Origin of the sequence: Chitinophaga vietnamensis, assembly GCF_902167635.1 — a bacterium.
GTDB classification, from domain to species: domain Bacteria; phylum Bacteroidota; class Bacteroidia; order Chitinophagales; family Chitinophagaceae; genus Chitinophaga; species Chitinophaga vietnamensis.
Genome location: NZ_CABHMS010000006.1, coordinates 345769 through 461111, shown reverse-complemented (window position 1 = coordinate 461111; position 115343 = coordinate 345769). Strand labels below are relative to the sequence as shown.

111 protein-coding genes and 3 tRNA genes (2 of these 114 only partly in view) are annotated in these 115343 nt (G+C 48.3%); 63 read left to right on the top strand and 51 right to left on the bottom strand.

What is annotated here, in order from left to right:
* Positions 1 to 679: the 3' portion of a quinolinate synthase NadA gene (gene nadA, locus FPG75_RS18545; protein ID WP_143308705.1), read on the top strand. It extends 329 nt beyond the left edge of the window; only the last 679 of its 1008 coding nucleotides appear in the window; its start codon lies off the left edge, out of view; it ends in the stop codon at positions 677 to 679.
* Positions 680 to 1674: 995 nt separating this feature from the next.
* Here the strand turns inward: nadA and FPG75_RS18540 are convergent.
* The gene (locus FPG75_RS18540) at positions 1675 to 1911 is read right to left on the bottom strand and encodes a FeoA family protein (RefSeq protein ID WP_143308703.1); all 237 of its coding nucleotides are present in this window, start codon (positions 1909 to 1911) and stop codon (positions 1675 to 1677) included.
* A gap of 161 nt (positions 1912 to 2072) precedes the next feature.
* On the opposite strand from FPG75_RS18540, the gene ybeY reads away from it, so the two are divergent.
* The 5 genes from ybeY (at position 2073) to FPG75_RS18515 (ending at position 7067) form a co-directional block, all read left to right on the top strand.
* Entirely contained in the window at positions 2073 to 2498 is a 426-nt protein-coding gene (gene ybeY, locus FPG75_RS18535) for an rRNA maturation RNase YbeY (RefSeq protein ID WP_143308701.1), read from the top strand.
* 157 nt (positions 2499 to 2655) lie between these two features.
* A complete protein-coding gene (gene mnmG / locus FPG75_RS18530; protein WP_143308699.1) occupies positions 2656 to 4524 on the top strand; it encodes a tRNA uridine-5-carboxymethylaminomethyl(34) synthesis enzyme MnmG in 1869 nt (622 codons plus the stop codon).
* Positions 4525 to 4808: 284 nt separating this feature from the next.
* Positions 4809 to 5399 (top strand): RNA polymerase sigma factor, encoded by a 591-nt coding sequence (locus FPG75_RS18525; protein WP_201747984.1) that lies wholly within the window; start codon positions 4809 to 4811, stop codon positions 5397 to 5399.
* Positions 5392 to 6588, top strand: a complete 1197-nt coding sequence (locus tag FPG75_RS18520) for an outer membrane beta-barrel protein (RefSeq protein WP_143308697.1) — start codon at positions 5392 to 5394, stop codon at positions 6586 to 6588. The genes FPG75_RS18525 and FPG75_RS18520 overlap by 8 nt, the downstream gene beginning before the upstream one ends.
* A gap of 92 nt (positions 6589 to 6680) precedes the next feature.
* A complete protein-coding gene (locus FPG75_RS18515; RefSeq protein WP_143308695.1) occupies positions 6681 to 7067 on the top strand; it encodes a hypothetical protein in 387 nt (128 codons plus the stop codon).
* On the opposite strand, the gene cls is transcribed toward FPG75_RS18515, so the two are convergent.
* The gene (gene cls, locus FPG75_RS18510) at positions 7068 to 8546 is read right to left on the bottom strand and encodes a cardiolipin synthase (RefSeq protein ID WP_143308693.1); all 1479 of its coding nucleotides are present in this window, start codon (positions 8544 to 8546) and stop codon (positions 7068 to 7070) included. It lies immediately after the preceding gene.
* A gap of 21 nt (positions 8547 to 8567) precedes the next feature.
* The gene (locus FPG75_RS18505) at positions 8568 to 9524 is read right to left on the bottom strand and encodes a carotenoid biosynthesis protein (protein ID WP_449384980.1); all 957 of its coding nucleotides are present in this window, start codon (positions 9522 to 9524) and stop codon (positions 8568 to 8570) included.
* A 164-nt stretch (positions 9525 to 9688) separates the two neighbouring features.
* Here FPG75_RS18505 and FPG75_RS18500 point away from each other — a divergent pair, with 164 nt between their 5' ends.
* Complete coding sequence (locus FPG75_RS18500; protein ID WP_143308689.1) at positions 9689 to 11155, top strand: rhamnogalacturonidase; 1467 nt, start codon at positions 9689 to 9691, stop codon at positions 11153 to 11155.
* A gap of 77 nt (positions 11156 to 11232) precedes the next feature.
* Here FPG75_RS18500 and FPG75_RS18495 read toward each other — a convergent pair whose 3' ends face one another.
* On the bottom strand, positions 11233 to 13377 hold the full coding sequence (locus FPG75_RS18495; protein ID WP_143308687.1) for an alpha-galactosidase: 2145 nt from the start codon (positions 13375 to 13377) through the stop codon (positions 11233 to 11235).
* Between the two features lie 109 nt (positions 13378 to 13486).
* Here FPG75_RS18495 and FPG75_RS18490 point away from each other — a divergent pair, with 109 nt between their 5' ends.
* Entirely contained in the window at positions 13487 to 14005 is a 519-nt protein-coding gene (locus tag FPG75_RS18490) for a hypothetical protein (protein ID WP_143308685.1), read from the top strand.
* Here FPG75_RS18490 and FPG75_RS18485 read toward each other — a convergent pair.
* The 7 genes from FPG75_RS18485 to recQ all read right to left on the bottom strand — a co-directional run bounded on the left by FPG75_RS18485 (position 13997) and on the right by recQ (position 19108).
* Positions 13997 to 14632 carry a ClpP family protease gene (locus FPG75_RS18485; RefSeq protein WP_236652833.1) on the bottom strand — a complete coding sequence of 212 codons (636 nt, stop codon included), beginning with the start codon at positions 14630 to 14632 and terminating at the stop codon, positions 13997 to 13999. The two genes, FPG75_RS18490 and FPG75_RS18485, sit on opposite strands and share 9 nt — an antisense overlap.
* Positions 14633 to 14643: 11 nt before the next feature.
* Positions 14644 to 14901, bottom strand: a complete 258-nt coding sequence (locus FPG75_RS18480) for a hypothetical protein (RefSeq protein ID WP_143308681.1) — start codon at positions 14899 to 14901, stop codon at positions 14644 to 14646.
* Entirely contained in the window at positions 14882 to 15397 is a 516-nt protein-coding gene (locus FPG75_RS18475; protein ID WP_143308679.1) for an RNA polymerase sigma factor, read from the bottom strand. Before FPG75_RS18475 ends, FPG75_RS18480 begins: the two co-directional genes overlap by 20 nt.
* Positions 15398 to 15473: 76 nt before the next feature.
* Positions 15474 to 15878 carry a DUF3052 family protein gene (locus FPG75_RS18470; protein ID WP_143308677.1) on the bottom strand — a complete coding sequence of 135 codons (405 nt, stop codon included), beginning with the start codon at positions 15876 to 15878 and terminating at the stop codon, positions 15474 to 15476.
* Between the two features lie 85 nt (positions 15879 to 15963).
* A tRNA-Phe gene (locus FPG75_RS18465) sits at positions 15964 to 16036 on the bottom strand.
* Positions 16037 to 16118: 82 nt separating this feature from the next.
* Entirely contained in the window at positions 16119 to 16886 is a 768-nt protein-coding gene (locus tag FPG75_RS18460) for a DUF3050 domain-containing protein (protein WP_143308675.1), read from the bottom strand.
* A gap of 17 nt (positions 16887 to 16903) precedes the next feature.
* A complete protein-coding gene (gene recQ, locus FPG75_RS18455; protein ID WP_143308673.1) occupies positions 16904 to 19108 on the bottom strand; it encodes a DNA helicase RecQ in 2205 nt (734 codons plus the stop codon).
* A 163-nt stretch (positions 19109 to 19271) separates the two neighbouring features.
* Between recQ and FPG75_RS18450 the strand changes: the two genes are divergently transcribed.
* The 3 genes from FPG75_RS18450 to FPG75_RS18440 all read left to right on the top strand — a co-directional run bounded on the left by FPG75_RS18450 (position 19272) and on the right by FPG75_RS18440 (position 22583).
* Entirely contained in the window at positions 19272 to 20246 is a 975-nt protein-coding gene (locus FPG75_RS18450) for a KpsF/GutQ family sugar-phosphate isomerase (protein WP_143308671.1), read from the top strand.
* Between the two features lie 2 nt (positions 20247 to 20248).
* Positions 20249 to 21340, top strand: coding sequence for a mannose-1-phosphate guanylyltransferase (locus FPG75_RS18445; protein WP_143308670.1), 1092 nt, complete (start codon positions 20249 to 20251; stop codon positions 21338 to 21340).
* Positions 21341 to 21440: 100 nt separating this feature from the next.
* Positions 21441 to 22583, top strand: coding sequence for a methionine aminotransferase (locus FPG75_RS18440; protein WP_143308668.1), 1143 nt, complete (start codon positions 21441 to 21443; stop codon positions 22581 to 22583).
* Between the two features lie 129 nt (positions 22584 to 22712).
* Here the strand turns inward: FPG75_RS18440 and FPG75_RS18435 are convergent, their stop codons facing one another.
* The 3 genes from FPG75_RS18435 to FPG75_RS18425 all read right to left on the bottom strand — a co-directional run bounded on the left by FPG75_RS18435 (position 22713) and on the right by FPG75_RS18425 (position 25618).
* Positions 22713 to 23411, bottom strand: coding sequence for a carbonic anhydrase family protein (locus tag FPG75_RS18435; protein WP_262712062.1), 699 nt, complete (start codon positions 23409 to 23411; stop codon positions 22713 to 22715).
* Positions 23412 to 23471: 60 nt separating this feature from the next.
* Positions 23472 to 25121, bottom strand: a complete 1650-nt coding sequence (locus FPG75_RS18430) for a SulP family inorganic anion transporter (RefSeq protein WP_143308664.1) — start codon at positions 25119 to 25121, stop codon at positions 23472 to 23474.
* A 203-nt stretch (positions 25122 to 25324) separates the two neighbouring features.
* Entirely contained in the window at positions 25325 to 25618 is a 294-nt protein-coding gene (locus FPG75_RS18425) for a hypothetical protein (protein ID WP_143308662.1), read from the bottom strand.
* Positions 25619 to 25939: 321 nt separating this feature from the next.
* On the opposite strand from FPG75_RS18425, the gene FPG75_RS18420 reads away from it, so the two are divergent.
* The 4 genes from FPG75_RS18420 (at position 25940) to FPG75_RS18405 (ending at position 31383) form a co-directional block, all read left to right on the top strand.
* Complete coding sequence (locus tag FPG75_RS18420; protein WP_143308660.1) at positions 25940 to 26278, top strand: PadR family transcriptional regulator; 339 nt, start codon at positions 25940 to 25942, stop codon at positions 26276 to 26278.
* 35 nt (positions 26279 to 26313) lie between these two features.
* Positions 26314 to 28092 carry a PspC domain-containing protein gene (locus FPG75_RS18415; RefSeq protein ID WP_143308658.1) on the top strand — a complete coding sequence of 593 codons (1779 nt, stop codon included), beginning with the start codon at positions 26314 to 26316 and terminating at the stop codon, positions 28090 to 28092.
* 170 nt (positions 28093 to 28262) lie between these two features.
* Complete coding sequence (gene feoB, locus FPG75_RS18410) at positions 28263 to 30395, top strand: ferrous iron transport protein B (protein WP_143308656.1); 2133 nt, start codon at positions 28263 to 28265, stop codon at positions 30393 to 30395.
* Positions 30396 to 30450: 55 nt separating this feature from the next.
* On the top strand, positions 30451 to 31383 hold the full coding sequence (locus FPG75_RS18405) for a M20/M25/M40 family metallo-hydrolase (RefSeq protein WP_143308654.1): 933 nt from the start codon (positions 30451 to 30453) through the stop codon (positions 31381 to 31383).
* Positions 31384 to 31448: 65 nt separating this feature from the next.
* Here the strand turns inward: FPG75_RS18405 and FPG75_RS18400 are convergent, their stop codons facing one another.
* Entirely contained in the window at positions 31449 to 32894 is a 1446-nt protein-coding gene (locus FPG75_RS18400) for a S41 family peptidase (RefSeq protein WP_143308652.1), read from the bottom strand.
* 71 nt (positions 32895 to 32965) lie between these two features.
* Positions 32966 to 33622 carry a DUF922 domain-containing protein gene (locus tag FPG75_RS18395; RefSeq protein WP_143308650.1) on the bottom strand — a complete coding sequence of 219 codons (657 nt, stop codon included), beginning with the start codon at positions 33620 to 33622 and terminating at the stop codon, positions 32966 to 32968.
* Between the two features lie 176 nt (positions 33623 to 33798).
* Between FPG75_RS18395 and paaA the strand changes: the two genes are divergently transcribed.
* The 5 genes from paaA to nadD all read left to right on the top strand — a co-directional run bounded on the left by paaA (position 33799) and on the right by nadD (position 37116).
* Positions 33799 to 34797 carry a 1,2-phenylacetyl-CoA epoxidase subunit PaaA gene (gene paaA, locus FPG75_RS18390; protein ID WP_143308637.1) on the top strand — a complete coding sequence of 333 codons (999 nt, stop codon included), beginning with the start codon at positions 33799 to 33801 and terminating at the stop codon, positions 34795 to 34797.
* A gap of 30 nt (positions 34798 to 34827) precedes the next feature.
* On the top strand, positions 34828 to 35214 hold the full coding sequence (locus FPG75_RS18385) for a 1,2-phenylacetyl-CoA epoxidase subunit B (protein ID WP_143308635.1): 387 nt from the start codon (positions 34828 to 34830) through the stop codon (positions 35212 to 35214).
* Positions 35204 to 35968, top strand: coding sequence for a 1,2-phenylacetyl-CoA epoxidase subunit PaaC (gene paaC / locus FPG75_RS18380; protein ID WP_143308633.1), 765 nt, complete (start codon positions 35204 to 35206; stop codon positions 35966 to 35968). The genes FPG75_RS18385 and paaC overlap by 11 nt, the downstream gene beginning before the upstream one ends.
* 2 nt (positions 35969 to 35970) lie before the next feature.
* Positions 35971 to 36462 (top strand): 1,2-phenylacetyl-CoA epoxidase subunit PaaD, encoded by a 492-nt coding sequence (gene paaD / locus FPG75_RS18375; protein ID WP_143308631.1) that lies wholly within the window; start codon positions 35971 to 35973, stop codon positions 36460 to 36462.
* 84 nt (positions 36463 to 36546) lie between these two features.
* On the top strand, positions 36547 to 37116 hold the full coding sequence (gene nadD, locus FPG75_RS18370) for a nicotinate (nicotinamide) nucleotide adenylyltransferase (protein ID WP_143308629.1): 570 nt from the start codon (positions 36547 to 36549) through the stop codon (positions 37114 to 37116).
* On the opposite strand, the gene FPG75_RS18365 is transcribed toward nadD, so the two are convergent.
* Positions 37113 to 38171 carry an AI-2E family transporter gene (locus tag FPG75_RS18365; protein ID WP_143308627.1) on the bottom strand — a complete coding sequence of 353 codons (1059 nt, stop codon included), beginning with the start codon at positions 38169 to 38171 and terminating at the stop codon, positions 37113 to 37115. The genes nadD and FPG75_RS18365 overlap by 4 nt on opposite strands.
* A 180-nt stretch (positions 38172 to 38351) precedes the next feature.
* Here FPG75_RS18365 and FPG75_RS18360 point away from each other — a divergent pair, with 180 nt between their 5' ends.
* Genes FPG75_RS18360 through FPG75_RS18350 form a run of 3 tightly spaced genes read left to right on the top strand, consistent with a single transcriptional unit; the run spans position 38352 to position 39408 of the window.
* On the top strand, positions 38352 to 38546 hold the full coding sequence (locus FPG75_RS18360; RefSeq protein ID WP_143308625.1) for a YtxH domain-containing protein: 195 nt from the start codon (positions 38352 to 38354) through the stop codon (positions 38544 to 38546).
* Positions 38547 to 38573: 27 nt separating this feature from the next.
* On the top strand, positions 38574 to 39023 hold the full coding sequence (locus tag FPG75_RS18355; RefSeq protein ID WP_143308623.1) for a hypothetical protein: 450 nt from the start codon (positions 38574 to 38576) through the stop codon (positions 39021 to 39023).
* Between the two features lie 28 nt (positions 39024 to 39051).
* Complete coding sequence (locus tag FPG75_RS18350; protein ID WP_143308621.1) at positions 39052 to 39408, top strand: hypothetical protein; 357 nt, start codon at positions 39052 to 39054, stop codon at positions 39406 to 39408.
* A 122-nt stretch (positions 39409 to 39530) separates the two neighbouring features.
* On the opposite strand, the gene FPG75_RS18345 is transcribed toward FPG75_RS18350, so the two are convergent.
* The 3 genes from FPG75_RS18345 to FPG75_RS18335 form a co-directional block, all read right to left on the bottom strand.
* Entirely contained in the window at positions 39531 to 40829 is a 1299-nt protein-coding gene (locus FPG75_RS18345; protein WP_143308619.1) for a M56 family metallopeptidase, read from the bottom strand.
* A 5-nt stretch (positions 40830 to 40834) separates the two neighbouring features.
* Complete coding sequence (locus FPG75_RS18340) at positions 40835 to 41197, bottom strand: BlaI/MecI/CopY family transcriptional regulator (RefSeq protein ID WP_143308617.1); 363 nt, start codon at positions 41195 to 41197, stop codon at positions 40835 to 40837.
* A gap of 111 nt (positions 41198 to 41308) precedes the next feature.
* Positions 41309 to 42334 carry an SPASM domain-containing protein gene (locus FPG75_RS18335; RefSeq protein ID WP_143308615.1) on the bottom strand — a complete coding sequence of 342 codons (1026 nt, stop codon included), beginning with the start codon at positions 42332 to 42334 and terminating at the stop codon, positions 41309 to 41311.
* Between the two features lie 106 nt (positions 42335 to 42440).
* Here FPG75_RS18335 and FPG75_RS18330 point away from each other — a divergent pair, with 106 nt between their 5' ends.
* Positions 42441 to 43190, top strand: a complete 750-nt coding sequence (locus tag FPG75_RS18330) for a glycoside hydrolase family 25 protein (protein WP_143308613.1) — start codon at positions 42441 to 42443, stop codon at positions 43188 to 43190.
* 15 nt (positions 43191 to 43205) lie between these two features.
* On the top strand, positions 43206 to 43490 hold the full coding sequence (locus tag FPG75_RS18325) for a hypothetical protein (protein WP_143308611.1): 285 nt from the start codon (positions 43206 to 43208) through the stop codon (positions 43488 to 43490).
* A gap of 7 nt (positions 43491 to 43497) precedes the next feature.
* On the opposite strand, the gene FPG75_RS18320 is transcribed toward FPG75_RS18325, so the two are convergent.
* A complete protein-coding gene (locus FPG75_RS18320; RefSeq protein ID WP_143308609.1) occupies positions 43498 to 44040 on the bottom strand; it encodes a CAP domain-containing protein in 543 nt (180 codons plus the stop codon).
* A 376-nt stretch (positions 44041 to 44416) separates the two neighbouring features.
* Here FPG75_RS18320 and FPG75_RS18315 point away from each other — a divergent pair, with 376 nt between their 5' ends.
* Positions 44417 to 44599: a hypothetical protein gene (locus FPG75_RS18315; protein ID WP_143308607.1), complete on the top strand. Its 183-nt coding sequence runs from the start codon at positions 44417 to 44419 to the stop codon at positions 44597 to 44599.
* 150 nt (positions 44600 to 44749) lie between these two features.
* Here FPG75_RS18315 and FPG75_RS18310 read toward each other — a convergent pair whose 3' ends face one another.
* The gene (locus FPG75_RS18310) at positions 44750 to 45187 is read right to left on the bottom strand and encodes a YybH family protein (protein ID WP_143308605.1); all 438 of its coding nucleotides are present in this window, start codon (positions 45185 to 45187) and stop codon (positions 44750 to 44752) included.
* Positions 45188 to 45302: 115 nt separating this feature from the next.
* Here FPG75_RS18310 and FPG75_RS18305 point away from each other — a divergent pair, with 115 nt between their 5' ends.
* The 6 genes from FPG75_RS18305 (at position 45303) to FPG75_RS18280 (ending at position 50733) form a co-directional block, all read left to right on the top strand.
* Positions 45303 to 46493, top strand: coding sequence for a DegT/DnrJ/EryC1/StrS family aminotransferase (locus FPG75_RS18305; protein ID WP_143308603.1), 1191 nt, complete (start codon positions 45303 to 45305; stop codon positions 46491 to 46493).
* Between the two features lie 26 nt (positions 46494 to 46519).
* Entirely contained in the window at positions 46520 to 47248 is a 729-nt protein-coding gene (kdsB, locus tag FPG75_RS18300; protein WP_143308601.1) for a 3-deoxy-manno-octulosonate cytidylyltransferase, read from the top strand.
* 24 nt (positions 47249 to 47272) lie between these two features.
* Positions 47273 to 48349, top strand: coding sequence for an iron-containing alcohol dehydrogenase family protein (locus FPG75_RS18295; protein WP_143308599.1), 1077 nt, complete (start codon positions 47273 to 47275; stop codon positions 48347 to 48349).
* 75 nt (positions 48350 to 48424) lie between these two features.
* Positions 48425 to 48925 carry a hypothetical protein gene (locus FPG75_RS18290; RefSeq protein ID WP_143308597.1) on the top strand — a complete coding sequence of 167 codons (501 nt, stop codon included), beginning with the start codon at positions 48425 to 48427 and terminating at the stop codon, positions 48923 to 48925.
* Between the two features lie 76 nt (positions 48926 to 49001).
* Positions 49002 to 50354: a DNA recombination protein RmuC gene (gene rmuC, locus FPG75_RS18285; RefSeq protein ID WP_161596843.1), complete on the top strand. Its 1353-nt coding sequence runs from the start codon at positions 49002 to 49004 to the stop codon at positions 50352 to 50354.
* 13 nt (positions 50355 to 50367) lie between these two features.
* Positions 50368 to 50733, top strand: a complete 366-nt coding sequence (locus FPG75_RS18280) for a SnoaL-like domain-containing protein (protein ID WP_143308593.1) — start codon at positions 50368 to 50370, stop codon at positions 50731 to 50733.
* On the opposite strand, the gene FPG75_RS18275 is transcribed toward FPG75_RS18280, so the two are convergent.
* The gene (locus tag FPG75_RS18275; protein WP_143308591.1) at positions 50734 to 51912 is read right to left on the bottom strand and encodes an MFS transporter; all 1179 of its coding nucleotides are present in this window, start codon (positions 51910 to 51912) and stop codon (positions 50734 to 50736) included.
* Between the two features lie 183 nt (positions 51913 to 52095).
* Here FPG75_RS18275 and FPG75_RS18270 point away from each other — a divergent pair, with 183 nt between their 5' ends.
* The 4 genes from FPG75_RS18270 (at position 52096) to FPG75_RS18255 (ending at position 55437) form a co-directional block, all read left to right on the top strand.
* On the top strand, positions 52096 to 52566 hold the full coding sequence (locus FPG75_RS18270) for a Dps family protein (RefSeq protein ID WP_143308589.1): 471 nt from the start codon (positions 52096 to 52098) through the stop codon (positions 52564 to 52566).
* Positions 52567 to 52647: 81 nt separating this feature from the next.
* Positions 52648 to 53406, top strand: coding sequence for an NYN domain-containing protein (locus FPG75_RS18265; RefSeq protein ID WP_143308587.1), 759 nt, complete (start codon positions 52648 to 52650; stop codon positions 53404 to 53406).
* Between the two features lie 2 nt (positions 53407 to 53408).
* Positions 53409 to 53948 carry an O-acetyl-ADP-ribose deacetylase gene (locus FPG75_RS18260; protein WP_143308585.1) on the top strand — a complete coding sequence of 180 codons (540 nt, stop codon included), beginning with the start codon at positions 53409 to 53411 and terminating at the stop codon, positions 53946 to 53948.
* Between the two features lie 100 nt (positions 53949 to 54048).
* Complete coding sequence (locus FPG75_RS18255) at positions 54049 to 55437, top strand: TlpA family protein disulfide reductase (RefSeq protein ID WP_143308583.1); 1389 nt, start codon at positions 54049 to 54051, stop codon at positions 55435 to 55437.
* 272 nt (positions 55438 to 55709) lie between these two features.
* Here the strand turns inward: FPG75_RS18255 and FPG75_RS18250 are convergent, their stop codons facing one another.
* The 3 genes from FPG75_RS18250 to FPG75_RS18240 all read right to left on the bottom strand — a co-directional run bounded on the left by FPG75_RS18250 (position 55710) and on the right by FPG75_RS18240 (position 59125).
* On the bottom strand, positions 55710 to 57683 hold the full coding sequence (locus tag FPG75_RS18250) for an alpha-ketoacid dehydrogenase subunit alpha/beta (RefSeq protein ID WP_143308581.1): 1974 nt from the start codon (positions 57681 to 57683) through the stop codon (positions 55710 to 55712).
* 30 nt (positions 57684 to 57713) lie between these two features.
* Positions 57714 to 58067, bottom strand: coding sequence for a phage holin family protein (locus FPG75_RS18245; RefSeq protein ID WP_143308579.1), 354 nt, complete (start codon positions 58065 to 58067; stop codon positions 57714 to 57716).
* A 131-nt stretch (positions 58068 to 58198) separates the two neighbouring features.
* Positions 58199 to 59125, bottom strand: a complete 927-nt coding sequence (locus FPG75_RS18240) for a hydroxypyruvate isomerase family protein (protein ID WP_143308578.1) — start codon at positions 59123 to 59125, stop codon at positions 58199 to 58201.
* A gap of 177 nt (positions 59126 to 59302) precedes the next feature.
* On the opposite strand from FPG75_RS18240, the gene FPG75_RS18235 reads away from it, so the two are divergent.
* From FPG75_RS18235 to FPG75_RS18225, 3 genes are all read left to right on the top strand, one after another.
* Positions 59303 to 60271 carry a formylglycine-generating enzyme family protein gene (locus FPG75_RS18235; RefSeq protein WP_143308576.1) on the top strand — a complete coding sequence of 323 codons (969 nt, stop codon included), beginning with the start codon at positions 59303 to 59305 and terminating at the stop codon, positions 60269 to 60271.
* 26 nt (positions 60272 to 60297) lie between these two features.
* Positions 60298 to 61629, top strand: a complete 1332-nt coding sequence (locus FPG75_RS18230) for a Gfo/Idh/MocA family protein (protein WP_143308574.1) — start codon at positions 60298 to 60300, stop codon at positions 61627 to 61629.
* A gap of 96 nt (positions 61630 to 61725) precedes the next feature.
* On the top strand, positions 61726 to 63021 hold the full coding sequence (locus FPG75_RS18225; RefSeq protein ID WP_143308572.1) for a D-alanyl-D-alanine carboxypeptidase/D-alanyl-D-alanine-endopeptidase: 1296 nt from the start codon (positions 61726 to 61728) through the stop codon (positions 63019 to 63021).
* Here the strand turns inward: FPG75_RS18225 and FPG75_RS18220 are convergent.
* Positions 63018 to 63662, bottom strand: coding sequence for a hypothetical protein (locus FPG75_RS18220; RefSeq protein ID WP_143308570.1), 645 nt, complete (start codon positions 63660 to 63662; stop codon positions 63018 to 63020). The two genes, FPG75_RS18225 and FPG75_RS18220, sit on opposite strands and share 4 nt — an antisense overlap.
* 261 nt (positions 63663 to 63923) lie before the next feature.
* Here FPG75_RS18220 and FPG75_RS18215 point away from each other — a divergent pair, with 261 nt between their 5' ends.
* Both FPG75_RS18215 and FPG75_RS18210 read left to right on the top strand, forming a co-directional pair.
* Positions 63924 to 66989, top strand: a complete 3066-nt coding sequence (locus tag FPG75_RS18215) for a SusC/RagA family TonB-linked outer membrane protein (protein WP_143308568.1) — start codon at positions 63924 to 63926, stop codon at positions 66987 to 66989.
* A 10-nt stretch (positions 66990 to 66999) separates the two neighbouring features.
* Positions 67000 to 68742: a RagB/SusD family nutrient uptake outer membrane protein gene (locus tag FPG75_RS18210; protein ID WP_143308566.1), complete on the top strand. Its 1743-nt coding sequence runs from the start codon at positions 67000 to 67002 to the stop codon at positions 68740 to 68742.
* Between the two features lie 37 nt (positions 68743 to 68779).
* Here FPG75_RS18210 and FPG75_RS18205 read toward each other — a convergent pair whose 3' ends face one another.
* The 3 genes from FPG75_RS18205 to FPG75_RS18195 form a co-directional block, all read right to left on the bottom strand.
* The gene (locus tag FPG75_RS18205) at positions 68780 to 70234 is read right to left on the bottom strand and encodes a Gfo/Idh/MocA family protein (protein ID WP_143308564.1); all 1455 of its coding nucleotides are present in this window, start codon (positions 70232 to 70234) and stop codon (positions 68780 to 68782) included.
* A 45-nt stretch (positions 70235 to 70279) separates the two neighbouring features.
* Positions 70280 to 70972, bottom strand: coding sequence for a gluconate 2-dehydrogenase subunit 3 family protein (locus FPG75_RS18200; protein WP_143308562.1), 693 nt, complete (start codon positions 70970 to 70972; stop codon positions 70280 to 70282).
* A gap of 88 nt (positions 70973 to 71060) precedes the next feature.
* Positions 71061 to 72800, bottom strand: a complete 1740-nt coding sequence (locus FPG75_RS18195; RefSeq protein WP_143308560.1) for a GMC family oxidoreductase — start codon at positions 72798 to 72800, stop codon at positions 71061 to 71063.
* 80 nt (positions 72801 to 72880) lie between these two features.
* Between FPG75_RS18195 and FPG75_RS18190 the strand changes: the two genes are divergently transcribed.
* The gene (locus FPG75_RS18190) at positions 72881 to 74335 is read left to right on the top strand and encodes a gluconokinase (protein WP_161596842.1); all 1455 of its coding nucleotides are present in this window, start codon (positions 72881 to 72883) and stop codon (positions 74333 to 74335) included.
* A 171-nt stretch (positions 74336 to 74506) separates the two neighbouring features.
* On the opposite strand, the gene mutL is transcribed toward FPG75_RS18190, so the two are convergent.
* Entirely contained in the window at positions 74507 to 76402 is a 1896-nt protein-coding gene (mutL, locus tag FPG75_RS18185; RefSeq protein ID WP_143308556.1) for a DNA mismatch repair endonuclease MutL, read from the bottom strand.
* Positions 76403 to 76726: 324 nt separating this feature from the next.
* Here mutL and msrB point away from each other — a divergent pair, with 324 nt between their 5' ends.
* Together msrB and FPG75_RS18175 are read left to right on the top strand one after the other, a co-directional pair.
* Entirely contained in the window at positions 76727 to 77212 is a 486-nt protein-coding gene (msrB, locus tag FPG75_RS18180) for a peptide-methionine (R)-S-oxide reductase MsrB (RefSeq protein ID WP_143308554.1), read from the top strand.
* A gap of 83 nt (positions 77213 to 77295) precedes the next feature.
* On the top strand, positions 77296 to 78312 hold the full coding sequence (locus FPG75_RS18175) for an SRPBCC family protein (protein WP_143308552.1): 1017 nt from the start codon (positions 77296 to 77298) through the stop codon (positions 78310 to 78312).
* 70 nt (positions 78313 to 78382) lie between these two features.
* Here FPG75_RS18175 and FPG75_RS18170 read toward each other — a convergent pair whose 3' ends face one another.
* Positions 78383 to 78661 (bottom strand): YciI family protein, encoded by a 279-nt coding sequence (locus tag FPG75_RS18170; RefSeq protein ID WP_143308550.1) that lies wholly within the window; start codon positions 78659 to 78661, stop codon positions 78383 to 78385.
* Between the two features lie 325 nt (positions 78662 to 78986).
* On the opposite strand from FPG75_RS18170, the gene FPG75_RS18165 reads away from it, so the two are divergent.
* The 4 genes from FPG75_RS18165 (at position 78987) to FPG75_RS18150 (ending at position 83093) form a co-directional block, all read left to right on the top strand.
* Positions 78987 to 80792, top strand: a complete 1806-nt coding sequence (locus FPG75_RS18165) for a hypothetical protein (protein WP_143308548.1) — start codon at positions 78987 to 78989, stop codon at positions 80790 to 80792.
* Positions 80793 to 80876: 84 nt separating this feature from the next.
* Positions 80877 to 81527: an ATP-binding cassette domain-containing protein gene (locus FPG75_RS18160; protein WP_143308546.1), complete on the top strand. Its 651-nt coding sequence runs from the start codon at positions 80877 to 80879 to the stop codon at positions 81525 to 81527.
* 78 nt (positions 81528 to 81605) lie between these two features.
* Entirely contained in the window at positions 81606 to 82736 is a 1131-nt protein-coding gene (locus FPG75_RS18155) for an FtsX-like permease family protein (protein ID WP_161596841.1), read from the top strand.
* A 30-nt stretch (positions 82737 to 82766) separates the two neighbouring features.
* Positions 82767 to 83093 carry a Dabb family protein gene (locus FPG75_RS18150; protein WP_236652828.1) on the top strand — a complete coding sequence of 109 codons (327 nt, stop codon included), beginning with the start codon at positions 82767 to 82769 and terminating at the stop codon, positions 83091 to 83093.
* A gap of 2 nt (positions 83094 to 83095) precedes the next feature.
* On the opposite strand, the gene FPG75_RS18145 is transcribed toward FPG75_RS18150, so the two are convergent.
* Both FPG75_RS18145 and FPG75_RS18140 read right to left on the bottom strand, forming a co-directional pair.
* Positions 83096 to 84205, bottom strand: a complete 1110-nt coding sequence (locus tag FPG75_RS18145) for a DUF2891 domain-containing protein (protein WP_236652827.1) — start codon at positions 84203 to 84205, stop codon at positions 83096 to 83098.
* A gap of 14 nt (positions 84206 to 84219) precedes the next feature.
* On the bottom strand, positions 84220 to 85455 hold the full coding sequence (locus FPG75_RS18140; protein WP_236652826.1) for an NAD(P)/FAD-dependent oxidoreductase: 1236 nt from the start codon (positions 85453 to 85455) through the stop codon (positions 84220 to 84222).
* A gap of 130 nt (positions 85456 to 85585) precedes the next feature.
* On the opposite strand from FPG75_RS18140, the gene FPG75_RS18135 reads away from it, so the two are divergent.
* The 5 genes from FPG75_RS18135 to FPG75_RS18115 all read left to right on the top strand — a co-directional run bounded on the left by FPG75_RS18135 (position 85586) and on the right by FPG75_RS18115 (position 88611).
* A complete protein-coding gene (locus FPG75_RS18135) occupies positions 85586 to 85888 on the top strand; it encodes a YbaB/EbfC family nucleoid-associated protein (protein WP_143308542.1) in 303 nt (100 codons plus the stop codon).
* 160 nt (positions 85889 to 86048) lie between these two features.
* Complete coding sequence (locus FPG75_RS18130; protein ID WP_143308540.1) at positions 86049 to 87206, top strand: PepSY-associated TM helix domain-containing protein; 1158 nt, start codon at positions 86049 to 86051, stop codon at positions 87204 to 87206.
* 320 nt (positions 87207 to 87526) lie between these two features.
* Entirely contained in the window at positions 87527 to 87901 is a 375-nt protein-coding gene (locus FPG75_RS18125; protein WP_143308538.1) for a DUF7674 family protein, read from the top strand.
* The gene (locus FPG75_RS18120; RefSeq protein WP_143308536.1) at positions 87901 to 88497 is read left to right on the top strand and encodes an N-acetyltransferase; all 597 of its coding nucleotides are present in this window, start codon (positions 87901 to 87903) and stop codon (positions 88495 to 88497) included. The genes FPG75_RS18125 and FPG75_RS18120 overlap by 1 nt, the downstream gene beginning before the upstream one ends.
* Positions 88498 to 88538: 41 nt before the next feature.
* Positions 88539 to 88611, top strand: a tRNA-Thr gene (locus FPG75_RS18115).
* A 203-nt stretch (positions 88612 to 88814) separates the two neighbouring features.
* Here FPG75_RS18115 and FPG75_RS18110 read toward each other — a convergent pair.
* From FPG75_RS18110 to FPG75_RS18095, 4 genes are all read right to left on the bottom strand, one after another.
* On the bottom strand, positions 88815 to 90041 hold the full coding sequence (locus FPG75_RS18110) for a TlpA family protein disulfide reductase (protein WP_143308534.1): 1227 nt from the start codon (positions 90039 to 90041) through the stop codon (positions 88815 to 88817).
* Positions 90013 to 90486, bottom strand: a complete 474-nt coding sequence (locus FPG75_RS18105) for a DUF1573 domain-containing protein (RefSeq protein WP_143308532.1) — start codon at positions 90484 to 90486, stop codon at positions 90013 to 90015. Before FPG75_RS18105 ends, FPG75_RS18110 begins: the two co-directional genes overlap by 29 nt.
* A gap of 69 nt (positions 90487 to 90555) precedes the next feature.
* On the bottom strand, positions 90556 to 91074 hold the full coding sequence (locus FPG75_RS18100) for a hypothetical protein (protein ID WP_143308529.1): 519 nt from the start codon (positions 91072 to 91074) through the stop codon (positions 90556 to 90558).
* A gap of 22 nt (positions 91075 to 91096) precedes the next feature.
* Positions 91097 to 91621, bottom strand: a complete 525-nt coding sequence (locus FPG75_RS18095; protein WP_143308528.1) for a hypothetical protein — start codon at positions 91619 to 91621, stop codon at positions 91097 to 91099.
* A 382-nt stretch (positions 91622 to 92003) separates the two neighbouring features.
* Between FPG75_RS18095 and FPG75_RS26050 the strand changes: the two genes are divergently transcribed.
* The 4 genes from FPG75_RS26050 (at position 92004) to FPG75_RS18080 (ending at position 94203) form a co-directional block, all read left to right on the top strand.
* A tRNA-Thr gene (locus FPG75_RS26050) sits at positions 92004 to 92075 on the top strand.
* Positions 92076 to 92166: 91 nt separating this feature from the next.
* Positions 92167 to 93372: an eCIS core domain-containing protein gene (locus FPG75_RS18090; RefSeq protein WP_143308526.1), complete on the top strand. Its 1206-nt coding sequence runs from the start codon at positions 92167 to 92169 to the stop codon at positions 93370 to 93372.
* A gap of 6 nt (positions 93373 to 93378) precedes the next feature.
* Positions 93379 to 93741, top strand: a complete 363-nt coding sequence (locus FPG75_RS18085) for a toxin-antitoxin system YwqK family antitoxin (protein ID WP_143308524.1) — start codon at positions 93379 to 93381, stop codon at positions 93739 to 93741.
* Positions 93742 to 93801: 60 nt separating this feature from the next.
* On the top strand, positions 93802 to 94203 hold the full coding sequence (locus tag FPG75_RS18080) for a hypothetical protein (protein WP_143308522.1): 402 nt from the start codon (positions 93802 to 93804) through the stop codon (positions 94201 to 94203).
* Between the two features lie 16 nt (positions 94204 to 94219).
* On the opposite strand, the gene FPG75_RS18075 is transcribed toward FPG75_RS18080, so the two are convergent.
* Positions 94220 to 94699, bottom strand: a complete 480-nt coding sequence (locus FPG75_RS18075) for a hypothetical protein (protein WP_143308520.1) — start codon at positions 94697 to 94699, stop codon at positions 94220 to 94222.
* A gap of 83 nt (positions 94700 to 94782) precedes the next feature.
* On the opposite strand from FPG75_RS18075, the gene FPG75_RS18070 reads away from it, so the two are divergent.
* A complete protein-coding gene (locus FPG75_RS18070; RefSeq protein ID WP_143308518.1) occupies positions 94783 to 95916 on the top strand; it encodes a TPR end-of-group domain-containing protein in 1134 nt (377 codons plus the stop codon).
* Here the strand turns inward: FPG75_RS18070 and FPG75_RS18065 are convergent.
* The 5 genes from FPG75_RS18065 to FPG75_RS18045 all read right to left on the bottom strand — a co-directional run bounded on the left by FPG75_RS18065 (position 95881) and on the right by FPG75_RS18045 (position 99936).
* Positions 95881 to 96546 carry a DUF2306 domain-containing protein gene (locus FPG75_RS18065; RefSeq protein ID WP_143308516.1) on the bottom strand — a complete coding sequence of 222 codons (666 nt, stop codon included), beginning with the start codon at positions 96544 to 96546 and terminating at the stop codon, positions 95881 to 95883. The genes FPG75_RS18070 and FPG75_RS18065 overlap by 36 nt on opposite strands.
* 1 nt (position 96547) lies before the next feature.
* Positions 96548 to 97321, bottom strand: coding sequence for a hypothetical protein (locus FPG75_RS18060; RefSeq protein WP_143308514.1), 774 nt, complete (start codon positions 97319 to 97321; stop codon positions 96548 to 96550).
* Between the two features lie 45 nt (positions 97322 to 97366).
* Positions 97367 to 98086: a hypothetical protein gene (locus FPG75_RS18055; protein ID WP_143308512.1), complete on the bottom strand. Its 720-nt coding sequence runs from the start codon at positions 98084 to 98086 to the stop codon at positions 97367 to 97369.
* A gap of 67 nt (positions 98087 to 98153) precedes the next feature.
* A complete protein-coding gene (gene obgE / locus FPG75_RS18050; protein ID WP_143308510.1) occupies positions 98154 to 99185 on the bottom strand; it encodes a GTPase ObgE in 1032 nt (343 codons plus the stop codon).
* Between the two features lie 163 nt (positions 99186 to 99348).
* Positions 99349 to 99936, bottom strand: coding sequence for an adenylate kinase (locus FPG75_RS18045; protein WP_143308508.1), 588 nt, complete (start codon positions 99934 to 99936; stop codon positions 99349 to 99351).
* Positions 99937 to 100214: 278 nt separating this feature from the next.
* Here FPG75_RS18045 and FPG75_RS18040 point away from each other — a divergent pair, with 278 nt between their 5' ends.
* A complete protein-coding gene (locus FPG75_RS18040) occupies positions 100215 to 103196 on the top strand; it encodes a glycoside hydrolase family 3 N-terminal domain-containing protein (RefSeq protein ID WP_143308506.1) in 2982 nt (993 codons plus the stop codon).
* Between the two features lie 89 nt (positions 103197 to 103285).
* Here FPG75_RS18040 and FPG75_RS18035 read toward each other — a convergent pair whose 3' ends face one another.
* Positions 103286 to 103747 (bottom strand): hypothetical protein, encoded by a 462-nt coding sequence (locus FPG75_RS18035; protein ID WP_143308504.1) that lies wholly within the window; start codon positions 103745 to 103747, stop codon positions 103286 to 103288.
* Between the two features lie 181 nt (positions 103748 to 103928).
* Between FPG75_RS18035 and FPG75_RS18030 the strand changes: the two genes are divergently transcribed.
* The 3 genes from FPG75_RS18030 (at position 103929) to typA (ending at position 109238) form a co-directional block, all read left to right on the top strand.
* Positions 103929 to 104978 (top strand): COX15/CtaA family protein, encoded by a 1050-nt coding sequence (locus tag FPG75_RS18030; protein WP_143308502.1) that lies wholly within the window; start codon positions 103929 to 103931, stop codon positions 104976 to 104978.
* A gap of 58 nt (positions 104979 to 105036) precedes the next feature.
* Positions 105037 to 107268: a patatin-like phospholipase family protein gene (locus FPG75_RS18025; RefSeq protein WP_143308500.1), complete on the top strand. Its 2232-nt coding sequence runs from the start codon at positions 105037 to 105039 to the stop codon at positions 107266 to 107268.
* A 161-nt stretch (positions 107269 to 107429) separates the two neighbouring features.
* Positions 107430 to 109238, top strand: coding sequence for a translational GTPase TypA (typA, locus tag FPG75_RS18020; RefSeq protein ID WP_143308498.1), 1809 nt, complete (start codon positions 107430 to 107432; stop codon positions 109236 to 109238).
* Positions 109239 to 109295: 57 nt separating this feature from the next.
* Here typA and FPG75_RS18015 read toward each other — a convergent pair whose 3' ends face one another.
* The 6 genes from FPG75_RS18015 to FPG75_RS17990 form a co-directional block, all read right to left on the bottom strand.
* Entirely contained in the window at positions 109296 to 109787 is a 492-nt protein-coding gene (locus tag FPG75_RS18015; RefSeq protein WP_143308496.1) for a GNAT family N-acetyltransferase, read from the bottom strand.
* Positions 109788 to 109949: 162 nt separating this feature from the next.
* Positions 109950 to 110960: a recombinase RecA gene (recA, locus tag FPG75_RS18010; RefSeq protein WP_143308494.1), complete on the bottom strand. Its 1011-nt coding sequence runs from the start codon at positions 110958 to 110960 to the stop codon at positions 109950 to 109952.
* Positions 110961 to 111642: 682 nt separating this feature from the next.
* The gene (locus FPG75_RS18005) at positions 111643 to 112338 is read right to left on the bottom strand and encodes a hypothetical protein (RefSeq protein WP_143308492.1); all 696 of its coding nucleotides are present in this window, start codon (positions 112336 to 112338) and stop codon (positions 111643 to 111645) included.
* A gap of 9 nt (positions 112339 to 112347) precedes the next feature.
* Positions 112348 to 113838 carry an RNA polymerase factor sigma-54 gene (rpoN, locus tag FPG75_RS18000; protein ID WP_143308490.1) on the bottom strand — a complete coding sequence of 497 codons (1491 nt, stop codon included), beginning with the start codon at positions 113836 to 113838 and terminating at the stop codon, positions 112348 to 112350.
* A gap of 36 nt (positions 113839 to 113874) precedes the next feature.
* Complete coding sequence (locus FPG75_RS17995) at positions 113875 to 114516, bottom strand: ribonuclease HII (protein ID WP_143308488.1); 642 nt, start codon at positions 114514 to 114516, stop codon at positions 113875 to 113877.
* 152 nt (positions 114517 to 114668) lie between these two features.
* Positions 114669 to 115109 (bottom strand): hypothetical protein, encoded by a 441-nt coding sequence (locus FPG75_RS17990; protein WP_143308486.1) that lies wholly within the window; start codon positions 115107 to 115109, stop codon positions 114669 to 114671.
* Positions 115110 to 115331: 222 nt separating this feature from the next.
* Here FPG75_RS17990 and FPG75_RS17985 point away from each other — a divergent pair, with 222 nt between their 5' ends.
* Positions 115332 to 115343 carry the beginning of a S46 family peptidase gene (locus FPG75_RS17985; protein WP_143308485.1) on the top strand. 2151 nt of this gene lie beyond the right edge of the window, so the window shows 12 of its 2163 coding nt (coding positions 1-12); the start codon lies at positions 115332 to 115334; its stop codon lies off the right edge, out of view.

Genomic DNA, 115343 nt, shown 5'->3' with positions numbered 1-115343 from the left:
GGCCGACAGCGCCCCACCGGAGTTATTCAAAAAGTTCCGCGATAAATACCCGGATCATATCGTGATCTCCTACATCAACTGTTCTGCAGGTATCAAGGCGCTCAGCGATATCATCTGTACCTCCTCAAACGCCGAGAAAATAATCGAAAGCGTTCCCAAGGACCAGCCGATCATTTTTGCCCCCGACAGGAACTTAGGGGCTTATTTGGTCAAAAAAACGGGTCGCGACATGGTTTTGTGGAATGGCGCCTGTATGGTTCACGAAATATTCTCCCTGGAGAAGATCACCAAACTCAAAATCAGGCATCCGAAAGCAAAAGTGATCGCCCATCCTGAATGTGAGCCGGCGGTACTGGCCATTGCGGATTACATTGGTTCCACAACGGGTTTGTTGAAATTCACACTGAAAGATGATGCCCGGGAATATATCGTAGTTACCGAAACTGGCATCCTGCATCAGATGCAGAAAGAAAATCCTGGTAAGACTTTCATCCCGGCGCCGCCAAATAATGCATGCGCTTGTAACGATTGTCCACATATGAAATTGAACACGCTGGAAAAATTATATCTCTGCATGGAATATGAACAACCGGAAATTACCATGGAAGAAAGCCTTAGAATAGCAGCTAAAAAACCCATCGAAAGAATGTTGGAAATCAGCGCACAGGCTGGATTATAATTTATAACTAATTGATTTTCAATTTTATTTAGACAAAAATAATTTATTGAGAAGAAATGAATGCCCTGAGAATTGAATATTCTCGGGGCATTCTTATTTACCCTTTGCCCAACTAATTCTCAGCGCTCTATGAATAGCTTGAGGATGCGATATTTACATTTCACTCACACAAATACCCGCTTTATCCACATCTGCAAAGGCATAAAGCCTGCTTTCTCCACATAGCAAACAAAACTGGTTTTTGAGCTGCCTGAGAATTAGATATTCTTTTTTATCCTTGGGTTAGCCCATGTTGGGTGTTTTTTACGCAAATGTCAGCGCTTATGTAGTCAGCTGAGAATCGAATATTTGAAAGATTCTTGTAGAATGGTCAACAATTTTAATTGTTAAAACGCTGACGCGGCATTTTGTGAAGGCCCTGAGAATCGAATATTTGAAATTTTTCGAGGCGGAATGGGAAATAAACAATTCTATTTGATTCTCAGTGGGTTAATAAATAATTTTAGTGCGCTGAGAATGAAAAATTCATCAAAACTCGTGGTGACCCCAGGGATTTCTTCCACAGCTTAATGTCAGCGCACTTGTTATGCTTTGAGAGTAAATCCTCATGGACCTTTATGCGACACACAAAAATCCATCGCATTCTCAGGCCTTTGGTAACGCGCTGAGAATTGAATATTTTAAATGTAGTCAGGCAAAAAGTTAAAGTGATTTATTCATTCAATTCTCAGCCCACTGTTAAGCGCCTGAGATTTGAATATTTTTTATTGGGCCTTACAACGGGAGGGAAACTCTCTCCTCCGGCGAATTTTTTCTTCCGTTAGTGAGAATGACGATTTCTTACCACCGAAATGTGGATAAATAGGTCATTTTCGCAAAATTTTTTTTTGTTTTTAGTTTGAAGCGCAGAAAATTGTGGAAAAATCAGGGGAAGTTCGAAGAAAAATGAAATTTTTTCTGTTTTTGGGGATAAAATGGGAGAGTAGAGGAAAATTCTAAATTTCCTCTACCCAAATATGATCAGCTTCAGTTTTTCGGAGCGATAAATTATATCCTGCAACGAGGATAGAGATCGGATCTCCCAGCGGAGCAATTTTTTCTATTTTCACTGTTTCACCAGGTACGCAACCCATTTCCATCAGCTTAATATGAAGATCGTCCTTTTCAAATTCTATGATCACAGCACTCTTTCCTGTGGCGAGTGAGGATAATTTAATAATGCCTCTTTTCATTATCTACAAATTGGTCCGTTTTAACTTTGTTCCAGCAAATGGGGAGATCATCCTTTGGACGATAGACAAAGTTAGGCTGGTCCCTTCAATATGCAAAAAGAAACCTCATACAATACAAAATTTCACTTTAATTTTACAAAATACCAGATTAGAAGAAAGAAATGGCAATTCAGTTTACTGCACATGAAGTGACGATCAATTTGAAGGACAGAATGGCTTTGAAAGCTTACCTTAAGGACCTGTTCGTAATAGAAGGACAAGGACTCAAAAGTTTGCATTATGTTTTTTGCAGCGATGAGTATCTGCTGGAGATCAACAAGCAATTTTTGCAACATGACACCTATACAGATATCGTGACATTCGAGATGTCGGAGGATCCGGAAGTTACAGAGGGGGAAATATACATTAGTGTAGATAGGGTAGAAGAGAACGCAGCAAAGTTTGGAGTTCCCGCCTATCAGGAATTACATCGTGTAATTTTTCACGGCGCTTTGCACCTTTGTGGATACAAAGACAAATCAAAGAAGGATCAGGAATTGATGCGCGCGAAAGAGGATGAGTATCTCAAAAAGTACTTCAGACTATAACAATGTTCCACGTGAAACATTGTAGATTTTTTTTCGAAGAGGATGTTCCACGTGGAACATCCTTTTTCATTCCAACTTCATGTGTTCCACGTGGAACATTTAATTTCTCAGTACAATCTCCCTTCTTCTCCGTAATTTTGCATTTTCTAAAATTATTATGTTTCCATCATACGATATAATTGTTGTAGGCGCTGGCCATGCAGGGTGCGAGGCCGCCGCTGCCGCCGCCAATATGGGGTCAAAAGTTTTGTTGATCACCATGAATATGCAGACGATAGCCCAAATGAGCTGCAACCCTGCTATGGGAGGCATTGCCAAAGGACAAATTGTGCGAGAAATTGATGCATTAGGTGGTTACTCTGGTATTGTTACTGACCAATCCATGATCCAGTTCCGCATGCTGAACCGTTCGAAAGGACCTGCCATGTGGAGCCCCAGAACACAAAATGATCGCATGCTCTTCGCAGCCAAGTGGAGAGAGGCACTGGAAAAAACGCCTAATGTGGACTTTTACCAGGATATGGTGAAAGGCCTGCTCGTGAAAGACGGTCGCTGCTATGGCGTAATCACTGGCCTGGGGCATGAAATACAGGCTAAAGCAGTAGTGCTCACAAACGGCACCTTCCTCAATGGGGTTATTCATATAGGAGACAAGCAATTTGGCGGCGGGCGTGTAGCCGAAAAGGCTGCAACCGGCATTACCGAACAGTTAGTATCCCTTGGCTTTGAAAGTGATCGTTTGAAAACAGGCACCCCTCCCCGCATCGATGGCCGCAGCCTCGACTATTCTAAAATGGAGGAACAGAAAGGCGATGATGAGATCGTTGGCTTCTCTTATCTCGATGTAGAAAGAATTAAACCTGCCCAGCAAAGGAGCTGCTGGATCACGTATACAAGTGAAGCAGTACACGATATGTTGCGTACTGGTTTTGACCGCTCACCCATGTTCCAGGGACGTATTCAAGGAACGGGCCCTCGCTACTGCCCCAGCATCGAAGATAAAATCAACCGTTTTGCTGAGCGCGATCGTCATCAATTGTTCGTAGAGCCGGAAGGATGGGACACGGTGGAGATATATGTGAATGGATTTTCGACCTCCCTGCCCGAAGATGTACAAATGAAAGCGCTCCGCATGGTGCCTGGCTTTGAAAATTGCCGTATGTTCCGTCCTGGATATGCGATCGAGTACGACTACTTTCCACCTACCCAATTGCAATTCTCTTTGGAAACTAAACAGGTGCAGCATCTCTTCTTTGCCGGACAGATCAATGGTACCACCGGCTACGAAGAAGCCGCTTGCCAGGGTTTGATGGCCGGCATCAATGCCCACCTCAAGGCCACAGGGCAAGATCCTTTTGTATTGAAAAGAAGTGAGGCTTATATCGGCGTGCTCATAGACGACCTTATTAACAAGGGAACGGAAGAGCCTTACCGGATGTTTACTTCCCGTGCAGAGTTCCGTACATTGCTTCGCCAGGATAATGCAGACCTTCGCCTGACCGAAAGAAGCTATAAACTGGGCCTCGCCTCTGAAGAAAGAATGCAGAAAGTAAAGGAAAAGACAACTGGCGTAGAGAAAATCAAAGCCATCCTGAAGGAATTATCCATTGAACCAGAAGAAATCAGTGCTCTGCTTACCTCTAAATCTTCTGCGCCACTGACTCAAAAACAGCGCGCTCACCAAATATTATTGCGCCCCGGACTGGACATTTTTTCTATGAGAAATGAAGTGCCGAAGATTGCGAAGGCACTCGAAGGCTTCAGCAGAGAAACATTGGAACAGGCAGAAATTCAGATCAAATATGAAGTGTACATCGAAAAAGAAAATGAACTCGTTCAGAAAATGAGTCAACTCGAAGACCTGGTAATACCTGATACATTTGATTATGGCAAACTGGTTTCCCTTTCAGCGGAAGCCAAACAGAAATTTAATAAAATCCGTCCACGTACTTTGGGACAAGCCAGCCGAATCAGCGGTGTGAATCCAAGTGATGTACAAATCTTGATGGTGTACATGGGACGATAGAAAAGATCATCTTTTAAAAAAAGGGGCAAGTCTGAACAGATTTGCCCCTTTTTATTGAATTTTTTTGTCCAAAACCGGAAAAAAGTGACCTTTTGAGGTAGGGTAAATTTCGAATATCTCTGAGAGGTTGAATACATATATTCAAAAAGAGGGTGAGGCTGAAAATGGGGCTAAAAATACGTTTTTTGTAAATGGAAGATTTTTTTAAAGGGAGGGCAACCATTTTTTAGCATTATGCGTATTCTTTTACGTATATATACCTGAAGTCCGGCAAGAAACTATTTGTGCACGACCTGAACGATATTAACCAGCTTATAGCCGGCTGCCGCAAAAAACAACGCGGCAGCCAGGAAACGCTTTACCGGATTTTTTTCGGTTATGCGATGAGCATTTGTTTACGGTATGTACAACAAAAAGAAGAAGCCGTCGAAATTATGAATGATGGATTTCTAAAAATATTTCAACACATACATTCTTTTGATACAAGCCGCCCCTTCAAAAGTTGGTTAGCTAAAATTATGGTGAATACCGCCATCGATTATTTACGCAGTAAGAAGAAAGTACAATTTGCTGATGATATTGACCATGTACACGAAATAGCAGTAGACGAACATATAGTGGAGAAACTGTCTTATGATGAACTGCTGCAGCTGGTACAAACATTACCACCGGCATACCGTACTGTGTTCAACCTATACGTCATGGAAGGATTTCAACACCACGAGATTGCCCAGACACTGGGTATTTCCGAGGGAACTTCTAAATCGAATTTGTTTAAAGCCAAGAAAATATTGAAAGAGAAAATTACAAAAGCTGCTGCCAATCCTTCGCAAGGAGGTATTGGAGCAAATATTTCGTTGTTTAACAATGAGTGACTTTTTTGAAAATAGTATTCGTAACAAGCTGAATGAAGCTGATATTCCATTCGACCAGGAAGCCTGGGGAAAAATGGAAAAAATGCTTGACACCAGTGATGACCGCAAACCGGGAATCTTCTGGTGGTGGCTGTTGCCATTGCTCGTTATGTTAGGTCTTGGTGGCTGGTGGCTATTTAATAATGGCACTTCCCAGACCAATAACCTGCAAAGAAAAACGTCTCAAAAGTTACCAGATACGATTGCCGGCGTGATCCCGAAGAGTACACCACCTTCGATAAAAACGTCTGTGCCACCATCAACACAACAACTTGTGCAGGTGAAATCAGCGACTGAAAAGAGAAACAGCTCTTCATCTCCCAAAAAAATTATTCCTTCATCTCCCCAAGAAAATATCAAACGTGAAGATGTTACAGGTATCAATGATCAAACAGTTTCTCCATCAACCAGTAACGTAGCGATACCATCAACACCGTGGCATATATCTTCATTGTATACAAAAAACAGGTATAACGTTAACGATTATACGAAATTATTATCATCGTCTCAAATACCTGTGGATACTGCTGTTTCAGCGGATGCAGCATCACGTTTTCCAAGAAAGAAACCGAAACATCCGCGGTTGTATGTGGGACTTAGCCTCGGACCAGATTTTAACGCCGCACCTTCTTTCAAATATGGAAAGATCGGGTTCAATGCCGGCATATTGGCGCATTACTATTTCAAACCAAAATGGTTTGTAACTACCGGCGTGGTGTATAATAAAAAAATCTACGGCGCCACATCCAAAGATTATAATTACCCGGTTTATCAACTACAGAAAGTTGATGCCAATTGCGATGTGTTGGAAGTACCGGTTAACATCAACTACAATTTCTGGGAAAACAAGGATAATAAAGTGAGTGTATTGGCGGGTGTTTCCAGCTACTTTATGCTCAAGGAAAATTACGACTATTATTATGCCGGCGGATATACAAAAGAGCTGGTTTTCAAGAATGAAAACCGACACTATCTTGCGATGTTGAATGTAGGCGCATTATATCAACATCCAGTTGGTAAACGCCTGATATTAGGCGTTCAGCCCTATGCAAAAATTCCGCTCAAAGGTGTGGGGGCAGGAAGTGTGAAATTGTATTCTACCGGTGTCTCCTTTCAACTGAATCTTACAGGAAAACGGCATACGCAATAGCCTGGAGGCCGCTTGGATAGCGGCCAGAACAATCTTTTTCGCCCGCTTGTTACTATATTTGATAACATTGCCACACTTTAAATAGTTTTACCATGGCGAAAAAGAAAAAGAAAGAAGATGAATTTCCCGGGTATCCGCAATATCCTGCTAATGAAGATATCATGAGCACCGGTAACCGTGCCAATGAAGTGGACCTCAACATGGATGATGTAACAAGATCATACCGTCATAACAGTGAACTGCCGCCGGCCAAAAACAAAGGCGGTAAAAAAGGTGAAGAAGAGCAGGAAGAGACCTGGCAGAAAGACAAAACAGGGGAGGACCTGGATGTACCAGGCGCTGATCTTGACGACGCGGAAGAAGCGATCGGAGAAGAGGATGAAGAGAATAACCTGTACAGTCTGGGTGGCGACAGGCATCGTGATCTTGAAGAAGATAACGGTGAGTTCCTGGACGAAGATGAGGACAGCAAATATTGATCACAGCAATGGCGTTAGCAGCCTGCATACAGCATCCAGAAAGCGTTTCAACACATTACGCTTGTTCCAGCGGGTTTCTTCAACAGGCACCGAATATAACAGATCTTCTTCAAAGGCGCGATTGAGCGCAGTGGCTACCTCTTTATCATACACCAGCGCCGCGATCTCACAATTCAGAAAAAAACTGCGGTTATCAAAATTCACAGAACCTACCCAGGAGAGGTTATCATCTATCACCATTGTTTTGGCGTGAATAAAACCACGTGTATAGAAAAACACCTTCACACCTGCTGCCAGCAAGGGTTTCAGGTAGGAGAGGGCAGCGTGTTGCACGATAAATGAATCACTGCGATAAGGCAACAACAGCTGAACATCTTTGCCGGAAAGCGCAGCAATCTGCAAAGCGCTCAGCAGTTCTTCTGTTGGGATAAAATAAGGATTCGTGATCCTGACCCTTCTTTGCGCCACATTAATAGCAGCGATGATCGTATTCATCGTTACCGGCCATTCAGAATCTGGTCCGCAGGCAACAATATCCGTGAAGCAATTACCACTTAATGCCGAACGTTGGAAGAAGGGAGATTCAAAGGGGAATACTTCTTTACTGCAATAACGGTAACTCATCAGAAACTGCAGCTGTAGCAGGTTTACAGCATCTCCTTCTATTTTAAGATGGGTATCACGCCAGAAGAGATCATGTTTACCATTGTTAATGTAGCGGTCGTCGAGATTGATGCCTCCCACAAAACCGATGGCGCCATCTACAACAATAATTTTACGGTGATTGCGATAGTTGGCGTTGAGATAAAAATCGACCAGTACAGGAGAGAAGGCGTATACGCTGGCGCCATGCTCTTTCAGGCGCCGGGATATTTTGCCGATATGATTGCTGCCCATATCATCATAAAGGAAGCGGACCTGCACGCCTTGTTGCAACTTTTCGATCAGGATATTGACTATTTCGTTGCCGATATCATCGGCGGAAACAATGTAGTATTCAATGTGGATGTGATGTTTCGCCGCGCGCAGTGCAGCAAAAACTTCCGGGAATTTCTCTTCACCATTGATCAGCAATTTTACGTGGTTGTTGCGGCTCAATACTGATTGCCGTGTATTCAGCAGCATAGCTGATATTTCCTGTTTCTTGCCGGCTTCGTGGCGTAATTCCAGTTGCATGGCTTCTACTTCCCTTCGTTGCGATTGCCAGTATTTTGCGAACAATACTTCATCCCTGCTTCCTTTGAGCGTAAAGCGCCTCTTTTTCCGCAGATCGCGGCCGAGGTAATAGTAGACAATCAAACCAACTACGGGCAGAAATATGAGTAGCAAAATATAGGCAATAGCTTTCACCGGGTTGCGGTTTTCGAGCAGGATGGTTCCAGCCACCCCGATGAAAGTGAGCACGAGCAACAAGGTGCTGCCAATCTTGACGTAGATATGCCAGTTAGTGCCGGCGAGATAACTGATTAATGTATGCACTGCCTGAAATTACTTTATCTATTAACGCGCGCTGTGTGAAATGGTTAAAGTCCGCTTATCCTTTGTTACGAAAACAGGCGCGTGTACTACTATGCCAATCAGGAAATTGATCACTGCGAAGATAGTCATCCATTTATTTTCTGCCGCAAAGCCGCCGAGGAAAAGCCACACGAAAAAATACATGTGGAACCATGCCGGTACAATCCAGGCTGCCAGCGGGAATCTGCCGGAGAGCGGCGCATGTTTTTTTCTGAAGCCGATCGCCACCAGCAGCGCAAACAATAGCAACACCGCTATGAGCCTATGTTTGCTGGTAATGCCCACAGTTGATTGCAGCAGGCGCGCCAGCGGAAAGAGCGATATCCATAAAGCAAGTTGTGATAACAGGATGGAAAGTAATGGCAGCAAGGCTTTCCAGCTATTGCTGCTGGCAAGTTTATGGAAACGAATTTTTTCCAGCAAGCGACCGAACCAGGAATAATAAAAGACCACCAACAGCCATCCATAAAAATTGCCATAGGGTACGCCAAACCATTGCCCCGTCAAGGTTTGATCCGGGAAGCCACGGTTGGCCCAATCCCAATGCCACATATGCAGCCGATAGGCTACGACATCCATGCTGAGATCGATGTTCAAGGCCAGGAGGCTGTCGAGCGCGGCAGCACTCCATAATGGCAAACCGAATTTATCAGAGAAGAGGCGGGAAGAGTAGATGATCACCGCCCAGCCGCAACCGATGCACAAAGGAATATCATGTGGTGCATGGCCCAGCATCACTGTAAACCGTCCGTATACATAGCCGCTGTTGGTAGCTACGTTCACATATTCCAGCAGCAGGCCGAACCCGAGGCCGCCAAGCAGCCAGGATACATGCCCCACGCCTTTTTTAAAGGCATGCCAGCCGCAGATAATCAGCAACAGGTACATACAGATTTCTGTTAACGGAAAGCAGTACCATGGCGCGTTTCCATAGGGCATATCTGAAAAAGGGAGCATGAACTGTGCATTTACCCGCTGAAGATAATAAATCCCTCAAAAAACTATGATTTATGCAATCGTTTGCATAAATTGTTATGGGAAAATATCTTCCTGATATTTCGTATAGCCTATTACGTTATCTTCTTACAAAACCACGTTCATGTATGAAAAAGAGATCTCTTTTCTGCCTGTTACTACTATGTATGCAGTACGCCAATGCAGGAACTATTTTTAATGTAAAAGATTATGGCGCCGCCGGCGATGGAAAGACGCTGGATACCAAAGCCATTGAATCGGCCATCAGTGCGGCTTCCGGCGCGGGTGGCGGTACAGTGTATTTTCCAGCAGGAAATTATCTCACCTATACCATTCACCTGAAAAATAATATCTGCCTGTTCATTGATCAGGGAGCAGTGATCCTGGCGGCAGAACCAGTGAATGAAAAAGGTTACGACGAGCCGGAACCTAACGCCTTCGACGCTTATCAGGACTTCGGGCACAGCCATTGGCGGAATAGCCTGATTTATGGAGAAGGCGTACATGATATTGCCATCATGGGCACCGGCCTCATTTGGGGCAAGGGCCTCGTTCGCAACAATAAAGTGCCTGCTGGCGGCGGCAACAAAGCGATCAGCCTGAAACGGTGTTACAATATCACCTTACGCGATATATCTATCCTGCATGGCGGCCACTTCGCCATACTGGCCACTGGCGCAGATAATATGATCATAGACAACCTGAAGATCGATACCAATCGTGACGGAATGGATATTGATTGCTGCAAGAACGTGCGGGTATCCAATTGCTCCGTTAACTCGCCATATGACGATGGCATCTGCCTGAAAAGCTCATACGGACTGGGAGAGGCCCGGGCCACGGAAAATGTGACGATCACCAATTGCTTTGTAAGCGGCTATGATGAAGGCTCTTTGCTGGATGGCACTTTCAAGCGTGAAGAAAAGAAATATTCCGATGGCAATCCTACAGGCCGTATCAAGATGGGAACAGAATCAAACGGCGGATTTAAGAATGTAACGATCAGTAATTGTGTATTTGACTATTGCCGCGGATTGGCGCTGGAAACGGTTGATGGCGGCCTGTTGGAAGATGTTACCATTACCAACATCACGATGCGCGATATCATGAACGCACCGATCTTTGTGCGCCTGGGCGCCCGTATGAGAGGGCCGGAAGACACGCCTGTAGGCGCTTGCAGACGGATCATCATCAGCAATATTGTAGCGTATAATATCGATCCCAGGAATGGCGCCATCATTTCCGGTATTCCAGGACACGATGTTGAAGACCTGCACCTTAGTAACATCAAACTTTATTACAAAGGCGGCGGTACTGCGGAACAAGCCAAACGGGAGGTACCTGAATTTGAAAAAGACTATCCTGAACCTTACCGCTTTGGGGTAATGCCTTCTTCCGGATTTTTCATCCGTCATGTAAATAATCTGAAGCTGAGAGATGTGGAAGTGTACTACCAGCAAGCGGATCAGCGGCCGGCATTTATCATTGACCAGGTAAAAGATGCAGATATCTTTATGACTAAAGCTGCCACAGCACCCGGAGTGAAAGCATTTGATATTCGCAATAGCAAAGATATACACCATAAAGAATTATGATTTACGGATTTTTTGATTTTGGAATTTAGGGATAACAACTAAATTCCAAAATCAAAAAATCCGTAAATCAAACTTTATCATTCTGCTGTTATCTCCAATATATTACTGGTGAGGGAAGTAGCTCTGGGCGCCATGTTCAGACCAACGGTCATCAGGTAATCTCCACTGTATGAGCGGTTGAACCTGAAAGCAGAATTGGTTCCCGGGAAAAGATTGATCTCTTTAACGGTATAATTCTTTTTCGGATCAAGTCCCTGCAATTTCACATGCTCAAATACTTCTTTCCTGCGAACGTTCATCAGGTAATGGAATACGATCGCTTTTTGCTGGTCGTCACTTACATATTGGAACACCGCGCGATCATCTTCATAAGGAGAGATAAGACGGTAGAGATTTCCATACCACACAATATCACTGATACGCCTATACGTAGTAACTGCATCATGACTGAACTGAAGCTCTTTATCAGTGAATGCATCTACTTTGATATCGTAACCCAGTTTGCCCATCATGGCCACATCTGTACGGAATTTTAAAGATTGTTTGCCCCAATTGGTGACGTGGGCAGATATCGTATTGGATGGGAAGAAGTGAGAATAGCCATATTGTATATAGATTCTTTCCAGGCCATCTGTATTATCGCTGGGCCAGAACTCTGTAAAGTATTTCAAGGCGCCATAGTCTGTGCGGCCGCCACCACCTGAGCACAGCATGATGGGCAGATGCGGATATTTGGCCCTCAAACGTTCCATCACTTTGTAAAAGCTGCGTGTATAATCAATGAAAAGATGTGATTGTTTGTCTTTCAGATAAGGCGAGTAAGTATTGGTGAGCATGCGGTTGCAATCCCATTTGATATACGCAATGCCCGGATTATCTGATAATGTTTTGTCGACAATATTATAAACGAAATCCTGCACAGCCGGATTAGTAAGATCCAGCACCATTTGGTTGCGGTAGTAATTTTCTTCGCGGTTAGGCAGGCGCAGGACCCAGTCGGGATGTTGCGTATACAGTTCGCTTTTGGGATTCACCATTTCCGGTTCGAGCCAGATACCGAATTTAATACCTTGCTTTTGCGCTTCCTGTACGAGATAGCCAAGACCGTGCGGGAGCTTGGTGGTATTGGGTTGCCAGTCACCCAGGCCTGCGTTATCCGCGTTGCGTGGAAATTTATTGCCGAACCATCCATCATCGAGGAGGAACATATCCACGCCCAGTTTAGAAGCGCCGCCAAACAGTTGAACCAGGCGGTTTTCGTCGAAGTTCATATCTGTGGCTTCCCAGTTGTTGAGTAGAGTGAGGCGGGGAGTGTGAGCATCCATCACGCCATAATTAAGCGCCCAGTGGTGGAGGTTACGACTTGCCTGGCCTTTACCCGTTGCGGAATAAGTAAAGATGAAAGCCGGTGTGGTAAAGGTTTCCCCGGGTTTTAGTGTATAGTCGGAAGCGTAAGGATTGATACCTGCATTGATGTGTAATGCATTAAGCTGATCTACTTCAAAGGCGAATTTGAAGTTGCCGGTCCAGGCGAGTGTACCTGCCAGCACATCGCCGCTGTTTTCGGCAGCGGCTTTATCGAGGGAGAGGAGGAACATGGGCGACTGGTACATATTTGCGCGGGTACCGAGTTTGCTGTCCAGTATTTTCATGCCGGCGGTGAGCGGCTGTTCCTCCATATTTACTTCCCTGGCCCAGTCGCCGTGAAACTGCGTAAGCCAGTATTTCGCTGCGTTGAAATGCAGCATGGAAGAGGAATACGCCGTGAGGAGCAGGGGTTGTTTTTCATTGTGTTTAATCTCTGTCCAGGCTTTGATCACATCTTCCTTATAAAAACTTTCGAAGTGCAGTACTACGTTTACGGGGTATACGGGATCTTTCAGGAAGATGTCGGTGGTGGTTACGTTCCCGTCTTTTTTGCTGGATTGATGAGAGATATATTTTAATTCGAGAGAAGGGTTGCCGTCGTTGTGAACCACGCGGATGGCGGGATCCAGCAGGCTTTCCATGCCGGCGGTGACGTATGCTTCCTGGGATGATTTGCTGAGGGTGTCGGCTGTTTCGGGCTGCAATTTGCGTCCGAAATATTTCTGGATGAGCCTTCCCCTTTGATCGGGGCTGTATACGAGGCTGATGTTATTGGTGGAGATGCGTATCAGCGGGCCCTGGGCCTTGGCTGTGGTAGCTAATAGCAGCAGAACGAAACCAAATATTTTTTTCATGACGGGTATTTTTCGGTGGATAAGCGTACAAAATACAAATAAAAAAACAGGAAGCATAGCGTTAACATTTACTAAACATTTACGCCATAAAAAAGCGGTTTTTTTGGAGATGAATCCGAGGAAATTGTTTGTTATCGCGGGATACCCGTATTCTGGAAAGCATATTACGCTGCAGCAGTTATTTCGCAGGAAGCATTTCTTTCCCCTGAAAGCGCCTATCAGCCTGGATAAGCCGGAGCAGGGCCAATTTGTGGTGGCGGGCAGCGCCCGGCGGCCACAGAATGCCGCATACTATCGTAAACGGCTATACGAAATATTGGAACGGCACCGGCAAACCGATGCCGCTTTTGTAATGACTATGAGTTTGGTGTTCGATGGCGGCGTACACGATTGTACGGAGATGTTGAGGATGCTGCATGCGGCCTGGTTTGAGCCACATTATTTCATTTTGCGGAGCAGCTGGTATGACAAAACATTGGTTAAGGAGGAAGACATCGAGCAGCTGGCATCCTATACGCCTGGCGCTTTTCTGCATGATATGGACCTGCTGGTAACGCGGTCGCCCTTGCGGATGCAGCAGCGGGTGGAGGCGATCAGGCAAGTGATGGAGCGGCTCGTATCAAGATAGCAAGCGAGGGTTACCTGCCAGGTCGATTTTGAACGGCAGATGTTGCAGCGCTACCAGGTCTTCCGTGCTGCCGATCACTTCATCAATAAGGCCGAAGGCTTTGGCTTCGAGAGCATTCATGAAATGGTCATTTTCGAAAGCAGCGGCTATTTCTTCGTGAGTTTTACCGGCCTTCTGTGCGATGAGGTGGAATATCTGGCTTTGCAGGCGCTCTTGTTCGCGGTAGGCGATGCGGACGTCTTCGGTGTATCCTTTGGCGCCGCCGCTGGTGGGGTGCATGTGGATGGTAGCATGCGGCAATGCAAAACGCTGGCCGGTGGCGCCGGTAGCAAGGATGGTTGTACCCATGCTGCCGGTGAAGCCTACGGCCATGGTGGATACCGGCGATTTGAGCATGCGCATGGTATCGTAGATGGCGAGGCCGGCATAGACTACGCCGCCAGGGCAATTGATATACATATTGATGGGCCGGTGGCTTTCACTGTCGAGGTACAGGAGCTGTGCCACGATGAGGTTTGCGACCTGGTCGTCGATCGGTGTGCCAAGGAATATAATGCGCTCTTTCAGCAATAGGCTGTAGATATCGAAGGCGCCGCGGGTGTCGCCGTCGATAACGGTAGGAATCATGAAGGCCATGGTTATTGGAATATCGAGTTAATGGATTGACGGAATGTTTCGTCTTGCATGAGTTGCTGGTGCAAGGATTCCAGCTCTTTGCGTTTTTCGTTCCGGGAAAACCACCGGATAAGGCGATGTACTTTTTCCTGGAAGAAAGTTTTCTCCTGTAGCGCAGGGGAGAGGATGCTCCTGGCTTGGAATACAAGCCTGTCGGGGCCTGCGAGCTGTTGCAGCAAGTACCGATCTATCTCCTGTGTTTCAGCAAGCTGTTTCCTCATAGTGATGTTGTTTTACTTGTTCCCTTACTTTTTCCAGGCATTTGTATTTCTGTACAGACACAGAATGGGTGGTTTTGTACTGAAAATCTGTCGCGATTTCCTGTACGGACCGTTGTTCATAATAGAATGCTTTCAACAGCTGCAAACACTTGTTGCCAGCGGTTTTCAGGTAGCTGATCAGTTTATTGCCAGCGGGAGGAGGAGCGTAGAAATCTTCCGGAATAATGACATCGTTATCGCCGAGGGTGGTTTCCTTTGCATCCTGCTTCAGTTTCCTGATGTAAAGTATTTTGGTGATACCGACAAGATAGGCCTGTGGAGATACTTTTATTTGCAGACGCTGGTCCTTTTGTTTTTCGAGATAGATGATCATTGCGTCGTGAAAGAGGTCCCTGGCGGTTTCCAGGTCGCCGCCCATTTTCTGTACCACCCTGGCGGCATGCGGGAATGTTTCCCGGTATATATCCGTCAGCCATTGATCGTGATGTGTGCCCATATAACAGGTGTTTAACTGTTAGTGTCAGCAATCAGGGAAATATCACCCAAAAGGTAAATAATTTTTTTGAGGCGGGTTAGCGGTTTTCCAGGCGGTAAACCAGCTTGAGGCCGGACCAGTCATCGTCCACGGCGCATACTTTTACATCTACGAGGCCCAATGGCAGTGCGATAGCACGGATCAGCTGCTCATTTACAGTAGTGGGTTTTTTAGCGCTGCCCTTGTACCAGGAGATCCAGATCGTTCCCGCTTTTTTAATTTCTTTCATTAGCAAAGGAAGTTGCGTTCCCAGCTCTGCTGCATCATTTGTAAAGAAATGAATGAAATCAAGATCAGTATTCTTTTTTGCAATGATGATATGATCCATGAGTGGATGGATGAGCGTGGCGTAATTTGCCGGCGGATGTACCAGCTTTACAGAGAAGCCTTCTTTGAGGCCGAGCTTTTTATAGAGTGGGTTGGGGGAGTATCCGGCAGGCATGTGGAAAGTGTTTTGGATACTACGTAAGTTAAGATTTTACCTAAAATAAAAAAGGAACCAACATTAAGTTGTGTTCCTTTTTCTGTGGTGTGAGGCGGGATCGAACCGCCGACACAAGGATTTTCAGTCCTTTGCTCTACCAACTGAGCTACCGCACCATCCTTTTTGTTTCCCCTCTCGTGTGAAGGGATTGCAAAAGTAATATACTTTTCGGAATTACAAAATTTTTATGCCTGTTTTTTAAGAAAAAACTTTTTCATTGAGAATACCATTCCACAATTGATTCCTCCAATGCAGCGACTGGCGCGCATATTCGGCAGCTTCGTTCCATTTTTGTGCATCGTTACCACAGAGCTCCTGCACCATCTGCATCGCCAACTGACTGTGATGATCGCCATCTACTTCGATGTGTCTTTCGAGATAATAGATGAAGGTACCCAGTTTGCCGGGGAATTTCTGATCCAGGTCTTTTACCAGTGCATAGAACATATCGGGGATAAGATCCTCGCGGCCGAAGGTAAATACGGCCGCCATGATATGGGCCTTGCCGGTGCGGATCACGTCGAATGTGAAGCCTAAAAAGCCCTTTACGGCTGCCGGAAGTTCCGTTGTTGATAATATGTCTCTGATGTCACTACCGGCCACGACTGCACGAATAATGGCCTGTATGTCCTTAGTATTGGCGCCGGCCTGTTGCATGGCTTTCTCATATAATTCGAAATGGCTGCAACGGTTGCCGTCCTGATCTACATCGCTTTCTTCACCAGTCACGATCTCATTGATGAGATAACGCGTGGCTGCGCTGCCCTTGGGCACCCAGGGCACATCGGTGCAGGTGAGCTGCTGCTGCAGCCCTTTCAGCAAGGACATAAAGTCCCATACTGCATATACGTGAAACTGCATGAATTGACGCACATCATCCAATGACTGAAGCTGCGCATACAGCGGATGCTTTACTACTTTTTCGCGCTCGGGGGCGATGGTCTCCTGTATTTGCTGAATACTCATAAATGCTACAATTATTACTAGTTGCCGTATACCACGAGGAACTTGATACGCATTAATTTCAGTTGTTCCAATGTGTAGTCGCTATCGATCAGTTCTTCGCGTGCGAGCGCCAGACTGGAGGTTTCGCAACCTTTGAAATATTCCATGATCTCATCCTGGGCGTAGTCATCAAGCTCTTCATCAAGACAATAATCTACGTTCAGTTTGGTGCCGCTGGCCACGATGGTTTCCATTTCGTCCAGCAATTTAGGAATGGTGAGTTCCTTGTTCTTGGCGATGGTTTCCAACGGAATTTTCTTATCGATATTCTGAATGATAAATACTTTCAGGCCGCTCTTGTTCACCACGCTCTTCATCACAAAGTCGTCCGGCTTGGTGATATCATTCTCTTCAACATATTTGGAGATCACATCTACAAACTGTTTACCATAGCGGGCTGCCTTGCCTTTGCTTACGCCCTGTATCTTTTCCAGCTCCTGTACAGAAGTGGGGTATTGTGTGGCCATATCTTCCAAAGATGTTTCCAGGAAGATTACGAAAGGAGGAAGGTTCTTTTCTTTGGCCACTTTCTTGCGCAGCTCTTTCAGCATTTCAAACAATACCGGGTCTGCGGAAGCCTGGGCTTCAGTGGTAGCTTCGTCATCGTCGTCTCCGCCATCTTCATCAAACTGATGATTCAGCGCCACCATGATGGAATATGGCTTTTTCAGGAATTTGGTGCCTTTATCGGTCACTTTCAGCAGACCATATTCTTCGATATCTTTTTCAATCAGGCCTTCCAGCATCATCTGGCGGATGAGGGAATTCCAGAAGTGGGCATCAAATTCTTTTCCTTCTCCGAAGATGTCGAGCTGATCATGGCGGTAGGTAGTGATTTGCGGACTGGTTTTTCCGGTGATGATATTTACTACATAGTCGGTACCGAAACGTTCTTCCAGCGCGCGGATGGCTTTCAATACGATCACCACGCGGTTCTTCACTTCGATCTTTTCTTTCGGGTTGCGGCAGTTATCGCACTGGCCGCAATCTTCAGTATCATATTTTTCGCCGAAGTAGTGCAGGATCACTTTGCGGCGGCATACGGCGCTTTCTGCGTAGGCTACTGTTTCGTTGATCAGCTGTGCGCCCATTTCTCGTTCGCTGAGCGGTTTATCGCGCATGAGGTGTTCGAGTTTCTGCACATCTTTGTGAGAATAGAAGCAGATACAGTTGCCTTCGAGGCCATCACGGCCGGCGCGGCCTGTTTCCTGGTAGTAGTTTTCGAGGCTTTTCGGAATGTTATAATGGATCACAAAGCGCACATCGGGCTTGTCGATTCCCATACCAAAGGCGATGGTGGCAACGATCACTTCTACATCTTCATGCAGGAACATATCCTGGCGTTGAGCCCTGGTAGCGGGGTCCAGGCCGGCATGGTATGCTACCGCCTTGATATTGTTGGCCACGAGCATGTCGGCCAATTCTTCTGTTGTTTTGCGGTTCAGCGTGTAGATGATACCGCTTTTTCCTTTGTGCTGATGGATAAATTTTACAATCTCCTTGATGGTCTGGTCTTTCTTGCGTTTAGGCCTGATCTCGTAGTAAAGGTTTGGACGGTTGAAAGAAGAGATATAGATATTTGGATTTTTTAATGCAAGATTTTTGACGATATCGCTCTGCACCTTGGGAGTGGCTGTGGCGGTGAGCGCGATGATGGGCAGCTGGTCGCTGATCTGTTCGATCATCTCTTTCAGACGGCGGTACTCCGGTCTGAAATCATGTCCCCATTCGGAGATACAGTGCGCCTCATCTACTGCAATAAATGATATCTGCAAGTCGCGGAAGAAATCAAGATTTTCTTGTTTGGTCAGTGTTTCCGGCGCTACGTACAACATCTTCGTTTTACCGGAAAGCAGGTCTGTGCGCACTTTTTTAATTTGCGCCTTCGACAGGGTGGAATTGAGAAAGTGAGCAACATTGTCCTTACTGCTGTAACCACGTACCAGGTCTACCTGGTTTTTCATTAAAGCGATAAGGGGAGAAACAATGAGTGCGCAGCCGGGACTCATGAGCGCAGGTAACTGATAGCATAAAGACTTACCTCCGCCGGTTGGCATAATAACAAAAGTATCTTTACCTGAGAGGATGCTTTTTATGATAATTTCCTGATTTCCTTTAAAGGAATCGAACCCGAAGTGTTCGCGTAATGCATCCATCAAACTTTCCTTCTTAACAACAGCCATTGCATTTATTTTAAAACAGTAAACTCTAAAGAACTAACAAATGACAAAATTAGATTATATGTTTTTTAGGGGACACGAAGTTACTTAAAAAAGCCCGTAGTATCAATATTAATTAACGGATCGTGCCGCTGCTGACTAAAAAATGATAAATTTGTAATTCGTCATGAAAAGAAATGTAAGCATCGATATAGGACACGTGGCCAGGCGCACCATTGCCATGGAAGCGTCAGCTATCAATGATTTGCAGCAGTTTATAGATGCCGATTTTGAGAAAGTTGTGGAGCTCATTGCCTGCTGTGAAGGAAGGCTGGTAGTGACGGGCATCGGCAAAAGCGCGATCATTGGCCAAAAGATAGTGGCCACCCTCAATTCCACCGGAACCCCTGCTGTTTTTATGCACGCAGCAGATGCTATCCATGGTGACCTTGGCATGATACGCCAGGAAGATATCGTTTTGTGCATTTCCAAAAGCGGTACCTCTTCGGAGATCAAGGTACTGGTGCCACTGGTAAAGAACTTCGGCAATACTCTGATAGGCATGGTAGGCAATACCACTTCCTATCTCGCTGTGGAGGCCGATTATATCCTCAATACTACTGTAAGCCAGGAGGCATGTCCTAACAATCTCGCGCCTACTACCAGCACCACCGCGCAATTGGCCATGGGCGATGCCCTCGCCGTTTGCCTCATCGAATGGCACGGATTCACCGCTGCCGATTTCGCCAAATTCCACCCGGGCGGCGCCCTGGGCAAAAAGCTGTACCTGAAAGTACAAGACCTCAGCAAATTGCATCAGGCCCCCAAAGTAAGCCTGGACAGCTCTCTCCGCGATGTGATCGTAGAGATCTCCTCAAAAATGCTGGGCGTCACTGCTGTACTGGATAATAACGGCAATTTGCAGGGAATTATTACCGATGGCGACCTGCGCAGAATGTTGGAGAAAAATGTGACTACCGCCACCGTAACGGCGAAAGATATCATGTCGCTGCACCCGAAAAATATTCAGCAAGATGAGCTGGCCATCAACGCACTTGAAATGATGCGCCTGCACGACATCACCCAATTGCTGGTAATGGACGGTACGCGATACACCGGTATTATTCATTTACATGATCTAATCAGAGAAGGAATTATTTAGAAATGACACAGCTAAACAGCCACTTTTACGTGGCCATCATGGCAGGCGGGATCGGAAGCCGCTTCTGGCCTCAGAGCCGGACAGACAATCCCAAGCAATTCCTGGATATACTCAATACCGGGAAAACCCTTTTGCAGTGGACGTATGAGCGATTCGTACAATTCATTCCCAAAGAGAACATCTTTGTAGTTACACATCACCAATACGCCGGCAAAGTAGCGGAACAGCTGCCAGAACTGGCGCTGAACAATATCGTGAGCGAGCCATCGCGTAAAAATACTGCTCCCTGTGTAGCCTACATCTCTCACAAGATCAATAAACAGGACCCGAAAGCCAATATCATCTGCGCACCGGCAGACCATCTCATCATGGATGGTCCCGCATTTACCAACGCCTGCCTCAACGCGCTCCTCTTCGTACAAAAACATAGCGCGCTCATTACGCTCGGGATCAAGCCTACACGCCCCGATACGGGCTATGGCTACATCCAGTTCGAACCGCAACAGGTAGCGGATAATGTATACCAAGTGAAAACATTCACCGAAAAGCCCAACCTGGAACTGGCAAAAACATTCCTGCAAAGCGGCGACTTCCTCTGGAACGCCGGCATCTTCGTATGGAACGTAAAAACCATACTGGCGGCCTTCAGGCAATACCTCCCTGAAATTGATGAGCTGTTCGAACAAAGCACCGCTGCACTCAATACACCGAATGAAAAAGATGCGATAGAAAAAGTATATCCGCAGTGCACCAACATCTCCATCGACTATGGTATCATGGAGAAAGCCGATAACGTATACGTGATCCCTTCCAACTTCGGCTGGAGCGACCTCGGCACCTGGGCTTCGGCATATGAGAACCTCGAAAAAGATTATCTCGGCAATGCCGTGCAAGGCAAAAACGTGGTAGTGATCGACGCTACCAAATGCATGGTGAAAGCCCCCAACGATAAACTCGTTCTACTACAAGGTCTCGACGAATTCATCGTTATCGACACAACAGACGTGCTCCTCATCTGCAAAAAAGATAACGAACAACAGATCAAGGAATATGTAGCAGAGATAAAACGGAACAAAGGAGACAAGTTCCTGTAAATATTTAGGTATTTTCGGATTTTGATATTTTCGAATTTAGCTTCTATGAGATCTTTCACAGAAACCAAATCCGAAAATATCAAAATCCGAAAATATCTAAATGACTATGGTTTCAAAACTGCCCAATGTTGGCACTACTATATTTTCTGTTATGTCCGCTCTGGCAGCAGAAAACAAAGCGATCAACCTCTCTCAGGGATTCCCCGATTACGATTGCAACGAAGAGCTGAAAGCGCTGGTGAATGAAGCGATGCAACAAGGCCATAACCAGTATGCGCCCATGCCGGGCCTTCTGCAATTGCGTGAGGTCATCGCTAATAAAATTGAAAGTCTTTATCACCAATCCATCAACCCGGATACAGAGATCACCATCACCCCTGGCGGCACCTACGCTATCTTTACAGCCATCGCTACCTGCATACAGCCCGGCGATGAAGTGATCATCTTTGAACCGGCTTATGATAGCTATATTCCCAACGTGATCGTCAATGGCGGAAAGCCAGTACTGATCCCGCTTTCATTCCCTGATTACCGGATCAACTGGCAGGAGGTGAGAAACAAGATCAGCTCCCGCACAAAAATGATCATGCTCAATACACCACATAATCCAACGGGGAGCATTTTACAGGAAGATGATATCCGCGAGCTGGAAAAGCTGGTAGCGGAGTTTGACCTGATGGTATTATCTGATGAAGTATACGAGCACCTGATATTTGATGGCGCGCAACACCACAGCATTTTGCGCTATCCCAATATTTACCGCAACGCCTTCGTTACTTTTTCTTTCGGGAAAGTATTTCATAATACCGGCTGGAAGATGGGCTATTGTGTGGCGCCGCCGCATCTGATGCAGGAGTACCGTAAGGTGCATCAGTTCCTTTGTTTTTCTGTGAATACGCCGATGCAATATGGCCTCGCGCGTTTTCTCGAAACGCCGTCGCATTACCTGGAACTGCCGGCATTCTTTCAACAGAAAAGAGATTACTTCCTGCAGTTGATGCGCGATACGCGCTTTACGCCGCTGGCAAGCCAGGGGAGCTATTTTCAGCTGATGCGATACGATCGTATCTCTGATGAGGGCGACAAGGATTTCGCCATCCGCATCACAAAAGAGTTTGGAGTGGCCGCCATCCCGGTATCTGCATTTTATCAAAACGGAAAAGACGATCATGTGGTGCGTTTCTGTTTCGCGAAAAAACAGGACACGCTGGAACGCGCTGCAGAGCGGCTTGCACGGATATAAAAAAAGAGGCAGTTAACAGCCGTCTCAACAATCGCCCCTAATAGATCGTTGAGGTGGTGGCCATTAACGCCTCTGTACCCACTAATCGTTGTGAACAGATAGTAGGTCCTTTTTCTCCTTATAATGGCATTACACCGCCACAGCAGGTGTAATGGTTTCGCTGTTTTCCAGTATCAGCGTATGTTCCAGGAAGTTGACCACACCGGTTTCCACATCGTAGAGCGCGCCGATGATGCCCACTTCGCCTTTCAGGATCATGTCGCGGAGGATATAGCTCTGCTCCATGATGGCTTGTACGGAACGTTCGGTATGTATGTTGGTGACAGCATCCACAAAGGCATGGTTATGCGAGTTGCGGTCGTGCTTTATAGTTTTTTCGGCGTATACCGCTGGCGTGATCTTGTTCAGCAGCGCGGTGAGGTTGCCCATTTCCACGGCATCGCAAGCGCCCTTGATAGCGCCGCATTTGGTGTGGCCGAGCACGACAATGAACTTGGAACCCGCAGCTTTGCAGGCATATTCCAGGCTGCCCAGCACGTTGTCAGAGATAACGGCGCCGGCTAAACGAATACTGAATATATCCCCCAAACCCTGATCGAAGATGAGTTCCGCAGAGGTGCGGGAGTCCATGCAGCTGACGATGGCGGCAAATGGCCACTGGCCGTCGGAAGTATCGTTCACCATCTGCAACAGGTTCCGGTTGATCCGCAGGTTGTCAACAAAACGGGTATTGCCGGCTTTCAGCAGTTCCAGCGCCATTTTGGGCGTAATGAGGGCCTGGGATGCTTTATCAAGTGTTTTCATTTTTTCTTTTTTTGTTGATGAGATGAATACAAAGACAGCAAGGGAAGCATGGTTTCCTTATTTCTCCTTGCGCGTTGTTGTTGGTTAATTGAGCTGTAATGTTTTCAACAGCTCTTCATGATTACCGGTAGCAATGGTGTGTACATGACCGCTGGACATCTTCTCCTGTTCTTCTTTTGACAGGTTGGGCGTGTTCTGGATCTTGTACACCTCTTTAAATCCGGTGAGTATCACTTTGATATTTTTCTGCGGCGCCTTGATCTCTTTAAACTCGCGTATGGTTTGCAATACGTCAAAATCGATGTAGGCCGTTTTTTGTGCGTCAATAACAACGGTGGTATCGGCTGGCAGGTGATCCAGGGTGAGCAGGATGCTGGCTTTGTTGAGGAATGATACTTCCTGGGCCAGGTCCAGCCGGATGCTATCGCCATGTTGGTATTTCTCTTTACGGAAGAAATAAGAGCTTTTCATGTTACCGCGGAGGATGGCGAGTACGCTCACCATCATACCCAGCGCGATACCGATGAGCAGGTCGGTGAATACGATTGCCACTACTGTTACCACAAAAGGCACCCATTGATATTTGCCGTTTTTGAACATCTCTTTGAAGATAGCAGGCTTGCACAGTTTGTACCCGGTCACCAGCAGCACGGCTGCAAGTGTGGCCAGGGGTATTTTGTTGAGCAAGCTGGCAATGGTAGCAGTACAGATCAACAAGAGCGCGCCATGGATCACGGAAGAGAGCTTGCTTTTGGCACCGGCATTGATGTTGGCGCTGGAGCGCACGATCACGGAGGTGATGGGCAAACCGCCGATAAGGCCACTTACCATGTTACCCACGCCCTGTGCTTTCAGTTCGCGGTTGGGGGAGGTGTAGCGTTTCATCGGGTCGAGTTTGTCGGTGGCCTCTACGTTCAGCAGCGTTTCCACAGATGCTACGATGGCGATAGTAACAGCGGTGATCCATACGTCTTTGTTGCCGATAGCGCTGAAGCGCGGCGTCATAAACTGTCCGATGAAATCGTTGAAGCTGCCGGGCACCGGCAGGCTCACGAGATGGTTGGCGCCGAGCGCCAGCACCCCGTTGCCTGCAAATGCCATGTTCAGCAGGATACCGGCGATAACGGCTACCAGCGGGGCTGGCACCACATTTACTTTCGGTATCTTGTTCCAGTACAGAATGATCAGGATGGAAATGGCAGTAATAAGCGTAGCGCCAATGCTGATGTGGTTGATCACAGATAATATGGCGCTGAAGGAATTCTCTCCATCAACCTGAAAAAATGTAAAATCGCCTTCTGCATCTTTATCGTAGCCGAATGCATGCGGCAACTGTTTTAATATGATGATGATCCCGATAGCGGTAAGCATACCGGTGATCACATTTGACGGGAAATAATTGGCTACCGTGCCTGCCTTGATGAGGCCCAGCAATAATTGCAGGGCGCCCGCTATCACGAGGCTCAGCAGGAAGATATCAAAGGCGCCCAGTTTGGTGATGGCAGTAAGCACCACGGCGGTGAGGCCCGCTGCCGGCCCGCTCACACTCAGCTGTGATCCGCTGAGGAAGCCGATAACAATACCGCCGATGATACCAGCGATCATACCGGAAAAGAGTGGCGCGCCGGATGCCAGGGCGATGCCCAGGCAAAGGGGAACGGCAATCAGGAACACGACCAGTCCGGAGGAAAAGTCGGCCTTTATATTGGAGAAAAAGGATGTTTGCTTGTTCATAAAATAAGCTTTTCAATCAGGGATCGCGCTTCCGGATAGCAGCAACAAGCTGCAACCGTGGACGCTACACCGATAGCAATAGCACCGCTGGCGACAGGAACCGTATAACGCATACGGATACACGAAGCACCGGGTGATCAATGATTTAATTGGTAATAATAAAGGGAACAGCTGCTATGGATCACAGCAGCAAGGCATCAGCATTAAGCGATGTTGGGAGGCGGGGTATGTATTTCCCTGGCTGGGCCGCTGGGAATATCTTCAAACAAATGATACTGGACAGGGGTGAGCAGCAGCAGTGGATCCAGGCGGAGCGTACTATCGAACAGGGTGCAGCACTTCAGTTCTTTCGTCAGTTTCACATGATCGCCACCGCAACCATCTACCGGATGTTCTTCTACGATCTGATTATTAAACAGCAGCTTTCCTACCTCCTTTACGGGAAGTAACTGGGAAACCATCAGGCCCAAAAGAAATATGCCGATTATTTTCTTCATACATAACTGCTCTTACAAAAGTAACCCAGCGGGATGATATTTTTTTTGATCCGGCAATTAAAAAAATGTTAAAGCAATTCATCCGCTTCTATTTACCGTTCATCCCAATTATTCAAATTAATAAATATTTATATTTAACAATGTAACTTATTGATTATAATATACTTGTATCGGCGATTGGGGTAATGTTCAAAGCCAATTATTTTGCTTTCTATGGTATTGTGTATTGCATAGTAGTAAATAATTCCTATTTTTGTATCGGAATGTTGAAATAGCTATCACAACCACCATTAGAAAACAAATTTTAAAAGCTCACTTGCCATGAACATAGATAACACACAATCGCAGATGAGGAAGGGCGTGCTGGAGTTTTGCATTTTGTCCATCATCAAGCAAGGAGAAGCTTACCCCTCAGATATTATAGAGAAGATGAAAGAAGCGAAGCTCGATATCCTGGAGGGAACACTTTATCCTTTACTTACCAGATTAAAAAATGCCGAATTGCTCACCTATCGCTGGGTAGAAAGCAGCTCCGGCCCTCCGCGGAAATATTTTTCCATGACAGAAAAAGGAGACGCCTTTTACGCTGAGCTGGAAACAACCTGGAATGAACTGGCCAATGCGGTTCACCAATTAACGCAGAACAATGCACTCCTTTAAGGACCTATTACCTAAAACCTAAACGAACAACAGAAATGAAAAAGATTATCAACATAAACCTGTCTGGTAGGCTGATTCCCATAGAGGATAGCGCTTATGAGATACTGCGTCAGTATCTGGACAGTCTTAAAAAATACTTTTCAAAAGAGGAAGGGGGAGATGAGATTGTTGCGGACATTGAAGCGCGTATTGCTGAACTGTTCCAGGACAAACTCAAGAAAGGAGCACATTGCATTACCGACGATGATGTAACCTCCATGAAAGCCGCCATGGGTACGCCCGAGCAGTTTGATGAGGAAGCCCCCAAGGAACAGGCGCAACAACAGCAAACACAGAACGAATACTATAGCCGTCCGCGCAAACGCCTCTATCGCGATCCGGACAACAAAGTGCTGAGTGGTGTTTGTAGTGGTTTGGGCGCCTACTTCAACGTAGATCCGGTGATCTTCCGTATCATCTTTGCCCTGCTGGCCATCGGTGGTTTCGGTACTGGTATCCTCGTATACTTCATCCTCTGGATAGCCACGCCATCCGCAGATACGGCTGCTGAAAAACTGGAAATGAGAGGGGAGCGTGTGGACCTTAACAACATCCGCGCTACCATCCAGGAAGAACTGCAAAACGTGAAAGGCCACGTGAAGAGTGTTGGAGACGACATCAAAAATTTTTCGCAGGGCCGCGGAAAGCAGGTAGGTAACGACATTGAGCGTTTCTTTGTGAACCTCGCCTCCGGCCTCGGCAAAGCGCTGGTATTCGTTACCAAAGGATTCTTTTACTTCCTGGCAGTGGTACTGCTGTTCTGCCTCGTAGTGGCAGCGATCAGTATCGCCATCTCTTCCGCGGCCCTGATGCCATTGCAACACCTGATCTTCTCTGCCGAACAGCACACCTTCCTGCTGTGGCCCGCTGTAGGCCTGCTGGTAGGCATCCCGCTGATCGCACTGGTGATCTTCCTGGTACGCAAACTCACCGGCTCCAAACAAACCAGCCGCTTCGTTGGGCCTACCCTGGCCTTCCTCTGGCTGCTCGGATTCCTGTTTGCCGGTATGGTAGCTGTATCGCTCGTGAAAGATTTCCGCAGAAGCAGCACCAACAAACAAACCTTTGCCATCACGCAACCCGCTAAAGGTAAACTGATCCTCAAACGCCTGCCAGGTATCCAGTCAGATGATGAAGACGATTTCAAATTCATGGATGAACACTTCTATGTGGACGAAGATACCGTAGTGATCGGCGATATCAGGATCAAAATAGAGAAAAGCACTACAGACAGCTTCGGTGTAGACGTAGTGCGCTTCTCCAAAGGCCGCACAGAATCACAGGCCGCGCAACTGGCTTCCGATATACAGTTCAAATTAAATCAGCAGGACTCTGTTCTTTATATCCCTTCAGGATTCTCCCTGCCATTGAACGACAAATACCGCGGGCAGCATATTACGCTGATCGTGAAAGTTCCTAACGGTAAAAACCTGGAAATCGACCACGATGTATACCGTTACTTCTCCTTCCGCCGCTATAATGCTGATGATAACTGGGACTTCAACGACGATGATGAAACACCCGCTAACCTGAAAATGACGCCTGACGGGCTTCACGACGAAAACAGGAAAGAGCGCCCCGTGGAACAAAAAAGCCAGGACAAAGATTCATTAGAAAATAATTATCGTTATCACGATAAAGGAGAAGAAAAAGATAATAAGAAAGATACCGGATCGATCAAAGAAAGGGCTACTGCCGCTGTTGCCTCCCTCGGACAAATAAAAGATGGCATCTCTTATATCGCATACGGAATATTAAATCTTCATAAAAGCTGATCTATCACACATCACACCAATATAATATATGTAAAAGCCGTGGTATCGACCATGGCTTTTGCTTTTAAAGAGCGCTCCGCTTTTTTCCGCTTTCGATCATTACCCAGCCTGATTAATGTTTAACTTTGCATATTCGGCACATCATTTTAATTAACTGGATAAGATAAGGAATGCAGGCACCCATAAACATCGCACTGGTAGGAAATCCGAATAGTGGTAAAAGCTCCCTTTTTAATGCACTCACTGGCCTGAACCAGAAAGTAAGCAACTTCCCCGGGGTAACGGTGGACAAGAAAACGGGAACGGCACATATTGCTGCTGGGCTGAACGCTAATATCATCGATCTGCCTGGAACCTACAGCCTCTATCCCAAAAGTGCCGACGAGTATGTCACCTACGATGTACTCATTAACGTCAATGCCGCCGAAGCACCCAACCTTGTTGTGATCGTGGCCGATGCTTCCAACCTCAAACGCAACCTGCTCTTCTGTTCCCAGATCATCGACCTGAAAATGCCGGTCATCATTGTGCTGACCATGATGGATATTGCACGCAAGAAAGGTGTGGAAATAGATATCGACGGGCTGGAAAGAGAACTGGGCGTGCCGGTAGTAGCAGTAAACCCGCGCAAAAGTAAAGGGGTACAGGAACTGAAAAAAATCATTGAATTAGCCGCCCGTGGCCAATATAGCGCACCCGCCCGCGATTTTATCCCTAACAATGCACTTGCCAGGGAAGTGATTGAAGACGTGAAGCAGATCAGCCCTTGCCGCAGCGATTACGCCGCCCTTCATGTAGCGGTGAACAGTGATGAGCTGCATTTCCTCAATGGCGGACAGAAACTGGCCATCAAAAATATACTGGCAAAACATCATTTCAATAAAACGAAAGTACAGGCCGAAGAGATCACGCAGCGATATGCCCGTATCAAGCATATCATGAAAGGCACCGTAGTAGAAACAGACCCGCTGCAAAAACAATTGCGCACCGACAAGATCGACGATGTGCTGCTGCACCGCTTCTGGGGCTATGCCATCCTGCTGGTAGTGATGTTCCTGTTATTCCAGAGCATCTTCTGGCTGGCGAAATATCCGATGGACTGGATCGAAGGCGCCTTTGGCGCACTGGGCGGCTGGCTCACGCAGGTGCTGCCAGAAAATATGGTCAGTGATGTATTCATCAACGGTATATTGGCGGGCGTGAGTGGCTTTGCCGTATTCGTGCCACAGATCATGATCCTTTTCGGACTGATCACGATACTGGAAGATACCGGCTACATGGCGCGTATCAGCTTCCTTACAGACCGGCTTATGCGGCAGGTGGGCCTCAACGGTAAATCCGTTATGCCGCTGATCAGCGGCGTTGCCTGCGCCGTTCCGGCTATCATGGCTACCCGTACGATCGAGAATAAAAAAGAACGACTCATCACGATACTCGTCACGCCATTAATGAGTTGTTCTGCACGTTTACCCATCTATACCGTCGTGATCGGGTTGGTCATCCCCGACAGAAGGGTGTTCGGCATCCTCGGGCTGCAAGGCCTGGTGATGATGGGCCTCTACCTGCTGGGCTTTTTCATGGCGATCATCATCGCTGCGCTGATGAAACTGTTCGTGCGCATCAAAGAGAAAAGTTATTTCATCATGGAACTGCCGGTATACCGCGCCCCGCGCTGGAAGAACGTAGGTACCACCATGGTGGAGAAAGCAAAAATATTTGTGACCGATGCGGGGAAAGTGATCGTGGTGATTTCCGTAACACTCTGGTTCCTGGCCTCTTACGGCCCTGGCAGCAGAATGCAGCCGATACACGCGAAATATGAACAGCTGTTGAAAACAGTACCGGAAGGATCACCCGAAGCAGTTGAAATTAATCGCCAGTTCAAATCAGAGAAGTTATCCAATTCCTATGCAGGTATCCTCGGCCACGTGATAGAGCCGGCCATACGCCCGCTGGGCTTCGACTGGAAGATCGGTATTGCGCTGATCACTTCATTTGCAGCGCGTGAAGTGTTTGTAGGTACAATGGCCACCCTTTACAGTGTTGGAGAGGACCCTGATGATAACAATGTTACGCTCCGCCAAAAGATGGCTTCCGCCAAAAGGCCCGATGGCTCGCCGGTGTATACCCTGGCCACAGGTTTGTCGCTCATGCTGTTTTATGCATTTGCCATGCAGTGTATGAGTACGATGGCCACTGTACGGCGTGAAACAAAATCATGGAAGTTCCCCGTCGCGCAGCTGTTCTATATGACCGGCCTGGCCTATGTGTGCAGCTTTATCATCTTCAGTATTTTTAAATAAAATCTAATCATCCCGGCAGAAAATATTGGGTACATTGCAATAAATGCAATGTACTATGAGATGGCTATTTTTCAGTGCCAGCCTGTTCTGGGCTGCCTCCGCGATGGCACAGGCTCCCGTGGATTCGTCACAGTTGATGAAGGATATCAGTACCCTTTCTGCCGACAAGTTCGAAGGCCGTAAAGTGGGCACCCGCGGCAGTCGCATGGCGCAGTTCTATATCATCGATCGTTTCCGGAAGATAGGACTGGCGGGCTATCACGATACTTACGAATATCCATTCTATTTTCAGCAGGGCGAGAAAAGGATCATGGGCACCAATCTTTTTGGTTACATCCCCGGAAAGCTGAACCAGGCGATTGTGGTATCTGCACATTATGATCATCTTGGCATCGGCAAGCCCAATGAAGCGAAAGACAGTATTTACAATGGCGCAGACGATGACGCCTCTGGTGTAGCGGCTTTGCTGACCATGGCAAAATATTTCAAACAACACCCGCCCCGCTATACGATCATCTTCGCTGCACTGGATGGGGAAGAAGAAGGCTTGCAAGGCGCGAAAGCCTTTGTAGCACAGCCTCCCGTGCCGCTGGAAACAATCCGTCAGAACATCAATATGGATATGGTATCGCATAACGATAAAAACGAACTATACGTTTGCGGTACCTCACAGTTCCCCGATCTGAAACCTTACATCGATAAAGTGGCCGCCAACAGCGCTGTACGGCTGATTGCCGGGCACGACAAACCCGAACAAGGCCATGACGACTGGACCCAACAAAGCGACCAATATGAATTTTTCCAGAAGAAAATTCCGTTCCTGTATTTCGGGGTAGAAGACCATCCTGATTATCATCAACTAACGGATGAGTATACACGAATTAATCCATCATTTTATTATCGCGCAGTAAAGACCATATTACAGGTAATTGAAGAGATGGATAGAAACCTGCCGGTAGATAAATTCAGTGGCGCCAAAACAATGTAACGCAATCTATAAAAAGAAAAGCCCCACACGCTTGCGTGTGGGGCTTTTCTTTTTATAGATTGTGCTTATCTTCTTCTTTCAAGAATCATCCCTTTGAACTTGCCAAGTGCAGTAGGATTCACTGCATTTTCTGCAAGACGGAAAGATTCGATGTTTGCCTGTCTGCCCAGCTGGCTAGCAGGAATGCCCAGGTCCAGTAAAGCCGAGTGCAGCAAAGGATCGCTGAGGCTACCCCAATCGTTGGTGTAGTCGTCCTGGACATTTACATCAGGAGCGATACCAGTGAAGTAATCGCCTTGTCCGGCCGAGTTTTTAGACTGGAAACTTACCGCATACATATCGTAGCTGCCGAAAGTGATATTGATGAAACCAACAGGTTTGCCGTAGGTGGTGCGGCCCACGAGGCGGGGGCTCATGCTGGGTTTCAGCACATTGTACAGCAGTTCGCTGGCAGATACGGTGTTATGTGTAACCAGGAAACGCAGGTTGGCGATCTTCTGTGCGCCGGTGCTCTGGAAGTTCGTAGTGGCGTAAGTGGTAGCTTCCGAATGGAAGATATCTGTCCAGTTATAGTTAGGATAATTCGGAACGGCTTTCATGCCGGTAAAGTACCAGCTATAGCGGTCGTTCTTGATGTTATCGTTATAAATCTGGGTGTACATCACCGTGTTGTTGACAGATGCCGGCGCCATTTTGTTGGCGAGGTATTCTGCTGTTTGCACGAGGCCGCCGCCATTGTAGCGCAGGTCGATGATCACATTGGTAACACCTTGTGTGAGGAAATTGCTGAAGATGTTATCCAGCTTGCCCTGTACGAGGTTCAGCGCTACGAAGTTGTTGAATACCAGGTATCCCACTTTGGTAGTGCCAAAGGTATATACATTGCTGTAGAAGATAGGATCGAGGTTATACTGGGTAGCGGTGAGGGTGGTGCTGAGGGTGGAGCCATCCGGCTTCTGGAAAGTGAAAGCAGCGAAGCTGCCGCCGAGAGCATTGTTCAGCAGGGTATTGGTGCTTTGAGAACCATATTGAAAGCTGCTGGTACCATTGATGGTATTAATCTTCCAGCCGCGTTTGATGCCTGCTTTGTCGGCAGGGGAGCCGGGGTATACGTATACCACGCGCAGTTCAGTATTCGTCTGGAAGCCCACCTGGAAGCCCATGTCGCCTACTACGCCGCCTTGCAGCGCACGGGAGGTGGTGCCGTCGTCGATAAAGCTGTAGCGGTCGAGGTTATTGTTGGAAGCGTCTTTCTTGTAATGCGTTAAGGAGTCGAACATAGCCACGGGGCTGCTGAAGCTCTCCGGCTTGAAGGTGGCGGAGTCGGGGGTAGCATCTGTCCACAGGTATATGTCTTTGAAGATAAAGAAGATGCTGTCATTGACAGACACCTTGCCGTTACCGGAATTGGTGGGATTGGGGGAACCACTGTTATCATTTTTTTTGCAGGCAGGGAGGATCAGAGCGAGTGCCAGACTGGCCGTGAGCCACCATAAGCGATTTGGTTGCATATCCGCTTTTTTAAGGATGAGTGTTGTGATGTACAAGTTTAAACGGTGAAAAGCTCTCAAGGTTTAACCTTTTATTGATGAAGATAATCAAATTCGTAGCCAAGTTCTTCAGGTAATACGCCATTATTTTTCATGCCTACGTTGATCTTGTCGCGCCACCGTAGTTGTGCGGCGGGGTCGAGGCCATGGCGGGTTTCTCTGTCGAAGGCATATTGCAGCCGGTTCATTTCCCGGAATGCTTCAAGATACTGATATTGTATCACACTATCATAATCATCGCGGTTCAGGGCTGTTTGTTTAAGTCGTTGTTTGAACCTTTCCACTACCAGCCGGGTAATGTCGAAGTGCAGTTGCTCGTGGGCCAGACCGTAGGCGGTGCGGGCGTCGGCGCGTACCCAGGAAGCGCTTTTGATAAAGAACACCTGCATATCCAGGTTGATCTGAAGGGTATCTTTGATTGCGCGGCTGCTGCCTTCATACGCGAAGCTACTATAGGTAACTGCGGCACTGGGGCCATTGGCGGATGGTCTTCCCTGGAAATCCTCCCATTTCAGCGGCCTTGCCAGAGAATAAAAAATGGTATCTGAAGGAATAGAATCCACCTGTGGATGATAGCTGAACACCAGTTTGATATAGGGCAGATGATGAGCAGGCGCCCTGCGTGCATGCCATACGGGAGTTCCGGACGACAGCAGTAGCAGACATAGTATCAGCGGTTGCAGGATCATAACAGGTTTTGCTGTCTTAAAATTAGGAAAATGCCCGGCATGCTGTAGTATCAAAGGGAAATTTTGCGATTCTATAACATTTCCTGCTATCTCATCCGGAGGCTATTTTAACAATCATTTTCTGCCGCAAACGGGCTTTTTTCCGTAAATTACGGATCGACCAAAACAATCGCACTATGTACGGCGGCGGATATATATTTGATGAACCCAACAGCAAACAGTTGAGGGAAGAACAAATGCACGATGAGCCGGAGAAGCTCGCGGCTTTTGAAGAACGTATTGCCAGGGGAGAAAAGATCGAGCCTGGCGACTGGATGCCGGTGGAATACCGGCGGCAGCTGATCCGCCTGATAGAGCAGCACGCGCATTCCGAAATCATTGGCGCATTGCCCGAAGGTACCTGGATCACCCGGGCGCCGGGCTTCAAACGCAAGCTGGCACTGATCGCCAAGGTACAGGACGAGATCGGCCATGGGCAGCTGTTATACAATGCTGCTGAAACGCTGGGCAAATCCCGTGAAGCCATGATCAACGATCTCCTCAGCGGCAAATCCAAGTATTCCAATGTATTTAATTATCCGGCTGAAACCTGGGCGGATGTAACAGTGATCGGCTTTCTCATCGATGCTGCCGCCATTGTAAACCAGGTGGCCAATTCCAAAGGCTCCTACGGCCCCTACTGCCGGGCGCTGGAGCGTATATGCTATGAAGAGAGCTTCCATCTCAAGCAGGGCCACGATGCCTTCATTGAGCTGGCTACCGGCACGCCTGCACAAAAAGAAATGTTGCAGGATGCCCTCAACCGTTGGTGGCAGCCCATCATGCACTTCTTCGGTCCGCCGGACAAAAGCTCGCAGCACAGCGAAAAGCTGATGCAGTGGAGAGTGAAAATGGCCAGCAACGATGAAATGCGCAACCAGTTCCTGGATGCATATGTGCCAAAAATATGGGAACTGGGCCTCACCCTGCCGGATCCTAATCTGCGCAAGAACCCGGACACCGGCCGCTGGGAATACTCCGATCCCGATTGGGACGAGTTTTTCAAAGTGATCAATGGCGGCGGCCCCTGCAACGAAGAACGGCTGCAGGTGCGCAAATGGGCCGAAGAACATGGCCGCTGGGTACGCAAAGCACTCATGAACCCGAAAGAACGCCGCGCCCTGCCGGTAGCTTAACGATCATCTCAAAAACAACCTGTTTCTTACATGTCAGACTCATTAGATCCCCGGGTGAACCGCCTTAAACTCGGCAGCCCCTCGGATGTTATTAAGGTAGAAGAAGGAGAGAACTGGAATGTATACGAAGTATTCCACCAGGAGAAAAGAGGCGCCCATCACGAACACGTGGGATGTGTACACGCCCCTGATCCGCAACTGGCGCTCGTTTTCGCAAAAGAACAATTTGCCCGCCGCAAAAAATGTGTGAACCTGTGGGTGGTCAGAAGTGCCGACATCCTCGCATTTGACCTGGAAGACGAAGATATGTTCGCCAACAACCAGGAAAAAACTTACCGCGATGCCAGCGGTTTCAAAGTGATGGAAAAGATCAATAAATTCAAACAAGCAAAAGGACAATCCGGTCATGCCCAATAATCAAGCAGTAACAGATCTGATCATAAAAATGGCGGACGATGAGCTCATCCTCGGCCACCGTAATTCTGAATGGACCGGCCTTGGCCCCGTAATGGAGGAGGATATCGCATTTTCTTCCATGGCACAGGACAAGATCGGCCATGCATGGGCATTGTACCGTGCCCTCGAAGAGCATCTGGGCGGCAGCGATCCGGATCGCTTTGCCTTCATCCGCAAAGAAGAGGCTTTCAAGTGCAGCCATTTCGTGGAAATGCCCAATGGCCAATATGATTTCAGCCTGATGCGCCATTTCCTTTTCGACCATGCAGAAACAGTACGCTATGAAAGCCTGCACAGCAGCAGCTTTACACCGTTTCAGCTGCTGAGCAGAAAGGTAAAAGGCGAATTGAAATACCATACCCTGCATGCCAATGCCTGGATCATGCAGCTGTGCCGCGCCGGCGAAGACAGCTACGAACGTATGAGTGCCGCCATGGAAGAGGCTTTCGCGTTAGCGGCAGGTCTTTTTGAACCTTCCGCGGAATATGAAGAGATACTGATAGCAGAGAAAGTATATCCGGGAGAGAAAGAACTATTCAACCGCTGGCTGGACCGGATCTATCCCGTGCTGGTGAAAGCTTCGCTTAACCTGCCTGATATGGATACCCTGCAACCGGTGTACGGTGGCCGCAAAGGCCAGCACACGCCGCATCTCGCGCCACTATTGAAAGAAATGGGAGAGGTGTTCAACCAGGACACTAATGCAAGCTGGTAACTATGACAAAAACAATCACGATAGAGGCGATATACCAGGCGCTTGAAAAAGTGATGGACCCGGAAATCCCCGTACTGAGCGTACTGGATCTGGGCATGATCACAAATGTAACGCTGGAAGAAGAAGCCGCGCATATCCGCATGATCCCTACATTTGCGGCCTGTCCGGCAGTGACCTATATTCAACAGAATATCAAAACACAGGTAGAAGCGGCGCTTGGTATAGCCGTTATCGTTACTGTTGACAAGAACGTGCATTGGGAGAGCAACCGCATGACCGATGCGGCCCGGGAAAAGCTGCGCAACTTCGGTATCGCGCCACCACAGCTGCTTGCCGGCGAAATGAAGGCAGAGATCATGCTCAATACTCCCTGTCCGCATTGTGGCAGTAAAAATACCTACCTGCGTTCTCCTTTTGGTTCCACCCTTTGCCGCGCGATCCATTATTGCAAATCCTGCGGCCAGGTATTTGAACAATTCAAGCCATTGGAATAAACGGTGTTATGCTGCGGCAATCGCCGGAAATGCCTATTTTTACACGCATTATTGATATGCCATTGGCACATTACACGATGAAACATGAGAATAGGCTTGTATTTTGGGTCTTTTAATCCTATACACACGGGGCATTTGATCATTGCCAATTACGTAGCGTACAATACTGATCTCGACAAAGTATGGCTGGTGGTTTCACCGCAAAACCCGCTGAAACCTTCGTCGGCACTGCTGAATGAGCACGACCGGTTTCACCTGGTGGAACTGGCCATCAAAGACGAGCCGCGCCTCAGGGCCAGCAATATCGAGTTCTCCCTGCCACGTCCTTCATTTACCGTTGATACACTCGCCTACCTTGGCGAAAAATTTCCTACACAGGAGTTCTGCATCATCATGGGCAGCGACAGTTTTCAGAACCTGCCCCGGTGGAAAAATTATGAGCATATCGTCAAACATTATCCCATCTACGTATATCGCCGGCCGGGCCACGAGATCAGTGATACCTTCGGCGCCAAACTGGAAATACTGGATGCGCCCATGCTCGATATCTCTGCCACCAACATCCGCAAATGGATCAGGGAAGGGAAATCAGTGAGGTACATGGTGCCAGATACCGTTATCAACTATATCGCTGAAAATAACTACTACCGCTAGTTTCCGGGTTGGTGCTTCCTGAAAACAGGCGGCGGCAATTCTCTTTTTTTAACAAGATATTCATTGGAATAGATCTCCAGCAGGAGGATGAACATGGAGATGAGCAGCGGCCCGAAGATCAGGCCGATGAAGCCAAAGAGGCTGACGCCAATGAGCACGCCGAATACGGTAATCAGGGGATGCACATCCGCGATCCGCCTGGCCAGCAGGAAGCGCGCGATGTTATCACAAGTGCCAATCACGCCAAAGCCATAAATCAATATCGCGATACCTTGCCAGGTATGGCCTGTTGCCAGGAAATATGCGCCCATAGGCACATACACGGCAGCGGCGCCTACCACCGGCAGCATGGCCGTAAAGCAAGTAACGATAAACCAGAACCAGGGCTCCGGCACCTGGAAAACGAGATAACCGATCAATGCTACAATGCCTTGTATCACCGCTATCAACGGGATGCCCACGGCATTAGCGATCACCAGTGTGTTGAACTCTTTACCCAACCGTACCACGTTTTCATCTTTCAGCGGAATATATTCGTATAGCTTGGATTCCATTTCACGGCCTTTCACCAGCATAAAATACAGGATGAAATACATGATGGCGATGGCAGTAAGCGTATTGAAAGTGGCGCCGAGAAAACGTGGCAACACTGCGGTAATACCTTCCTGCAACTTTTGCAGGCGGCCATCAGACAAGAGATCGACGCCGGTATTTTCCTGGATGCGCGCATTCAACTGTTTGGCGCCATTGATCAGCTCTGCAGAATGAGTGGCAGCGTAAGTCACCTTGTCAGTAAGCATGTTGATCAACATACCGATCGGTAACAGGATGATGAGAAAGGAAAGTATCATCAACAGGGCGGCGGCGAGATTCTTTCTCCATTTATAATGTTCCACCAGGTAGAACATCCATTTGCGGCAAAGCACATACATGGTAACGGCCCCGAGGAAACCGGGAAAATAGGTGTACAGCTCCAGGAACAAGAGAAGGGCCAGCAGCACAATTATCAACAGAAAGGCGATCTGTTTGAGGCGGTCATTGTCTAAATAACTCATGGTTTAATTTCGTATAAATAATCCGGAAAGGCAAACAAAAATCTCGACGGCTTGTTTTTAAAAAGCGATGCATCGGCCTGGTTTGGCAAAACATTTATAAATTGTGGAATAATGTTTGCGAACCAATAGATACAAAAAAAACGAAAACCTTAATTCTCTCATCTCTAAAAACCTTTTGTTATGAGTAACAGTTCAAAAGCCGTGGTTTCATTTATCGTAGGTGCTGCCGTAGGCGTTGCAGTGGGATATTTCCTGAATTCAGACAAGAAAGACGAACTGGTAGAAAGAGTGAAGTTCCAGACAGACAAACTGAAAGACAAATGGAAAAAAAGGAAAGACCATTTTGAAGATGCACTGGAAAACGAGCTGGCATAACACCCCTTTTCGAATAAAATCTTTTGCATGGAAGAAAATTTCAGCAACTACTTTAACCAAACGGGAAAAGTAGCCAGGGAGTACCTGGAAACCAGACTGGACCTGATTAAGCTCCAGGCAGCGGGAAAGTTGTCGAAGGCATTGGGATTGTTTTTCTCCCTTACGCTGGCTTTCCTGCTGCTCTTTTTTGTGATCGTGTTCCTTGGCATGGTGGTAGGGTTCTGGATCGGTGAAATGACCGGCAGCTTTACCATCGGCTTCGCATGTGCAGCAGGCTTGTTCGTGGTGCTGTTCCTGGTGATACTGCTGTTCCGCAAACAACTGATCCAAAGGCCGCTGGCAAGATTGCTGATCACAGAGCTGGTAGACGAGATTGCCGCCAGAGACGAGGAGTCTAATCATCTGCATAATAACAGATCCGCCAAAACAGACGATCCGGGATATGTGCATAATGACGAAGCTGTAGAGTCAAGATAAAAGCACCTCAAATGAAAAAAGTATACACATGCGTAAGGTAAAAATCAACAGCTTTGAAACCCTGGAGCTGGAAATCGCCCGGTTAAAAATGCGTTCGAAACAATTGGAAGACGAGCTGGGCGACCGTGTGGATTTTTTTAAAGACAATTACAAGAAGATGGCATTGAATGCTGTCATCCCCGGCAGCGGCAAACACCGCGGCACACTCAATATGGTGGGTAATGTAGCCAGAGTGGCCTGGGAAAGCGGTAAGTTCAAGAACTTCGCTACCGGGGCGCTGATGACAGTGCTAGAGTTTGTAGGGGTACAACTGGGCATTAAACTATTCAACAAGGTAACCGAAAACAGGCGGAAGAAAAAGGCCGCTTCCCAGGAGGGACAATGACAAAATAACGTGTAGCCCTGCACGTTATCTCATTATGCTATAAGCAATCACCGTTACATCATCTTTCATCCCGGCCACAGGCTTCAATTCTGCGCCTTCTAGGCTGAATCCTACTGTCAGCGTTATGCTTTCTGCTTTTTTACTTTCTGAGGGCCCGCGGCCTGATCACCACTTTCCTGTGCGGCAAGCGAGCGAAGAGAGGCCGGGTAATCATCTACGCCAAAACCATCAGAAACACTTTTCTTGTCCTGTGAAGTATAGAAGAATACAGGGGAAATCGCTTTTTCGCCATCTGCATCGCGGTTGCTGCGGGCCCAGGTGGTGCCAGCTGTGTTACTGATCTTTACTACGATCTGTTTGATCTCACCTTTTTTGTTGTAGGCAATATCATCAACAGTGAGCACATGGCCCTTGGCGCCAAGTTGTTGTTTCATCTCTTGGATATCGGCAGCAGTAGTTTTACAGGTAATCACACCGTAAATAGTCTGGTTTTTTTCGGCAAGATGTCTGTTCAGGGCTGCGGAAGCCTTGATGGTAGCCGGTTTGGTATAAGCGATGGCGGCGCTTGTGCCAAAAAGTACGGGAAGCACCAGCAGGTACATCCAGGTGCGGTTACGGCGGGATCGGGATTTGTTGATCATAAAGATTCTGTTTTTAATGAACGACTTACTGAAATGATGCGCCACAGAAGGAGCATGATATTGCAGGCCTACCCGGAGCAGGCAGTATTGGTAGTCTTCCGAAACAGGCTCCTGTAGCAACGCGGCTTCATCTGCCAGAAATTCCAGGTTCAGTTGCAGGGACTTTTTCAACAGCCATGCAAAGGGGTTCAGCCAGAAGAGGCAGCAGCAGAGCGAGGCCACGAGGTTGTCGATACTGTGGTGTTGCAGTACATGGGCTTTCTCATGCGCCACCACATGTTGCAAGTCCGTAGAGGCGTAACGGTTAGTATCTATGAAGATGTATCGCAGAAAAGAAAAAGGAGTGGTAAGCCCGGACAATTGCACGAAGCTGTATTGGCGATAGCGTTGCACGGCTCCTTTTTTTATGAGCCGTGCGATGCGCAGGAGTTGTACCAGGTATACCAATAAGAGCGTGATAGCTACCCCGGCATACAAGCCGATGATCAATTGCGGCCATCCGATAGAAAGCCCGCCAGTATTGGTTTGCGGGGCGGCGTGTTGCGCTGTGGGGATATCATGAAGCTGTACGATCACCTGCTGTCCTGGCGCTTCCACCGCTATCGTGCGCAGCGATGGAAGCGGCAACAAGGGAAGAATGGCGGAGAAGAGGAAGGCGCTGAGCAACAGCAGCCTGTTATACCGGTAAAACGTTTCCCGGCGAAATACCAATACATATAATAAGTAGAAAACGGCCATACAGCAGGAAGCCTGCACGAAGTAGGAAAGGAGTGTAGCCATAACCGTTATTTTTTATCTTTTTCGATCATCTTCACCAGTTGCTTCAATTCTTCGGGCGACATTTTTTCTTCTTTGGCGAAATACGCCAGCATATTGATGTAGGAGTTGTCGAAAAAAGTATGGAGTACTTTTTTCATAAAGGTGTGCTTGTATTTTTCCTTGCCGATCACAGGATAGTACTCATAAGAGCCACCATATTCATGATGGGCGAGGAACCCTTTTTCTTCCAGACGCTTCATGAGCGTGGAAACGGTGTTGTAGTGCGGTTTGGGATCGGGCAGCTGTTCTATGGCATCTTTTACGAAGCCCTTGCCAAGGTCCCACATTATCTGCATCAGCTCTTCTTCTTTGCGTGATAACTTTTTCATGCATCTAAGATATAACTACTTTTGTAGTTTATAAACTATTTTTGTAGTTGTATAACTACAAATGAAGTAATGCACTGATTATCAGGAAACAAAAAATTTATCAGGATAATTTTAGCCCCATACCTTGGTACCTTCGCTGCAGTTGGCGCAGATATCAATGTTTTTGCGGGTATCGAGTATCTGGCTACGGAAATGGATATATTCTTTGTTATGCCAGAGAGCTTTGAAGGATTCCTGTTTCAGGTTACCGAGGCGGTGCTGGGCGTCTTTATCAAAACAGCAGGGCACCACAAGGCCATCCCAGGTAACAACGGGCGAATGCCATAGCCGCCAGCAATGGTTGCTCAGTTTATTCTTGATCGTGTAGGTGCCATCTTCATTGCGATGATAGCGGGAATATTTATCGATCGTGGGGATCAGGCGGTTGCCTTCCTCGTAATCATATACCTGTGCGGTTTTGAAGCGCACCTGGTCTACACCGATTTCGGCAGCGAGGCGTTTGATATCTTCTATCTGATGCTCATTAGGTTTCACTACCAGGAACTGGAAGAACACAAAAGGTGTTTTTGACTTGAGTTCTTTTTTCCACTTCACGATATTTTTGGCGCCCTGTATCACTTTATCGAGATGGCCGCCCACGCGGTATTGCGTGTATACGTCCTGCGTGGTGCCGTCGATGGAGATGATAAGGCGATCCAGGCCACTTTCCACGGTTTTTTTCGCGTTGGCATCCGTGAGGTAGTGAGCATTGGTGGAGGTAGCGGTGTAGATACCTTTATCATGGGCATATTTTACCATCTCCAGAAATCCCGGGTTGAGGTAAGGCTCTCCCTGGAAATAGAAGATGAGGTATAACAGTTCTTTGGATATTTCGTCTATTGTTTTACGGAAGAAGTCCTGCTGCAACATACCAGTGGGGCGGGTAAACGCGCGCAGGCCGCTGGGGCATTCCGGGCAGCGGAGGTTGCAGGAGGTGGTAGGTTCAAAAGACATGGAGATGGGGTAGCCCCACTGCACCGGCTTTCCCGTCCATTTGCTCATAAAATAGCTGCTGAATACCTTGCCGGCATTCCAGATGCGGCGGAAAGTAAACTTGGAAAGTAAGTTCAGGCTGTCATTCAAGTTAAAATCGGGCATAAAAAAATCGCTTGACCATTGTAAAAGTAGCTTCTTTCAACAAATTATAACCTATACTTGCTATAAAAAAGCGTCATACCCAATTCCTGCAACTAACTGAAACAAAGTGAAAAAAATCTGGACCGGACTTTTAGTATTGATTGTTTTAAGCGCGGCCATAGGAACTTATCTGTGGTGGCATTACCGGAAGGCACGCATCGAGTTTGTACGATATGATGAGTTTGGAATAGATATGCCGGTAAATTACAGCATACATGGCATTGACGTATCGAAGTTCCAGAAAGATATTAACTGGCATGCGGTGAAGCAGATGCAGGTGGAAAATATTCGTATATCCTTTGCCTTTATAAAAGCAACGGAGGGCATTACCCGGCAGGATGCGGCGTTCCGTCAGAACTGGGACCGGGCGGGCAAAGCGGGCCTCGTGCGCGGGGCTTATCACTTTTTCTATTCTACCCGCGACCCTTTGAAGCAGGCGATCAATTTCCAGAATGTGGTGGAACTGCAATCCGGCGACCTGCCGCCTGTGCTGGATATTGAAACGAGCAATAACCAGCCGCCTGCGGTAATCCGCAGCACGGCCAGGATATGGCTCGAAGAGATGGAGAAGATTTATAAGGTAAAACCGATCATCTATACCAATATACATTTCTATGAAACGTACCTTGGCAGCGAGTTTGATGATTATCCACTATGGATAGCGCACTATTACCAGAAAGAACGGCCTTCCTCTAAACGGGCCTGGCTCTTCTGGCAACATAGCGACGAGGGCCGGGTGAACGGGATCAGGACTACCGTAGATTTTAACGTATTCAAGGGCGACAGCACCGATCTGGCCAGGCTGTGCCTCCCCTGATAAAGCATATTGCCAATGGCTGAAAAAACGGAACAACCGGAACAATCCACACCTCCGGAGCAACGGAATAACATTGATATGGATCTGGTGATGTTTTTCATCAAGATCATCCGCACCATATTCCTTGGGCTCATCTGGATGCTCATTAATATCTTTCTCGGGCTGTACCTGGGTTTCGGCGTACCGGAAGAATCCACTCCGGGCCGCATGATCTTCTTTTATACCTGGTTTACTATTTCTCTTGGCGCTTACCTTTACCTGGTATGGCGCATGTGGCGCAAGAAGATGAAAGCTCCCTGAGCCTTGCCTATTGCGGGTTATTGCGATGCCCCAGCTCCATGCTCCAATATTTGTCGTAGCGGCCTACGCCCAGTTCAGTGTAGCTGGCATTCATCATATTCATACAGTGTTTGGGGCTGTTGAGCCATCCTAATATCACAGCCTGTTCGTCCATATTGCCCATGGCGATATTTTCGCCATAAGTATTCCAGTGATAGCCCACATTGTCCAGGCGATTGCCGGGTGTGGAGCCATCAAGCCCGGTATGATTAAAATAATTATTCAGCGACATGTCTTTGCTGTGGAGGTACGCTGCTTTTTCGAGCAGGCCATTCCAGGTGAGCGGGCCAACGGCAGGCATTTGTACGTCGCCGCATTTGCAGCCCCGGCTGCGGAGGCCATTTACCAGCACCAGCAAGGCGTTGCGATCTACATGATTTTCGGGCACTGTCACCGAATCCACGGCTACAGGGCCTTTGGGGAGAAGGGGTTGTACATTTGACTCTTTGGTACAACTACTAAAAAATACCACTGCCGGCAATAAAGCGGCAATAAAAATTTTCCCGGACATAATACCAGTTAATGATGATCAAACAGATACCGGGTTTTAAACAGGAACGGATTAAAATGAAACGATTTTCAGAGGTAATGGGTAAAACTACTCTTGGTTGATCAGCGGCTATGGGTTAAAATCATTGAGGCACCAAAGGTAATGCGAAGCCTTCAAAAAAAGACACGCCCGCTTGTGAACGTGATGTTAATGAGCGCTGCCGTAAAAAAGCAGCGGTTTGTAGTGTTAGTTGCCCATTGTGCATGACAGGTTTGTGGAGGATGCACCCCGACGCCAGCCCGCTATCAGCGGATTTCAGCGGGAGAAAACGGTGGAATAAACTTTGCCGGCTGATAGGTGAAGTACCTGCATTGTTTCACCTGGAAAATAAATGGTGATGAAAAAACAAGCCAACAAAGAGGCATCAACAGCCTGGCGCCAGCGAAAAAAGAAACCGGTGAAAATACTGGACACAGATAAAGGCGGCGTTACACGAAACCCGCTCCATGGCGATCTTTCCAGTAAGCCGGAGGAAGAGAACAAAGCAGTAAGGTACAATGAAGAGAAGGACAAGCGCTGACATCCACGAACCTTATTACCATATCCATTGATAAACCGACGATGAATTTGATTCTTTAAAGAAGAAGTATAGTAATCATCTCCATCTTCTTTTTTAATGTTGTGGTGTATAGCGGCCATCCCAATCATGGGATGGTTTTTTTGTGCCCGCTCAGCTGCTGTGGTCAGCGATGATCTTCCATTCTCCTTTGATGCGGCGGAGTATGAGGCTGAAGTGCCCGGCGAGGTCGCCGATGCTGCGCTGCAGGTGCCATTTGCCCACAACAAAATAGACATCATGCGCCAGGGGCTTGAATTCCAGCAGATGGAAATCGAGCTTGCCCATGGCCGTTGTGTCAGGATATACCTTTTTATAGCGGTCGAGCGTGGCTTTCCAGCCATAGGTGACGCCGTTCTTACCGATGAACAGGAGGGAGTCCGACTGCCAGTAGGTTTGCATGAAAGTTTCTACATCCCCTTTGTTCCAGGCGGTGGTTTGTTTGGCCATCAGGGCCCTGATCTGCTGTTCGGGGCCTTGCTGCGCCTGTGCTTTGGCGGTGAAAAGCCCGAGGGTAGCGCCCAGAAAGATAAGATACAGCTTCAAACGCATGTCGGATTTTTAGCAAAAGATAAACGATTTTTGCGATGTAACGCAACATTGATTATAGTAACTTTGCTGCACGATTTAAACATCTTTGTCAATTATATTTTAAAATCAACAGTTTATGCCCGGATATGAACTATTTGGCGCCGAGGAAAGGAAAGAAGTAAACGACGTACTGGAAACAGGTATTATGATGCGCTACGGATTTGATGGTCCGCGTAAAGGCATCTGGAAAGCAAAGGAGCTGGAACAGGCTATTTGCGACAAGCTGAATGTATCCTATACACAGCTGGCCTCCAGCGGTACCGCTGCCCTTACCACCGCCATGGCGGCCCTCGGAATAGGCGCCGGCGATGAGATCATCATGCCCACCTTTACGTTTGTGGCCAGCTTTGAATCCGTGTTCTCTGTAGGCGCAACGCCGGTACTGGTAGATGTGGACGATACCCTCACACTGGACCCCAAGGCAGTGGAAGCGGCCATCACTCCCCGGACCAAGGCGGTAATGCCGGTGCATATGTGCGGCGCAATGGCCGATCTCGACGCCTTGCAGGCCATCTGCAAAAAGCATAACCTGCTGTTGCTCGAAGATGCCTGCCAGTCGTTCGGAGCCACCTACAAAGGCAAAGCGCTGGGCGCTATCGGCGATGCGGGCACCTTCTCCTTCGACTTTGTAAAAACCATTACCTGTGCAGAAGGCGGCGCGATCATCACCAATAACAAAGACGTTTATACTAAATGTGACGGCTATACGGACCATGGCCACGACCACCTCGGTGTGGACCGCGGCGCTGACCTGCACCCGTTCATCGGCTATAACTATCGTATCTCCGAGCTGCATGCTGCGGTAGGCCTGGCACAGATCCGCAAACTGGATCATTTCCTGGCTATCCAGCGCAATACCAAGAAAATATTCAAAGATGCCCTGGCCACGGTGCCTGGCGTTACTTTCCGCCGCCTGCCTGATGAAGCCGGCGACAGCGCTACCTTCCTGTCGTTCTTCCTGCCGGAACCGGAACAAGCCCGCAAAGCCGCTGCTGCCATGAAAGCCGCCGGCCTGGTCGCTTTCTACTATTATGATAACAACTGGCACTACATCCGCCAATGGGATCATTTCAAACAAGGCAATGTGCTCACGCCATTCCCTCCCGGCCTGAAACAAGCCATGGAGATCTATAAAACCAAAACGTTCCCGGCTTCCGATGCCATCATCGGCAGAAATATCTCTACTCCCATCAACCTCTCCTGGTCTGATGCTGAAATAAAAGAAAGAGCAGAGAAACTGGTGAACGCCGTGAAAAGCGCGCTATAAATACCACGCAGAGCAAAAAAATCTACATGAAGAAAATAGCGTTAATACCTGCCCGTTATGGCGCCACGCGCTTCCCGGGCAAGATGATGGCCAACCTGGGTGGTAAAAGTGTGATCCTCCGCACCTACGAATCCACCGTGAAAACCGGCGTATTCGACGAAGTGATGGTAGTAACCGACAGCGATATTATCTACAACGAGATCGTGAACAATGGCGGCAAAGCAGTGATGAGCAAGAAAGAGCACGAATGTGGCACTGACCGTATCGCCGAAGCTGTGGAAGACATGAACGATGTAGACATTGTGGTAAATGTGCAGGGCGACGAACCCTTCACCCAACGCGAGCCACTGGAAAAACTACTACAGGTATTTGAAGGAGAAGAAGGGAAAAAAGTACAGGTGGCATCGCTGATGCAGGTGCTCAAAGATCCCGTCTCCATCGAAGATCCAAACTACGTGAAAGTGGCGGTAGACAAGTATTCCAACGCATTGTTCTTCTCGCGCAGCGTGATCCCTTATCCCCGTAACAAGGATATTCAATCGATCTATTATGAACATATCGGCATTTATGCTTTCCGCAAACAAACCCTGCTGGATTTTACCAAAATGCCGGTAACACCGCTGGAAGCGGCAGAAAAGATCGAATGCCTCCGCTACCTCGAAAATGGCATCCCCATGAAAATGGTGCTGACATCCTATATGGGCGTGGAGATCGATACGCCGGAAGACCTGGAAAAGGCCGCGAAATTATTGTAAATACAAACTAACTAATACGCATATATGAAATTCAGGAATTTTAAAATGGTGGACTATGTGGTTTACGGCCGCGGATCATTCGATCAGCTGGACGAAATACTGGCCCCCAGGCGTAATGGCGACGCTCCCATGATCTTCTTTGTGGATGAGTATTTCAGAGACAAGCAAACGTTTTTGTCGCGCGTGCCTTTACGCGGTAAAGACAAGATCGTGGTGATTGACGTAACACATGAACCCAAAACTACTTATGTTGACCAGGTACGTGATGAGCTGAAAGCGGAGTTTGGCCAGGTGTCCGGTATCATCGGCATCGGCGGCGGTTCTGTGATGGATATGGCCAAAGCCGTAGCGCTGATGATGACCAATCCCGGTTCGTCTGCCGACTACCAGGGTTGGGACCTCGTGAAAGTTCCTGGTGTTTACAAAGCTGGTATCCCTACGATCTCCGGTACTGGTGCGGAAGTGAGCCGTACCTGCGTGCTCACCGGCCCAACGCGTAAACTGGGTATGAACTCCGATTTCACCCCCTTCGATCAGATCGTATTGGACCCTGAATTAACGAAGACCGTTGAACCTAATCAACGTTTTTATACTGCGATGGATTGCTTTATCCATTGCGTGGAATCCTTACAGGGCACATATCTCAACGCATTCAGCAAATCTTATGGTGAAAAAGCACAGGACCTCTGCGAGGAGATCTTCCTGCAGAAAGACCAGTGGGATGATGATGCCGATGAGAAACTGATGATGGCTTCCTATGCCGGCGGTATGAGCATCGCTTATTCACAGGTAGGCGTGGCACACGCGGTGAGCTATGGACTGGCTTACCTGTTGGGCACTAAACATGGTATCGGCAACTGTATCGTGTTCGATAAACTGGAAGAGTTCTATCCCGATGGCGTAGCCAAGTTCAAGGAGATGGTGAAAAAGCATCACATCGATATTCCGCAGGGCATCACCAAAGGCCTCAGCGATGAACAGTTTGATACGATGATCAATGTATCGCTGGGCATGGCGCCGCTTTGGGAAAACGCGCTGGGCAAGGACTGGAAAGAGATCATGACCCGCGAACGCCTGCGTAAGTTGTACGAAAGACTCTAATATTATTTTAAGTAGATGTAATTCCCGGCTCACCAGCCGGGAATTTTTTTTCCAGTAACTTCAATAAAAAAAGATATGGACAATATTGAAAAGCTGGGCCAGGAGCTGGCGCAGATATTTTTCAGGATTGAAGAAAGGCGTAACCAGTGGCATACCATCACCCGGGCATTCATCCTCGGTGAATTAAACAAGCTGGTAGAGCGTTTCCCGATGTTCGACTGGAAGGCTGAAGTGAATGAGGCATGGCAAAATATGGAGTCGGTGTATGTAATGTTCAACTATACCCCCAGCGGTATTGTGGAAAAGACGCCCAACGCCATTGTACAGAAGATGAAGAAAGGTGGGCTGTTGTCGTTTTCACAATCGCGCAATGGTCAGATCGTTATCTGGGTGGCCTATCCTTTTGTGGATGGCATTACAGAAGAAGGCCCCAAGACTAGCACATTGGATACTGTGGAGCCGGAAGAAATAGATGGGCCTTATATTACACGTTATGTGGAGAAATTTTTGGAAGAGATGCTGGAATGGGAGAACGCATCGCGGGAAGAGATCGGGTTTATAAAAAAACACCGTTGAGAGCGCAGATTGAATGCGTAGAGATATACGAATATTACGTTGGGGGAAGATTATCATGTTGATTTTATCGATTGTTATGGGGTTGCTGGCACTGATGCTGGCTTACTTGTATCTCACCGCAAAGCAGCGCCAGCGGGCTTTGGAGGGCGCCAATGCACAATTGCAGGAACGTTACCACCAACTGGAAGCCCGGCAGGAGTATCTGCAAACCACGCTGGACGACAGGCGTACCCAGCTACAGGAGCGGCAGGAACAACTTGAACGGCTAAACGAAGAAATTGCCCAGCTGATGTCGGAACAGGGCCGTATCCTGGAACAGAACAAGCACCTGCATGCTCAGTTGACCAATGAAAAAGAGCGCATGGAGAAGATGCAGGACGATTTTCAGCTACAGTTCGAGAACGTGGCGCAGCACTTGCTACAGCGCATTTCCGGCACCTTCATGGAACAGAACCAGGCCAAAATGGACGACCTGCTCAAGCCATTGGCAGACAAGATCGACCATTTCCGTCACAGCGTACAACAATCGCTCGTAGCGGAAACCTCGCAACGTGCGGAACTGAAAAATGAACTGCAACGTTTGCTGCAATTGAATCAAACCTTATCACGCGAGGCCAATAACCTCACCAATGCACTGAAAGCCGATACCAAAAAACAAGGCAACTGGGGCGAGATGATCCTCGAAAAAGTGCTGGAAGCCTCCGGCCTTGAAAAAGGAATCCACTACGTTACCCAGGATGCTCAATACGACACCAGCGGCCAGCTGCGCAAGCCCGACCTCGTGCTGCAACTGCCTGAAAACCGCCAGCTGGTGATCGATTCAAAGGTTTCACTGAAAGCATATGAGCAGTATTGCAGCGCCACCAACGAAGTAGAAAAGCAACAAGCACTGCGCATGCACCTGCAATCCGTGAAAAACCACATCAATGAACTGAGCCGCAAAGCCTATCATGACCTTTACGGCAACACGACAGACTTCGTGATCCTTTTCATTCCGATAGAACCAGCTTACGCGCTGGCCATCATGCAAACCGATGAAGATCTCTATGATTACGCCTTCCGCCGCCGTATCATATTGGTGAGCGTGCCCTCGCTGCTGGCCACACTGCGCATCATCGACAATATGTGGCGCCTCGATAACCAGAACAAGAACGCCGAAGAGATCGTACGGCAAGGCAGTGCGCTGTACGACAAGTTCATCGGATTTGCTGAAGATATGGCCCTGATAGGAGAGCACCTGAAACGCAGCCAGCACGTTTATGAAGCCGCCATCAACAAACTGACCACCGGCCATGGCAACCTGGTAGGCCGCGCAGAAAGGATGCGCCGCCTGGGCCTCGACAACAAAAAAGAAATGCCGAAAACCCTCATCGTGGAACCGGAAACATCAGAAGAAGAGGGAGAAACGCCATCACCATCCTTACCATAAAATAACGGAAACTATGTCAGCAGTTACTATCGCTTCAAGGCTGATCGCCTTGTGCACAGCAGGGGAGTTTATCCAGGCCCAACAGGAGCTATATCATCCCGATATCGTAAGCATTGACCCTGATGGCTCCAAAACCATCGGCGCCACTAACATGCACGCAAAAGAGCAAAGGTTCCTGGATAATCTCAATAGCATCATCAGCGTGCATTTTTCAGAACCGCAGTTTGCCGGTAGTTATTTCACTACCATCCTCACGATGGAGATAGATATCAAAAACGTAGGCCCACGGCGCTTTAGCGAGGTATGCGTATACCAAACGGAGAACGATAAAATTGTATTTGAACAATTTTTCCGTGACCTGAAGCCTGTTGCGGGATGATCAGGTAGTGGCAGCCTTAGGCTTGTAAATAAATGCCAGGTACAGCGTGGCTAATACCGAGATGCCTGCCAGCACATAGAATGTGAGCGGGAAATGGCTTGCATTGTTATTGTAAATGAAAGCGGAAAGATAAGCCCCCAGCCCGATACCCGCTTCCATAGCAATGTACATGCTGGCCAGCGCACGGCCACGGAACTGCGGATTCCCCAGGTCTACCGTCCAGGCGGTAACAGCCGGAGAATTGAGGCCCACGCCAATACCATACAACACTGCGCCAGACATCAGCAGGATGCCGCCGGACGAGCAAGCCATCAGTAGCATGGAAGCCGCAATCAGCAGGGTGGCCACTTTCAGCACTGGCACCCTGCCATATTGGTCTGATACCTTGCCGGCCAGCAAACGGATACCGATAGAACTGCCGGTGAAGAAAGTAAAGAACAGGCCCTTATTGGCAATGCCCAGAAAGGCGCTGAAATCGGGGATCACCGTAAGAATGGCGCCATAGCTGAAGTACGTAAGGAAAGTGATGATCACTGGCGCCCATACCAGAGGCTCAAAAAGCTCGTCGCCGGAGATCTTCAGCAGCGAGAAACGGAAGCGCTGTTTGTTGGGCAATGTTTCTTTCATCGCGCCAGTGAGGATCACCACGGAAAGCAAGGCAAATGCGGCCGAAAGCTGGAACATCACGTTGATATTCCAATGCAACGCTACCCAGCCGCCAATGGCCGGGCCTACCGCCATACCAATGGTACTGGCCAGCCCTATCATGCCCATTGCCTCGCCGCGGCGGGTAAAGGGCACCAGGTCCGATACATAGGCGGATGTGCCGGTAGGCTTGAAGCCTGTAGAAAAGCCATGAAAGAAACGTAACAACAGGAATGCACCTACGGAGCTTACCAATGGATACATCAGGCTGCACACCACGCAGATAAGCGACCCGAACACCATCACCGGCACACGGCCGATCGTATCTGTGAGCTTGCCGCTGAAAGGCCGGGAAAGCCCTGCCATCAAGGTAAACAAACCAATGATATATCCCTTGTAATCGGCTCCACCCAGTTTGGTAAGATACGCAGGTAACTCGGGTATCATCATATTAAAACTGGCAGAGAATAGAGCGTTGCTAAGACAGAGCAGGATGAACTGTAAATTATAAATTCTCTCAGTCGACTGATACATGCTGCAAAATTAGCGACTATGGTACAATTTTCGCAAAGTAATTGATCTCCGGAAACCCGCATACATGCCGAACAAAATATACCTGTTCCCTGTTTATATTAACCGGCTGTTAAATCCTGACAATCGTCATGTGAGACTGTTTTCCGATTTAGTATATTTACTATAACCAAAAAATTCAATGATATGAAAGTAAACATCGGTGTTGCTCCTGAACATGCAAAAGAAATTGCGTTGGAACTGAATAAAGTATTAGCGGATGAATTGGTGATCTATGCTAAAACCCGTAACTGCCACTGGAATATTGAAGGCCCCAACTTCATGGAAATGCACAAATTTTATGAAGGGCAATATGAAGAGCTGGAAGAATTTGGTGATGAAGTTGCTGAAAGGATCCGTTCAATCGGTCACTATGCAGAAGGTCGCCTTGTAGATGCGCTCAAGCTCACCCATCTCCTGGAAGAAGAATATACCAACGACCAGAAAAAACAGCTGCAATCCCTGCTGAACGATCATGAAACCATTGTGCGCAACCTGCGCCGCCTGATCGATGAGTTCGACGAAAAATACAAGGATAAAGGCACGAGCGATTTCGTGACTGGACTCATGGAAAAACATGAGAAAATGGCCTGGATGATCCGTTCTTATCTGAAATAATTTCCCCTATAAAGATTTACAACGTGTTAGTTGCAGCCACAACGCTTGTAGCTAACACGTTTTTATTTAAAAACTACCACCATGGACAATAAAGAAGATAATAAAGATCTGCGGCTGGCCGTACTCATCGATGCCGACAATATCCCATATCACAATATCAAAGGCATGCTCGAAGAAGTGGCCAAATACGGCAACCCCACATTCAAGCGGATTTACGGCGACTGGACCAAACCCACAGTGGCTGGCTGGAAGAGCGTGCTGCTCGATTACGCCATCACACCCATTCAACAGTATAGCTATACTTCCGGCAAAAATGCCACCGATTCCGCTATGATCATCGATGCGATGGATATCCTCTACACTGGCCGCGTAGATGGCTTTTGCCTCGTATCAAGCGATAGCGATTTCACCCGCCTGGCCACCCGCCTGCGCGAAGCCGGCATGTACGTGATCGGCATGGGCGAACGTAAAACGCCCAGCGCCTTCCGCTCCGCCTGCGATAAATTCATCTACCTGGAAATCTTGCAGCTCAAAGAAAAGAAAACTGAAACCGGCGGAAAGCCGCGCTCCGCCAAAGAGAAACAGAAAGCGATCAGCAAAGCCGATAAAGAAGTGATCACCCTGCTGTCTTCCAGCATCAATGATATCGCGGATGAAGACGGATGGGCTTACCTCGGCGAGCTGGGCAACCTGCTGTTAAAAAAACAACCTGATTTCGACTCCCGCAACTACGGCTACAACAAACTGGTTCAACTGATCAAAAGTTTTCCCAACTTTGAAATAGATATCCGCGACAGTGGAAAGAAAACAGGGAAACTGGTATATGTAAGAACGATCTGAGCATGAACAAGAAAATAACGGTTATCAAAGGAGATATAACGAAGATGGAAACCGATGCCATCGTGAATGCAGCTAATTCCTCGCTGATGGGCGGTGGCGGCGTGGATGGCGCTATCCATCGTGCAGGCGGGCCGGCCATCCTGGAAGACTGCCGCGCTATTGTGGCCCGCCAGGGCGGCTGCAAAACCGGCGAAGCTGTGATCACCACCGGCGGCCGGCTGCACGCAAAGTATGTGATCCACACCGTAGGTCCCGTATGGAACGGCGGCAACAAACAGGAACCACAGCTGCTGGCCAACTGTTACCGTCATTCGCTGGAACTGGCTACTGTACATCATCTCCGTTCTATCGCGTTTCCCAATATCAGCACTGGCATCTATCATTTCCCCAAAGATCTCGCTGCCAGCATCGCGATGGATACCATCGTGAAATTTTTAGAAGAAGAAGCAACTTCCCTGGAAGAAGTAGTGCTGGTTTGTTTTGATGAAGAGAACCTGGCCTATACCGAACAATTCTACAATCAATACATCCGGCCGGAATAATAATGCATCCCTGTTTTGCGCCGTTAGCCACAATGTGGTGAAAGTTTCGCCCCGCCATATTATTTTTACGACCGAACCACCATAAAACCACCATTACACCATGAAACACATGAACCTTAACCGGCTCTTGCCGGTTGTGGCCTGCATGGCGCTACCCGGCGCCCTCCTGGCCCAGAAACCCGCCCGTGTACCCGTTACCGTTATCCAGGGTATTTCAGCTGATGTCAAAGTAGAAAAGATCACCTTGCTGGCCGTAGAAGAAGGCAAAACCAAAGAGGTGGCGTCTGCGTGGGTAGATGACAAGCACGCCTTTGCCTTTGCGCTGCCCCACCCGCAGGAAGGGTTCTATTATCTCTCGTCTGCCGCCCGCAGCAATGGTGTTCGCGTATACCTGAAGCCCGGCGACCAGCTGAACGTTGAACTTAACGGCGCCGCCTATACGGTGAAATCCGGTTCTGCCGAAAACAAGCTCCTGCAACAATGGAACGAGCTGGCAGCGCCAGTGCTGAAACCTGCCATGGGCATGGATACCGTTACTTACAAATCGTATTTCCCCACGCTGGAAAAAACGCTGCCCAAAGTAGCCGCCTTCAAAAAAACAGTGAACACACCGAACAAATCTTTCAACGAACTGCTGAAATTCGCCACAGACGTGGATATTGAGCATGCCGCATTACGCTTCCTGCTCATCCCGCATTCCGAACACCCGCAGCTGAAGGATTACCCGGCCTATTACAAAACCATTGTGCAGGATAAAAAATACTGCGACGATAAACTGCTGCAACTGGCCGAAGCAGAAGACCTGCTACGTCTCTACAACACCTACAACCTGCTGCTGACAAAGACTGCAGCCGACAGGCCCAAACCCCAGGAGATGTTCCAAAAGGGTGTGGACGGATTTTGCAGCGATCGTGTAAAGGCACTGTTCATCACCAGCAGCCTCGGTAGCTACAGGACCTATGAGTCGTTGATCGCGGCTATCGAGCCGGTGAAAAAATATCTTGCTACCGATGTAGAGAAAAAGCGCTACCTCGAATATGAAAAGTCGGTACGTAAATTTTCGAAAGGAGAAGCCGGTTTCAATTTCAGCGGCGAGGACCTGAGCGGCAAGCCCGTATCCTTCAACGACCTCAAAGGAAAAGTAGTGGTGGTGGACGTTTGGGCCACCTGGTGCGGCCCCTGCAAGGCCGAGCTGCCGCACCTGCAACAGCTGGAGGAAGAAATGAACGGCAAGGATGTCACGTTTGTAGGCGTGTCTGTTGACGAAGGCAAAGACAAAGAAAAATGGAAAGCCTTTGTAAAAGAAAAGGAAATGAAAGGCGTACAGTTATTTGTGAATGGCTGGAGCGATATCACCAAATTCTATGGTATCAATGGCATTCCACGGTTTATGGTGTTTGATAAAAACGGCAAGATCGTGAATGTAGATGCGCCGCGGCCCTCTACGCCGGAGCTGAAAGCCTTGATAGAAGAGCTTCTCAAGGGTTGATAATAAAGAAGGCTACCTCGCAGGGTAGCCTTCTTTATTATAATGCGATGTAAAAAACGGATGAATGATCAAGGTTTTGCATATTTAACCCAGGCATACACGAACATTATTGCAAAAACGATGATGGCTACCGGAGCGAAAAAATGACCAATAGCGTCACCTACTTTATAAAAGTTGGTGGTATTTACTACTGTTAAAAGATTCATCAACATAGTATAACGAGTTTATTATTATCCGGGTGCAAATTAAAGCATTCGGTTTTAAATTCCCAATTACCAGGCTGTTAATTGTTGCAGATAGCCATCCAGCCTGGATTTGGCGAGGAAATTTTTTTCGAGGGGCAGGGCAAAGGGAACCGGGGTATCGAGGCTGGCGCAGCGGATCACGGGGGCGTCGAGCAGGTGAAAGCAGTGCTGGGCGATCCAGGCGCTGATCTCGGCGCCGAAGCCGCCGGTGAGCGTGTCTTCATGCAGTACCAGCACTTTGCCGGTGGCGGCTACCACATTATGAATAGCGTCGTAGTCCAGCGGCAACAAGGTGCGGAGGTCGAGGATGGCAATAGACAATTCGGGGTGTTGCCGGGCATAGTCGGTGGCCCAATGTACGCCGCTGCCATAAGTGATGATGCTTACATCTTCGCCATCCTGCACCAGGCGTGCCTTTCCGATCTCGGTAGTATAATATTTTTCAGGCACCGGCCCGCTGATGCTGCGGTACAGTGCTTTATGTTCGAAGAACAGGACCGGGTTGGGGTCTGCGATGGCGGCGGTCAGCAGCCCTTTGGCATCTTCTGGGGTGGAGGGATATACGATCTTCAGGCCGGGCACATGTGTGAACCAGGCTTCATTACTTTGTGAGTGGAAAGGCCCTGCGCCTACGCCGCCGCCGGAGGGCATGCGGATCACCACATCGGCCGTTTGGCCCCAGCGGTAGTGTATTTTAGCGAGGTTGTTGACGATCTGGTTAAATCCGCAGGTTACAAAATCAGCGAACTGCATTTCCACCATACTCTTGAAACCCGCTATGGACAAGCCCAGCGCGGCGCCGATGATGGCGCTCTCGCAGAGCGGCGTATTGCGCACGCGGTCCGTACCGAATTTCTCCACAAATCCTTCTGTGATCTTGAAGGCGCCGCCATATTCGGCAATGTCTTGCCCCATGAGGATCAGCTCGGGATACGTTTCCATAGACTGCTGCAATCCTTCGGAGATGGCGTCAATAAAGCGTTTGTCGGCGCCCGGGCCGGAAGCCGCGATGGGCAAGGGCGCCGGCGCATAAACATCATGCAGTTCCGCTTGTGTGTCGGGGATGAGCGGCGTTTCTACCAGTCCTTTGGCCACTTCGGCATCGATGGACTGTTTCAGCTCTTCGCGGACATGTTGCAGTTCCTGTTCGGTGATGAGTTGGGAAGACAGGAGGAAAGACTCATATTGCGCGATGGGATCTTTTTTGCCCCACTCCTCGAAAAGGGCCGGGGGCACGTATTTCACGCCGCTGGCTTCTTCGTGGCCACGCATGCGGAAGGTCATTGCCTCGATGAGCACCGGCTTGTTTTCGTTGATGGCATAGTTGCGCGCCGTGCGGATGGTTTGATATACTTCCAGCAGGTTGTTGCCATCGATGCGGACGCCTTCCATGCCATAGCCGATGGCTTTATCGGCGAGCCGTGCGCAGTGGTATTGTTCCTGTACCGGCGTGCTCAGGCCGTAGCCGTTGTTCTCGATCAGGAAGATGACCGGCAAACCCCATACTGCGGCCACATTGAGCGCTTCATGAAATTCGCCTTCGCTGGTGCCGCCTTCGCCGGTGAAGGCGAGCGCTACTTTCTTTTCTTTACGGAGGCGGTGGGCGAGGGCTATGCCATCAGCGATGGAGAGCTGCGGCCCGAGGTGAGAGATCATACCACAGATATGATGCGCGCTGCTGCCAAAGTGAAAAGAGCGCTCACGTCCTTTGCTGTAGCCATTTTCGCTGCCCTGCCATTGCAGTAGCAGTTTGTCGAGCGGCATATGCCGGGTCGTGAATACGCCGAGATTGCGATGCAGCGGCATGATCCATTCATCTGCATCCAGCGCCAGCGTGGCGCCTACGGCGATGGCTTCCTGCCCGATCCCTGAAAACCATTTACTGATCTTACCCTGCCGTAATAGCAGCAGCATTTTTTCCTCTATCAGCCGTGGATATACAAGCGATCTGTAAAAGGCCAGCAGCTGTGTGTCACTGATATTGGACCGATCGAAATACATGCGTTGGATATTTAACTGGCAAAGGAAAGCCTAGTTGTTGTTGTTGCCGCCAGCCAGCGAGATCATGATACTGTTGATGATCGTCATCACGATGCTGAACAACATGGCCCACCAGAAACCGTCTACCTTGAAACCGGGAACGATCTTGGCGGCCAGCAATATAATGATGGCATTGATCACAAAAAGGAACAGCCCGAGTGTAATGATGGTGACCGGAAAGGTGAATATTACCAGCAGCGGTTTTACCAGCGCGTTTAGCAAAGCCAATACCAGCGCGAGTAAGAGGGCGGTAACAAAACTGTCGATCCTCACGGCCGGTTTAAGTAAGTATGTAGTTAACATCGCAGCTAAAGCGCTCACCAGAATGCGCACTAAAAAACCCATATGAAAAAAGCTTTTGTCAATTAAGATAACGAAAAAATAATTATGAATTGCGAATTAAGAATTACGGCTTTATGGGGAGATCACATGATCTCCCCATAAAGCCGTAATTCTTAATTCGCAATTCGTAATTATCAAAAATTATCTGCGTCTCTGTATGCTTTGATCAAAGCGATCTCTCCTTCCTTACCCTGGCCGGTCATGCCATGTTCCATGCCCAGCACGCCTTTGTAGCCTTTTTGATGCAGATGTTTGAAGATGTTGCGGTAGTTGATCTCTCCGCTGCCGGGTTCTTTACGGCCGGGATTATCACCAATCTGGATATACGCAATTTCTTCGTAACACATGTCCAGCACGGGGATCAGGTTACCTACGTTGCGTTGCATATGATAGATATCGTATAATATTTTGCAGGACGGGCTGTTCACCGCCTTGCATACTTCGAAGCTCTGCTCTGCCGTGCGGAGGAAGAGTTCGGGCGTATCGCTGAGGGGTTCCAGCACCATTACAAGGCCATGCGGCTCGAATATCTCTGCGCCGCGGCGCAATGCATCTACTACATGAGCGGTTTGAATACCCATCGGAATGCTGCGGTCGAAGAATCCGGGAACAACGGTCATCCATTTGGCATTGGTTCTTTTGGCCACTGTAACGGATTCGCGGCAGGTTTTCAGGAAAGCGTCTTTAAATTCCTGTTTGCCGGTGGTGAGTGAAGTTTTCCAGTTGTTACCGGTATCCACTACGAAAACGCCCATGGTCATGCCTTTCTGGGCGAGGAGGTTGCCGATCTTTTCCTGTTCGGCGGCATCGCGGCCCAGCATGCCATTATCTTCTATGGCCCGGAAGCCCTGGTCATACATGAATTTTATCTGATCGAGAAAACTGGCGCCGCCATTATTTTTGAACTGGCCGTCGTGCGGCGCATAGTTCATCTGGAAGGGTTTTTCAGACAGGCCGGAACCCGCGGCGGCAGCGGCTTTGGCGCTGCCTGTGATGCCGCCCAGCGCCATCGCGGAGATGCCTGCCAGCGTGCCTTGTTGCAAGAATTTTCGTCTTTCCATAACGCGTAGATTAAGTGTATAAAGGACGGGACTAAATTTAACAGGTTTTACATAGAAATACTAATATTGATGAAGATTTTTCAAATCAGGGCCATTTTTTCGCGTTCATCAAAAAAATATTGCAAACGTCATTGTATTTTTTAAATTCACCCACTTATATTTTTTTAATCACGTTAGATGAGAAGACTGTATGTGACCGTATTGCTGGGCGGGATGCTTAGCCAGACTGCGATTGCGCAAAATGCCCAACAGGGTTTCAATGCTTACGAACAGAAAATTCCCGGAACAGACGTACGTTTCCGCATGGTGCCCATCAAAGGCGGCGCCTTCACACTCGGTAGCCCCGATACAGAAAAAGGCCGTCATGCTGATGAAGGCCCCGCCAAACAAGTAAAGATCGACGACTTTTACATGGGCGCCACCGAAGTAACATTTGATGAATATGATGTGTATGCCGACAGTGAAAAAGATAAGACTCCCATCCCCGATGGTATGACCCGCCCAAGCCCGCCCTACATCGACCTGACGCTGGGAATGGGTAAGGCTGGCGGCTTTCCGGCCAACAGCATGAGTCAATACGGGGCATTGATGTATTGCCGCTGGCTCTATGCAAAAACCGGCATCTTCTATCGCCTGCCTACTGCTGCCGAATGGGAATATGCCTGCCGTGCCGGCGCATCCACCGCTTATCCTTTCGGTAACGATACGTCAAAGCTGAAAGAATATGCCTGGTATAAAGGTAACAGCGAAGATAAATACCACAAGGTAGCACAGCTGAAACCCAATGCCTGGGGCCTTTACGACATGCTTGGTAATGTGGAAGAATGGACCATGGATCAATACGATGAGAAAGGAGTGGCCAATGCCAGCGACAACAATCCCTGGACAGTGCCCACAGCTAAAACACCGCGCACACTCAAAGGCGGCAGTTTCGATGATTTCGCTGCACAGCTGCGCTGCGCCGCCAGGGTGAAGTCTGATCCCGTGTGGAACCGCCGCGACCCCCAGATACCTAAAAGCTCCTGGTGGAATGCTGACGCGCCTTTCGTAGGTTTCCGCATCGTACAGCCCGTACGCCAGCCCACAAAAGAGGAAGCGGAGAAATTCTTTGCCGACATTATTGACAAATATAAAGGAGCACGCTAAAACTCATTCCTTAAATCTGATTATCTATGGACAAACAAAAATTCCACGATCAGGGCCGCCGCGATTTCATGAAGCAGTCTTCCCTGCTGGCAGGAGGCTTGCTGGCCATGCCCATCTTATCTAAAGCCAATTATTTTTCGGGTTCTTCCGATGTGATCAAAATAGCGCTGATAGGCTGTGGTGGCCGTGGCACAGGCGCCGCTACGCAAGCCCTCAGCACAAAAGAAAATGTGCAGCTGGTAGCTATGGCAGATGCCTTCCCCGACAGACTGGCGGACAGCTACAACAATATCAAAGAAGCCCTGGGCGATAAAGCCAGCAGGGTGGCGGTAAAAGAAGAAAATAAATTCATCGGTTTCGATGCCTACAAACAAGCCATCGCGCTGGCCGATGTGGTAATACTGGCCACCCCTCCGGGTTTCAGGCCTATACACTTTGAAGAAGCCATCAGGCAAGGCAAACACGTGTTCATGGAAAAGCCGGTAGCTACTGATCCTGCGGGTATCAAGAAAGTGCTGGATGCCGCAGCTGTGGCCAAATCCAAGAAACTTAACGTGGTAGTGGGCCTCCAACGCCGTTACCAGAACTCTTACCGCGAGCTCTATAAACGTGCGCAGGACGGCATCATCGGCGATGTTGTATCTATGAACGTATGGTGGAACCAGGGCGCGCTCTGGGTAAAGCCGCGTAAGCCTGAATACACTGAAATGGAATACCAGATGCGTAACTGGTATTACTTCAACTGGCTCTGCGGCGATCATATCGTAGAGCAACATATCCACAATATCGACGTGGGCAACTGGTTCATGAACGCTACGCCGCAAACCGCGCTGGGTATGGGCGGTCGCGCCGTGCGCACCGGCAAGGAGTTTGGTGAAATATTTGACCACCATGCCGTAGAATACCGCTTCGCCAATGGCGTGATCATGAACAGCCAATGCCGCCACTGGAAAGATGCGCCCAGCCGCGTAGATGAAGAGATCATCGGCACCAAAGGCCGCATCTTCTGCGACCAGGCCAGGATCGTGGACCACAAAGGAAAAGTATTATTCCAGTTTGATAAGAAAGCGAAAGAGAACAACCCTTATCAAACAGAACATGATGAACTGTTTGCCGCCATCGCGAAAGGAGAATACAAATTCCAGGATGCAGAAAGAGGCGCGCAGGCAACATTGTCGGCCATCATCGGCCGCCTGGCCACCTATTCCGGACAGGTGATCGACTGGAACGTGGCACTCAATTCCGGCCTGGATATACATCCGAAAGTATATGCCTTTGATGCACAGCCGCCAGTAATGCCCGATGCATCCGGCAACTACGCTTACGCGAAACCCGGTATCACCAAGTATTTCAGCTAATGTATCAATACGAATGAAGGAGAAGCCCTTGAAGCGCCCGAAGCGCTTCAAGGGCTTCTCCATTAAATATCCCTGTAAATCCGTAATTTTTGTGCTATGAAAATCATCTCTCTCTTTACAGCGGCGCTTTGCATCCTGGTTGTAAGTGTGCATGCACAAACAACCGCCATCGCCAAATGGGCCAATGCACAGCTCCTGCACGATGCCCCGCTGGAAGCCGCACACGCCGGTATCTGCATCTATGAACCTGCTACGGGAAAGTATTGGTATCAATACCAGGATGATAAATATTTTACACCCTCTTCCAACACAAAGATATTCTCACTCTATGCCGGCATGAAGATACTGGGCGACTCGCTGCCTGCTGCCCGTTATTATGAAAATGATACGGCGCTTTTTGTGAAAGGCATGGCCGATCCTTCTTTCCTGCATCCTGATTACACTTTTCAGCCGCTGCTTTCCTTGCTGCAGCAAACAAAGAAACAAATATACATTGTGCCGGCAGGCAATGGCAACAAGCGTTATGGCCCGGGATGGGCCTGGAACGATTTTGCGGACGACTACCAGCCCGAACTTACTGAGTGGCCTATGTATGGCAATGTGGCGCGTATCTATCATCATAACGATACTACTTATATCTCCCCCGGTAACTATGATCTGGCTGTAACCGCGGATGATACCAGCAGCAGCGCCCTTACCAGCCGGGATGAACGCAGCAATCATTTCTTCCTGCAATATAACCGCAAAGACAAATCCGTCACCAAAGAAGAAGTGCCTTTCATTACTGGCTCCCTCCAGGACCTGCGCGAGCGGCTGGAAGACACGCTTCATAAAAGTATAGGCGTTGCCGTTACTGCCCCCCGCGCTTCGTACAAAATATTGCGCAGCATCCCGGCAGATTCTCTCTTCATCCCCATGATGCACCGCAGTGATAATTTCTTCGCAGAGCAAACACTGATGATGTGCGCGGCACTGCTCTGGGACAGCATCAGCACCAAACGCGCCATCGCGCATATGCTCGATAATTATTTGCAGGCATTGCCACAGGTCCCGCAATGGGTGGATGGTTCGGGGCTTTCGCGCTATAACCTTTTCACGCCGCGCGATTTTGTTACTGTGCTCACACAGCTATTCAAAGAGTTTCCGAAAGAAAGGCTCTGGGATATATTTCCTACCGGCGGCAAAGGCACCTTGCGCAACTATTACCAGCAGCAGTTTGTACATGCAAAAACCGGCACGCTCACGGGTAGCGTGGCTTTGAGCGGTTACCTGGTAACCAGGAAAAATAAAACGCTGGTGTTCAGCGTACTGGTGAACAACAATAAAGACAGCGCCAGCAGCGTGAGAAGAGCGGTAGAAAAATTCCTGACGATGATCCGTAATGAATATTAATTGATGCGGTAGGAGAGCAGGATGGTGGTGTCCTGCGCCTGGTCGGCTTCGATGAGGCCCACACCCTTTGCATAGTAGCTGGTGGAGAGTATGCCCACAGGTACCGGGTTGCCACCCACTATGGCAGCGGCTTCCATCTGTACGGTGATCACGTCCGTATAGGCTTTACCGTTAACCGTTTTGCCTGCGCCCTTGCCGAGGATGGTATATTGCAACACGCCGGTGGTAGCGATAGTACCGTTGCTGGCGGTGATGGTGTCTTTCCAGACGCTGCCCGCAGGAAGAAAATCTTTCAGATAATTGAGGCGGAGATCACTGGCTTTAAATCCCTGGAAACTCATGATGCTGGCCACTTGCGAATAGGTGCCGTCTTTGCAGCCGGAGCACATGAACACACTGTCGTCCCGCAGTTTTTTATACACATTTCCGTTGATAGTCGTATCTCCATCAACCGTAAGCGTGTAGGTGGCGGAATCTTTTGCCTGATTGAAATTGAGATAAGTGAAAGTAGAGCCTTGCGTGTAAGGAGCGTAATCGCAGGTGCTTACCGGACCTGTACCTTCCCTGCTCATTTCCTTGCTGCAGGAGAATAGCAGCAGACATGAGAGCAAGATGGTTCCAAGGTAGTATAAGCTTTTCATAAACCGGGGGAAGGGCTTTGATAAATAACGCTGATAACTATAAAATTATGCGAAAACCCCCGTCTTTTTAAATACTTCTTTTATATTATATGTTTTTTTAAAAAACGGGTTTGAAATACGCTTATTTTTAGAAAATAATTAATGATTTTGTGAATAAATTGGCTGATAGATGTGATAAGCCCGTTAAGCGATGAAAAGAGGCTATCCAACGAAAAACTGATATTGTAAAAACTGATATTATCAACCCAAATTCTACGCACTATGGTTCCACGTTATGGGAAGGCGATAGCTTTGCTATGTCTTCTGGCGAGCGCTCACCCGCTCAGCGCCAATCCTTCGTTGCCCACCGTCTGGCAACAAGCCCATATCACCGTCAAGGGAAAAGTAAAAGATCTGAATGGCAATCCCTTGCCTGGTGTGACTGTATTGGTGAAAGACTCCAAGAAAGGAGCTACTACCGATGCTAAAGGCGACTACACGATCACAGATGTAAGTAAAGACGCTGTACTTGTTTTTCAGTACATCGGCTTCGACTCGCAGGAAGTAAAAGTAGATGGACGCAGCAGTATCATCATTGTGATGAAAGAAAACCAGAAAACATTGGATGAGTATGTAGTTGTTGGTTATGGTACGCAGAAGAAAGTGACCAAAACCGGCGCAGTATCCATGGTAAAGGGTTCCGAGCTGCAGCAATCGCCTAACGTCAACATTTCAAACTCGCTGGTGGGCCGCATTCCCGGTATCATTGCGGTGAACCAAAGCGGTGAGCCCGGTTATGATGGCTCCAAGATCTTCATCCGTGGCCGCAGCACGCTGGGCAACAGCGACCCGCTGGTGGTGATAGACGGTTTTCCCAGAGATGGCTTCGACCGCATGAACCCGAATGACATCGAAAGCGTGTCCATCCTGAAAGATGCCGCCGCCGCCATCTATGGCTCCCGCGCGGCCAACGGCGTTATCCTCGTTACCACCAAACGCGGTAAAGGCGGCAAGCCCACGCTGCGCTATGGCTTTAACCAGTCGTTCGTAACACCTACCCGTTTGCCTAAAATGGCCGATGCGCCTACGTATGCGCAGGTGGTGAACGAAATACTGCAGTATGGTGGCGATAACCCGCGCTATACGCCCGACCAGATCAAAAAGTTCGGCGATGGGTCCGATCCATGGCTCTACCCTAACACCAACTGGTATGATGCCGTGATCAAAAAGATATCGCTGCAAAACAGGCATGACCTCTCGCTGAGTGGCGGCTCCGAAAAAATGACTTACTATGTATCGCTCGGATCGCTGTTCCAGGATGGCTTGTATAAGAACAGCGCTACCAACTATCGTCAACAAAACGTGCGCGCCAACCTGGATGCAGTGGTGACCGACAATATCCGCCTGCGCTTCGATCTGGCCGGCCGTCTAGAAAACAGGAACTTCCCGCCACGCAGCGCCAGCTCTATCTTCCGTGCGCTGATGCGCGGCCGCCCTACCGAAAATGCCATCTGGCCTAATGGTTTGCCCGGCCCGGATATCGAATACGGCGACAACCCCGTTGTAACCGGTACTAACGCTATCGGCTACACGTTCGATAAAAACTACGTCGTGAACGGAACCTTCTCCGCAGTGATCAATATCCCATGGGTACAAGGGATGTTTGTAGATGGTAGCTTCGCTTACGATCAGAACTTCGACTTCCAGAAGAACTTCGTGAAGCCCTGGACACTCTATACCCTCGATCCCAACGATCCTTCTGCGCATAAGCTGAATCCCGCGTCCAGAGGGGTGAGCGCGCCACAGCTTAACGAAGCCTTCTTCTCTAACAGGAGCTCTACCGTCAACCTCAAACTGAACTATGTAAAGTCTTTCGGCAAACATAACTTCAGCGGGTTCCTCGCAGTAGAACAGAACAATATCAAAGGCGACAACTTCGCCGCCAGCCGTAAGTACTTCATCTCCGATAAGCTGGATCAGCTGTCTGTTGGCGGCGACAGAGAAAAAGATAACAGCGGTTCCGGTATTGAATATGCCCGCCGCAACTATTTCGGCCGTGTATCTTATAACTACAAGGAAACATACCTCTTTGATTTCAACGGTCGCTACGACGGTTCGCAGAACTTCCCCAGCAATCACCGCTATGGCTTCTTCCCCGGCGCTTCCGCAGGATGGGTGCTGTCTAACGAAAATTTCTGGAAAGAAAATATTCCCACTGTCAGCTACTTTAAAGTACGCGCCTCATGGGGCCAGATGGGTAACGACCAGATACCCAATTTCCAGTACATCACTACCTATGCGCTGAGCGGCGGCGGTGTGATGTTTGGTACAGACCTCAACAAAACGTTGTACCAGGTGCGTACGCCCAATCCAAACATCACCTGGGAAGTAGCGAATAACTACGATGCAGGTATCGAAGCGAAATTGTTTAAAGATAAACTCTCCATCGAAGCAGATTATTTTTACTCCCGCCGTTCCAACATCCTCATCCCGCGTAATGCGCAGGTGCCCGATTACACCGGTATTACGCTGCCCGATGAAAATATTGGCCGCGTACAAAACCAGGGCTTTGACCTGGTGATGAGTCATAAAAATGATATCAGGAAATTCCACTACGAGGTAACAGGAACTGTTACCCGTGCGAAAAACAAGATACTCTACTGGGCAGAACAGCCGAATGTGCCTGCATGGCAGCAAGCTACCGGCAAGCAGATCGAAGCGCCACTGTACTGGGAAGCAGTGGGCATCTTCAAAGATCAGGACCAGGTGAATAAAACACCGCACATCTCTGGCGCACGTCCGGGAGATATCATCTTTGCAGATGTGAACGGAGATGGAAAGATCGATGATCTGGACCGCGTGAGAATAGACCGCACACAGTATCCTACCTGGATCTTCGGTCTTACGCTTACCGCTAAATACAAGAACTTCGACTTCACCATGCTGTGGCAAGGAGCTGCCGGCGCCAGCCAGTATATCCGCACAGAATCCGGTTTGATAGGCAACTTCCCCGACGCATTTGTAAAAGACCGCTGGACGCCCACCCACACCGACGCCAGCTGGCCAAGAGCGTATGACCGTGACCGTGAGTATTGGGTAAACCGACAGAACACTTTCTGGTACTGGAATACCAACTATGCTCGTCTTAAAACACTGGATATCGGATACAACATTCCGTCAGCACTCTGCAAACGCGTAGGCATCCAGGACTTCCGCGTATATGTGAGCGGCCAGAACCTGCTCACCATCGATAAAGTGAAGATCTTCGATCCGGAAGCGCCTCAGGGCAGCGGCCAGTACTATCCGCAAACGAAGATCTATAACGTGGGATTAAACATAACCTTCTAATCATCGAGCCATGAAAAAAAATACGCTTATAAAATATATGGCGGGCGCCCTGTTAATGTGCGGTATGGCGGCCTGTAATAAAGACTTCCTCGACAAAAAGCCGCTGGACCAGTTCAGTGAACAGGATGTGTGGAAAGACCAGGGCCTGATACAGGCATTCGTAAACGATATGTACGCACAGATGCGGCCCGGCTTTGGAGAAGTAATGCTATCATCGATGTCGGACGAAAGCCGCTTTATCCACGACTACAACACCTCCCGCGTGGTGCAGGGCAATGTTACACCTGACGACTTCGGCGCATTGGGAGATTTCAGCCGCTGGGGAGGTCACTACAAAGTGATCCGTAATTGTAACATGTTCTTCGAAAAGATAGATTCTGTAAAAGGGATCAATCCTGATGCGCTGAAAAGAATGAAAGGAGAAGTACATTTCATGCGCGCCTGGTATTATCATATGCTCGTGAAATACTTTGGTGGCGTGCCTTTGATCACTTACACCTTCAATCTTAATGGTGAGCACAGCGATTATGGAAATGTAAGGCGCGCTTCTTTCAGCAGGTGTGTGGACTTCATCGGGCAGGAGTGCGACAGCGCCGCCGCGCTGTTGCCAGACAGCTATAGCGATATCGGCAGCAAAGGCCGTCTCACACGCGCCGCTGCATTTGCACTGAAATCGCGTATGATGTTATACGCTGCCAGCGCTTCTTTCAACACCGGCGCTGATACCCTGATGGGCAATGGCTCCAACAAAACCGTACAATACGCCACACTGGCCCGCGCCGCTGCGGACAGCATCATCAGGATGGGCCGTTATGCGCTGTATCATCCTACTGATTCCGCTGCTGATAACTACGCGCGCGTATTTTTAGATAAGGATAATGTGGAGATGATCTTCGTGAAACTGTATGATAAAGCCTTGCTCGGTACCCGTCATGACCTCTACAATGGTCCTAACGGTTATCACAACTGGGGAGGCAATGTGCCTTTGGAAAACTTCGTGACTGGTTACCAGATGAAAGACGGTACGCCGTTTTCATGGAATGATCCTGCAAAAGCGAAAGCGCCCTACGCAAACCGCGATCCACGTTTCTACGCTACCATCCTCTATGATGGCGCCAAATGGAAAGCCCGCCCGGCGGATGCTGCACAGGCTGATCCTGTGGGCATCATCCAAACCGGTAAATATGAGTCGCCCAATGGCAAAGACAGCATCTGGGGCCTCGATACGCGGAACAGCACCATCGAAAACTGGAATGGCACTTTCTCTGGTTACTATATCCGTAAGTTCATGGACAAAACACTGGATGCGCAATTCTTCTCCGGAGATCAGTCCTGGATATTTTTCCGTTATGCAGAAGTGTTGCTGAACTATGCAGAAGCCAGTTTGCTGTTGGGCGATGAAGCAAATGCCATTACCCGCATCAACCAGGTACGTACCCGTGCAGGAATGCCTGCTACTACTGCTACCGGCGCGGCGCTGTGGGATATCTATCGTTATGAAAGGCGCTATGAGCTTGCGTTTGAAGAGCACCGCTTTTTTGATGTACGGAGATGGAATGGCTCTGCCTTTCTCTTCAACCAGCCAGCCCAGGGCATAGAGGTATTAGGTTCCATGGTGGCGGGCCATCCGTTTGTATATCATGTATTCAATATGCAGGATCGCAGTTATGATTCTTCAAAATATTTGCTACCGATACCGGTGGCGGAGATCAGGAAGAATAGTAATCTCGACCAGAATGCACCTTACAAATAAAAAAAAGGACCACCGCCCGGTGGTCCTTTTTTTTAGCTTATACGCCGAGCGACCAGCCATCGCGGTACTTGCGTTTCACGAATTGGTTAGCTGCGTCGAAGTTGGTGATCTTCATGTTAGGCCCGTCCCACAATAGTTTCAGGTAGCGGCCCGGATAATCGAAAGCATCCGGTTTGTTAGGTTTCGGTGTGCGCACATCATAGCTGCGGATGGCGAGGTTACCCATCAGGATAGACTCTGTGAGCGGCCCAGCGATATCAAACGGAGAGCTGAGCGCTTTGTGTTTCGCGCTGTTATGCCCTGCGATCGCGGCGTTCACCCATTGCACGTAGTGGCCTTCCGGCACGCGGGCAATGGTTTGCGGCACATTCACTTCTTTTGTGCGGGAAGTGGGCAGCAAGGTAGGATACATACCGTAGGTGCCGCACATCATCTTGCCTTTTGTACCGATGAAGATAACGCCGTTGCCGCCGTCGCCCATTCTTTCATTGGGTGCGAGTTCTTCGGGGCGTTCCGGCTGTATGCCGCCATCCATCCAGTGCATGGTCACTTCTTTTCCGTTTTTACCCGGGAATTTCATGATCACATGTGAAGAAGGAGGACAGCTGTCGGGGAAGTAGCCACGTTTGAATTCACCTACGTACACGCTGCCCACGCTGCATTCCACGGAAGTGGGGTAGCCCAGGCCGAGCACACGGAAAGGAGGTTCTATGAGGTGGCAGCCCATATCGCCGAGGGCGCCGGTGCCGTAATCCCACCAGCCGCGCCAGTTGAAGGGCACGAGGTTGTCTACATAATCTTTTTTTGGCGCGGTACCGAGCCAGAGGTCCCAGTTGAGTTCTTTGGGAACAGGAGCGGAAGTGTTGGGCCAGGCAATGCCTTGCGGCCACACGGGACGGTCAGTCCAAACGTACACGGTGTGTACATCGCCAATGATGCCGGCATTGTACCATTCCATGAGCTGACGTACGCCGTCGCCGGAAGCGCCCTGGTTGCCCATCTGGGTCACTACCTTGTAGCGTTTAGCCGCTTCCGTTAGCATGCGCGCTTCGTAGATATCGTGCGTAAGCGGTTTCTGTACATACACATGTTTGCCCAGCTGCATGGCGGCCATAGCGGCAACAGCATGCTGATGGTCGGGGGTGGATACAGATACTGCATCGATATTCTTGTGTTCTTTTTCGAGCATCTCCCGGAAATCGGTATAGAACTTCGCTTTCGGGAATTTCTTTACAGCATCTGCGGCGCGGCGGGTATCCACATCGCAGAGGAAATTGATATCAGCAGGGCCTTCGGAGAAGCCGGTAAGATCGCTATAGCCTTTACCACCCACACCGATCCCTGCTACGCGCAGGCGGTCGCTGGGGGCTGTGAAGCCTCTGCCTAAAACGTGACGTGGAACGATCATGAAGCCAGCGGCGGCCAGTGCGCCGTTTCGCAGGAATGATCTCCTGGAAACCTGGTTCCCTTCATTCTTTTTTTCTGGTGCCATGAGAATGAATAGTTTTTAATGAGATATAAATAGTGGTTGTTTGCGTTAGTCCCAGGTCATCAGCTTGCCGCGGTCTTCGATCTTCAAACATTGCTGCAATGTTTTTTCGTCGTAGGCCAGGTTGTATTGTTTCAACACATCTGCGGGCACGCCGTCCCATTCGTTGGGCGTGTTACCTACGTAACCGAGGTCTTTGATGCCGATCTTACTGGTAAAAAATCCGGTGGCAGTGAGGTTGCGCATCAGGTTGAAGAAAGCAACGCCCTGGCTGTTTTCAGGTGCTGCCTGTTCGGGGTAGGCGATGAGGTCTACCACTTCTGTACGCTGCTGGTTACTGCATTCGGTGAATGATTTATGGAAACGTTTGGCGCACTGAACATCGAGCCAGCGCAGGCCGCCGCGCATCGGCAGCTGATGTTCGGGCTTGTCTTTCACGATAAACTCTATGAATGCCGGAACGCCGGCATCAGAGGCGCTGCCGGAATGTTCATCTGCCGGAATGATGATATCTGCCAATACCGTGATCGTTTTCATCTCCTGGTCGGTGAAGAATTTTTCATCGTTCAGCTTTTTATCCCGCAGTACTTCATCGGCTGTGCGGCCGTATCCAGCGCCGCTTCCGGCGCTACCTTCTTTTTTACCGGCTTCTTTTTTATCATCGCAGCCAGTGGCGGATATAATGGCACTTACAGATAAGGTTCCCAGTGCAAGCGCCCTGAGCGACTCTCTTCTATCCATGATAAGGTGTTTTTATTTGGGTTTTTAATTACGGATTACGAATTAAGAATTACGAAACGCGTAATTCTTAATTCGTAATCCGTAATTATCAAATATTTTGTTTCTTCAATTGATCTACAATGTATTCAGATGCGCGCAGGGAAAGGGCGAGGATGGTCCAGGTAGGATTTTTATCTGCCTGGGAAACAAAAGCTCCGCCATCTACCACGAAGAGATTTTTTACTTCGTGCGCCTGGTTGAATTTATTGAGAACAGATTTTTTAGGATCATCGCCCATGCGGGTAGTACCTACTTCATGGATGATGCGGCCCGGGTTCTCCAGCCCGTAGTTCGTGTCTGCACCGGGTTTGGCGCCATTGGGTACGCCGCCCATTTCCACGATGAGCTGTTCAAAAACATCCTGCATGTGTTTCGCCTGTTTGATCTCGTGATCGGTCCAGGTGTAGTTGAAACGCAGTACCGGGATACCCCATTTGTCTACTACGTTAGGATCTATTTCGCAATAGTTTTCTTCACGTGCGATACATTCACCACGACCGGCAAAGCCCACCTGGGCGCCATAGAAGCGGCGGTAGTCATCTTTCAGCGAAGCGCCATAGCCACCGGCTTTTTTAGGCTTGCCATCGCGACCGGGATATTTGCCGTTGCTATGTTCTATACCGAAACCGAAGCCATAGCCGGGCATATGCAGGCCGCCACCTACTTCCACGTGGTATCCGCGGGGGAAGTCGAGTTTTTTGTTGTCGCCCCACCAGGGAATGTACAGGTGCATGCCACCGGTACCATCTTCATTATAACGTTTGCGGTCCATCAGCGCAGGTACAAACCCGGAGCGGGATGCGCCGGTAGAGTCGTGCAGGTATTTGCCTACTACGCCACTTGAGTTGGCAAGACCGTTCGGGTGCTGTGCCGACTTGGAGTTGAGCAGCAGCCTGGCAGATTCGCAGGCGCTGGCGGCGAGCACCACAACTTTTGCATTCACCGCATATTCCTGCAGATCATTTTTATCTACATACAGTACGCCTGTGGCTTTTCCGTTATTGTCTGTAAGCACTTCGCGGGCCATGGCATTGGTGTAGAGGTCTACGTGGCCGTTTTTCATGGCTGGTTTTACCAGTACAGAAGAAGAGGAGAAGTCGCCATAAACAGTACATCCGCGGTTACACTGGCTGCAATAGAAGCAGGGGCTGCGGTCTTTATTAACAGAGCGGGTGAGGATGGAGAGCCTGGAAGGGATCATGGGGATCCCCAGTTTGGTAGCGGCTTTCTGCATCATCAGCTCATGGAGCCTGGGTTTGGGAGGAGGGAGGAAGAATCCATCGGGTTCGTTAGGTATATTTTCTCTGGTGCCGAAAACGCCGATCATCTTATCAACACGGTCGTAGAAAGGCGCTACGTCCTCGTAGGAGATCGGCCAGTCGTCGCCGAGGCCATCATAACTTTTATGTTTGAAGTCGCGCGGGCCAAAACGCAGGGAGATGCGCCCCCAGTGGTTAGTGCGGCCGCCCAGCATGCGGGAGCGGAACCAGTCGAATTCGGTGCCGTTCTTTTTCGTATATGGTTCACCGTTAATCTCCCATCCGCCATAGGCGGCGTCGAAGTCGCCGAAGGGGCGGGTAGTGCTGGCGCCTCTTCTGGGCGATTCATAGGGCCACTTGAGCTGCGTGGCCTGCTCCGGATCTGCCGGATCATATTTAGGCCCCGCTTCCAGGAGCGCTACTTTGAGACCGGCTTCAGATAATATTTTGGCTGCCATACCGCCACCGGCGCCGGAACCAACAATACAAACATCATAGACCTTTCCCTGTTTTTTAATTTCAAAAGCCATTTCGTGGAAATTTTAGTCTTTATTTTAAGAACACCGGTTTTAAATCTATAAATTAAATGCGTAAAAAGGAAAGGTTTTTTATGAGTGAGAGATACAGATATATTATCGGCTCAGATATCGGCACGGGCAGTGCTAAAACGATTGGGCTAGGCATGAACGGCCAGGTGCTCTCCAGCTGGAAGGAAGCCTATCCAACGGCGCACCCGGCGCCCGGATTTAGCGAACAGGACCCCGACAGAATTCTGAAGGCTGTGATGACCGGCATCCGTGCAGTAATACAGCAGGTGGGGCATCCGCCGGCGGCTATCTCCTTCAGTAGCGCCATGCATAGCTTCATGGCCATAGATGCAGCAGGGGCGCCGCTTACCCCGCTCATCATCTGGGCGGATAACCGCAGCCAGCTACTCGCGGAAGCCCTGCGCGCCACACCGGCAGGCGCGGCGATCTACCACAGCACCGGCACACCGGTACATGCCATGTCGCCGCTGAGCAAAGCCATATGGCTGCAAAAGGAGCAGCCGTCCGTGTTTGCTGCCGCGAAGCTGTTTATCGGCATCAAGGAATATATCATCCATCATCTTACCGGCGAATACCTCGTCGATCATTCCATCGCATCGGCCACTGGCCTCTTTGACATCCACACCCTGCAATGGAGCGTGCCTGCGCTGGAAGCTGCCGGTCTTCAAGTCCAACGCCTGCCACAGCCCGTGCCGGCGGATCATATCATCAGTCGACTGAAATCCGCCATAGCAAAGGAACTGGGCATCCCGCCCGATACCCCGCTTGTGATGGGAGGCAGCGACGGATGCCTTGCCCAGCTGGGCAGCGCCGCCATGGACGCTGGCCATGCCACCCTCACTATCGGCACCAGCGGCGCGGTGCGGATGGCCATTCCCGGGGCCGTCACTGATCCACAGGCGCGGCTCTTCACCTACCTGCTTACCGACGATGTCTATATCATGGGCGGCGCTACCAACAATGGCGGCGTGGTGTTGCAATGGTTGTTGCGCGATTTCCTCCAACAGCCGCCTGAAAACACCGACCGGCTGATCAACGAGGCCCTGGCGCTGCCGCCAGACGGGCTGCTATGCCTGCCCTACCTGCTCGGCGAGCGGGCGCCCATCTGGGATAGCGGCGCTACAGCGGCTTTCATCGGTATACAGCCACAGCATCGTGCGCCTCATTTCACGCGTGCCGTACTGGAAGGCACCTGCTTTGCATTGCTCAACATCAAAAACGCTTTACAGGAAACCGCCGGCGAAGTCCGCAAGATATCCGTCAGTGGCGGCTTTACACATTCCCCCGCCTGGATCCAGCTACTGGCCGACATCTTCGGGCAGCCCATGACCCTGCAACAACAAAGCGACGCCTCCGCCCTGGGCGCCATCATACTAGCCGCCTCCGCGCTCAAAATGCCACCCATAGCGGGTTTGGCCTCCGCAAAAGAAAAACTGTTCCAGCCAGATATGAGGCTGCACGAAATATACAGGCCTAAGTTTGATAGATTCCGAAGGTTGTCTTACTCAGGATTATAATGATTGAAAGGATTCGCAGGATTTTTTACAGGATTTATAAAGATTAAAAAAGGATTCGGGAAGATCAATTCGAGCTGATCTCCGCGAATCCTTTTTTAATCTTTATAAATCCTGTAAAAAATCCTGCGAATCCTTTCAATCATTATAATCCTGAGTAAGACAACCTTCGCGTTAATTCCCGCGTTCGAACATTCGCGCGAGGTCAGTGAGTTTGAAGGAGATGAACGTGAACTTGCCGCCGGGAGCTACGTTGGGCATGCTGCAGGCGAAGAGTTCGTCGATGATGTTTTGCATTTCGCGGGCGCTGAGGGTTTTGCCGGCGGGGATGGCGTTATTGCGCGCCATGGACCGGATCAGGTGTTCGCGCCTGTTCACTTTGAGTTCGTGGCTGAAGTGTTTGAATTGTTCCAGCAGTCCTTCGATGGTGGCCTGGTCGTTGCCTTGGGCGATATCGGCCGGGGTGCCGCGCACCACGAAGGTGTGGTTGCCGAAAGGTTCGAGGTCGTAGCCCAGTGCCTGGAGGTCGGGCAGCATTTCGCTTACCAGTACGGCATCTGCGGGGGGCAGCTGTAAGGTTTGCGGGAAGAGGCTTTGCTGGGTGGCCATCGGCGTTTCGTGTAAGGCGCGCTGATAGCGTTCGTACAGGATCCTTTCGTGTGCCGCGTGCTGATCGATCAGGATGAAGCCTGACTTGATCTGCGACAGGATATATTGCTGATGTACCTGTACCGGTACTTTCTGGTCTTTGGAAGTATCTTGCCAGCGCTCATCGATGGCGGAAGCGGTGGCAGGAGCGTGGGTTTCATACGTAACGGCGGGGCGGGTTTCGGCTTCGTCATCTTCCGTATAGGCGGGAGCGTTATGCTGCGTTTGGCCGCTGCCGGATTCGTAGAGGTCTTTCCAGTGCTTCAGGTTACTGTTACTGCGGTCGATCATATGGGCCTGGTTGGCCTGTGTGAAGGACTTGTACAGTGGTGAGTGGGTGGATTCGTGTTGTTTTTCTGCGGTGAAAGGTTTGCTCACGGCATCGAGGTGCTGGATATTGGGATCCAGGTCGAAATCCAGTGTGGGCGTTACGCTGAACTGGGCCAGGGCATGTTTCACTGCGGCCTGTACGAAGGCGTACATCACTTTCTCATCATCGAATTTGATTTCCTGTTTGGTAGGATGTACGTTGATGTCTACATGTTCCGGGTTGACATCAATGAAGAGGACGTACAGCGGGAAGCTGTCGGCCGGGATGATATCTGCAAAAGCGTTCATCACTGCATGATGCAGGTAGGGGCTTTTGATGTAGCGGTTGTTGACGAAGAAGAACTGGTCGCCGCGGGTTTTCTTGGCCGTTTCCGGTTTGCCCACGAAGCCGTATACGTTCATGTAGTCGGTACTTTCTTTAACGTTCACCAGTTTGGCATTGTAGTGCTGGCCCAGGATGGCGATGATACGCTGTTTGAGCGAGCCTTTTTCCAGGTGGAAAAGTTGTTGGTTATTGCTGGTGAGCGAGAATTGCAGTTGTGGGAATGCCATAGCCACGCGGATAAATTCATCCACGATATGGCGCATCTCCGCGGTATTGCTTTTCAGGAAGTTACGTCGTGCCGGCACGTTGAAGAAGAGGTTCTTCATGGCGATGCTGGTGCCTTCTGAAGTTTGACAGGGTTCCTGTTTATTGACCAGGCTATTATCTATCTCTATATAAGTACCGATATCGGTGCCTTTCTTGCGGGTCTTCAGTTCTACCTGTGATACCGCAGCAATAGAGGCGAGGGCTTCACCGCGAAAGCCCATGGTACGGATAGAGAAAAGATCTTCGATGGTTTGTATCTTGGAGGTAGCATGACGTTCAAAACACATACGGGCATCGGTTTCACTCATTCCGCCGCCGTTATCAATTACCTGCACTAATTCTTTGCCTGCATCTTTTATGATCAGCTGAATTTCCGTTGCACCTGCATCCACTGCATTCTCCAGTAACTCTTTTACCGCCGATGCCGGTCTTTGTATCACTTCTCCCGCAGCTATCTGGTTCGCTATATTGTCTGGTAATAAATTGATGATATCCGCCACTTAACTAGCCTTTTGGCGTAAAGTTAATAATTTAAAATCAGTTGATCGCCGGTGATTATCAGACTGTTTTCAACAAAATGATACAGGATTTGTGAAATACGTTGCTGATTTGCCTGTTTTTAACAATCCATTACGGCCATTGATACGTAATTTTATAATGAGAAAAATTAATATAGGGTATCAGCAAAAAAAGGCCGACGATAGTTAATAGGAAGTTAACGCATCAAATCTACTACGATGAACCTGCGGAATCTGATAATTTTGAGTATCTCTATTTTGGTTACCAACTGTACTTACTCGCAAACTGGCGAAAAAAAGAAATCAATGGAAGACGGAAAAAAGAAGGTGGACATTTATTCCCGTACCGACACGGGCAAGGTTAATCTGACGGACGAAGAATGGAAGAAGATCCTGCCTCATGATGTTTACAATATTGCCCGTGAAAAAGGCACTGAATGGGCCTTTACAGGAAAATACTGGAACAGCAAGGAGAAAGGAACTTACTACTGCGCAGCATGCGGCAATCCGCTCTTTGTGTCAGATGCCAAATTTGAAAGCAGCTGTGGCTGGCCCAGTTTTTTTCAACCTATTACCAAGAGCAGTGTGATCTATGCCCCGGACAATTCACATGGCATGCACCGTACGGAAGTGCTCTGCGGTCGTTGTAAAGCCCATCTGGGACACGTTTTCGACGATGGCCCGCCGCCAACAAACCTCCGCTATTGTATCAACTCAGTGATCCTCGACTTTGAAAAGGCCCAGGATGCATCCCAGCGTTACCAGGATAATCAGAAAAAAGAAAAAGAATAGGTTGTTCGTTTTGCTTGTGCCAACATGGTGAAGGGGCACACAATAAAAAAGCGTATTTTTATTGTAACCAACCCCTCCCGATTATGAAAATTCTAAAAGCACTCGCCTGGATCATTGGTATTTTGCTGTTCACTTTTATAGTGCTTGTTTTCCTTGCGCCCACTACCCTGCATGTGGAGCGTACCATCGAGATCAATGCGCCTGCCAGCATCGTTTGGAATGATATTGTTCGCTTTGAGCGGTTCAATGAGTGGAGCACCTGGAAGAAGATGGACTCCGCCGCAAAGTATACCATCACCGGTGAAGATGGCACCGTTGGTGCGATCGATGCCTGGAAGGGCGACAAGATCGGGGAGGGGCAATTGGAACACCTCGCGCTGGACCCCTTTAAGAGCGTTCAGCAGAAACTCACTTTTATCAAGCCTTTCAAGTCTGAGGCCGATGCTTTCTTCAATCTTACCGAAGCTGCCGGCAAAACAAAGATCACCTGGGGCTTTGACGCCCGCTATGCCCGACCCCAGAATGTAATGTCGTGGTTCATGAAAGGGGCGCTTGAAAAAGACTTCGACCAGGGCCTCAATAACCTCAAAAGCATGGCCGAAGCCGATAAAAAAGGCCCTGGAACGCCCAATGGCATCGACGTAACGGTGAAAGAGATGGATTTTCCGGCTACCACCTACATGGCTATACGAAAAACCATCCCGGTGAAAAATATCGGCTCTTTCTACCGCAGTCACCTGGAAACGATCTACAAAGCCTCCATGGAAGCGAAGTTGCAGCCGGGCGTACCCTGCGGCCTTTTCTTCACCTGGGATACCATCAGGCATGAAACGGATATGGCTGCCGCCATCCCTGTACCGGAAGGCAGCAAAGCCGGCGCCGGCTTCGAAATCATCTCCCTGCCCGCCGCCAGGGCCGCTTATGTGGACTACTATGGCGCATACAACAATACCGCCAATGCCCATGTGGCACTGCGCAAATTCATAGCTAACAAGGGTAAAAAGATAGTTCCGCCCATGATGGAAATGTATGTGACAGATCCCGGAACAGAAAAAGATACCAGCAAATGGCTCACAAAAGTCATTTACTTTATGCAGTAGGATTTACAATAGAAAGGAAACTAAGGGATAGTTGGCAGCTTAAATTGAACGACAGATACTAATAACATGCTTATCTCTCCAGTGCATTCGCGTACATCGTAGGCTCAAACTCAATGATTTCATATAAAGCCAACTGATTCTTTTCCAGCGGGTCTTCCGCCATGATTTGCTCTACTTCTCTCCGGCTCGAGGCCTTGCACAGGATCAAAGAACCGGATTTGGGCTTTCTCCTGCCCGAAAGAATGAACTGCCCCGTTTCATAATGTTTTTGAAGGAAAGCTGTATGCGCCTCCATGAAGTGCTCTACAGCCGCCACAGGACGGATATACTGTAATAAGATCAGGAACATATCGGTTTTTCTATGGTTTTAAAAAATAGTTTCATAGCAAAGCACAAAGGTATTAACTATATCGGTAAAGAAATATTGTGTGACCCGGGAAATAGAGACATATGAGCTTACAAAAATATACGTACTTTTGCAGCATTGAAATACCACGATTGTTGTAAAGTTCAACAGAAATCGTGGATAGACACTGATTCGCTATGTTTGTTTTGAAAGACCTGCCCCGGATCCCTTTTCTGCCGCAGGATTGTGCTGCAATAACACCGCCAAGTGGAGTGCGAAACCAGGACTGTCATGCAATGCCATCATTTTTATAATTTTTATTTTTATTATGAAAAAAACAATTTCCAAAGTTTTGTTAACCGCTGTCACCGCAGCGGTCGTGTTGTCTGCCTGCTCGAAAGTACCCGAGGAAAGCAAGTATATCCCCAAAGAAGCTGGCGTGGTACTGGAACTGAACGCCAAACAACTCACCCAGAAGCTCGTTACCAACGGGCTGAGCATGGAAAAGCTCTTCAATGCCGCACAAACAAAAGATACCAGCATCACCAACGCCTGGAATGACGCTAAAAATTCCGGTATCGACCTTGCCAGCAACTTCTTTGCCTCCTTCATCTTCAGAGGCGATATCAGAGAAGGAAAATCCTATCTCTCTATCACTGGCAGCCTGAAAGATGCCGACAAGTTCGAAGCCTATCTGAAAAAAAATGTAGCCGATTTTTCTCTGAAGAACAAGAACGACTTCAAATATATCTGGGATGCCAAACAGCATGCAGTGATCGGCTGGACCAAATCCACGCTGATCTACGTAGCGCCGCTGGACAGGAACAAACTCGACCAGCTCAATAACAACGGAATGCCCACCCTCCCCGATGCCAATGGCGACGGCGATGTGGACAGCGCTGCCGCCGCACCTGCTGCTACTGCTTCTCCTGCCGCCCAGGTAACAGAAGATGAAGCCGCCACCTGGGTAGCCGAAACAGATCACCTCTTCCACCTGAAAGAGAATGAAACTGCCGGCACCATCGAGCCTTTCAAAAAGCTCATGAAAGATCCTGCTGATATCGCGGTTTTCGTAAACCCTGAATCCATCTACAACAGCGGCCAATTCGCCATGATCCCGGCCAACTTCAAAAAGCTGATGGAAGGCACCTACTATACCGGTACCCTCAACTTTGAAAAAGGCAAAGTGCTCTTCAACGGTGATACCTACTATGGTAAAGAACTGGCGGCCATCTACAAAAAATTCGGCAAGAAAGAAGTGGATATGGATATGCTGAAGAAATATCCTTCTGAAAATATCACCGGCTTCCTGTCTTATGCAATCGACCTGCATGTAATCGGCGAGATCATCAAATCCACCGGCGCTGATGGCCTCGTGAATATGGGCCTGCAAAACGCCGGCCTTACCATGGATGATATCCTCAACGCATTTGAAGGTCAGCTGGTTTACGTCGCTTCCGACTTCACCGTTACCAAGAAAGAATCTCAGTACTTCCCCGGTGAATTCCGCGATGAGCCTTCCGCTAAATGGATCTTCAACCTGAAAGTAGGTAACAAAGACGCTTTCAATAAAGTGATGACCTCTCCGATGGTGAAACAATATTTCACCAAAGAAGGCGATCACTATGTGATGGCCAACCCCGCCATGGCTGCGATGGCGCCGAGCTTCAACATCACCGAAAAATCTGTGACGCTCGGTTCCGACAGCGCACTGCTGCAACAATACCTCGCGGGTAAAGGCAGCATCAAACTGCCTGAAGGCGTAGAAAGCAAAGTGAAAGGCAGCATGATGGGCGGCTACCTTAACGTAGAGCAGATCATGAAGAACATCCCTGAAGATAAAGTGGATAGCACTGAAAAATCCATGATCGTGAAACTGAAAAATCTGCTGAAAGATGCTACCTTCTCCGCTCAAACTTCCAGCGGTGATATCCAGCATTCTGAAGCCGTGCTCAACTTCAAAGACCAGGACAAGAACAGCCTGGTACAACTGGTTGAATTTGGCACTGAAGCTGCGAAAATGGTAGAAGCCAAGAAAAAGAAAGAAGCCGCTAACCAGGCGCTGGAAGATAGCCTCTTCGCCGCACCTGTGGCTGGCGCAGATAGCTCGATCGCTCCGGCCGCTGCGCACTAATTCATATTATTCAGTACGCCGCCCCTTGAAGTGCCTGAAGCGCCTCAAGGGGCGGTTCACTTAAAAGCAACCCAGCACAAGATCATGCAGATTCAGTTACAACAGTTGTTGCCCGTGCCGCTTAAAGACAAGCTCCTGCAGCGGTCTTCCGGCATCTGGAACCAGGATGTTACTTTTCAGCAGGGTAGCTTTGTGAAAATAAAAGCGCCTTCCGGTACCGGCAAAACCACGCTGGTACATTATCTTTATCATATCCGTTACGACTATACGGGAAATGTGCTGATCAACGGCAAGCCCTGGCCAGCCTACGATCGCAATGCTATCGCCGCTATCCGGCAACAACAGATGAGCATCGTTTTCCAGGACCTCCGCCTTTTTGAACAGCTCAGCGCACAGGAAAATATTGAACTGAAAAGAGTGATGATCCCGGAGCCATACTGTACGGCAGAGAAAATAAAAGAGATGGCCAGCCGCCTGCAAGTAACGCATGTGTTACAGCAAAGCAGCAAAACGCTTTCCTATGGCGAGCGTCAGCGCATCGCCATCATCCGCGCACTGGCGCAACCTTTCCAGTGGCTGCTGATGGACGAGCCTTTCAGTCACCTCGATGAAGAGAACACCCGCCGCGCTGCCGCCCTCATCGCAGAGGAATGCAAAGCGCGGGGCGCCGGCTTCATCCTCACAGACCTGGACAATGATCAGCACTTCCGCTATGATCAGCATTTTCAGCTTTAATGTAACGTATTCATGCGCCCATTTTTTGGATTACTTAAACAGATCATTCAAACCGGCGTCGGCAAAAGCCGGTTCATCATGGCTTCCATAGGACTGGGCATCGCCATGCTCCTGATCCTTATAGCGTTGCAAGCCCATTCCAACTTCAGCCAGCTGCTCTACAGCGAAAAAAACCAGAACGAAACCGCCGACTTTCTCGTGATCAATAAAAAAGTGACCAACAGCAGCATGGGCCTCCCCGGCAAAAGCGTGTTCACCGCAGCAGAGATCAACGAGTTTAAAAAGCAACCTTTCGTACAGGCGTTCGGGTTAGTGACCTCCAGCCAGTTCAAAGTAGTGGTGCAAGCCCCCGGCGATCTGCACTTCGCCACTGATATGTTCTTTGAAGCTGTGCCCGACAGCTTCCTCGATGTGAAAGGCGCCGACTGGCAATGGGCTCCCGGCAGCCGCACCATCCCCATCATCTTACCCAACGACTTCCTGAATCTTTATAATTTCGGTTTCTCCCTCAGCCAGGACCTGCCACAGATATCGCAGGAAACAGCTAAAGCGCTGCCATTGCAGGTGAACATCTCCAATAATATCATCTCTGAACAATACCTGGGGCATGTGGTCGGGTTTTCTGACCGTATCTCCTCCTTCCTCGTACCACAAAACTTTATGGAATGGGCCAATGAAAAGTATGGCGCCGCTACCGCGCCGCTGCCCTCGCGGCTCATCATCAAAACGCCAGACCCCTCTAACCCGCAACTGGTAAAGTTCCTGGACGATCATGGCTATACCACCAACCAGGACAAACTCAAATTCAGCAAAACAAGGGTGATCGTACAAACGATCGTTTCTGTAGTTGGCTTTTTCGGGTTGATCCTGCTTTTCTTTGCCCTGCTGGTTTTCAGCATGTTCATACAACTGATCATAGCCTCCTGTAAAAAAGAAATACAACTGCTGGTGACGCTGGGCACAGCTCCGAAGCAATTGCAACGCTATTTACTGAAACAGTTCGTGCCGCTGTACTTTATCATCGGGGTGATATCATTGGCCCTGGTGGCGGCTTTGCAGTATATGGCCGCTACTGCGCTGGCGAAACATGATATGGTGGTGAGCCCCTGGCCAGCCTGGCTGGTATTTGCTGGCGCGCTGGCTGTACTGGCCCTGGTGTACCTGGTAAATCTTTACACCGTGCGTAAATATGTGTTGCAGGAACAATGATCATCTGTTAATTTAATGGTCTAAAAACAGATGACCATGTTAGCTGACGACAAGAAATTTGTACATGTAGTGAACTTCTACCTGAAGCCAGGACTGAATGAAGAAGAGATAAAAAAATTTGAGGCTGGGGTGTCCAGCCTCGGTACGATAAAAGAAGTAGTGGTATTTAATGTAGGAAAACCCGCTCCCACAAACCGCCCGGTTATTGACCGCAGCTACCATTACTGTTTGCTGTGCGTATTCCACAACATGGCGGATCATGACATCTACCAGGAACATCCTACCCATCTCCGGTTTATTGAAGCATGTGAACAATACTGGGAGAAGGTGATCATCTTCGATTCCGAGACGATCTGATACTATGGCTGTTTTTCGGCGGTGAGCGCATATACCGCGAAGGAGGCGAGCCAGTGTTCGCCGGCATAGTCGCCACTGGCTACATGCGGGATGGCCGCTTCCAGGTGGTGGTTGGCCAGTGCGCGGATAGCAGCCTCATTTTGGCCGGCATGCCTGGCAATGTTATACAGGCACCAGGCGCGGCTCAGGTTGAGGCCATCGAGGTGAACGAGCTTGCCGTCGGTACGGTCTTTCACTTCTGCGAGTTGCAGGATGCTGATCTTTTTTTCGAAGAGTCCCGGCAGAAAATCGTGTAGCCATGTACGGTAGTTGGCCGCTGGCATCACGCGCCACATAAGGTCGGCCTCGGTGAGCGAAGGGGAGAGGAAGTCATAACCGCCCGGTTCCCAGCTCACAGGCGCGTTTTTATCATTGGCATAAAAGCGCATGGCGGCATTGCGGATGGCAGTTTGTAATGCTGTGTCATGGGCCGTTTCTGCGTAATCCCAGGCGAGGCAAAGGCCGAAGGCGAGGTTGGTATGTTCGCCCACGCGGATGGGGTACATGATCTTGCCGAGAAAATCGATGTAAGATGCGGAGAATTTAGATGCGAGCGGTTGTACATGCTGGCTCAATTCCTTGCCCAGCGGGTCGTTCCAGGTGAGCAGTTCGCGTTGTAATTGCAGCAGCCAGCTCCATCCGTAGATGCGCTCGAAACTTTTGTTTTCCTTATCGGAAAAGAGTTGCAGTTCTCCTTTGATATTTTCAGCTGTAAGATGAGTGGCCAGTTTCTTTTTGATGAGCTCCCGCTGTTGCAGGTCAGGAAAGGATTTGAGCAGCCTTACCAGCATCCAGTGGCCGTGCACGCTGCTGTGCCAGTCGAAGCAACCGTAAAATGCCGGATGGTAATTTTTGGGTGCGGTTACCAGCGAGCTATCAGAAAATACGATGCCTGTTTTATAAGGAAATTCCAGCTCCAGGCACTTCAGCGGCAAGCCCGACAGATGATCGGCGCCGGCGGTAGTGAGTTGTAGCTGCCCTTGCTGCGTATGGGTGTACAAAGGTTGCTGGCCGTTGGCATTCATCGTAAAAGCAAAAAGTGTGATAAATGATATTCTGGTCAGGTATTTCACAGCGGGATAAATGTTTATTTGTTAAACAACAATTTTACGTAGAACATGGGTTTGCCGAGTTTCTTGCGGAGGTCTACCTCATGGAACATGCACGACATCAGCTCTTTCAGCTGTTTGTTGCGCGAGCCCATTTTCATGAGCATATTGAACAGCCAGGGGTATTTGATGAGCTTCTGCAATTTGGTGCTCACTTGTAACTCAGGTCCGAGGATGCGGTATACACCTTCATCGTAGGCGTTGAAGAACTGATCGGAGAAGTCGTTGGCTTCAATAGCCCTGGCGGCCTGTTGTGCCGCGATACGGCCGGAGTAGAGCGCATTGCCGATACCTTCGCCGGTAAATGGATCGATGAGGTAGCCGGCATCGCCTACGAGCATATAACGTTCGCCGTGGAGCTTGCGTTTTTTGCTGCCGAGAGGCAGGCCATAGCCATCGATGGAGCCCACGAGCGTAGCGCCGTCGAAACGCTCTTTCATCACAGGATCGGTAGCGATGGTATCGAGCATGAGCTTTTTCAGGTTCACCTTTTTATTGCGGGCGGTATTGCTCAGCATACCCACGCCCACATTGGCTTCGCCATTGGGCAGCGGGAATATCCAGAGGTATCCGGGCAGCATATTTTTAAGGAAGTGCAGCTCGATGAAGTTGTCGGTATGCAGATTTTTGATGCCTTTATAATAGGCGCGGATGCCTGCCACATAGTGCTCTGGTTCCATTTTGATGCCTGCCACATCTTTGGTAAACGAGGAGTGGGCGCCGTTTGCGACGATCACTACTTGTGCTTTCACCTGGAAGGAGCCATCGTTGTTGGAAAGATGATAAGCGTCTGCCTGCAGCTCATATTTATCAATACTAACGCCTTCGAATAAACGAATTTCCGGGCGGCGTTTGAGTTCATCCACGAGAAAATTGTCGAAGTCTATGCGTTTACAAACAAAACCTCTTGGGTCGTTCATTTGTTTTTGATAGTCGGGTTTGTAGGGGATGTCCATGCCGATGCGGTTCGGCGCAACGAAGGTAACGCCCCAGCTGTCGGCTTTAAAGGCCGCCTTTTGCAGGCGTTCGCCGATGCCTTTGTCGATACGTTCCAGGATGGTGAGCACTTTTCCACTGAGGCCATCTCCACACACTTTATCTCTCGGGAAAATAGCTTTGTCCACTACGATACATGAAATGCCAAGCTGAGCCAGCTGAAGGGCTGCACATGCGCCACCAGGGCCGGCTCCGATGATACAAACTTTTGTTTCCATTATTGCTGATAATATAAGCTGCCCGGAAGATACGGAATATTGCATTGTTGTATCTGTATAATGAAAAGAAGCTATATGAATAGACACTGCCCGGATCGCTTATCTTTGCAGCCTTAAAAAACGCACGAACATGTTTGGTGATTTATTTGGTAAGCTGACACAGATCCAGCAAAAAATGAAAGAAGGCAAGGAACGTCTTGCAAATGTGACCCTCGATGGCGACGCCGGCAACGGCGCCGTAAAAGTGTCTGTAGATGGCAATCGCCAGGTGAAAAGCATCGATATTGCTCCGGAACTGCTGGTGGCAGATAAGAAAGAAGAGCTGGAAGACTTGCTGATCACCGCGCTGAACCGCGCCCTGAAAGCTGCCGAGAACTCCTGGGAAGCCGAAATGAAGAGCGCCGCTGGCGGCATGCTCGGCGGCCTCCTGTAAAATATTGGGGGATTTTTTGATTTACGGATTTATAGATTTGCGGGGAGATTGATCAATAAATCCGTAAATCCGGAAATTCCCAAATCCGTAAATGATTTTCCCTTTTTGAGGAGATTCTTTTACGAACAGCTCGTTTCTTTGCTGTTTACGAACTACCTATATGAAAGTTTTTTTTCGCCGTATACATCTGTACCTGGGCCTTGTAGCGGGTTTGGTCATCATCAATACCTGTCTTACCGGCGCCCTGCTGGTATTTGAGAAGGAGATCACGGAGGCGTGTAACCATGACCGTTACTATGTAAGGCCTGGCGCGCAGCGTTTGCCGCTGGACGAGATCGCCAGGATGGTGAAGCAACAGGCGCCAGGCGCAGGCATCGGCCGCATACAGGTATACAGCGATCCTGCCCGCAGCATGGTAGTGTCGTTAGAAGAAGGCAGGAAAGGCGAGCGTAAAAAAGAAAACAAGAAGGAAAAGGGCCGTCAGGCCTTTGTAAATCCCTATACCGGTAAGGTGATCGAACTTTACAGTTACCAGGAAACTTTCTACTACAAGATATTCGCGATGCATCGCTGGCTGCTGGCCGGCGCAGTGGGCAAAACCATTACCGGGATCAGCACTTTCATCTTCCTCTTTATTCTTATCACCGGCATTGTCCTCTGGTGGCCCAAGACCCGCAACATCCTGAGGCAACGCCTGAAGATGAAGGTAGATGGCGGCTGGAAGCGCATCAACCACGATATGCACGTAGTGCTTGGCTTTTATACGGCTATCTTCCTGTTTATTGCCGCCTTCACAGGCCTGACCTGGTCGTTCGAGTGGTTCAGCAAAGGGATGTACGCCGCACTGCGCACCTCGCCCAAGCCGATGGAACCGCCCTTATCTGTTCAGCCTGAAACCGGCCGCAGTATTGGCTTTGAAGCGGCATTGGCAGGGGTAAGGCAGCAAGTGCCTGATGCCAGCTGGTACATAGTGTCGGCCCCGAAAGACAGCGCCGCCGCTATCACAGTTACCTTATTGCCTGCCGGTACCCGCCATGAAGGAGCTTCTACCACTTACTATCTCGATCAGTTCTCTGGCAAGGTGCTGCAATCGCAGACCTTTGGAGAAAAGAACCTGGGCCAGCAGATCCGCAGCACGATCAAACCCCTGCATACGGGTTCCATCTTCGGGCTGCCCTCCAAAATATTCGCGCTGGCAGTGGCTTTGCTGGGCGTAACTTTCCCGGTTACCGGTACGATCATGTGGATCAACAGAACACGCAAGCAGCAAAAAAGCATCCGGAACAAACGGCAAACTCCCACCGTTGTAGCTGCGTGATAACAAGTCATTTACATTTTTTGCATAGGCCTTTCAGAAATGAAAGGCTTTTTTGTGTTGGCATCTCTTCTTAAAATCCCCTGAATCTCCCCGCAAACCGTTATTCATGGCCGAAATAATCGTTTTTAGCATTTCTTTTTGTATAGCTGGAATAACATTTGGCATCTGAACAGTAATAAAACATTATCACTATGCGAGTATATCCGAAACCGCCCGTACCACAAGGAAGGTTCTTTTATTACATCGTACTAGGAGCCATCCTGATCTCTGTGCTCGCCGAACTGGTCATTTCCAGCAGGCGCTAATTAATCCGCTAAGCCATGATAAACCAATACGAAGTGCCGGCCTATATTGAAGACAATATACCGGCACTTAAAAAAGCCTTACACCAGTTCCCTGCCGTATTTCATATATACGACACCGTTAGCTGTTTCAGTGAATACACCGGCACACAGCTGCGGGAAGAGAATTTTAATGTGGCAGGCAAATGCCTGTCGCTGGCCGGAAAGCTCTATGAGCGCGGCAACGAGGTGGTAAAAGGAGCTATCACGCGGGTGTTCCTGCCGGCCTTATGCGCCGTACCGATCACCAACGGGATGAACCGTATCAGGGTATATTCCATGATCCCGGGATCTATATACAGCCTCTTCATACAAGAACAACTCAACTTTAACAAACGTACAAACCAGCAATAATGGAAACAGATGATGACATCGTCGTCAGGTTGGCAGTAGCCACAGACGTTGATTTTGCAATACCGATCGTAGCAGAGATGGAAGCCTCTGCAAAAGCACGGGGCACCGGCATCTCCAAAAGAAATCCTGCTGATATCAGGAAAAAGATACTGGAAGGAAAAGCGGTGATTGCCTTCAGCCGCGAGGGAGTATGGGCGGGATTTTCCTATATCCAGTCCTGGGAAAACGGCGAGTTCGTATCCAACAGCGGATTGATCGTTTCTCCCAATTTCCGCGGTAAAAAAGTGGCGGCGGCCATCAAGCAAAAAATATTTGAACTGAGCCGCCTGCTGTATCCATCTGCAAAAATATTCAGTATCACTACCGGCCTGCCCGTGATGAAACTGAACAGCCGCCTGGGTTTTGAGCCGGTCACTTATAACGAGATCACGCACGACCCACAATTCTGGGATGGCTGTAAGAGTTGCGTAAACTATCCTGTGCTGGTGGCCAAAGGATTCAAAAACTGCCTTTGTACTGCCATGTTGTTCGACCCTCTGCTGAAGGAAGAACAAACAAGCCCACTTTTGACCATACACGAACCGGCGATGCATTGATATTGCCGGTTTATTTTTTTATCTTCGGATACATTTTATCAGCCAACCTAGCTTAGTCGGTAGAGCAGTTGTTTCGTAAATAACAGGTCGTGGGTTCGAGTCCCATGGTTGGCTCAATGGAAGTGAACTAGTTATGAGGATAATCGTTTTTCAAACGGATTTACTTGATACGTGATTTGATACACTTTTTCATGTGAAAGACTTGCATTAACCCAAAATTCAGAGATAGCGTAATTAGTGCCCTTGGAGTCGATATGAAAGAGTTTTTTAGTGAATAACGGTAACTAATTAATCTCAAAAATATAAACAATCGGTTCTCATTTTGTTAGTAGAGAATCAACTATACGGCTTATCTTCTCTAAAAGCCCATCATAATATCCCTCTTCAACATGGGCAATAATGCCCTTGTTAATAATAAATAGAGTTGGATATGATCTAACATGATATTCGTGCGCGATAGTGTCACCGCCAAGCAACACGGGGTACTTTATGTGCTTACTATCAATAAATCCTGGTAGTAACTCTGTATGCTTTTTGTCGGTATTTATGCTAAGTACTTCTATCTTGTCCCCAGCCTTATATTTTTGATAAAGCTGATTCAAAACCGGAATTGTTTTGAGGCATGGATAACATGACATATACCAAAAGTCAAGTATAATGATCTTGCGGCGATAATCATCCAGTTGAAACACCTTTTTGTCAACATTAGTAAGGCTCCAGGCTGGTGCAGGATTTCCGGATGTAAGTGTCAGACCTGGATCATTCTCTTTGTATAGTTCTTCCAAAGACCTGAGTTGCAAACGATTCTTTGCCAGCTGATAGTCTATATCAAATAGATTGTCATTTATGTGCGCATGGTTCAATCTTGGATGATGTATGCTTACCTCCGTGATTTGTTGATCATTAAAAGCATTTGCAAAAAAAATTTCTTTTGTTATTAACAACTCCTCTTTATCGATCGTTAAAAGACTATACATACGGGTTACGTCACCTCGATCCGGGTAGCTGACTTTCAATAAGATTGTTCGGGTCCCGTTACGCTCGACATATATTTTAATATTTGCATTGTTCAATATTCTACTATAAAAGCTATCGGTCAGTAATGGTTCAAAGAAAAGGTCATGAAACACATTAGACAGCGCGTCAGGCGCTTGCTGTTGACGTATGTTAAAGCTAACAGCCTGTTTTGTCCCAGGCGTTCCCAAAATCAACGACTTGGGGGATGAAATAAGAAAAGAACTATCGTCACTTTTTTGGATATATATATAACGTTTATTGCCTTCATTCTTGAAAACGCATACTGCACTGGCTCTGACAGTATCTGGTGTTAATATCATCTTGTTCTTTACAAAAACATTAAATGAACCACTGCGAACGCCTTTCAGGCGCTGGTGACATTTCTCAAGCCATGCGCGTCCTTCGATTTCATTTTGTGTTCTCGCACGACATTCCCCCATACCTATTCCAATTAGGTAGGCAACAATTACAAACCACTTTGATATCATATTTTGCCAGCTATTCATTTCTGATTTCAGATTGGACAAACAGATCGGTTTGAACAGGAGCAGTATTACTAAAGACACTGATTACTTTTTCTATTTGTCCGGATAAATCTCCAGTTTTAATCGATATCTCCACGCTTCCAGAATCTCCTTTGTTAACCGGTTCTTTGCTAAAATTGGTTACAACGCACCCACAGTGAGCTTTAATGTCATTAATTACGACAGGAGCTGCCCCATTGTTTACAAATCTGAAGATATGAACCAATTTTGCCCCCTTCTTTACATTTCCGAAGTTATAAGAATATTCTCTAAATTTTATTGCTGGAAGATGTTCAGAGTCCTGTTTGATATCGTTTGTCAGTGATGGAAAACTGTATTCTGTTATAGGTACACGAGATTTGCTGTGCTGAGAGCACGAAGCTATTATCAAGGCAGTAAATAAGACTATTATTCCAATGAGTTGACGAATAGGTGATTTCATTTTCATTGAATCGCAGTTTATACTCCAACACAGTACTTATGACAAAGAAACAGTACTGTGTTGGAAATACTTATCTTATGGCTTAATGGTATCTTTAGGGGGAGTCGTGACAATCAACTTACAGACCTTTGAATTGTCTGGGTCCGGGCAATAACATAAAGCAGATTGAGAGTTAATATCAAATTTACAGCCACTACAGTTTACTCTTGTGCAATTGTAGTGAATAGTGGAATCTGAAGCCATGGAGACAAGGCTTAGTTCATTTCCCCTTTTAACCAGCTCAGTGTAAATATCTACCGTATTATTTGCATCTATCTGTGCCCTTGTCATAAGATAATAGTGATACTTTCCCTTGATAACCTTTTTGTCAATAATTTCAAAGTCTTTTTGTGTAAAATTCTCTCTGATAAATCTTGCATATCCGGCTCCAAGCTGATCTTTCAACGAGTGTAGCGAAATCTCATTTTCAATGAGCTTCCCATTTGTTTCCATTGCTAAACCTTCTTGCTTAGATGGGATCATTTGTTTCTGGCAGCTCAACAGTATTACCACGGTTAGCATTAAAAATAAAGCAATAATTAGAGGAGGTTTCATTTGCATATTTTTTAAGGGTTAATTAATGTAAAGCAGCTATATTGGGCGTATCTTTTGGGGGGGCTGTAACGATTTTTTTACAAGTTCCTCCGTTTGGGAATCCGCACACACAAGATATAACACCTGTCACTCGGTTGAGATAAATGCCACATTGGTTGCAAGTCATCGCCTCACAGGTAACAATGGTTGTATCTGCAGCCAATGAATTTGTACCACTAAGTTGCTTAAGGGAAACATAGACATCTCTTACCTTAGAGGAACTGGTTTCAACTGTGGTCTTTAAATAATAAAAGTTGTCTGCTTTAATAACAGATTTGTTTATAACGCGGAAATGCTCGGCCTGCAAGTTTTGTTTGACAAATGCTATATATTTCACCCCTATAGCTTCCGGAAGCATATCGTTGGATGGAATAGCAGTAATACTGTTGCCCTCTATTCGGCCAATGATAGAATCTTGCGGGGCTACCTGGTTCTTATCTCGACAGGCATTTATTGCCATGCAGATCATAACAAAAAGAAATAGATACAAAGGAAATTTACTTTTCATGGGCTTCGATTTAATTGGGTTAAGGGTTTAATAAAAAGGGCTATCAAAAATCATCGAAGATTATACTGCCGAACATCGTGGTTATTGCTTATTAAATTTAATTTTCAATTATTGATTTCTCTATTTTTTATTATCCTTGATAAGTTTATAGAAAACGTTCAATCATAATGTGACACTAATAAAAGCTTGTTATGCCCCGAAAATATGTCCAAAAATTCATCGTAAACCTTGCCAATCGTGCTTCAAAAATGCACTAATAAAGCTGGAATGAATTTCGGTAAATTCTGCCCTTTTTGTAGACCGTAAACGCTGCAATTGAAATGTCAGTGAACTTCAATAAATCGACCATCTGACTAAACTTTGCTATATTTTCACAAAGAACGCAAAACTTCAATAAGTGGGCAGGTGTTGTTTCGTAAATAACAGGTCGTGGGTTCGAGTCCCATGGTTGGCTCAGTAGTATATCGCCCGAAAATAATCCCCTCTTTCCGCAGGGATTATCTTAACTTTAGTAAATAAAGTTATTGACCCCAAACCCCTTGTTTATGAGCACCTCAAATGTTTATGCGCGCCGGCGTGAGGAAGCCTCTTCCAACAGCAGCAGCAGTCATGTGGCCAACAACATCCTTCGCCGCAAATCCGCTACCAGTCGGGCAAATGCCGCCCAGGAAACGCAAGCCGATGCCACGGCGGATCATATCATGCGCATGCCCCAACCAGGCCTGATACAAAGAAAATGCGCACATTGTGAAGAAGAGGAAAACCTGGCCCAGCGCAGCCCGCAGCCCGGATTTATCCAACGTCAGGCTGCCGGCGGATCAGCACCCGCCAGTGATGCTACTTCCAGCGCTATCGACAGCTCTCGCGGTGGCGGGCATCCCCTGCCGGAAGGCACCCGCGATTTCATGGAAAGCCGCTTCGGCGAAAGCTTTGTAGATGTACGTATCCACACCGGGTCTTACGCCACCCGGCTGTCGGACGACCTGCAAGCGGAAGCCTTCACGGTAGGTAAGGACATCTATTTCAACAGCGGCCGCTTTGCACCTGAATCCAATGAAGGCAAACACCTGCTGGCACATGAGCTTACGCATGTGATACAGCAAAGCGGCGGCGGTACTGGCATCCAGCGGAAAATGAAACTCACCGGCACCGACGAAGCGACCCGCAAAAAGTTCCTCGCCAAAATGAACGATGGCTCCAGCGTAGCAATGGAAATGGAAGCCGACGGTAACATTAAAGCCACCGATCCCAAAGCTACCGGCAAAGATGAATATGCCAAAAAAATGCTCGAAGCCATTAACGACGCACAAACCGTTAATCTGAACCTTATCCCGAAATCAGATACCAAGTTCATCGACAGCTTCGCCACCGGAGATGTAGATACCGATGATACCCTCAATCTTTCATCGCCCATCTTCAGAAGCTGGTTCCTGCATTTCGTGGTGGAAAGATTTGCCATCAAAGATTATGAAAAGAACAAAGCCAGCGCTTCTAAAGACGACTTTAAAAAGGCACACCAGGCCGGGCATGAATCACAGGAAAAATTCCTGAAAGAAACCTATCCTACCAAAACGATCAAATATATAGGCGAAGGATTTGACGAAAGCACCAGGAAAGTAAACGGCTCCAACGATGGCTCTATCGATTACTATTTTGATTTCACCGATGTGAAATACATCTTCACGCAACCGATCGTAGCCGGGGCAACAAAAGAAAATATTATCAAATCAGAACTCAAGATCGTCAGATAAACAGCTATGAACGAATACAATTTCCGTACAGTACCGCAGCAGGAGCAACTCTGGGCGGGATATGAGCAAAACGGATTGCGGGAAGGTTTCTGGCATTGTTATGAAAACAAGTTGCTGAAAAGATCTGTGCAATATGTACACGGCGCCAGGCAGGGCCGCGGATATTTTTTTGATGATGCCGGCAAACTCCGCATGATCCTGACTTTCGAGCAAAACAGGCTGCATGGACAGGCGAAGTTCTTTTCTTCTGAGGAAGAACACCTCGCTACTTTCAAATACATTTTCGACAAGCTCGATGAAGTATTGTATTATGTGCCGGATAAAGAAAGTCCACCCAAACGAAAAGACTTTCTGCCCCCTACAGAATAGGCTTAACTTGTCGTGTAACAAACCAGGACACTAACGCGCTTCACGATAAATCACTTTTCCATGAAGCGATCTTTATGCCTTTTCTGTATCGCAGTAGCCGCGCTTTTCATCGCCTGCAAAAAAGACCATGAGAGCCAGTCAGGCCCCCTGATGGTGAGATTTGTAAATAAGAGCGAATCCTGGTTCAGTAACCTGAAGATCGGTAATCTGGATATCGGCAGGCTGCCGCAAAATGTTACCACCAACTACTTTCCGATCGACAGTATCTACGTGATGGGTAACAGCGCATTGCTCTCCGCTTCCGGCAATGCCGATGCCGACAGGACCATCGTTCCCATGGGTTATTGTGGCACGCCACCCTTACCGCCTGCCACCACCTTACGTAATGGCAAGCATACCATTTACATCAAGGTATCACCCACCATCGACAAATATTGTGTACTCTCATTCGAAATAAAATAGCGTATAACCGTTTACGTTATTCCATCTCGCATTGCAGAAAAGTACCGGAATGCAGGGTTGCAGTGATCTTCAGCTCCGTGTGCAATGGTATCCGGGCAAATATCTCCGGCGTTACATCTATCTTCTTCAATCCAAATGGATTGTCTTCCAGCAACAGGTAATGTTCCCTGATACCCAGTTCATTGGTGCTGGATTTATTTTTAATCCTCGTCGTGAGCACTATTTTTTTCTTTTCTTTCAGGTCCCGCTTCAAACGCGCGATGGTGCTGAACCAGAAGGCAAGAAAGAAGGAACAGTACAATACCGCTACGGCCAGAAAAAAGTATCCTGGCTGTAAAGACTGGATGCGCAACATGATAAGAAAGAAACCGAAGAGCGTAATACCGCCAAAGAATAAAGACATCTTGCTAATTTGGTTGTACTTGGCGGCAAGATTACTTTTCAGGATAAAGGTGTCATCGTGGTTGAGCGACTGGCAGTTATAATTATCCGTCATAGAATAGATTTGTGATAAGATGCAGGCCTGATATTTTTCCATAAACATACTTGTGTATCTTTAGGAGGTTAAATTCCTATTCTATGCGTGTTTTACTTTTGTTAGCTTCTCTGGCCTTGTTTGCTGCCTGCCATGAAACCGGCAGTAACAAAACACAGGAAAAAGTTACCCTGACGGCCAACTCTATCTATAACCCCGACTCCGTAAAGGCCGCAGTAGCCACTTCCAGAGGAAATGTGAACGCCGCGGAAAAGAAATTCCTGGCAGCAATAGACCAATACCGGAACAAAAAACATGCAGATGCCAGCGTGGCCCTGTTCAAAAGTTCCATCTTATTGCGGCCACAGGGCAAAGCATATTATGAACTGGGCAATGCCCTCATGGATAACGGCAAGTATTCAGAAGCCATCGGCGCTTACAATATGGCAGAGCTGCTCAGCTACCAGCCACTGTCAAAAGTATTGTACAATAAAGCCTGCGCATATTCGCATAATCAGCAGGTGGACAGCTCGCTGTATTTCCTGGTATCGGCCATTGAATTTGGCTACGGTAATGTGGATAACATCATGAAAGATCCAGACCTGTTATATGTGAGATCCACAAATGAATATAGTTTTCGTAGAGCCGTTACCGAGACGCTGAGCGGCGCAGGAGATCCCGACAAACTGCAATGGACGCTGTTTGCCCGCGAGTTCAAATCGCTACCGTTGCCGGTTACGCTCGACAAATCCTATGCAGAGAAACTTTCAGACGACAGGAATATTCCCTACGATTTTGAAAGATATGTACCCGAGATGCGTGATGCTGAATTTTCCCGCGAAGTAGGCAGCACCTTCTATTCTGTGGGGCTGGTAAAAGCTGCCGAAACCTACAAAACACTGGTATATGCAGTGAATGATAAAGAGATCGAAGGATATAATTTCCCGTATTATTATCTCGTAAGTTATTCTCCTACCGGTAAATTGATCGATAAATTATTGGTAGGCGGACAGATAAAAGATGATGATCCTTACCGTGTAGGTATGATCAACGCTAATGGAGAGATTGCGTTGACAGATTACAAGATTGAATACGAAAAAGATCCGCAGAAAGAAGGCTTCAAAGATAATAAGGAGGTGTCCAGTAAGGAGATCAAGCGGGATTATTACACGATCAGCGATGATGGACACTTTACACACAAATCAGGAGAGCCGCTGGCGGTAGCCGGGCGCCAATAGCTTCAGCACGGCCCGTTTCAGGAACAGTTCTGCTATCAGTAAGTTCAAGGTCCAGCTGAGCCAGGATACGGTGATATAAGCTGCCGCAGGTTTCAGCGGCATGTGCATGAGGCCGAGCAGGTAAGCATAAAAACGAAGCGTAACGGCCGATAAGGTCAATGCATAACTTCTCAACATCCACGCGCTATGTGATTCCCAACGGTGTTGCATAGCGCGTTTCCATCCCGTCGCCGTAAAGGCGATCCACAATGCAGAAAGGATCACAAAGCTGATCCGCGCCGGCCATCCGCCATTGGCGTAAAAGGCCATCACCAGACCTGTTGGCCCGCTGATGCTGATCACCACTCCGGCATAAGTTTTTCCCAGCGCGCGGTGCAGCCGCGGATGCCGATGCAGCATATAGCTGCTGAATTGGAACAACCCCGCTATCAGCACCACGCTGCTGATAAAAACATGTGTATAGAAACTGATGCGCCAATGCTGTACATGCCAGGCGATCTGCTTGGTCATCAGGAAATTGGTATACCGGTTAAATGCGAGGTAGGGGATACTCAGCAGTATCATCAGCCAGGACGCATAGAGTATAGCCGTGGCCGTTAGTATCCATAATATCTTCTTGAACCTTCGCATCTTATGGCATGCCATGGAACTCGAAACCCTCGCCAGTTACGCTTTCTATGTATAAGCCATCATCTTCCGTTTCCGGTTTGTGATAGTTGATGGTGAACTGTGATTCTTTTTTATTGAAGCGTTCGTTGGGTTGCCAGTTGACGGTAATATATTTTTTGTCGTTGCTTACTTTCCAGGTACCTCTTACAACAACGGCCTGTTCTTCAAAAGTGGAATCAGTGATCTGTGGATAATATTTGAGCTGGCAGCTGCCGTCTTCTTTGGTTTCGAGCGTGCTGTGGCGCACATCGTCCGCGAAGAAGTTGGCTATACTGTTCATGCCGTCGGCATCATTGCTTTTGTTGTAATCTTTTGCGTCTACCCTCGCCAGCTGGAATTTCTTCTCTTTAAGGGAAGGAGTATTCACTGGCGCCCAGCTACCACTGCCGCTTTGGAGGTTATTCATCAGGGTGAGCACAAATTTACCATCAAAAGGATGATCGCCTGGTTCGGCAAGGTGGAGCACATAGTTGCTGCCATCCATGCTTACATCGCCATGAAGGTTGCGGCGCAAACCCTTGTGGACATTGTATCCGGCTACTTGTTTGCCGTTAATAAAGTTGATGGTAATATAAATGGGGCTGCCGTCGAAATCGCCTTTGTAAGAACCGGCAATGTGTTTCAGCATGGTATCTGCCTGGGTACTGTCAGCAGTAATAGCAGCACTGTTGACAGCAGGTTTGCAGGCCTGTACCAGCAGGGCGGCGGTGAACAATGAGATAATGAATAATTTCACAGGGATATTTTTTTATAAAGATAATGAATGAACACTGACTGCTGGTTATCCTTTGAAGGCAACATCGATCACGAGTAGTTTGTTGATCTTGTCGGCAGAGTGGTTCAATGTGCCGGACACCTTCAGGAAATAGCGGCTGATGGCCACTTTGGCGGGTCCGGAAGGAAATGAGCAGAGGCCTGCGATCCGTGAAAGTGCCAGCCGTCCGAAATGCTGTTTTATCTGCTGACGTAATTCATTGATGTTGGCTTCGGGGAATAATTGCTTTTCTTCAGGAGTATATTTTTTACAGAGATAGAAATTACTCGCTTCTTCTTTGAGCGCTTCCCAATCGGAGCGATGATGTTTCCATTGTAATAGTGCCAGGGTGGGGGAGCCTTCAATGATGGCGCTGGTTTCATAGCGTTGCCATACTTTCATTTTCTCGTTGGCACCGGCAGTAATAGCGAGCATCTGCCCTTCGATGGTGTGTTTGTAGGCCAGCTTGAAAAAGAGCGTGTCGGGATGGAGTTCGAAATCATTGCGCTGTGCATCAGGATAGATCCAGTCGAGCGAAAAGTAACAATCACCGAAACGGATATACGTAACGCTGTCTTTGTTGACAACCGACACTTCGTTGGATGCTACTTTGGTGGCGGCGTGCGCAGGCGGTGCAATCAACAACATGGTGTCAATCTGTACAGGCCTTTCCTGCTTGGGTTTGGCGGGTGAGTGGCATGCCAGCAGCACCAGCATGGGCGCTGCTAATGAGAATAATCTTTTCATGGTATGCGGGTCCTATAAAACGAACATTGGCTTTATTACTTCCCCTCTCATTGCCTGGTTGGCAAGGTTATTCTGCGGTGGCAGATCCGGCAGAATCCACTTTTTTATCCTCGTTCAGGGCTTTCCATAGCATATCTTTCAGTTCACTCAGGCCCTGTTGGGTCACGGAAGAAATGAACACATGGGGTACATCTTCCGGCAATTCTGCTGAGATAGCGGTTTTCAATTCATCGTCGAGCATGTCACTCTTGCTGATGGCTAGCAGGAATTGTTTGTCCAGCAATTCGGGATTATATTGTTCCAGCTCATTCACCAGCACCTCGAACTCTTTACGATGATCGGGGCTGTCGGCTGGAATCAGGAATAATAATACGGCGTTTCTTTCAATATGTCGCAAAAATCGATGGCCTAATCCTTTTCCTTCGTGCGCGCCTTCAATAATACCGGGAAGATCGGCTATACAAAACGATTTGTTATCGCGGTACGCTACCATGCCCAGTTGGGGGGTGAGGGTGGTAAAGGCGTAGTCGGCTACTTTAGGTTTGGCGGCGGTGATGGTAGAAAGGAGGGTGGATTTGCCGGCATTGGGAAATCCTACCAGGCCTACGTCTGCCAATACTTTCAGCTCTACTACTTTCCAGCCTTCGATGCCGGGCATGCCGGGCTGGGCATATTCGGGAGTTTGGTTGGTGGGGGATTTGAAGTAGGCGTTGCCGCGGCCTCCCTGGCCACCTGGAAGCCAGATCACTTCCTGCCCGTCGTGCAGGATCTCTGCTTCAACTTCGCCGGTTTCTTCATCTCTGGCCTGTGTGCCAAGCGGTACTTCAATGATGATATCCTTTCCAAAGCGTCCGGTGCAATTATCGCCACTGCCATTCTCTCCATCTTCTGCAAGCAGATTTTTATGCCAGCGGAGGTGGAGTAAGGTCCAGAGCTGGGCATTACCGCGCAGGATCACATGGCCGCCACGGCCACCGTCGCCACCATCAGGACCGGCTTGCGCATTGAATTTGGTACGCATGAAGTGCATGCTGCCGGCGCCGCCTTTTCCTGATTTACAAAATACACGGATATAATCTACGAAGTTCGCTTTTTCCACTTTTCCCTGATTTTAAAAAGGCCCTGCCCGAAGGAAGGACCCTAAAATAAAACGCAAAGATCGTGAAGTTTGGGTTAATTAGTACATAACAGGTACTAACTACCGGTAACTTACAATCTTTGCGTTGTGTAAAAAGATGATGAAAGCCTTTGCCAGTGCGGGATTACACTTTCTCGGCAATCAGTTCATCCAGTTCTTTGGAGAGCAGTTCAAAGGTGGCGTCAACAGTACCATCGCCTTTTACCTTTTTGAACTTGCCGAATTTGGCATAGTGATCCGCTACAGGAGCAGTTTTGCTATGATATTCCACGATACGTGCTTTCACTACATCTTCAGAAGCATCATCGCTGCGGCCGGAGGTCAAACCTCGGTTCAGCAAACGTTTGATCAGCTCTTCCTCAGGAACTTCCAAAGACAGTACCACTGAGATAGCCGTCTTCTTCAATGTCAGCAGCTTGTCCAACGCTTCCGCCTGCGCTGTCGTGCGCGGAAAACCGTCGAAGATAAAGCCCCGTGCTTCCGGATTAGCGTCCAGCTTGGAACTGATCATACCTATCACCACTTCGTCCGGCACCAGCAAACCCTGGTCCATGAACTTCTTCGCTTCCAGTCCTAAAGGCGTCTTCTCCCCAATCTCACTGCGAAGCAAATCGCCGGTAGACAGGTGAATCAGCCCGTACTTTTCAATAATCTTAGCACTTTGAGTACCCTTACCGCTGCCGGGAGGGCCAAATAAAATGAGATTGACCATGTTTATTTAAATCTAACTTACTCGCAAGGTTGCAAATATAACAAACAGTTGAATGTATTGGTAATTAAAATTACAATTGATTGAATAAACTGTAAAGTTTTAGAAAAATAATAAAGATATTTTAATTTTAAAGAGATATTTCTAAAATATCTTTAACGGCATACCCTAATTTAATTATAAAGTTTGTATTTGACAAAATCATATAATCAATATTAATAATTAGTTGATATACAGATCATCCGCTCGAATTACTGCCTGAATATTTGTAAGTTTATGACATGATGAAACAATTACTGGTTGCTGGACTAACAGGTTTGTTGATGACGGGCAGCGCAATTCCCAAGCCGCACTCGGTATTCAACAAGAAGAAAAACAAAAAGGTTGCACACACAATTCCACAAGACAAAGCATCGGCATGGGCCGACAGCGTTTTCCAATCGCTCACACCGGAAGAACGGATCGCACAGCTCATCATGATCAGGGCCCACTCCAACCTCGGGCAGGATCATATCGATGCGGTCGTGAAAGACATCCGCGAGAACAAAGTAGGAGGCCTCATCTTCTTCCAGGGTGGGCCCGTAAGGCAAGCCAATCTCACCAATTATTACCAGTCGATCTCCAAAGTACCTTTAATGATCGCCATCGATGGCGAGTGGGGCCTCGGCATGCGGCTCGACAGTGTTATCTCATTGCCCCGCCAAATGATGCTCGGCGCCACACAAGACACCGCGCTCGCCTATGAGGCCGGCCGCGTCATGGGCGAACAATGCCGCCGCCTCGGCATCCACGTGGATTATGCCCCCGATATGGATATCAACAATAACCCGAACAATCCGGTTATCAACGACCGCTCCTTCGGTGAAGATAAATACCAGGTAGCCCGCATGGGCGTTGCCACCATCCACGGTATGCAGGATGCCGGCATCATGGCCTGCGCCAAACACTTCCCCGGCCATGGCGATACCAATGTGGATTCTCATCTTGATCTCCCCACGATCAATAAAACCAGACAACAACTCGACTCCCTGGAGCTCTATCCCTTCCGCGAAGCCATCAAAGCGGGCGTAGGCTCTATGATGATCGCACATCTTTATATACCGGCCATTGACAACAAGCCCAATACGCCTACCTCCATCTCTTATAAAGCCGTTACCAAACTGCTGAAAGAGGAGCTGGGCTACAAAGGCCTGATCGTTACCGATGCACTTGAAATGAAAGGGATCGCCAAATTTTACACTAATGGTCAGGAATCCTTGCAGTCGCTGCTCGCCGGTAACGATCTCATGATACTCCCGTCCACCGCCGCCGGCAGCGTGGAAGCGATCCGGAAAGCCATTAAAAAAGGATTGATAGACCAGAACGAAGTAGATACCCGTGTGAAGAAAGTGCTGCGTGCGAAATATAACCTGGGCCTGTGGCAGCCGCAACATATTGATGTAAATCACATCACGGAAGATATCAATGCGAAAACAGATGCGCTGCGCCGCCGCATTGCAGAAAAAGCGCTCACCGTATTAAAAAATGAAAATAAACTGATTCCTTTCTCGCCGGCCATGACGCAGCAGAAGCTGGCGGTGGTTGCCGTGGGCGCGGATGTGAACAATACTTTCATTGATGCCATCAAAGCATACAAGCCCGGCACCGATGCGTTCATCTTCACCAGCCGCCAGAGCGTTGAGCAGGTAGCGCCAATTGTATCACGCATCCAACGGGATTATAAAGCGGTGATCATTGGCTTGCAGAACTACAGCCGCAGGCCGGCGGGTAACTTCGGGCTGTCGCTCGCCGAGCGCTTGCTCGTTCGCCAGCTGCAAAAAGAAATGCCTTCTGCCACGGTAGTTTTCGGCAATCCATATGCGATCCAGTATTTCTGCGAAGCGCCCAATATTATTGCTGCTTATGAAGATGACAGCACCACGCAACGTGCGGCAGCCGATCTACTCTTTGGCAATCTGGGCGCACAAGGAAAGCTGCCAGTAACGGTTTGCCCGGCCTATCCTTCCGGTACAGGCGTAACGTATGAAGTGAATAAATATACTTCTCTGCCGGCCGCTGATCCTGCCGTAGCCGGCCTCGATCCGCAAGTGCTGCTCAAAATAGATGCGATCGCCGAAGACATGATCTCCCGCGGCGCAGCCCCCGGCTGTGAAGTGCTGGCCATGCGCAATGGCGCAGTGATATTCAACCGCTGCTTCGGACATTTTGAATACAACAAACAGGAACCGGTAACGCCCAACGCTATTTATGATATGGCTTCCGTTACCAAAATATGCGCCACCACACTGGCGGTAATGCGCCTCTACGATGAAGGGAAACTGAGCCTGGAAGGCACTTTGGGCGAATACCTGCCTTTCGTGAAAGGCAGCGACAAAGCCGGACTGAAAGTACGCGACATATTATTACACCAGGCAGGTCTCGTAGCATGGATACCTTTCTATAAAGAAACGATCGATGCCGCCGGCCATCCGGATACCGCGCTATACCGCGCCAATCCCGATGAACAGCACCATGTAAGGGTAGCAGATCATCTCTACCTGGACAACCGCTATATCGATACGCTCTGGAAAGTGATCCTCGATAGCAAGCTATCGCCACGCCAGGGCTATGTTTACAGCGATCTGGATTTTATCTTCCTGGGAAAGATCGTGGAAACGATCACAGGAAAGAAACTGAATGAATATGTGCAGGAAACTTTTTATACCCCGCTGGGATTAGCCACCACCGGCTTTTTGCCGAGGGAGCGGTTTCCGCTCTCGCAGATAGCGCCTACCGAATTTGAGCACAACTTCAGGGAACAACAGTTGCGTGGCGATGTGCACGACCCCGCTGCCGCCATGTTTGGCGGCGTAGCCGGACATGCCGGCCTTTTCTCCGATGCGCAAGACCTGGGCGTGATCATGCAGATGCTGCTCAATGGCGGCACTTACAATGGTAAACAGTACCTGAAACCAGAGACCGTTAAATTCTTCACGGCATATAATTCCGGTATCAGCCGCCGCGGACTGGGATTCGACAAACCGGAGAAAGATAATGTATCCAGATCAGAGCCTTATCCTGCGAAATACGCTTCAGGGGCCACTTTCGGCCATACCGGGTTTACCGGTACCTGCGTATGGGCTGATCCCGCCAGCAACCTGGTGTTCATCTTCCTCAGCAACCGCGTATACCCTAACGGTGGCGCCAATACGAAATTATCTACCCTCAATACCCGTGGAAAGATAATGGACGTCTTCTACGAGGCAATGAGAAAGAAAGACTAAGCTGCTTGTTATAAAAAAGAAAACGTCCACTGTATTTCTACATACACGTGGACGTTTTCTTTTATAATAATAAGAGGGGATGAATCGTACTACTCCTGGTCAACGATAGACACATTCCTGTTCACAGTGGTCTGTGTTCTGATGCCGATCGCCTTTTCACCCAGCAGGTTTTTACCGCTTCTGATCTCAACAACGTATTGACCATCATCCAGTGATTGCAGGTTGTAACGAGCTACATAGTGCTGTTTTGCCGGCAGTGCTTCGCGGTGAAGTGTGTTGTTGTTGTTATCTCTGATGTAGAGCGTCAGCTTTTCGTTGTTAGGATTTTCGATAGAGATATTGAAAAGCAGGGAATCCTTTTCCGGTTGTGTGATTTGCATAGAGAACATCTCTTTGTTTACTGCCTTGCCGGGTTGCTCTTTAGCAAAAACACGGGCGGCGTTGTAAGCAAAAGCCTTTTCCTGAGCTGATGTGTGCATTGAACCAAACAGGATAGCGGCTAATACAATCATTACTGCTTTGGGCGCTAAAACAATTCTTACGAGTTTCATGACATTAATTTTTTAATGTTGAGCTTTTTTAATCAGGGCCGTATTAGCTAATACAATGGTACCTTTTATTTTCCGCCGCAAAGATCAGCACGTTGCGTTAACTGAATATTACCCGATTGTTAAAATAATGTGAGAAATATGCACGGGTGTTGTTGATTTCTGTCCTAATTTCGCATCGTTTATGGAAACAGTCACAATTAGAAATAATCGCCCGGTGGCCATATGGTTATATATAGGCGTGGGCATGTTGATCGTACAGGTACTTTTAGGAGGTATTACCCGTTTAACAGGTTCGGGCTTGTCTATCACGGAGTGGCAACCCTTGCTGGGCGCATTTCCGCCTATGAATGAGGCTGCGTGGCAGAAAGCATTTGACGGGTATAAACAGATCGCACAGTATAAATATGTGAACAATCATTTCACCTTATCTGATTTCAAATTCATTTTCTTCTGGGAATGGCTGCATCGCGACTGGGCCCGTTTGATGGGATTGGTATTCATTGTGCCATTTATCTATTTTCTTATAAAGGAAAAGATCAACCGCTCGATGGTGAACCCGATGATCATCCTTTTCCTGCTGGGCGCGCTCCAGGGGCTGATTGGCTGGATCATGGTGATGAGCGGGCTGAATGAAGAGAACCTGTATGTGAATCATATCCGCCTGGCAATCCATTTTATTTCTGCGCTGGTGCTGTTGTGTTATGTGTTCTGGTTTGCATTGAAACTAAGCATCCGCCCTGTGGAAATATTGCCGGCGCCGCAGTTGCGCAAGCTCAACGTGTGGCTGCTGGCGCTCGTAACGGTGCAGTTGATATATGGCGCATTTATGGCCGGCCTGCATGCCGCGCTGGTGGCCAATACCTGGCCTGATATCAATGGCGCCTGGATACCCGGAGGCATGTTTATACAAGGCGGCTTCTTCGCTGATATCTTGCACAATCCTATCACCATACAATTCATCCATCGCGGCCTGGCATACCTGATCACGATCCTCATTGCCATCTGGTGGTGGAAGGCCGCGCAAACGCCCGCCAACAGTATGTTGCACGCGATCCGCTATCTGCCAATGATGCTCGTGTTGCTGCAGGTGCTGCTCGGCGTACTTACCTTGCTCAACAGCCGTACACATATCCCGCTTACATTTGGTATACTGCATCAATGCGTAGGCATGCTGCTGCTGCTTTCGCTGATGTGGACCCTCTACCTCAGCAGAGGCCTTGCTGCGAAATAAGGATTTTCGAAGGCCAGATATCGAAATTTCTCGTAAGTTTATTGGTAATAATCGTCTGATGAAGGTGAAATTATTGCTTGTAAAAACTTACTATTCTTTCCCTATACAGCTACTGTTGCTGCATTTCAGGAAATACCAGGTGCTGCTCGTCTTTTGGGTGATCCTTTTCAGTACGATTAACGGAGGGTTCGCAAAAGTTTTTGGTGGCGATGCACTGTTTCTCGCGCCTGAATATCTGGGGAAAGTGAATTTCTACAGTACCGCCATCCTGGGCCTTGCTACAGGCACTTTCATCATGAGCTGGCATATCACCACGTTCATTTTGCATACCGGCCGGTTTAAATTCCTGGCCACCACTTCTCAGCCCTTTTTCAGATATTGTCTTAATAACTCCATCATTCCTTTGGCGTTTATCATCTGCCTGCTTTACCGCGGATGGGAGTACCAGCGTTATGAACAACTGGCGGCCATTACAGATATTTTGTTGTTGGGAGAAGGATATATATGCGGGGTACTGTTTATCATTTTCTTCAGTTTTTTTTATTTCTTTAATGCAGATAAGAACATAGGACGCAGGCTGGAACGGCGTTTCGGCAACCCGCGCAATTTCCTGCGCACAATCATGAAGCCTACGCAGGAGCCCGATGAAAACGCATTGCCTGTTCATAATTATTTCTCCACGCCCTTCCGCATCCGTCGTGCAAGGAATGTAGATCACTATAACAAACATTATCTCGACAGCATTCTCAAACAGCATCACTTTGCCGCCATGATCACCGTGGGCTGCGCCCTGATATTTCTTGTAATACTGGCCTACCTCATGGATTACAACGTATTCAGGATCCCTGCCGGCGCCAGCGTGCTGGTGTTCTTTGCCTTCCTGATCGGTGTGGCCGGCGCATATTCCTATCTGCTGCAAACCTGGTCCATACCAGTTTTGCTCGTGATGATGTTCGGGTTGAACTGGCTCGTAGAACACAATATTGTTGACAACAGGAACAAGGCTTACGGTCTTAATTATCGCCAGAAAGAGGGACGACCGGAGTACAGTCCGCAGGCGCTGCAACAGTTTTTCACGAAAGAAAAACTGGAGACAGACAAAGTGCGTACGCTGAAAATACTGGAACGCTGGCGGGCACAATTCCCGGCCAACAAGAAACCACCACTGATCGTGATGAACTTCAGCGGCGGCGGCAGCCGTTCCGCCACCTGGTCGGTGAATGTGCTGCAACGCCTGGATACCTTGCTGCACGGGCATTTGATGAAACATACCGTACTCATGACCGGCGCCTCCGGCGGTATGATGGGCGCTACTTATTTCCGCGAACTGTATTACCAGCAAAAGCAAGGCAAGCCGGTGCATCTCACCGATAGCATTTATGCAGAGAAGATCTCCCGCGATCTGCTCAATCCTGTGTTCTCTGCGATGGCAGTGAACGACTTTATCACACCATTCAGGAGCTTCCATATCGGACGGAATATTTATGCAAAGGACAGGGGCTATGCCTTTGAAATGCAGCTCAATCAGAACACTGATAAGGCTTTCAATAAAACATTACAGGCCTATCGCCAGCCGGAAGAAGAAGCCCAGATACCCATGCTGATATGGAACGCAACGATCAATGCAGATGGCCGCCGGCTCATTATTTCACCCATGCCGGTGAGTTACCTGTGCTCACCACAATACAAATATCCGACGCGGCAGGTACGTGATATCGATGGGGTGGACTTTGGTCAGTACTTCGCTCGACAGGATGCGATGGATTTGCGCGTTACCAGCGCGATCCGCATGTGCGCTACCTTTCCTTATGTATTGCCGAATGCCTTCCTGCCCACCAATCCCATTGTGGATGTGATGGATGCCGGTATCCGCGATAACTTCGGCCAGCAAACAACGCTGCGTTATCTCTATACTTTCCAGCAGTGGATCAATGAAAATACCAGCGGGATCATTTATATACAGGTGCGTGATACCAGGAAGAATGATATTTCTCCCATCAAGAAAACCAAGGACCTCGGCGATCTGCTCTTTGAGCCGCTGTTCACCATGCAGCAGCATTGGAGCGCCATGCAGGACTTTGACCAGGATGACCTGGTGAATTATATGGAAGCCTATTTCCCGGATAAATTTCACCGTGTTATTTTTCAATATGTGCCGCAACGCCAGGATAAGGCGGCGGCTCTGTCGTGGCATCTCACTTCCCGCGAAAAACTTGACATCATTCATGCCTTAGACAATCCTACCAACCAAAGCGCATTCGACTATGTAGTGAAAATTATGAACTATTGATAACCAGTCGATTATGAGGGCAAAACCCATCGTGACCAAATGATTACATTTATTTAAAGCCCGTTTCCTTCATTCTCGTCAGGTTTTCGTACCTTTGCGCCTTCATTTTGTGGCTATTGGCGCTAAAATGCTTAATGGCTGATAGCTAAAGAAACAAGTATATGAATATTCGTAATATTGCAATCATTGCACACGTAGACCACGGTAAAACTACCCTGGTGGACAAAATTCTTCACCAGACCAACGTATTCCGTGAGAACCAGGAATCCGGCGAGCTGATCATGGACAGTAACGATCTTGAAAGAGAGCGTGGTATTACCATTTTCAGTAAGAATGCATCTGTTGAGTACAAAGGCACCAAGATTAATGTGATCGATACTCCGGGCCACGCCGACTTTGGTGGCGAGGTAGAAAGGGTATTGAAAATGGCCGATGGTGTGATCCTGCTGGTAGACGCCTTTGAAGGTCCGATGCCGCAGACCCGTTTCGTGCTCCAGAAAGCGCTGCAGCTGAACCTGAAGCCGATCGTGGTAATCAACAAAGTGGATAAAGCCAACTGCCGCCCCGACGAAGTGCATGATGCCGTATTCGAACTGTTCTTCAACCTCGATGCAACAGAAGAGCAGCTGAACTTCCCGACCTTCTACGGTTCCGGTAAGAATGGCTGGTTCAACTCTTCATTAACGCCCAGCGAAGATATTACGCCGCTGATGGATGGTATCCTGGAATATGTTCCAGAGCCGAAAGTAACAGAAGGTAACCTGCAATTGCAGATCACCTCACTGGATTACTCTTCCTTCCTTGGCCGTATCGCTGTAGGTAAAGTAACCCGCGGATCCATCCAGGAAGGCCAATGGGTAACCCTGATGCAGACCGATGGTACCTCTAAAAAACAGAAAGTTCGCGAACTGTATATATTTGAAGCATTAGGTAAGAGAAAGGTAACCGAAGTAGTAGCAGGTGATATCTGCGCTGTAGTAGGTATTGAAGATTTCAACATCGGTGATACCATCGCTGATGCAGAAGCGCCGGAAGCCCTGCCAGTCATCAGTGTGGATGAACCTACCATGAACATGCTGTTCGGTATCAACAACTCGCCGTTCTTTGGTAAAGATGGTAAGTTCGTTACTTCCCGCCACCTGCGCGATCGCCTGATGAAAGAAACCGAGAAGAACCTCGCGCTGCGCGTGGTAGATTCTGATAACGCTGATAGCTTCCTCGTATATGGCCGCGGTATCCTGCACCTGGGCGTATTGATCGAAACCATGCGCCGTGAAGGTTATGAGCTGACTGTAGGCCAGCCGCAGGTAATCATCAAACAAATTGATGGTAAAAAATGTGAACCGTATGAAACCCTGGTGGTAGACGTTCCGCAGGAATCTGCCAGCAAGGTGATCGACCTGGTTACACGCCGTAAAGGTGAGATGCTGATCATGGAAACCAAAGGTGAAATGCAGCACCTCGAATTTGAAATTCCTTCCCGTGGCCTGATCGGTCTGCGTACGCAGATGCTGACTGCCACTGCCGGTGAAGCTGTAATGGCGCACCGCTTTATGGACTATAAAGCCTGGAAAGGCCCTATCCCCGGCCGTAACAACGGTGTGCTCATCGCGAAAGAAGCAGGTACTACTACCGGCTACTCTCTGGATAAACTGCAAGACAGAGGTTTCTTCTTTGTGGATCCGGGAGAAGAGGTGTACAAGGGTATGATCATTGGTGAGAACAACAAGCCAGGCGATCTGGTGGTGAACGCCAATGAAGGTAAGAAGCTGACCAACATGCGCGCAAGCGGAAGTGATGCTGCTACCAACATTGCACCTAAAACACTGATGACACTCGAAGAGTGTATGGAATACATTCAGCAGGATGAGTGTATCGAGGTAACGCCTAACTTTATCCGTATGCGTAAAACCATCCTGGATGAAGAAGAGCGCAAGAAAAATGCAAAGATCATGAAAGCAGAAGCTTAATATTATTAGGCAGAAAATATAGAAGGCCACCGGATACAATCTGGTGGCTTTTTCTTTTTACAGTATTTTTTTGAAGAAGACAGTGTCTACCGCCATTTTCGGGAATTGTGGCGGCAGGTCTTGTTCTGCTACCGGTTCGTAGCCGTTCTTTTCATAGAAGCGCAGTGCGGCCTTGAGCAGGGGCACGGTGCCGAGATAAAGTTGTTTGAGCCCTTTGTTTTGTGCATGGCTTTCCAGTATTTGCAGCAGTTGTGCAGCCACATTTTTTTCTTTGCCGCGATAGTCGGCCCTTACGAACATTTTGCGGATGGCGCCAATATTACTGCCGGTATCGATCAGTGCAATGGTACCAACTACTTCGGATTGCTGATTGAGTGCGCACCAGAAGTTTCCCTTGCCTTGCTGATAAAAGGAGGGGATGTTGCTAAGGTCGGGTTGATCGGCGAATGTGATGGGAACACCAAATTCCTTTTGCTGGATATTGGTGATAAGAGTAGCTACCTGCTGCTCGTAAGCGGGTATGAATGTGGTGAAGGCGATGGTTTCCATACTACTAATTTAAAAAAAATCCCCGCCCAGGAAAAGGCGGGGAGTGCATACTAACCCAATGCTTACTAAAACTAAAACTAAGTTTGGTTTATATAACTATATAACACTTTCTGATTTGATTCGATCAAGTGCGCCCTGGCCGGGCGTTTCAGCGGATGGCGATTATGCCTGTTCTGCTTGTTCCGCCAGTTTTGCTTTGATCTTGCCTTCAATCTCGGCAGACAGTTCGGGGTTATCGCTGAGCAGTTGTTTCACTGCATCGCGACCCTGGCCCAGTTTGTTGCTGTCGTAGCTGAACCAGCTACCGCTTTTCTGGATGATACCATATTCTACGCCCATGTCGATGATCTCACCCATTTTGGAGATACCCTGACCGTAGATGATATCAAATTCTGCCTGACGGAAAGGAGGAGCTACTTTGTTTTTCACCACTTTCACTTTTACGCGGTTACCTACGGCTTCGTCGCCATCTTTGATCTGGCTCATGCGGCGGATATCCAGTCGCACGGAGGCGTAGAACTTCAATGCATTACCACCGGTAGTCGTTTCGGGGTTACCGAACATTACACCAATTTTTTCACGCAGCTGGTTGATGAATATGCAGCAGCAGTTTGTTTTGGCAATGGTAGCGGTGAGTTTACGCAATGCCTGTGACATCAGGCGGGCCTGTAAGCCCATTTTGCTTTCGCCCATTTCGCCTTCCAGCTCACCTTTGGGTACCAGTGCAGCTACGGAGTCGATCACGACTACATCAACGGCGCCGGAGAGGATCAAACGATCGGCAATTTCCAATGCCTGTTCACCGTGATCCGGTTGAGAGATCAGGAGAGAATCTACATCTACTCCCAGTCTTCTTGCATAGCTGCTATCGAAAGCATGCTCCGCATCTATGATTGCGCAGATACCACCTTTCTTTTGTGCTTCTGCAATAGTATGTATGGCCACGGTAGTTTTACCGGATGATTCAGGTCCATATATTTCGATGATCCTTCCTTTAGGAAAACCACCAATTCCCAGCGCGATATCCAGACCTAAAGAACCTGTAGAAATTACTTCCATGGGTGCTTCTGCCTTTTCTCCCATCATCATCACAGATCCCTTACCGAAATCTTTCTCGATCTTGTCCATCGTAAGGCGGAGCGCCTTTAATTTTTCTGCATTGGCTGTAGACATATAAGTAAGTTTTTTACAAATTTAAACGAAAGCAATCGTCACTAACTGGATTGCTAAATTATAACCTAATTTTCAATTTTCCTAAAATTTTTAGCATTTTTTATTTTTTATTGCTAAATATCTTGGTGTCGGAATCTTGAAATTTTCGCACCTGGCCAGCCGGCTATCTTTTTAATGCCCGGGTATTTTTACCAGCTCACCCGGTACGAAAATCTCAGATCCGAAGGGGTTAATGCTCAATGGCAAAACAAAGATCGGAAGGCATTACGCATTGGATGTGCGTAAACATCTTCCTCAAAAAATCTTTTAAAAAATGTTGTAAAGAAGTGGGGGAAAATACTGCTTTTTGAAAAAGCGTAGTTATACGCTTGAGTATCAGCCGGGAATATGTGATTTTTGTATTGTCAAATTAGTTGTTGAAAGTTCCCCAATGTTTGTTTGTTAAGTTAAATTGTTTGTTAGCCTGCCTTATGGCCTTTACATCCAGCGTTACCGTAACCAGTGAAGTGACTGGCTTAACAGGTAAAACCCCAAAAACTCTTTTACCGCCATTCTGTATTCCCTGTCTCCCGATTCCTTGTTCTGTTGCTGCGGAAAGCAGCAGGAACAAGGAACACTGGGTGATAGTTAATCAGCGCTTAAACAGGCTTTATCCATACTTGAAACAGGCTTGAAACAGGCTTTAAACCACCAATATCCAGCAGGCCGCTAATTGGGTAATGATCCCGATAAAAAATCCGATATATACTTCCGCAGGCGTATGCGCCTTTAATACCAGTCTTGCAGTAGCCACAATGCCCGCCACAAAAAATGTGATCACGAGGGGTAAGGATACATTCATATGCATGCCCCACATGAGCGACAGCAAAAAGCCGATCACACCGCCCCAGCCTACCGTATGCATGCTCGTTTTCAGGAAATTATTGGAAACAAAAGACAGCGAGATCGCCAGGAAAGTGCCGAAGAAAAAAGCTGTGTAGAACTTTGGCGCCACGCCCTCCGCCAGAAAAGTATAGAATGCCCAGAAATAATATACGATCACGGCCACATAAGGAATGATGCGGTCGCGCTGCGTATTCATATATATAGAAGAGATGAATCCCAGCAACTTGGCCAGTGCCACCGTGAGCAAGGGAAAGAACAGACTGATGATCGCCACCCTGAAATACAGCATATCATACGGGAAGCGCTTGCTGATCTGCTTGAACGATACAAAATATTCCGGCAGCGATTGCAATACCAGGAAAGTAACCAGCAGCGGGATAAACAAGGGATGCGCCACATAAGAGATCACCTGCGCAATACTACGCATGGCAGGTGAAAACTCAGGCTCTTCTTGTAAATGCCCGTCGCGGTTCAATACGATTTGTTCTTGCATGATCTGTTTTTATAGTTCTTTACGTAAGCGCGCCACAGGGATATTCAATTGTTCCCTGTATTTGGCCACAGTACGGCGTGCAATGTTGTAACCCTTGTCCTGCAACATTTTCGTGAGATTCTCGTCGCTTAATGGTTTGCGTTTGTTTTCCGCTTCAATAAGGTCGGACAGGATCTTTTTCACCTCCCTGGTAGATACCTCCTCGCCACTGTCGGTAGACAGGGATTCGGAGAAGAAGAACTTCAGTTTGAAAGTGCCGAACTCCGTTTGTACGTATTTGCTGTTGGCAACGCGGCTCACCGTGGAGATATCCAGTTGGGTGCGGTCGGCGATATCCTTCAGGATCATGGGTTTCATGGTGGTTTCATCGCCGGTGAGGAAGAACTCACGTTGATAGTCCATGATGGATTCCATGGTGGAGAGCAGGGTATGTTGCCTTTGTTTGATAGCGTCTATGAACCATTTGGCGGCGTCGATCTTTTGTTTGATGAACAGCACCGCTTCTTTCTGGCGTTTATCTTTTTTATCACCACGGTCGTATTCCTTGAGCATTTCGCGGTAACCGCCGCTGATGCGGAGGTCAGGCGCATTGCGGGAATTGAGCGTGAGCTCCAGTTTGCCGCCGTTGTTCAGGATGAAGAAGTCGGGCAGCACATAACTTTCCGCTTTGTTGATAGAGGCGTAATTGCCGCCGGGCTTGGGATTGAGCTTGATGATCTGATTGATGGACTCTTTCAGTGCTTCATCCGAGAGGCCTAGTGCCTTTTGTATTTTCTCGTAATGTTTCTTGGTAAATTCGTCGAAATAGTTTTCGAGGATCTGATAGGCGGTATGTACGCCGGGATCGTCCTGTGGCTTGCGTTTCAGCTGTAGCAGGAGACATTGTTTCAGATCGGTGCAGCATACGCCTGGCGGATCGAACTCCTGTATCTTTTTAATGAGCTCATTGATTTCGGCTTCATCGGTAGATACATTTTGTGAGAAGGAGAGATCATCTACGATGGCGCTTACTTCGCGGCGCAGGTAGCCGTCGTCGTCGATAGAGCCGATGATCTGTTCGGCGATGGCGGTTTGGCGGTCGTCCAGTTCCAGCATGCCGAGCTGGCTGAGCAGGTGTTCGTGAAAAGAGGTTTCTACTCTTACCGGAATGGTTTTGTTGCTTTCATCCGGGTCGGGGTAGTTATCATCACGCAGTTTATAATCTGCCACATCATCATCACTGTCACTTACATATTCGGAGATATCGATATTGTCGTAATCAGTTTCGCTGCCATCTGGTTCAAACTCTTCGTCTTCATTATCGGCGGCGTCAAACTCTTCCTGTTCCTTGAACTCGTCGTCATGCGCTTCTTCACCGTATTCCAGCGCCGGATTTTCTTCCAGTTCTTCCTTGATCCTTTCTTCGAGATTGACAGTGGGCACCTGCAACAGTTTCATGAGCTGAATCTGTTGAGGCGAGAGTTTTTGTAATAACTTTTGTTGTTGTGTTTGTTTTAACATATCTGTTCCCAATCATTTTTAGTGACGGGTGAATGGCTATTGTTCAATGTTGTTATCCGGCGCGGGATCCATATCAAGATCAAAATCCAGCTCCGGCTGATCGGGGAGAAGGCGGAAAGATACGCGGTGATAGGGTGTTTCGCCAAACTCACGAATTGCATCGCGATGTTGTTTGGTCGGGTAGCCCATGTTTGTGTTCCAGCCAAAATGCGGATGAGCAGCGTGTAATTGCTGCATATATTCATCGCGGTAGGTTTTGGCCAGCACAGAAGCGGCGGCTATCGAAGCATATTTTCCATCTCCCTGGATGATGCAGGCATGCGGTATTTCTCTGTAAGGGACAAACCTGTTGCCATCTATCAGTATAAATTCCGGTTGCCTGCTCAGTTGCTCCAAAGCCAGGTGCATGGCTTTGAAGGAGGCTTTTAAAATATTTATCTTGTCTATTTCTACATTGTCCACACTGGCCACTGCAAAGCAGATGGCTTTTTTCTCGATCACTTTGCGCAGCTTCTCCCGGTGTTCCGGTTTCATCTGCTTGGAATCATTCAACAGCGGATGACGGAACCTGGGCGGCAGGATCACTGCGGCCGCGAATACCGGCCCGGCAAGGCATCCTCTCCCGGCTTCATCGCAGCCTGCCTCCACTAGCGCGTCCTGATAATGAGATAATAGCAAATCCTAATCTGTTTAGTGTTATAAGCCGGGTAAAATTACACCAATATTTTCCGATTTTCTTATTTGGTGATTTAGATATTTTGCCGCTGGCAAAACTAATATACATCAACAAAATAGCTAAATCGCCGACATAAAAAAATCTAAAATTATTTTTAGTTGTTATTCTTGAACAGATCTTTAAAATCCTGTTTGAAATCTGTCCATTCCTTATCGGATTTTTTCATCAGTTCATCCGCGGCTTTGCGGGTACTGTCCCAGGTGGCGGCGCTGCTCTTCTTCACTTCCTGCATTTCTTTTTTCATCTGTACTTTCAGCGCTTCCAGTTTTTTACGGGCTGTTTCACTTTGCTCGGTGCCTTGTTTTTTGAGCTCTTCGGTGGTTTGGTCTATTTCTTTGATACGCTTGTCGATGGCTTCTTCAGCCTGTTGTTTTTGTTCAGAGAGATAATCCCCGGCGTTGTTGGCGGCGGATTTCAGCTCTTCCCCGGCCTTTTGTATGCTGTCTTTGATATCTTCTTTCTTTTCCTGCTGGGTAGCGGTTTCGTTACAAGCGAAGCAGGCGGCCATTCCGATCAATAAAAACATTTTTCTCATAATCAGCAGTTTTAAAAATTTTAGAATAGGGTATCCTTTCTGGCATGGCCAGTTTGCAGCCTCCCTTTATCAAAACATATTCCAGTTTTCGGTTCATATGACATTATTTTACAGATGTGCAACCGGGCTATCACTGGAATGCGCCACCTGTCACAGTTTGGCGACGACAGTTTACAAAAAATTACCTAGGTTTGAGGTCCTTTAAACAAAATCTGCACAATCATGAGAAAAAAT

Excerpts from the sequence above, each read along its gene's own strand:
- FPG75_RS18190 (WP_161596842.1), top strand. The coding sequence starts at position 72,881 with ATGAGTGAGAGATACAGATATATTATCGGCTCAGATATCGGCACGGGC.
- FPG75_RS18280 (WP_143308593.1), top strand. The coding sequence starts at position 50,368 with ATGTCAGCAGTTACTATCGCTTCAAGGCTGATCGCCTTGTGCACAGCA.
- FPG75_RS18360 (WP_143308625.1), top strand. The coding sequence starts at position 38,352 with ATGAGTAACAGTTCAAAAGCCGTGGTTTCATTTATCGTAGGTGCTGCC.
- nadD (WP_143308629.1), top strand. The coding sequence starts at position 36,547 with ATGAGAATAGGCTTGTATTTTGGGTCTTTTAATCCTATACACACGGGG.
- paaC (WP_143308633.1), top strand. The coding sequence starts at position 35,204 with ATGCCCAATAATCAAGCAGTAACAGATCTGATCATAAAAATGGCGGAC.
- FPG75_RS18335 (WP_143308615.1), bottom strand. The coding sequence starts at position 42,334 with ATGCCCGATTTTAACTTGAATGACAGCCTGAACTTACTTTCCAAGTTT.
- FPG75_RS18405 (WP_143308654.1), top strand. The coding sequence starts at position 30,451 with ATGAGATGGCTATTTTTCAGTGCCAGCCTGTTCTGGGCTGCCTCCGCG.
- FPG75_RS18095 (WP_143308528.1), bottom strand. The coding sequence starts at position 91,621 with ATGAAAAGTAAATTTCCTTTGTATCTATTTCTTTTTGTTATGATCTGC.
- FPG75_RS18485 (WP_236652833.1), bottom strand. The coding sequence starts at position 14,632 with ATGATTCCTACCGTTATCGACGGCGACACCCGCGGCGCCTTCGATATC.
- FPG75_RS18130 (WP_143308540.1), top strand. The coding sequence starts at position 86,049 with ATGAAAGTTTTTTTTCGCCGTATACATCTGTACCTGGGCCTTGTAGCG.
- FPG75_RS18080 (WP_143308522.1), top strand. The coding sequence starts at position 93,802 with ATGAAGCGATCTTTATGCCTTTTCTGTATCGCAGTAGCCGCGCTTTTC.
- FPG75_RS18035 (WP_143308504.1), bottom strand. The coding sequence starts at position 103,747 with ATGAAACTCGTAAGAATTGTTTTAGCGCCCAAAGCAGTAATGATTGTA.
- FPG75_RS18320 (WP_143308609.1), bottom strand. The coding sequence starts at position 44,040 with ATGTCCGGGAAAATTTTTATTGCCGCTTTATTGCCGGCAGTGGTATTT.
- FPG75_RS18175 (WP_143308552.1), top strand. The coding sequence starts at position 77,296 with ATGAAAATTCTAAAAGCACTCGCCTGGATCATTGGTATTTTGCTGTTC.
- FPG75_RS18200 (WP_143308562.1), bottom strand. The coding sequence starts at position 70,972 with ATGGATAGAAGAGAGTCGCTCAGGGCGCTTGCACTGGGAACCTTATCT.
- FPG75_RS18515 (WP_143308695.1), top strand. The coding sequence starts at position 6,681 with ATGGCGAAAAAGAAAAAGAAAGAAGATGAATTTCCCGGGTATCCGCAA.
- FPG75_RS18395 (WP_143308650.1), bottom strand. The coding sequence starts at position 33,622 with ATGATCCTGCAACCGCTGATACTATGTCTGCTACTGCTGTCGTCCGGA.
- typA (WP_143308498.1), top strand. The coding sequence starts at position 107,430 with ATGAATATTCGTAATATTGCAATCATTGCACACGTAGACCACGGTAAA.
- FPG75_RS18045 (WP_143308508.1), bottom strand. The coding sequence starts at position 99,936 with ATGGTCAATCTCATTTTATTTGGCCCTCCCGGCAGCGGTAAGGGTACT.
- FPG75_RS18305 (WP_143308603.1), top strand. The coding sequence starts at position 45,303 with ATGCCCGGATATGAACTATTTGGCGCCGAGGAAAGGAAAGAAGTAAAC.
- kdsB (WP_143308601.1), top strand. The coding sequence starts at position 46,520 with ATGAAGAAAATAGCGTTAATACCTGCCCGTTATGGCGCCACGCGCTTC.
- FPG75_RS18500 (WP_143308689.1), top strand. The coding sequence starts at position 9,689 with ATGAAAAAGAGATCTCTTTTCTGCCTGTTACTACTATGTATGCAGTAC.
- FPG75_RS18450 (WP_143308671.1), top strand. The coding sequence starts at position 19,272 with ATGAAAAGAAATGTAAGCATCGATATAGGACACGTGGCCAGGCGCACC.
- FPG75_RS18445 (WP_143308670.1), top strand. The coding sequence starts at position 20,249 with ATGACACAGCTAAACAGCCACTTTTACGTGGCCATCATGGCAGGCGGG.
- FPG75_RS18055 (WP_143308512.1), bottom strand. The coding sequence starts at position 98,086 with ATGAAAAGATTATTCTCATTAGCAGCGCCCATGCTGGTGCTGCTGGCA.
- FPG75_RS18495 (WP_143308687.1), bottom strand. The coding sequence starts at position 13,377 with ATGAAAAAAATATTTGGTTTCGTTCTGCTGCTATTAGCTACCACAGCC.
- FPG75_RS18015 (WP_143308496.1), bottom strand. The coding sequence starts at position 109,787 with ATGGAAACCATCGCCTTCACCACATTCATACCCGCTTACGAGCAGCAG.
- FPG75_RS18210 (WP_143308566.1), top strand. The coding sequence starts at position 67,000 with ATGAAAAAAAATACGCTTATAAAATATATGGCGGGCGCCCTGTTAATG.
- FPG75_RS18040 (WP_143308506.1), top strand. The coding sequence starts at position 100,215 with ATGATGAAACAATTACTGGTTGCTGGACTAACAGGTTTGTTGATGACG.
- FPG75_RS18505 (WP_449384980.1), bottom strand. The coding sequence starts at position 9,524 with ATGCCCTATGGAAACGCGCCATGGTACTGCTTTCCGTTAACAGAAATC.
- FPG75_RS17990 (WP_143308486.1), bottom strand. The coding sequence starts at position 115,109 with ATGAGAAAAATGTTTTTATTGATCGGAATGGCCGCCTGCTTCGCTTGT.
- FPG75_RS18150 (WP_236652828.1), top strand. The coding sequence starts at position 82,767 with ATGACCATGTTAGCTGACGACAAGAAATTTGTACATGTAGTGAACTTC.
- FPG75_RS18215 (WP_143308568.1), top strand. The coding sequence starts at position 63,924 with ATGGTTCCACGTTATGGGAAGGCGATAGCTTTGCTATGTCTTCTGGCG.
- FPG75_RS18355 (WP_143308623.1), top strand. The coding sequence starts at position 38,574 with ATGGAAGAAAATTTCAGCAACTACTTTAACCAAACGGGAAAAGTAGCC.
- FPG75_RS18290 (WP_143308597.1), top strand. The coding sequence starts at position 48,425 with ATGGACAATATTGAAAAGCTGGGCCAGGAGCTGGCGCAGATATTTTTC.
- FPG75_RS18265 (WP_143308587.1), top strand. The coding sequence starts at position 52,648 with ATGGACAATAAAGAAGATAATAAAGATCTGCGGCTGGCCGTACTCATC.
- FPG75_RS18090 (WP_143308526.1), top strand. The coding sequence starts at position 92,167 with ATGAGCACCTCAAATGTTTATGCGCGCCGGCGTGAGGAAGCCTCTTCC.
- FPG75_RS18480 (WP_143308681.1), bottom strand. The coding sequence starts at position 14,901 with ATGAGGAAACAGCTTGCTGAAACACAGGAGATAGATCGGTACTTGCTG.
- FPG75_RS18105 (WP_143308532.1), bottom strand. The coding sequence starts at position 90,486 with ATGAAAATGAAATCACCTATTCGTCAACTCATTGGAATAATAGTCTTA.
- FPG75_RS18260 (WP_143308585.1), top strand. The coding sequence starts at position 53,409 with ATGAACAAGAAAATAACGGTTATCAAAGGAGATATAACGAAGATGGAA.
- FPG75_RS18310 (WP_143308605.1), bottom strand. The coding sequence starts at position 45,187 with ATGCGTTTGAAGCTGTATCTTATCTTTCTGGGCGCTACCCTCGGGCTT.
- FPG75_RS18430 (WP_143308664.1), bottom strand. The coding sequence starts at position 25,121 with ATGAACAAGCAAACATCCTTTTTCTCCAATATAAAGGCCGACTTTTCC.
- FPG75_RS18325 (WP_143308611.1), top strand. The coding sequence starts at position 43,206 with ATGGCTGAAAAAACGGAACAACCGGAACAATCCACACCTCCGGAGCAA.
- FPG75_RS18475 (WP_143308679.1), bottom strand. The coding sequence starts at position 15,397 with ATGGGCACACATCACGATCAATGGCTGACGGATATATACCGGGAAACA.
- FPG75_RS18460 (WP_143308675.1), bottom strand. The coding sequence starts at position 16,886 with ATGAGTATTCAGCAAATACAGGAGACCATCGCCCCCGAGCGCGAAAAA.
- FPG75_RS18350 (WP_143308621.1), top strand. The coding sequence starts at position 39,052 with ATGCGTAAGGTAAAAATCAACAGCTTTGAAACCCTGGAGCTGGAAATC.
- FPG75_RS18005 (WP_143308492.1), bottom strand. The coding sequence starts at position 112,338 with ATGCAAGAACAAATCGTATTGAACCGCGACGGGCATTTACAAGAAGAG.
- recA (WP_143308494.1), bottom strand. The coding sequence starts at position 110,960 with ATGTCTACAGCCAATGCAGAAAAATTAAAGGCGCTCCGCCTTACGATG.
- FPG75_RS18250 (WP_143308581.1), bottom strand. The coding sequence starts at position 57,683 with ATGTATTTCGATCGGTCCAATATCAGTGACACACAGCTGCTGGCCTTT.
- FPG75_RS18540 (WP_143308703.1), bottom strand. The coding sequence starts at position 1,911 with ATGAAAAGAGGCATTATTAAATTATCCTCACTCGCCACAGGAAAGAGT.
- FPG75_RS18385 (WP_143308635.1), top strand. The coding sequence starts at position 34,828 with ATGTCAGACTCATTAGATCCCCGGGTGAACCGCCTTAAACTCGGCAGC.
- mnmG (WP_143308699.1), top strand. The coding sequence starts at position 2,656 with ATGTTTCCATCATACGATATAATTGTTGTAGGCGCTGGCCATGCAGGG.
- FPG75_RS18230 (WP_143308574.1), top strand. The coding sequence starts at position 60,298 with ATGGACAAACAAAAATTCCACGATCAGGGCCGCCGCGATTTCATGAAG.
- FPG75_RS18030 (WP_143308502.1), top strand. The coding sequence starts at position 103,929 with ATGGAAACAGTCACAATTAGAAATAATCGCCCGGTGGCCATATGGTTA.
- FPG75_RS18255 (WP_143308583.1), top strand. The coding sequence starts at position 54,049 with ATGAAACACATGAACCTTAACCGGCTCTTGCCGGTTGTGGCCTGCATG.
- FPG75_RS18225 (WP_143308572.1), top strand. The coding sequence starts at position 61,726 with ATGAAAATCATCTCTCTCTTTACAGCGGCGCTTTGCATCCTGGTTGTA.
- FPG75_RS18085 (WP_143308524.1), top strand. The coding sequence starts at position 93,379 with ATGAACGAATACAATTTCCGTACAGTACCGCAGCAGGAGCAACTCTGG.
- FPG75_RS18415 (WP_143308658.1), top strand. The coding sequence starts at position 26,314 with ATGAAAAAGATTATCAACATAAACCTGTCTGGTAGGCTGATTCCCATA.
- FPG75_RS18520 (WP_143308697.1), top strand. The coding sequence starts at position 5,392 with ATGAGTGACTTTTTTGAAAATAGTATTCGTAACAAGCTGAATGAAGCT.
- FPG75_RS18365 (WP_143308627.1), bottom strand. The coding sequence starts at position 38,171 with ATGAGTTATTTAGACAATGACCGCCTCAAACAGATCGCCTTTCTGTTG.
- FPG75_RS18400 (WP_143308652.1), bottom strand. The coding sequence starts at position 32,894 with ATGCAACCAAATCGCTTATGGTGGCTCACGGCCAGTCTGGCACTCGCT.
- FPG75_RS18220 (WP_143308570.1), bottom strand. The coding sequence starts at position 63,662 with ATGAAAAGCTTATACTACCTTGGAACCATCTTGCTCTCATGTCTGCTG.
- FPG75_RS18140 (WP_236652826.1), bottom strand. The coding sequence starts at position 85,455 with ATGGAAACAAAAGTTTGTATCATCGGAGCCGGCCCTGGTGGCGCATGT.
- rpoN (WP_143308490.1), bottom strand. The coding sequence starts at position 113,838 with ATGTTAAAACAAACACAACAACAAAAGTTATTACAAAAACTCTCGCCT.
- FPG75_RS18160 (WP_143308546.1), top strand. The coding sequence starts at position 80,877 with ATGCAGATTCAGTTACAACAGTTGTTGCCCGTGCCGCTTAAAGACAAG.
- FPG75_RS18075 (WP_143308520.1), bottom strand. The coding sequence starts at position 94,699 with ATGACGGATAATTATAACTGCCAGTCGCTCAACCACGATGACACCTTT.
- FPG75_RS18470 (WP_143308677.1), bottom strand. The coding sequence starts at position 15,878 with ATGCCTGCCGGATACTCCCCCAACCCACTCTATAAAAAGCTCGGCCTC.
- msrB (WP_143308554.1), top strand. The coding sequence starts at position 76,727 with ATGGAAGACGGAAAAAAGAAGGTGGACATTTATTCCCGTACCGACACG.
- FPG75_RS18270 (WP_143308589.1), top strand. The coding sequence starts at position 52,096 with ATGAAAGTAAACATCGGTGTTGCTCCTGAACATGCAAAAGAAATTGCG.
- FPG75_RS18315 (WP_143308607.1), top strand. The coding sequence starts at position 44,417 with ATGAAAAAACAAGCCAACAAAGAGGCATCAACAGCCTGGCGCCAGCGA.
- FPG75_RS18135 (WP_143308542.1), top strand. The coding sequence starts at position 85,586 with ATGTTTGGTGATTTATTTGGTAAGCTGACACAGATCCAGCAAAAAATG.
- FPG75_RS18125 (WP_143308538.1), top strand. The coding sequence starts at position 87,527 with ATGATAAACCAATACGAAGTGCCGGCCTATATTGAAGACAATATACCG.
- FPG75_RS18205 (WP_143308564.1), bottom strand. The coding sequence starts at position 70,234 with ATGGCACCAGAAAAAAAGAATGAAGGGAACCAGGTTTCCAGGAGATCA.
- paaD (WP_143308631.1), top strand. The coding sequence starts at position 35,971 with ATGACAAAAACAATCACGATAGAGGCGATATACCAGGCGCTTGAAAAA.
- FPG75_RS18120 (WP_143308536.1), top strand. The coding sequence starts at position 87,901 with ATGGAAACAGATGATGACATCGTCGTCAGGTTGGCAGTAGCCACAGAC.
- FPG75_RS18245 (WP_143308579.1), bottom strand. The coding sequence starts at position 58,067 with ATGGGTTTTTTAGTGCGCATTCTGGTGAGCGCTTTAGCTGCGATGTTA.
- FPG75_RS18065 (WP_143308516.1), bottom strand. The coding sequence starts at position 96,546 with ATGCGAAGGTTCAAGAAGATATTATGGATACTAACGGCCACGGCTATA.
- feoB (WP_143308656.1), top strand. The coding sequence starts at position 28,263 with ATGCAGGCACCCATAAACATCGCACTGGTAGGAAATCCGAATAGTGGT.
- FPG75_RS18100 (WP_143308529.1), bottom strand. The coding sequence starts at position 91,074 with ATGAAACCTCCTCTAATTATTGCTTTATTTTTAATGCTAACCGTGGTA.
- ybeY (WP_143308701.1), top strand. The coding sequence starts at position 2,073 with ATGGCAATTCAGTTTACTGCACATGAAGTGACGATCAATTTGAAGGAC.
- FPG75_RS18275 (WP_143308591.1), bottom strand. The coding sequence starts at position 51,912 with ATGTATCAGTCGACTGAGAGAATTTATAATTTACAGTTCATCCTGCTC.
- FPG75_RS18295 (WP_143308599.1), top strand. The coding sequence starts at position 47,273 with ATGAAATTCAGGAATTTTAAAATGGTGGACTATGTGGTTTACGGCCGC.
- FPG75_RS18425 (WP_143308662.1), bottom strand. The coding sequence starts at position 25,618 with ATGAAGAAAATAATCGGCATATTTCTTTTGGGCCTGATGGTTTCCCAG.
- FPG75_RS18340 (WP_143308617.1), bottom strand. The coding sequence starts at position 41,197 with ATGAAAAAGTTATCACGCAAAGAAGAAGAGCTGATGCAGATAATGTGG.
- FPG75_RS18490 (WP_143308685.1), top strand. The coding sequence starts at position 13,487 with ATGAATCCGAGGAAATTGTTTGTTATCGCGGGATACCCGTATTCTGGA.
- FPG75_RS18155 (WP_161596841.1), top strand. The coding sequence starts at position 81,606 with ATGGCTTCCATAGGACTGGGCATCGCCATGCTCCTGATCCTTATAGCG.
- FPG75_RS18420 (WP_143308660.1), top strand. The coding sequence starts at position 25,940 with ATGAACATAGATAACACACAATCGCAGATGAGGAAGGGCGTGCTGGAG.
- FPG75_RS18070 (WP_143308518.1), top strand. The coding sequence starts at position 94,783 with ATGCGTGTTTTACTTTTGTTAGCTTCTCTGGCCTTGTTTGCTGCCTGC.
- FPG75_RS18345 (WP_143308619.1), bottom strand. The coding sequence starts at position 40,829 with ATGGCTACACTCCTTTCCTACTTCGTGCAGGCTTCCTGCTGTATGGCC.
- rmuC (WP_161596843.1), top strand. The coding sequence starts at position 49,002 with ATGGGGTTGCTGGCACTGATGCTGGCTTACTTGTATCTCACCGCAAAG.
- FPG75_RS18165 (WP_143308548.1), top strand. The coding sequence starts at position 78,987 with ATGAAAAAAACAATTTCCAAAGTTTTGTTAACCGCTGTCACCGCAGCG.
- FPG75_RS18240 (WP_143308578.1), bottom strand. The coding sequence starts at position 59,125 with ATGGAAAGACGAAAATTCTTGCAACAAGGCACGCTGGCAGGCATCTCC.
- paaA (WP_143308637.1), top strand. The coding sequence starts at position 33,799 with ATGTACGGCGGCGGATATATATTTGATGAACCCAACAGCAAACAGTTG.
- FPG75_RS18170 (WP_143308550.1), bottom strand. The coding sequence starts at position 78,661 with ATGTTCCTGATCTTATTACAGTATATCCGTCCTGTGGCGGCTGTAGAG.
- FPG75_RS18195 (WP_143308560.1), bottom strand. The coding sequence starts at position 72,800 with ATGGCTTTTGAAATTAAAAAACAGGGAAAGGTCTATGATGTTTGTATT.
- FPG75_RS18235 (WP_143308576.1), top strand. The coding sequence starts at position 59,303 with ATGAGAAGACTGTATGTGACCGTATTGCTGGGCGGGATGCTTAGCCAG.
- FPG75_RS18440 (WP_143308668.1), top strand. The coding sequence starts at position 21,441 with ATGACTATGGTTTCAAAACTGCCCAATGTTGGCACTACTATATTTTCT.
- recQ (WP_143308673.1), bottom strand. The coding sequence starts at position 19,108 with ATGGCTGTTGTTAAGAAGGAAAGTTTGATGGATGCATTACGCGAACAC.
- FPG75_RS18025 (WP_143308500.1), top strand. The coding sequence starts at position 105,037 with ATGAAGGTGAAATTATTGCTTGTAAAAACTTACTATTCTTTCCCTATA.